Annotated in this window: 98 protein-coding genes and 1 pseudogene (1 of these 99 running past the window's edge); 26 read left to right on the forward strand and 73 right to left on the reverse strand. The window is 61.9% G+C overall.

Features of this window, described 5'->3' with window-relative positions; genetic code table 11:
- The 5 genes and pseudogenes from C5N93_RS25925 to tadA all read right to left on the reverse strand — a co-directional run.
- Positions 1 to 148: pseudogene (locus C5N93_RS25925) on the reverse strand (allantoicase); the annotation flags it as partial.
- A gap of 101 nt (positions 149 to 249) precedes the next feature.
- Positions 250 to 771 carry a 2-oxo-4-hydroxy-4-carboxy-5-ureidoimidazoline decarboxylase gene (gene uraD / locus C5N93_RS25930; protein WP_242561614.1) on the reverse strand — a complete coding sequence of 174 codons (522 nt, stop codon included), beginning with the start codon at positions 769 to 771 and terminating at the stop codon, positions 250 to 252.
- A 170-nt stretch (positions 772 to 941) separates the two neighbouring features.
- Complete coding sequence (gene puuE, locus C5N93_RS25935; RefSeq protein ID WP_242561533.1) at positions 942 to 1,886, reverse strand: allantoinase PuuE; 945 nt, start codon at positions 1,884 to 1,886, stop codon at positions 942 to 944.
- A gap of 346 nt (positions 1,887 to 2,232) precedes the next feature.
- A complete protein-coding gene (gene ldcA / locus C5N93_RS25940; protein WP_242561534.1) occupies positions 2,233 to 3,165 on the reverse strand; it encodes a muramoyltetrapeptide carboxypeptidase in 933 nt (310 codons plus the stop codon).
- The gene (tadA, locus tag C5N93_RS25945; RefSeq protein WP_277990475.1) at positions 3,162 to 3,737 is read right to left on the reverse strand and encodes a tRNA adenosine(34) deaminase TadA; all 576 of its coding nucleotides are present in this window, start codon (positions 3,735 to 3,737) and stop codon (positions 3,162 to 3,164) included. The genes ldcA and tadA overlap by 4 nt, the downstream gene beginning before the upstream one ends.
- 537 nt (positions 3,738 to 4,274) lie before the next feature.
- Between tadA and C5N93_RS25950 the strand changes: the two genes are divergently transcribed.
- On the forward strand, positions 4,275 to 4,907 hold the full coding sequence (locus tag C5N93_RS25950; protein ID WP_242561535.1) for a hypothetical protein: 633 nt from the start codon (positions 4,275 to 4,277) through the stop codon (positions 4,905 to 4,907).
- Positions 4,908 to 4,985: 78 nt separating this feature from the next.
- Here the strand turns inward: C5N93_RS25950 and C5N93_RS25955 are convergent, their stop codons facing one another.
- From C5N93_RS25955 to C5N93_RS25970, 4 genes are all read right to left on the reverse strand, one after another.
- Complete coding sequence (locus C5N93_RS25955; protein WP_150723132.1) at positions 4,986 to 5,657, reverse strand: GntR family transcriptional regulator; 672 nt, start codon at positions 5,655 to 5,657, stop codon at positions 4,986 to 4,988.
- A gap of 292 nt (positions 5,658 to 5,949) precedes the next feature.
- Entirely contained in the window at positions 5,950 to 6,816 is an 867-nt protein-coding gene (locus C5N93_RS25960) for a hypothetical protein (protein ID WP_242561536.1), read from the reverse strand.
- A gap of 141 nt (positions 6,817 to 6,957) precedes the next feature.
- The gene (locus C5N93_RS25965) at positions 6,958 to 7,572 is read right to left on the reverse strand and encodes an LON peptidase substrate-binding domain-containing protein (RefSeq protein WP_069345011.1); all 615 of its coding nucleotides are present in this window, start codon (positions 7,570 to 7,572) and stop codon (positions 6,958 to 6,960) included.
- 82 nt (positions 7,573 to 7,654) lie between these two features.
- Positions 7,655 to 8,587: a LysR family transcriptional regulator gene (locus C5N93_RS25970; protein ID WP_242561537.1), complete on the reverse strand. Its 933-nt coding sequence runs from the start codon at positions 8,585 to 8,587 to the stop codon at positions 7,655 to 7,657.
- 114 nt (positions 8,588 to 8,701) lie between these two features.
- Between C5N93_RS25970 and C5N93_RS25975 the strand changes: the two genes are divergently transcribed.
- Entirely contained in the window at positions 8,702 to 9,949 is a 1,248-nt protein-coding gene (locus tag C5N93_RS25975) for an MFS transporter (protein WP_242561538.1), read from the forward strand.
- 55 nt (positions 9,950 to 10,004) lie between these two features.
- Here C5N93_RS25975 and C5N93_RS25980 read toward each other — a convergent pair whose 3' ends face one another.
- The 7 genes from C5N93_RS25980 to gcvA form a co-directional block, all read right to left on the reverse strand.
- Positions 10,005 to 10,409 (reverse strand): hypothetical protein, encoded by a 405-nt coding sequence (locus C5N93_RS25980; RefSeq protein WP_242561539.1) that lies wholly within the window; start codon positions 10,407 to 10,409, stop codon positions 10,005 to 10,007.
- A 69-nt stretch (positions 10,410 to 10,478) separates the two neighbouring features.
- On the reverse strand, positions 10,479 to 11,990 hold the full coding sequence (locus tag C5N93_RS25985; RefSeq protein ID WP_242561540.1) for an efflux transporter outer membrane subunit: 1,512 nt from the start codon (positions 11,988 to 11,990) through the stop codon (positions 10,479 to 10,481).
- Positions 11,991 to 11,994: 4 nt separating this feature from the next.
- Positions 11,995 to 12,909 carry an HlyD family secretion protein gene (locus C5N93_RS25990; protein WP_242561617.1) on the reverse strand — a complete coding sequence of 305 codons (915 nt, stop codon included), beginning with the start codon at positions 12,907 to 12,909 and terminating at the stop codon, positions 11,995 to 11,997.
- 7 nt (positions 12,910 to 12,916) lie between these two features.
- On the reverse strand, positions 12,917 to 13,111 hold the full coding sequence (locus C5N93_RS25995) for a DUF1656 domain-containing protein (RefSeq protein ID WP_242561541.1): 195 nt from the start codon (positions 13,109 to 13,111) through the stop codon (positions 12,917 to 12,919).
- A 92-nt stretch (positions 13,112 to 13,203) separates the two neighbouring features.
- The gene (locus C5N93_RS26000) at positions 13,204 to 15,339 is read right to left on the reverse strand and encodes an FUSC family protein (protein WP_242561542.1); all 2,136 of its coding nucleotides are present in this window, start codon (positions 15,337 to 15,339) and stop codon (positions 13,204 to 13,206) included.
- Positions 15,340 to 15,552: 213 nt separating this feature from the next.
- Positions 15,553 to 16,455, reverse strand: coding sequence for a LysR family transcriptional regulator (locus C5N93_RS26005; protein WP_242561543.1), 903 nt, complete (start codon positions 16,453 to 16,455; stop codon positions 15,553 to 15,555).
- Between the two features lie 34 nt (positions 16,456 to 16,489).
- Complete coding sequence (gcvA, locus tag C5N93_RS26010; protein ID WP_242561544.1) at positions 16,490 to 17,386, reverse strand: transcriptional regulator GcvA; 897 nt, start codon at positions 17,384 to 17,386, stop codon at positions 16,490 to 16,492.
- A 143-nt stretch (positions 17,387 to 17,529) separates the two neighbouring features.
- Between gcvA and C5N93_RS26015 the strand changes: the two genes are divergently transcribed.
- Entirely contained in the window at positions 17,530 to 18,234 is a 705-nt protein-coding gene (locus C5N93_RS26015; RefSeq protein WP_069345003.1) for an SDR family oxidoreductase, read from the forward strand.
- 122 nt (positions 18,235 to 18,356) lie between these two features.
- On the opposite strand, the gene C5N93_RS26020 is transcribed toward C5N93_RS26015, so the two are convergent.
- Complete coding sequence (locus tag C5N93_RS26020) at positions 18,357 to 19,259, reverse strand: alpha/beta hydrolase (RefSeq protein ID WP_242561545.1); 903 nt, start codon at positions 19,257 to 19,259, stop codon at positions 18,357 to 18,359.
- Between the two features lie 161 nt (positions 19,260 to 19,420).
- On the opposite strand from C5N93_RS26020, the gene C5N93_RS26025 reads away from it, so the two are divergent.
- The gene (locus tag C5N93_RS26025; protein WP_242561618.1) at positions 19,421 to 20,329 is read left to right on the forward strand and encodes a LysR substrate-binding domain-containing protein; all 909 of its coding nucleotides are present in this window, start codon (positions 19,421 to 19,423) and stop codon (positions 20,327 to 20,329) included.
- A 17-nt stretch (positions 20,330 to 20,346) separates the two neighbouring features.
- On the opposite strand, the gene C5N93_RS26030 is transcribed toward C5N93_RS26025, so the two are convergent.
- Entirely contained in the window at positions 20,347 to 21,222 is an 876-nt protein-coding gene (locus tag C5N93_RS26030) for a helix-turn-helix transcriptional regulator (protein ID WP_242561546.1), read from the reverse strand.
- Positions 21,223 to 21,551: 329 nt separating this feature from the next.
- On the opposite strand from C5N93_RS26030, the gene C5N93_RS26035 reads away from it, so the two are divergent.
- Positions 21,552 to 21,929, forward strand: coding sequence for a cupin domain-containing protein (locus C5N93_RS26035; protein WP_242561547.1), 378 nt, complete (start codon positions 21,552 to 21,554; stop codon positions 21,927 to 21,929).
- Positions 21,930 to 21,947: 18 nt separating this feature from the next.
- Here C5N93_RS26035 and C5N93_RS26040 read toward each other — a convergent pair whose 3' ends face one another.
- A complete protein-coding gene (locus C5N93_RS26040; protein WP_242561548.1) occupies positions 21,948 to 23,042 on the reverse strand; it encodes an NmrA family NAD(P)-binding protein in 1,095 nt (364 codons plus the stop codon).
- A 99-nt stretch (positions 23,043 to 23,141) separates the two neighbouring features.
- Complete coding sequence (locus C5N93_RS26045; protein ID WP_242561549.1) at positions 23,142 to 24,119, reverse strand: enoyl-CoA hydratase-related protein; 978 nt, start codon at positions 24,117 to 24,119, stop codon at positions 23,142 to 23,144.
- Positions 24,120 to 24,410: 291 nt separating this feature from the next.
- Between C5N93_RS26045 and C5N93_RS26050 the strand changes: the two genes are divergently transcribed.
- Positions 24,411 to 24,959: a helix-turn-helix domain-containing protein gene (locus C5N93_RS26050; RefSeq protein WP_242561550.1), complete on the forward strand. Its 549-nt coding sequence runs from the start codon at positions 24,411 to 24,413 to the stop codon at positions 24,957 to 24,959.
- Positions 24,960 to 25,096: 137 nt separating this feature from the next.
- On the opposite strand, the gene C5N93_RS26055 is transcribed toward C5N93_RS26050, so the two are convergent.
- From C5N93_RS26055 to guaB, 11 genes are all read right to left on the reverse strand, one after another.
- On the reverse strand, positions 25,097 to 25,993 hold the full coding sequence (locus C5N93_RS26055; protein WP_242561551.1) for an oxidoreductase: 897 nt from the start codon (positions 25,991 to 25,993) through the stop codon (positions 25,097 to 25,099).
- Between the two features lie 317 nt (positions 25,994 to 26,310).
- A complete protein-coding gene (locus C5N93_RS26060) occupies positions 26,311 to 29,460 on the reverse strand; it encodes a type I restriction endonuclease subunit R (RefSeq protein ID WP_242561552.1) in 3,150 nt (1,049 codons plus the stop codon).
- Positions 29,457 to 30,734, reverse strand: coding sequence for an FRG domain-containing protein (locus C5N93_RS26065; protein ID WP_242561553.1), 1,278 nt, complete (start codon positions 30,732 to 30,734; stop codon positions 29,457 to 29,459). The genes C5N93_RS26060 and C5N93_RS26065 overlap by 4 nt, the downstream gene beginning before the upstream one ends.
- A complete protein-coding gene (locus tag C5N93_RS26070) occupies positions 30,731 to 32,158 on the reverse strand; it encodes a restriction endonuclease subunit S (protein WP_242561554.1) in 1,428 nt (475 codons plus the stop codon). Before C5N93_RS26070 ends, C5N93_RS26065 begins: the two co-directional genes overlap by 4 nt.
- Positions 32,100 to 33,815, reverse strand: a complete 1,716-nt coding sequence (locus tag C5N93_RS26075) for a class I SAM-dependent DNA methyltransferase (protein WP_242561555.1) — start codon at positions 33,813 to 33,815, stop codon at positions 32,100 to 32,102. The genes C5N93_RS26070 and C5N93_RS26075 overlap by 59 nt, the downstream gene beginning before the upstream one ends.
- A 41-nt stretch (positions 33,816 to 33,856) precedes the next feature.
- Complete coding sequence (locus tag C5N93_RS26080) at positions 33,857 to 36,487, reverse strand: S8 family peptidase (protein WP_242561556.1); 2,631 nt, start codon at positions 36,485 to 36,487, stop codon at positions 33,857 to 33,859.
- Positions 36,488 to 36,504: 17 nt separating this feature from the next.
- The gene (locus C5N93_RS26085) at positions 36,505 to 37,518 is read right to left on the reverse strand and encodes an ATP-binding protein (protein WP_242561557.1); all 1,014 of its coding nucleotides are present in this window, start codon (positions 37,516 to 37,518) and stop codon (positions 36,505 to 36,507) included.
- 92 nt (positions 37,519 to 37,610) lie between these two features.
- Positions 37,611 to 38,603 carry a restriction endonuclease gene (locus C5N93_RS26090; RefSeq protein WP_347403327.1) on the reverse strand — a complete coding sequence of 331 codons (993 nt, stop codon included), beginning with the start codon at positions 38,601 to 38,603 and terminating at the stop codon, positions 37,611 to 37,613.
- Positions 38,604 to 39,164: 561 nt separating this feature from the next.
- The gene (guaA, locus tag C5N93_RS26095; RefSeq protein WP_069344996.1) at positions 39,165 to 40,748 is read right to left on the reverse strand and encodes a glutamine-hydrolyzing GMP synthase; all 1,584 of its coding nucleotides are present in this window, start codon (positions 40,746 to 40,748) and stop codon (positions 39,165 to 39,167) included.
- Entirely contained in the window at positions 40,723 to 41,424 is a 702-nt protein-coding gene (locus C5N93_RS26100; RefSeq protein WP_150723117.1) for a hypothetical protein, read from the reverse strand. The genes guaA and C5N93_RS26100 overlap by 26 nt, the downstream gene beginning before the upstream one ends.
- A gap of 6 nt (positions 41,425 to 41,430) precedes the next feature.
- Positions 41,431 to 42,891 carry an IMP dehydrogenase gene (guaB, locus tag C5N93_RS26105; protein ID WP_044455604.1) on the reverse strand — a complete coding sequence of 487 codons (1,461 nt, stop codon included), beginning with the start codon at positions 42,889 to 42,891 and terminating at the stop codon, positions 41,431 to 41,433.
- 398 nt (positions 42,892 to 43,289) lie between these two features.
- Here guaB and C5N93_RS26110 point away from each other — a divergent pair, with 398 nt between their 5' ends.
- Positions 43,290 to 44,219, forward strand: a complete 930-nt coding sequence (locus C5N93_RS26110) for a DMT family transporter (protein ID WP_242561559.1) — start codon at positions 43,290 to 43,292, stop codon at positions 44,217 to 44,219.
- A gap of 36 nt (positions 44,220 to 44,255) precedes the next feature.
- Here the strand turns inward: C5N93_RS26110 and C5N93_RS26115 are convergent, their stop codons facing one another.
- Complete coding sequence (locus C5N93_RS26115) at positions 44,256 to 44,594, reverse strand: RnfH family protein (protein ID WP_242561560.1); 339 nt, start codon at positions 44,592 to 44,594, stop codon at positions 44,256 to 44,258.
- Positions 44,584 to 45,018 carry a type II toxin-antitoxin system RatA family toxin gene (locus C5N93_RS26120; RefSeq protein ID WP_069344992.1) on the reverse strand — a complete coding sequence of 145 codons (435 nt, stop codon included), beginning with the start codon at positions 45,016 to 45,018 and terminating at the stop codon, positions 44,584 to 44,586. The genes C5N93_RS26115 and C5N93_RS26120 overlap by 11 nt, the downstream gene beginning before the upstream one ends.
- A 160-nt stretch (positions 45,019 to 45,178) precedes the next feature.
- Between C5N93_RS26120 and smpB the strand changes: the two genes are divergently transcribed.
- Positions 45,179 to 45,625, forward strand: a complete 447-nt coding sequence (smpB, locus tag C5N93_RS26125; protein WP_150669521.1) for an SsrA-binding protein SmpB — start codon at positions 45,179 to 45,181, stop codon at positions 45,623 to 45,625.
- Between the two features lie 300 nt (positions 45,626 to 45,925).
- Here smpB and C5N93_RS26130 read toward each other — a convergent pair whose 3' ends face one another.
- The 3 genes from C5N93_RS26130 to ppsA all read right to left on the reverse strand — a co-directional run bounded on the left by C5N93_RS26130 (position 45,926) and on the right by ppsA (position 50,064).
- Positions 45,926 to 46,897 (reverse strand): SPFH domain-containing protein, encoded by a 972-nt coding sequence (locus C5N93_RS26130; RefSeq protein ID WP_069345034.1) that lies wholly within the window; start codon positions 46,895 to 46,897, stop codon positions 45,926 to 45,928.
- 186 nt (positions 46,898 to 47,083) lie between these two features.
- Complete coding sequence (locus C5N93_RS26135) at positions 47,084 to 47,518, reverse strand: NfeD family protein (protein ID WP_242561561.1); 435 nt, start codon at positions 47,516 to 47,518, stop codon at positions 47,084 to 47,086.
- A gap of 155 nt (positions 47,519 to 47,673) precedes the next feature.
- Positions 47,674 to 50,064: a phosphoenolpyruvate synthase gene (ppsA, locus tag C5N93_RS26140; protein ID WP_242561562.1), complete on the reverse strand. Its 2,391-nt coding sequence runs from the start codon at positions 50,062 to 50,064 to the stop codon at positions 47,674 to 47,676.
- A gap of 287 nt (positions 50,065 to 50,351) precedes the next feature.
- On the opposite strand from ppsA, the gene C5N93_RS26145 reads away from it, so the two are divergent.
- Positions 50,352 to 51,242, forward strand: a complete 891-nt coding sequence (locus C5N93_RS26145; RefSeq protein ID WP_242561563.1) for a pyruvate, water dikinase regulatory protein — start codon at positions 50,352 to 50,354, stop codon at positions 51,240 to 51,242.
- 100 nt (positions 51,243 to 51,342) lie between these two features.
- Here C5N93_RS26145 and C5N93_RS26150 read toward each other — a convergent pair whose 3' ends face one another.
- The 16 genes from C5N93_RS26150 to rpsB form a co-directional block, all read right to left on the reverse strand.
- A complete protein-coding gene (locus tag C5N93_RS26150) occupies positions 51,343 to 52,122 on the reverse strand; it encodes an RNA methyltransferase (RefSeq protein WP_242561564.1) in 780 nt (259 codons plus the stop codon).
- Entirely contained in the window at positions 52,119 to 52,754 is a 636-nt protein-coding gene (rnhB, locus tag C5N93_RS26155; RefSeq protein WP_242561565.1) for a ribonuclease HII, read from the reverse strand. Before rnhB ends, C5N93_RS26150 begins: the two co-directional genes overlap by 4 nt.
- Positions 52,755 to 52,867: 113 nt before the next feature.
- Positions 52,868 to 54,043 carry a lipid-A-disaccharide synthase gene (lpxB, locus tag C5N93_RS26160; RefSeq protein WP_242561566.1) on the reverse strand — a complete coding sequence of 392 codons (1,176 nt, stop codon included), beginning with the start codon at positions 54,041 to 54,043 and terminating at the stop codon, positions 52,868 to 52,870.
- A gap of 3 nt (positions 54,044 to 54,046) precedes the next feature.
- Positions 54,047 to 54,838: an acyl-ACP--UDP-N-acetylglucosamine O-acyltransferase gene (lpxA, locus tag C5N93_RS26165; protein WP_069344985.1), complete on the reverse strand. Its 792-nt coding sequence runs from the start codon at positions 54,836 to 54,838 to the stop codon at positions 54,047 to 54,049.
- 17 nt (positions 54,839 to 54,855) lie between these two features.
- On the reverse strand, positions 54,856 to 55,314 hold the full coding sequence (fabZ, locus tag C5N93_RS26170; RefSeq protein WP_242561567.1) for a 3-hydroxyacyl-ACP dehydratase FabZ: 459 nt from the start codon (positions 55,312 to 55,314) through the stop codon (positions 54,856 to 54,858).
- Positions 55,311 to 56,399 carry a UDP-3-O-(3-hydroxymyristoyl)glucosamine N-acyltransferase gene (gene lpxD / locus C5N93_RS26175; protein ID WP_242561568.1) on the reverse strand — a complete coding sequence of 363 codons (1,089 nt, stop codon included), beginning with the start codon at positions 56,397 to 56,399 and terminating at the stop codon, positions 55,311 to 55,313. The genes fabZ and lpxD overlap by 4 nt, the downstream gene beginning before the upstream one ends.
- 14 nt (positions 56,400 to 56,413) lie before the next feature.
- Positions 56,414 to 56,938 carry an OmpH family outer membrane protein gene (locus C5N93_RS26180; RefSeq protein ID WP_139133421.1) on the reverse strand — a complete coding sequence of 175 codons (525 nt, stop codon included), beginning with the start codon at positions 56,936 to 56,938 and terminating at the stop codon, positions 56,414 to 56,416.
- Between the two features lie 61 nt (positions 56,939 to 56,999).
- Positions 57,000 to 59,303 carry an outer membrane protein assembly factor BamA gene (bamA, locus tag C5N93_RS26185; RefSeq protein WP_174981454.1) on the reverse strand — a complete coding sequence of 768 codons (2,304 nt, stop codon included), beginning with the start codon at positions 59,301 to 59,303 and terminating at the stop codon, positions 57,000 to 57,002.
- A gap of 73 nt (positions 59,304 to 59,376) precedes the next feature.
- Positions 59,377 to 60,768, reverse strand: a complete 1,392-nt coding sequence (rseP, locus tag C5N93_RS26190) for an RIP metalloprotease RseP (RefSeq protein ID WP_242561569.1) — start codon at positions 60,766 to 60,768, stop codon at positions 59,377 to 59,379.
- Positions 60,769 to 60,810: 42 nt separating this feature from the next.
- Positions 60,811 to 62,010: a 1-deoxy-D-xylulose-5-phosphate reductoisomerase gene (gene ispC, locus C5N93_RS26195; RefSeq protein WP_242561570.1), complete on the reverse strand. Its 1,200-nt coding sequence runs from the start codon at positions 62,008 to 62,010 to the stop codon at positions 60,811 to 60,813.
- A gap of 2 nt (positions 62,011 to 62,012) precedes the next feature.
- Positions 62,013 to 62,822 carry a phosphatidate cytidylyltransferase gene (locus C5N93_RS26200; RefSeq protein ID WP_242561571.1) on the reverse strand — a complete coding sequence of 270 codons (810 nt, stop codon included), beginning with the start codon at positions 62,820 to 62,822 and terminating at the stop codon, positions 62,013 to 62,015.
- Complete coding sequence (gene uppS / locus C5N93_RS26205) at positions 62,822 to 63,604, reverse strand: polyprenyl diphosphate synthase (RefSeq protein WP_069344978.1); 783 nt, start codon at positions 63,602 to 63,604, stop codon at positions 62,822 to 62,824. Before uppS ends, C5N93_RS26200 begins: the two co-directional genes overlap by 1 nt.
- A 64-nt stretch (positions 63,605 to 63,668) precedes the next feature.
- Complete coding sequence (gene frr, locus C5N93_RS26210; protein WP_069344977.1) at positions 63,669 to 64,229, reverse strand: ribosome recycling factor; 561 nt, start codon at positions 64,227 to 64,229, stop codon at positions 63,669 to 63,671.
- Positions 64,230 to 64,315: 86 nt separating this feature from the next.
- On the reverse strand, positions 64,316 to 65,029 hold the full coding sequence (pyrH, locus tag C5N93_RS26215) for a UMP kinase (protein ID WP_069344976.1): 714 nt from the start codon (positions 65,027 to 65,029) through the stop codon (positions 64,316 to 64,318).
- 98 nt (positions 65,030 to 65,127) lie between these two features.
- Positions 65,128 to 66,009 carry a translation elongation factor Ts gene (gene tsf / locus C5N93_RS26220; protein WP_150723102.1) on the reverse strand — a complete coding sequence of 294 codons (882 nt, stop codon included), beginning with the start codon at positions 66,007 to 66,009 and terminating at the stop codon, positions 65,128 to 65,130.
- Between the two features lie 154 nt (positions 66,010 to 66,163).
- Positions 66,164 to 66,913 (reverse strand): 30S ribosomal protein S2, encoded by a 750-nt coding sequence (rpsB, locus tag C5N93_RS26225; protein ID WP_039398738.1) that lies wholly within the window; start codon positions 66,911 to 66,913, stop codon positions 66,164 to 66,166.
- A gap of 493 nt (positions 66,914 to 67,406) precedes the next feature.
- Here rpsB and map point away from each other — a divergent pair, with 493 nt between their 5' ends.
- Positions 67,407 to 68,270 carry a type I methionyl aminopeptidase gene (gene map, locus C5N93_RS26230; protein WP_150723101.1) on the forward strand — a complete coding sequence of 288 codons (864 nt, stop codon included), beginning with the start codon at positions 67,407 to 67,409 and terminating at the stop codon, positions 68,268 to 68,270.
- A 90-nt stretch (positions 68,271 to 68,360) separates the two neighbouring features.
- A complete protein-coding gene (locus tag C5N93_RS26235; RefSeq protein ID WP_242561573.1) occupies positions 68,361 to 70,925 on the forward strand; it encodes a [protein-PII] uridylyltransferase in 2,565 nt (854 codons plus the stop codon).
- A gap of 113 nt (positions 70,926 to 71,038) precedes the next feature.
- On the opposite strand, the gene C5N93_RS26240 is transcribed toward C5N93_RS26235, so the two are convergent.
- A complete protein-coding gene (locus C5N93_RS26240; protein ID WP_242561574.1) occupies positions 71,039 to 72,040 on the reverse strand; it encodes a hypothetical protein in 1,002 nt (333 codons plus the stop codon).
- Positions 72,041 to 72,064: 24 nt separating this feature from the next.
- On the opposite strand from C5N93_RS26240, the gene C5N93_RS26245 reads away from it, so the two are divergent.
- Positions 72,065 to 72,808, forward strand: a complete 744-nt coding sequence (locus C5N93_RS26245) for a pseudouridine synthase (protein ID WP_277990483.1) — start codon at positions 72,065 to 72,067, stop codon at positions 72,806 to 72,808.
- A gap of 109 nt (positions 72,809 to 72,917) precedes the next feature.
- Here the strand turns inward: C5N93_RS26245 and def are convergent, their stop codons facing one another.
- The 5 genes from def to C5N93_RS26270 all read right to left on the reverse strand — a co-directional run bounded on the left by def (position 72,918) and on the right by C5N93_RS26270 (position 81,993).
- Positions 72,918 to 73,451 carry a peptide deformylase gene (def, locus tag C5N93_RS26250; RefSeq protein WP_069344971.1) on the reverse strand — a complete coding sequence of 178 codons (534 nt, stop codon included), beginning with the start codon at positions 73,449 to 73,451 and terminating at the stop codon, positions 72,918 to 72,920.
- Positions 73,452 to 73,467: 16 nt separating this feature from the next.
- Positions 73,468 to 75,603 carry an NAD-dependent DNA ligase LigA gene (gene ligA, locus C5N93_RS26255; RefSeq protein WP_242561576.1) on the reverse strand — a complete coding sequence of 712 codons (2,136 nt, stop codon included), beginning with the start codon at positions 75,601 to 75,603 and terminating at the stop codon, positions 73,468 to 73,470.
- 184 nt (positions 75,604 to 75,787) lie between these two features.
- Complete coding sequence (locus C5N93_RS26260; RefSeq protein ID WP_242561577.1) at positions 75,788 to 77,284, reverse strand: cell division protein ZipA C-terminal FtsZ-binding domain-containing protein; 1,497 nt, start codon at positions 77,282 to 77,284, stop codon at positions 75,788 to 75,790.
- 39 nt (positions 77,285 to 77,323) lie between these two features.
- Complete coding sequence (gene smc / locus C5N93_RS26265) at positions 77,324 to 80,839, reverse strand: chromosome segregation protein SMC (RefSeq protein ID WP_242561578.1); 3,516 nt, start codon at positions 80,837 to 80,839, stop codon at positions 77,324 to 77,326.
- Between the two features lie 155 nt (positions 80,840 to 80,994).
- Entirely contained in the window at positions 80,995 to 81,993 is a 999-nt protein-coding gene (locus C5N93_RS26270; RefSeq protein ID WP_242561579.1) for a DMT family transporter, read from the reverse strand.
- Between the two features lie 364 nt (positions 81,994 to 82,357).
- Between C5N93_RS26270 and dapC the strand changes: the two genes are divergently transcribed.
- The 7 genes from dapC (at position 82,358) to C5N93_RS26305 (ending at position 90,699) form a co-directional block, all read left to right on the forward strand.
- The gene (gene dapC / locus C5N93_RS26275; protein ID WP_242561580.1) at positions 82,358 to 83,560 is read left to right on the forward strand and encodes a succinyldiaminopimelate transaminase; all 1,203 of its coding nucleotides are present in this window, start codon (positions 82,358 to 82,360) and stop codon (positions 83,558 to 83,560) included.
- A 24-nt stretch (positions 83,561 to 83,584) separates the two neighbouring features.
- Positions 83,585 to 84,412, forward strand: a complete 828-nt coding sequence (gene dapD, locus C5N93_RS26280) for a 2,3,4,5-tetrahydropyridine-2,6-dicarboxylate N-succinyltransferase (RefSeq protein WP_069344966.1) — start codon at positions 83,585 to 83,587, stop codon at positions 84,410 to 84,412.
- Between the two features lie 106 nt (positions 84,413 to 84,518).
- On the forward strand, positions 84,519 to 84,866 hold the full coding sequence (locus tag C5N93_RS26285; protein WP_069344965.1) for an ArsC family reductase: 348 nt from the start codon (positions 84,519 to 84,521) through the stop codon (positions 84,864 to 84,866).
- Between the two features lie 4 nt (positions 84,867 to 84,870).
- Entirely contained in the window at positions 84,871 to 86,022 is a 1,152-nt protein-coding gene (gene dapE / locus C5N93_RS26290; protein ID WP_069344964.1) for a succinyl-diaminopimelate desuccinylase, read from the forward strand.
- Positions 86,023 to 86,046: 24 nt separating this feature from the next.
- Positions 86,047 to 86,943 carry a 50S ribosomal protein L3 N(5)-glutamine methyltransferase gene (prmB, locus tag C5N93_RS26295; RefSeq protein WP_242561581.1) on the forward strand — a complete coding sequence of 299 codons (897 nt, stop codon included), beginning with the start codon at positions 86,047 to 86,049 and terminating at the stop codon, positions 86,941 to 86,943.
- Between the two features lie 133 nt (positions 86,944 to 87,076).
- Positions 87,077 to 88,504 carry a cardiolipin synthase gene (gene cls, locus C5N93_RS26300; protein WP_242561582.1) on the forward strand — a complete coding sequence of 476 codons (1,428 nt, stop codon included), beginning with the start codon at positions 87,077 to 87,079 and terminating at the stop codon, positions 88,502 to 88,504.
- 257 nt (positions 88,505 to 88,761) lie between these two features.
- A complete protein-coding gene (locus C5N93_RS26305) occupies positions 88,762 to 90,699 on the forward strand; it encodes an ATP-binding cassette domain-containing protein (protein ID WP_242561583.1) in 1,938 nt (645 codons plus the stop codon).
- Between the two features lie 147 nt (positions 90,700 to 90,846).
- Here the strand turns inward: C5N93_RS26305 and radA are convergent, their stop codons facing one another.
- Both radA and alr read right to left on the reverse strand, forming a co-directional pair.
- Positions 90,847 to 92,220: a DNA repair protein RadA gene (gene radA / locus C5N93_RS26310; protein WP_069344960.1), complete on the reverse strand. Its 1,374-nt coding sequence runs from the start codon at positions 92,218 to 92,220 to the stop codon at positions 90,847 to 90,849.
- Between the two features lie 22 nt (positions 92,221 to 92,242).
- Positions 92,243 to 93,313 carry an alanine racemase gene (gene alr / locus C5N93_RS26315; RefSeq protein ID WP_242561584.1) on the reverse strand — a complete coding sequence of 357 codons (1,071 nt, stop codon included), beginning with the start codon at positions 93,311 to 93,313 and terminating at the stop codon, positions 92,243 to 92,245.
- A gap of 337 nt (positions 93,314 to 93,650) precedes the next feature.
- Here alr and lplT point away from each other — a divergent pair, with 337 nt between their 5' ends.
- The gene (gene lplT / locus C5N93_RS26320) at positions 93,651 to 94,943 is read left to right on the forward strand and encodes a lysophospholipid transporter LplT (RefSeq protein ID WP_069344958.1); all 1,293 of its coding nucleotides are present in this window, start codon (positions 93,651 to 93,653) and stop codon (positions 94,941 to 94,943) included.
- Between the two features lies 1 nt (position 94,944).
- Entirely contained in the window at positions 94,945 to 95,796 is an 852-nt protein-coding gene (thiD, locus tag C5N93_RS26325; protein WP_150723087.1) for a bifunctional hydroxymethylpyrimidine kinase/phosphomethylpyrimidine kinase, read from the forward strand.
- 155 nt (positions 95,797 to 95,951) lie between these two features.
- Here the strand turns inward: thiD and C5N93_RS26330 are convergent, their stop codons facing one another.
- The 4 genes from C5N93_RS26330 to tsaB are packed head-to-tail and all read right to left on the reverse strand — an operon-like array spanning position 95,952 to position 99,514.
- Complete coding sequence (locus C5N93_RS26330; protein WP_242561585.1) at positions 95,952 to 97,259, reverse strand: DUF1853 family protein; 1,308 nt, start codon at positions 97,257 to 97,259, stop codon at positions 95,952 to 95,954.
- Positions 97,220 to 98,287, reverse strand: coding sequence for a uracil-DNA glycosylase (locus C5N93_RS26335; RefSeq protein WP_242561586.1), 1,068 nt, complete (start codon positions 98,285 to 98,287; stop codon positions 97,220 to 97,222). The genes C5N93_RS26330 and C5N93_RS26335 overlap by 40 nt, the downstream gene beginning before the upstream one ends.
- Positions 98,274 to 98,753, reverse strand: coding sequence for a ribosomal protein S18-alanine N-acetyltransferase (gene rimI / locus C5N93_RS26340; RefSeq protein ID WP_150723084.1), 480 nt, complete (start codon positions 98,751 to 98,753; stop codon positions 98,274 to 98,276). The genes C5N93_RS26335 and rimI overlap by 14 nt, the downstream gene beginning before the upstream one ends.
- Complete coding sequence (gene tsaB / locus C5N93_RS26345) at positions 98,753 to 99,514, reverse strand: tRNA (adenosine(37)-N6)-threonylcarbamoyltransferase complex dimerization subunit type 1 TsaB (protein ID WP_242561587.1); 762 nt, start codon at positions 99,512 to 99,514, stop codon at positions 98,753 to 98,755. The genes rimI and tsaB overlap by 1 nt, the downstream gene beginning before the upstream one ends.
- Before the next feature lie 508 nt (positions 99,515 to 100,022).
- Between tsaB and C5N93_RS26350 the strand changes: the two genes are divergently transcribed.
- Positions 100,023 to 101,870: a DEAD/DEAH box helicase gene (locus C5N93_RS26350; protein WP_242561588.1), complete on the forward strand. Its 1,848-nt coding sequence runs from the start codon at positions 100,023 to 100,025 to the stop codon at positions 101,868 to 101,870.
- A gap of 136 nt (positions 101,871 to 102,006) precedes the next feature.
- On the opposite strand, the gene C5N93_RS26355 is transcribed toward C5N93_RS26350, so the two are convergent.
- From C5N93_RS26355 to aceB, 3 genes are all read right to left on the reverse strand, one after another.
- A complete protein-coding gene (locus C5N93_RS26355; protein WP_242561589.1) occupies positions 102,007 to 103,548 on the reverse strand; it encodes a hypothetical protein in 1,542 nt (513 codons plus the stop codon).
- Between the two features lie 99 nt (positions 103,549 to 103,647).
- Entirely contained in the window at positions 103,648 to 104,583 is a 936-nt protein-coding gene (gene pip, locus C5N93_RS26360) for a prolyl aminopeptidase (RefSeq protein WP_242561619.1), read from the reverse strand.
- Positions 104,584 to 105,010: 427 nt separating this feature from the next.
- On the reverse strand, positions 105,011 to 106,606 hold the full coding sequence (gene aceB, locus C5N93_RS26365) for a malate synthase A (protein WP_242561590.1): 1,596 nt from the start codon (positions 106,604 to 106,606) through the stop codon (positions 105,011 to 105,013).
- Between the two features lie 230 nt (positions 106,607 to 106,836).
- Between aceB and C5N93_RS26370 the strand changes: the two genes are divergently transcribed.
- Both C5N93_RS26370 and C5N93_RS26375 read left to right on the forward strand, forming a co-directional pair.
- Positions 106,837 to 107,787: a LysR family transcriptional regulator gene (locus C5N93_RS26370; protein WP_242561591.1), complete on the forward strand. Its 951-nt coding sequence runs from the start codon at positions 106,837 to 106,839 to the stop codon at positions 107,785 to 107,787.
- A gap of 206 nt (positions 107,788 to 107,993) precedes the next feature.
- Positions 107,994 to 108,431, forward strand: a complete 438-nt coding sequence (locus tag C5N93_RS26375; RefSeq protein ID WP_069344949.1) for a universal stress protein — start codon at positions 107,994 to 107,996, stop codon at positions 108,429 to 108,431.
- A gap of 100 nt (positions 108,432 to 108,531) precedes the next feature.
- Here C5N93_RS26375 and C5N93_RS26380 read toward each other — a convergent pair whose 3' ends face one another.
- Positions 108,532 to 109,392, reverse strand: a complete 861-nt coding sequence (locus tag C5N93_RS26380; protein ID WP_242561592.1) for an SDR family oxidoreductase — start codon at positions 109,390 to 109,392, stop codon at positions 108,532 to 108,534.
- Positions 109,393 to 109,580: 188 nt separating this feature from the next.
- Between C5N93_RS26380 and C5N93_RS26385 the strand changes: the two genes are divergently transcribed.
- Positions 109,581 to 110,525 carry a GlxA family transcriptional regulator gene (locus C5N93_RS26385; RefSeq protein WP_242561593.1) on the forward strand — a complete coding sequence of 315 codons (945 nt, stop codon included), beginning with the start codon at positions 109,581 to 109,583 and terminating at the stop codon, positions 110,523 to 110,525.
- A 149-nt stretch (positions 110,526 to 110,674) separates the two neighbouring features.
- Here C5N93_RS26385 and C5N93_RS28410 read toward each other — a convergent pair whose 3' ends face one another.
- From C5N93_RS28410 to C5N93_RS26400, 4 genes are all read right to left on the reverse strand, one after another.
- Positions 110,675 to 110,800: a hypothetical protein gene (locus C5N93_RS28410; protein ID WP_277990478.1), complete on the reverse strand. Its 126-nt coding sequence runs from the start codon at positions 110,798 to 110,800 to the stop codon at positions 110,675 to 110,677.
- A 20-nt stretch (positions 110,801 to 110,820) separates the two neighbouring features.
- Positions 110,821 to 112,143, reverse strand: a complete 1,323-nt coding sequence (aceA, locus tag C5N93_RS26390) for an isocitrate lyase (protein ID WP_069344947.1) — start codon at positions 112,141 to 112,143, stop codon at positions 110,821 to 110,823.
- 426 nt (positions 112,144 to 112,569) lie between these two features.
- Entirely contained in the window at positions 112,570 to 113,481 is a 912-nt protein-coding gene (locus tag C5N93_RS26395; RefSeq protein ID WP_242561594.1) for an EamA family transporter, read from the reverse strand.
- Positions 113,482 to 113,665: 184 nt separating this feature from the next.
- Positions 113,666 to 114,154 carry a gamma-glutamylcyclotransferase family protein gene (locus C5N93_RS26400; protein WP_277990479.1) on the reverse strand — a complete coding sequence of 163 codons (489 nt, stop codon included), beginning with the start codon at positions 114,152 to 114,154 and terminating at the stop codon, positions 113,666 to 113,668.
- Positions 114,155 to 114,260: 106 nt separating this feature from the next.
- Between C5N93_RS26400 and C5N93_RS26405 the strand changes: the two genes are divergently transcribed.
- The gene (locus tag C5N93_RS26405; RefSeq protein WP_242561621.1) at positions 114,261 to 115,112 is read left to right on the forward strand and encodes a helix-turn-helix transcriptional regulator; all 852 of its coding nucleotides are present in this window, start codon (positions 114,261 to 114,263) and stop codon (positions 115,110 to 115,112) included.
- Here C5N93_RS26405 and C5N93_RS26410 read toward each other — a convergent pair.
- Positions 115,075 to 115,343, reverse strand: the end of a protein-coding gene (locus tag C5N93_RS26410) for a LytTR family DNA-binding domain-containing protein (RefSeq protein ID WP_242561595.1). 655 nt of this gene lie beyond the right edge of the window; 269 of the gene's 924 nt are visible here — the last part of the coding sequence; its start codon lies beyond the right edge, outside the window; the stop codon is at positions 115,075 to 115,077. The two genes, C5N93_RS26405 and C5N93_RS26410, sit on opposite strands and share 38 nt — an antisense overlap.

The raw sequence follows: 115,343 nt of genomic DNA on the forward strand, positions 1-115,343 counted from the left end.
CGGCCGGCTCAGGGTTGAGCATGCGCTCTTTGGCCGCAAAGAATTCGTCGCTGGCGACCAGCGCCTGTGCACCCAGACGCGGATCGGCCAGGTTGACGTAACGGCGCACGAATTCCGGTGCGTTCGGGTCTTGCGGGGCGAGGGCCATGCCAACTCCTTGTTACTCGGTATTGTCTGAAACGGTTTCGATACTTCACTGCGCCAGTGACATCGGCACCCGGCGCAATCGTCAAATTCGGCGTGAGCCTTTTAGTCGCGCACGAGATCCTGCAAACGAAAACCGGCGATACGGAAAATCTGACGCAGGCACTCTTCGATTTCATCCGCCCGGCTGCTTTCCAGACGCGTGGCGAAGTTCTCGATGATGCTGCTGCGTGTGTGCCCGCGAACCGCCAGGATGTACGGGAAGCCGAACTTCGTCTTGTAGGCGTCGTTCAGTTCGGTCAGGCGCGCAAACTCTTCCGCGCTGCACTGGTCCAGCCCGGCACCGGCCTGCTCGCGTGTCGACTCGGCCGTCAGTTCGCCTCGCACCGCCGCTTTGCCCGCGAGTTCCGGGTGAGCGCAAATCAGGGCGAGTTGCGGGGCTTCGCCAGCATCGATGACGGCCTGACACATGGCGTCGTGCAGCGCGTTGACGGTCGCAAACGGACGATCTTCCCAAGCCGCTTCGGCGACCCACGGGGAATGCTCGAAAATGCCGTCCAGCGCGGCGATGAATTCAGCGCGCGGCAGCGCCGACAACTGGGCGACGGTTCGTTGGGTCATAGGCAACGGGGCATTCATTCACTGCTCTCCTGGAGAACAAAGGTGGCGCCCCGCCACGCGCTACGCGCAGCCCGATGACGCCTGTCGGATTTCAATGTCGAGCTCAGCCACCGTGCCTTCATGGCACGTCTGCCCAAGCGTCGACGGTTTGCGGTTCCTGTCGGACGAACTGTCGATCAGGCCGCCACGAATGGGTGACGTTCCTGCCAATGGCGCGCTACGTCGATACGTCGGCACACCCACACGCGATCGTGTTTCTCAATGTGGTCGAGGAAACGCTGAAGCGCCGCGAAACGGCCCGGGCGCCCCAACAAACGGCAGTGCATGCCGATCGACAACATCTTCGGCGCTTCGTCGCCCTCGGCGTACAGCACGTCGAACGCGTCGCGCAGGTAATGGAAGAAGTGATCCGCCGTATTGAAGCCCTGCGGCGCGGCAAATCGCATGTCGTTGGAATCGAGCGTGTATGGCACGACCAGATGCGGTTTCACGTCGCCATTGCTGGTCTGCACCTGCGTCCAGAACGGCAGGTCGTCGCCATAGTTGTCGGAGTCGTACACGAAACCGCCCTGTTCGACCACGAGACGACGCGTGTTCGGGCTGTCCCGGCCGGTGTACCAACCCAGCGGCGCGTTGCCCGTCATTTCCTTGAAGATGTCGATGGCAATGCGCATGTGCTCGCGCTCGGTCGCCTCGTCCATGTTCTGATAGTGAATCCAGCGCCAGCCGTGGCACGCAATCTCATGCCCCAACTCCTGAAACGCTGCCGTCACTTCCGGGTGGCGCTGCATGGCCATCGCCACACCGAACACGGTCAGCGGCAAACCGCGCCGCTCGAATTCGCGAAGTATGCGCCAGACACCCGCTCGCGAACCGTACTCGTAGATGGACTCCATGCTCATGTGGCGCGCCTCGTAAGCGGCGGCGCCAATGATCTCGGACAGGAATTGCTCGGACGCACGATCGCCGTGCAGAACGCAGTTCTCCCCACCTTCTTCGTAATTCAGCACGAACTGCACGGCGATGCGCGCACGTCCCGGCCAGTCGGCAAACGGAACGTGGCGGCCGTAGCCGATAAGGTCGCGGGGGTAATCCTTGGCGTTGGTGCTGTGACTGGCCATGATGTCTTGGCATCCTTCTGATGGCGGAACGATCGAAGCAGTTTAGCCAAATACGGTCGGGCGAGACATAGCCATATTCAGATATTCAGGCTGCGCTTAACGATATAGTCCGCCCGCGCCGACGCCCCAGACACCCGCGCAAATCGCCGCCGCCGCGCGTCGACACGAATGTCCACCGGATCGCCGGGTTGCCGCGAATTTCTTTGAAACGCCCGTCAAGCTGCGTTCAACACCCGCAATTCAGCCACTTTTGCAGCGCAACAAAAAAGCACGCCGGGCGGTGGATTCACCCAGGCGTGCTTCTATTTAACGCGCTTCCGACCCTTGAGGGCAGCTCAGTCCACGCTCATGCGCCGAGATAGGGATATCCCGTAAGCGTGAGGGTGACTTGCGCTCCCGACGTCTGCAACCTCGCCTGTCCACCAACGGGCAGGGTCAGCTTGTCAGGGCAGTGGCCGAACGGCATTGCGGTGACGATCGGAATGCCGATGACACGGCGCATGCTCTCGATCATGGTCGTCATGTCGTAGCCGTTGTCGTAGTCGCTCACCCGGTACTGCGAGAAGTCACCCAGCACCAACGCGCGCTGACGCGCCAGAATCCCCGATTGATGCAACTGGTACAACATGCGCTCGACCCGGTACGGCGGCTCGTTCACGTCTTCGACGAACAGCACCCCACCGTCGATCTGCGGCAGGTAGCGGGTGCCGATCAGACTGCACACCATCGCCAGATTGCCGCCCCAGAGGGTGCCGGACACGTCGATATCGCCGCTCGCTCCGTCGCCCGCCCACTGAACCGTATGCGTCGGCGAGTGCAGCACCGACTCGAACTGTCCCACCGTGAAATCGCTCAGTGTCTCGGCGCCGAAATCCGCCAGCAACATGGGTCCGGCAAACGTGATCACATGCGACTGCGACAGCAGCGCCAGTTGAATCGCAGTGAAGTCGCTGTGACCGACCATCGCGACCGGTGCATTGCACAGCCGATCATGGAGTGCGCCGTAATTCAGACGATCGAGCAGATGCACCGCCCCATACCCGCCACGCATCGCCAGGACGATTTCCGGCAGCGGATGGTCGCGCCGCGCGAGATGGTTGATCTCCTCGACACGTTCGTCGTCCGTGCCGGCAAAGCGCAAATAACGTCGCGCCAACGCCTCACGATTGCTCACGGTATAACCGAGACTCTCCAGCGTTGCGACGCCACGCGCGGCAACGTCGGCGTACGGAGCGTAGCCCGAAGGGGCGATCAGTTCGACAAGCTTGGTCTGCGTCAATTGGAAGATTCCGAGGGGGGAACGGAGGACAGGTCTGCGTCAGCGGCATTAGAGGCCGTAGCGGCAGCAGCATTCGCAGCCAGCGACAAGCGACGCGCCTTGGCTGCTGCGCGCCGCTCACTGAAAAAAGTCTGAAGCATGCCGACGCACTCGTCGCGCATCACGCCGCCAACGACTTCGGCATGGTGATTCAGACGCGGTTCCCCGAAAAGATCGACCACGCTGCCGCAAGCGCCGGTCTTGGGGTCGGCCGCACCGTACACGACACGCTTGATGCGCGCGTGCATGATCGCGCCCGCGCACATCACACACGGCTCCAGCGTCACATACAGTTCGCAGTCGGGAAGACGATAGTTGCCCAATGCCTTTGCCGCCGCGCGCAGGGCCTGCATTTCGGCGTGTGCCGACGGATCGTGGCCACTCACCGGACAGTTATGTCCGACCGCCACGACCTGCCCGTCGCAGACGACGACCGCACCCACAGGCACTTCCGCCTGCGCCATGGCAGCGCGCGCCTGCTCAAGCGCCAGCCCCATGTAAGCCTCGTCGGTCGCAGGTAAATCTCGATTCATGAAACGTTGACGAAAAGCCGCGGCGCGCCGCATATCCCGACATCTTCCGGGACTCGCCACTCACCGCGCAATTGGCCGAAACCGGCAATGCGCTATTCTCGCACAGCGTCGACTTTCAGCCTTAGCGTTGCCTTCCTTCGGCACGTCCCTCGGCACTTCTCCCGGTACTTCCCGAGACACGACATGACTTCGCGTCGGTGCCGCACGAGGGCGCCTCGTCGGTTAATACTCGATGCGTCCATCAGACAACGCTACGGTCACCTCATGTCAAACGCCAAGATCTCAGCCCGAAGCGGCAGCTATCCCGCTGCCGACGCCTCCCCCTCCGCCCCATCCGCCATTTCCCAACGTTCCAGCGCAGCATCACAGAACGCACCAGCCGCCGCCGGGACAGTATCAGCGCCCACGACGCACGCCGTATCTCCCGCCCTGTCATCACTGGCGCAACGTCCGGCGCCGAGAGCGACGACAGGCGAAGTCAGCGCATCAGCCGACGCAACGCCCTTTCCCAATCGAAATTTTCAGAAGGGCGATCTCGTGTATGGCGTCGAAAAAGGCCTGGACGGCGGGATCGGGCGCAAGCACTACATCGACTACCGGTTTCGGGCCCGCATGACGCCGTGCCGGATCGACGATTTCCGTATCCTGAAGGAAGAACAGTCCCTCGCGCCGAAGATGCCGGCAGACGAAGAGCAGTCCTTCCGGGAGACGCTCCTCACGCATGAGAAGTACTCGAATGCCGTCGGCGGACAGGACAACAGCGCCATTCGTCGAAAAGTCAAAGGCGGGCTGGAGTGGGCAACGCGCGTGGCCGACAAACATGTGCACTTCGTGCTCGACTCACTGGACATCGACGCCGTCGTCAACAAGAACTTCTCCGTCGACGTGCCGTCCGGGTCCAGCGACAATCTCGCGCCGGGCGAGACGAAAAACCGCTCGTTCACCGGCGCGGAGCTGCGCTGGCTCTACCGCAACAAGGACGATCCCCGTGTGCAGAAAAACGTCCACTTCTGGATGAATCGCCAGCAAGTGCCGCCGCCGTGGCAGGCGTACAAAAAGGAAGAAATGGTGATGACGGACACCGGTCCGGAATTCAAGACCGAAACCGTCGACGGGGAAAAGCTGTGGGGTAATTACGTGCCGAAACGCAAACCCGAGTCACAAGGGTGACGAGGCGCAATCTTGTGATTCATGCCCCGCTTTAGCACCACACCGCCGGGAATCGCGAGAATCCCGGCGCACCCCGATTCAGAACGCCGCGCGCGACAGGAAGCTGAGGTCTTCGCGAGCCATCGCCTTGATTTCGTTGCGGGTCGTGAGGATATGCGCTTCGAGCATCGACACCACGGTGGCCACGTCACGTCGCCGGCATGCCGCCAGGATCTCGTAGTGATCGTGCTGCGGCTTCACCTTGCCGGTCGCCTGCGACATCGCTAGATGCGAGTAACGGTCGGTGTTCAGACAATACTCTTCGATCAACATCCGCAGACGACGATTGTTCGCAGGCGCCGAAAGCGCCAGATGGAAACGTCGGTTGTACTCGGCCCACTCGGAGACGACTTCCGACGCCGAGTAATTGGCGAGAATTTGCTCCATCGCCTGAAAATCGCGCTCTGCCATGTTCGGCACGGCCAGTCTGGCCGCGTGGCATTCCAGCGCCACCCGAATGTCGAGCATGTCGCATAACTGTTCGAGATTCATGCTCGCCACCGTCGCACCACGGTTCAGATGGTGCGTGACCAGCCCCTCCGCTTCCAGTTGACGTAGCGCTTCCCGAACGGGCACGCGGCTCGAATTGAAACGCTCGGCGAGCGCTTCCTGACGCAATTGAAATCCACCCGGGAGCACGCCACTCAAGATCTCGTCTCGAAGCGTGTCGCGGATGGCCTGATGAAGTGCTTGGGGTCCGGGGGTTCGCATATGGCGCGATTAGAGCATAGTTTTTACCCACATTGCGATTCTGGATCCAATCATCAATAACTGGATCCAGTATACGATTATGGATCCAAAATCGCAGGGTTTCGCTCGTCGCGAAGGGGTTCTATCAGAGAAGACGATAGGGGGCTGAGAACAACGCGCAGCGTGCAGGGGCGACGCCCCGCCCCTTCCCCACGGCGGACTTCTTCACTCACTTTATCGTCCGCCTTGTCGTCCACTTTATGGCTCGCTTTTCAGCCCGCTTTACGGCCCGTCTAGCGGCGCCCTTCGCCGCTTACTTCCCCGCCCGCGCTTCGGCCAATGCGATGGTCAGATGCGCGACCTTCTTCTTGAGCGCATCGCGCTCCGCGGTCATGGCCTTGAGCTCGCTCGACAGACGGGTCAACTCGTCGGACGGATCGGCGCTCGTATCCCACGGCGGCGTGCCGTCATCTTCCTCGGCAACCTCGTCTTCCTTCTTCTTGCGCGGCTTGACCGGGCGCGCCTCACGCACCGAGCGGGCCAGCTCACGTAGCTCCTGCTTGCCCGCGACCACGGCCGCGACCTGCGCCGCCTGTGGCAGCGTCGACACAGCCGCTGCCGCGTTGATCGACACCTCGCCGCGCTTGACCGCGTCCACGAGTTCGGGCGCCGCTGCATTGTGAATCTGCTCGATCTGCCCCAGCGTGTTGCTCGACAGACGCGCCGCGCGGGCCAAGGCGGCCCGCGTGAGCGCCATCGTGTGCGCAGGAATCGACGACTTCGTGCCTTCCCCCGCCGACACCTCATCCGCCACCGGCGTCGCGGCGGCCGCTTGCGCCGGCGCCTCCGGCGTCTCGCGCGCTTCGAGAATCGTCTTCTTGCGCAACGCCAGCACGCCGCGCTGGTAGTCAGAGACGCTGCGGCGACCCAGATGGTTGTCGATCATCCACAGATGCACGTCGTCCATCGACTTGAACGACGGGTTTTGCACCGTGCGGAATTCGATGTCGTGCTTGCGGCAGATTTCGTAACGGTTGTGGCCGTCGACCAGCACATCGCCCCACAGGACGAGCGCGTCGCGGCAACCTTCGGCGAGCAGGCTTTGTTCGAGCGCCCCGTATTCGTCAGGCGTGAGGGGGTCGATGTACGCCTTGAGTTCTTCGTTGATCTGGACTGTCATGGATTTGTGTAACGACGCCGTCGCGCCCGGCGACGGCATGGGAATTCGTAGCAGGCGACATTATCGCCTGTTCGGCGAGGAGGCAGGCAAATCGCCGCAGCACATCGACATATCCGTGCATGTCGACCGACCGGCGAAGGTTCAGGACAACACGCCGTGATCCGTGAGAAACGCCTGTATGCGCGCCAGCCGCGCGACCGGGTCGTCGATGCCCAGCAGCGTCTCTTTCTCGTGGGCAGGCAGCGGCAGCAATTCCGCCCAGCGATCGGCCACCCAGCCACACTCGTCGAGACGGTAAGGCGGCGCAAGTGGCAGCTTCGCAGCGCGCGCCGGATCGCGCTGCAACCCCGCGATCAGCTTGCCCAGGGTATCCGCACTGACTTGCAGGGTGTCGGGAATGGCGACGTTGGCATCGTCAGGCAGCAGGTCCGCCTCCCCCATCCACAAGCCGTATTTCCCAAGCTCGACGGAAGACAGCCGGAACTTCGTCGTGCCTCGGCAGACCAGTTCGAGCAACGCCGGCATCGGCGCGCGCCAGTCATCGATGCGCGCCATGGTGCCGATCATCGCAGGCTCCTCCACGCTGTCGGGCAGGCGCACCTCGCTGCCCTGTCGCAACACGACGACACCGAACTCCGTGCCATCGGCGAGACATCGTTTGATCATGTCGAGATAGCGCACCTCGAAGATGCGCAAGTGCAACACCCCAGCGGGAAACAAGGCGTTGCCGAGCGGGAAGAGCGGGATCTGGGCCATGCCGTATCATGACATGAAGTCACGTCCGACAAGTAACGGCACCTGCCGTCCCGGACGACGGTTCGCGTCGACCGATCTGCCTTCAGTGCGCGCACGCCTCGGGCAAGGTCACGGCCTCCTGCTCGAAACGCTCGATTAGAAAATCGAGCAGTGCACGTACACGCGGCACCATGTAGCGCGTACGATGCCGCACGGCATACACGCCTGCCTCTGTGGCGATGAAATCCGGCAGAAGAATCTTCAACCGTCCGGCCCGAACATCGTCGGCGGCGTCCCACAGCGTCTTTCGGACGATACCTCGTCCGTCGAGCGCCCAGCGGCGCGCTATCGTGCCGTCGTTCGTCTCCCAGGCTTGCGCCATCGGCACGGTGAACTGCCAGGTCGCTTCGTCCTTGCGGAAATGAAACTCGTTGAGCGGCCCGGAAGACGTAACCAGCACGATGAACCGATGGGCCGACAACGCCTCAGGGGTCTGCGGTTCGCCATGACGCGCCAGATATTCCGGCGACGCACACAGCACGCGGCACATCGGTGCGAGACGACGCGCCACGAGCGTGCCATCCGCCGGTTCGCTGAAGCGGATCGCGAGATCGACGTCGTCCTGCACGAGATTGGAGATCGAGTCGGTCAGCGTCAGCGATAGCCGGATGTCCGGATACCGCGCCACGAATTCGTCAAGCCAGGGGGAAAGCTTGTGCGCCCCGAAATCGGTCGACGCCGACAACCGGATCTTGCCGCGAATTGCTGCGCACCCGGCTTGAAGCGCCGCTTCGCCGTCGTCGATGGCCTGCAACGCGACGAGACAGTGCGAAAGGTAGACGCGCCCTTCGTCCGTCAAGCGCAACTGACGCGTGGTGCGTACGAACAGCCGCGTCTGCAACGACGCCTCCAGCTTCGCCAGCCGGGCGCTCGCCGCCGCGGGCGAGAGCCCCAGCTTGCGCCCCGCCGCAGAAAGACTGCCGAGCGTCGCCGCCGTCGCGAACAAGCGCATGTCACCCAGTTGATCAGTCGCCATTTTCTATCTGCATTTGAAAGTCATTCAAACTATTGACAGATTATCAAAAGCAAGCCGAATCGGCAGACTACCCGGCATCGTCCCCCTCGGGACATTTACGCTCGACGATCGACCATGTCTGCTTCTTCGACTTCCCCCAGTTCTCCCACACCCCCGACTGCCGTCGCGCCTCGTGCCGACGCCACCCCCTGGGCCTCGCTGACCGCGTTGATGCTCGCGACCTTCGTAGCGGCGGCCAACGAGACGGTCCCGGCCGGGCTGCTGCCGCAGCTCGCCGACGGTTTTCACATCTCCGAATCCTGGGCGGGCCAGATGGTCACGCTCTGCGCGTTGGGCGCAGGTCTCGGGGCCGTGCCGCTGACCGTGCTGATGCATCGCTGGTCGCGCCGGACGGTGCTTGTCGTTGCGCTGCTCGGCTTCGCCTTGTGCAATGCCGTCACGGCGCTCTCATCGGACTTCACCTTGACGCTCGCCGCCCGCTTCGTGGTCGGTCTGGCCACCGGCGTGGCATGGAGCGAGATCGCGACCTACGCGCGGCGTCTCGTGAGTCCCGAACGTCAGGGACGTGCCCTCGCCTTCGCCATGCTGGGGATTCCGCTGGCGCTTGCCATCGGCGTGCCGGCGGCGACCACGCTTGGTCAACTGATCGGTTGGCGCTCGGTGTTCGGCGGCTTGTCGGCGTTCGCGCTCACGCTCGTGGGCTGGATGTTGCTGATCGTGCCGAACGTCACCATCGCAAGCACTGCAAGCAACGGCACCCACCATGGATCCCCCGCTCGCGCTTCCGTCATCGACGTACTCCGCATGCCGGGCGTGCGTCCGGTGCTTGCGGTGGTCATGTTGTGGGTCGTCGCGCACTACACGCTGTACACGTACGTCGCACCGTTCCTCGCGTCCTCCGGTATGAGCGGACGTCTCGCTACGATCCTGTCGGCGTTCGGCATCTCGACGCTCATCGGACTCTGGGGGATCGGACTTTGGGTGGATCGCTGGTTGCGCAGGCTCGCGCTGACGGCATTGGCCACCTTCGCGGCCGTGATCGTGGCCTTCGGGATCTGGCCAGCGTCATGGGCGGTGCTCGCCGTCGGCGCAGTGCTTTGGGGACTGAGTTTCAGCGGCGCGCCGACGATCCTCCAGACAGCGCTCGGGAATGCCGCGGGCGAGCATGAGAACGTGGCGCAATCGATGCTCGTGACCGTCTTCAATCTGTCGTTCGCCGCGAGTGGCGTACTCGGAGGCGCCGTGCTGTCGACTTGGGGTGCCGCCGCGCTGCCGCATGTGCTCACGTGGCTGGCGTTAGCGGCGTGGGGGGTAGCGTTCGCCGCCAAACGGCATGGCTTCACGCAACGCCTGCCTCATTGAGACGCACCGCATTACCGACGCGCCTTCCGCATCGCGGCGAGCGCTGCGACCTGACTCAACCTGCGCTCGTCGTCAGCCGCTCGACGAGCGCTTCCGCTTCTTCACGCGTCGCCACCGCTTCATGCGGAATGCCGAACGCCTTCACTGCGGCCTCCCCCATTGTGCGGACGGCCGCACGTCGCGTCTCGTCCGGCTCGATACTCACCAGCGCCTTGCAGACCGCCGCCAACGCGGACTTGTTGTGCTTGAGCCAGACGGCACGCTGCTTGCGGTCCTCGTGAGTCTCGTCACGCGTCAACTGGTCGTAGACCACCACGAACGGCGCGCCATGCTTCACGAGCGCCACCATCTCCGCCTCCCAGTCGCGGGCGTAGCCCGGCTCGGCGGCCTCCTGATTGAAGGTGACGAACGGGAGTTCGCGGATATCGTGAATCGAGAACAGATTGGGATCGAGTGGCATGGAATTCGCTCCTTGAGCCGTGAGAAAAACCCGAAGAAAAGAGAAACACAACGCGTCGATCGAGCGCCATTAACCGGCCTCGCCGTCAACGCGCTGACGGGCAGTCGCCTGCCCTGTCGACGTGTCCTGCTGCCAACCGGCACCGAGTGCCTTGTAAAGCGCAATGGCGCTCAGCACCTCGGCGCCCTGACTATCGGCGAGCGCATCGCGGGCGCGATTGGCAGCACGCTGGGCGACGAGTACCGGCAGATAGCCGCTCAGGCCGTGTTGGTAGAGACGTGTCGTGCGGGCCAGCGCCTGCCGGCTGTCGTCGACCGCCGCACGCAGCGCGATCTGCCGTTGACGCTCGCTATGCAATCCGGACAACGCGTCCTCGACATCGCGTAACGCCAACCGCACATCGCGTTCGTAGGCAAGCCGTGCCGCGTCCGTTTCCGCCTGCGCAGCCGTGACACCCGCCTTCGCACGACCGCCGTCGTATAGCGTTTGACTGCCGATCAGCGCCGCAGACCACGCAACGCTCGCGCCGGAGAACAGGTCCCGGATCAGACTGGCCGTAGTCCCAAGGCTCAGCGGAATGCTGAAGTGCGGGAAGCGTTCGGCTTCGGCCACGCCGATCTGGGCGGTCGCCGCCGCAAACCGGCGCTCGGCGGCACGCACGTCGGGACGCTGCCGAATGACCTCGGACGGCATCGTCAGCGGCAACGCAGGCATCGTGGGCAACGCCTGTGACGGCGTGGCGAGCACATCACGCCATTGCGCAGGAAAGCCGCCCGTCAGTACGCCGATTGCATGACTCAAGCGCTCGACTTCAGCCTGCAACCGAGGCGGCTGCGCCTGCGCAAGTTCCCGTTCGGCACGCGCCTGCGCCACTTCGGCTGACGTGCCCAGCCCTTGCGCGAACGCCCGCTGCGCGAGACGCTCGCCTTCGAGCAACGTGCGGATGTTGTCTTGCGCGATGCTCAACCGTACCTGCGTCGTACGCAGTGTGGCGTAATCAGCCGCGAGTTCTGCGAGCAGGCTCACGCGAACCGCGTCGCGATCGAACGCCACCGCCTCGACACGCGCGTCGGCAGACTCCACCGCACGACGCGTACCTCCGAAGACATCCAGTTCCCAACTGGCGTCGAATCCCATTTGCCACGTCCGCGATTGGCCCACACCCGGCGGCCAGTCGAGACGCTTGCTCGATCGCAACGCCTGTGCCGTGCCACCCGCAGCCACCGTCGGTCCGAGATCTGCGGCGATACGCATACGCTCGGCACGCGCTTGAACCAGACGCGCCTGTGCTATCCCCAGATCGCGGTTATTGGCCAGCGCCAGATCGACCAGCCGGTCGAGCGTCGCATCGCCAAACGCTCGCCACCAGTCGCGCAGACGTGCGCCATCGGACGCGCGACTCGTGTCGAAGCTGTCGCGCGCGTCGTGCCACTGCGCCGGGACGTCCGTGAGCGGCGCATGGTAGTCCGGCCCGAGGGTTGTGCAAGCGGCCGTCGTCAGCACGCCCGCGAGTACGAGGCATGCGGGTACCCTCGACATCCGTGTACGCAACGTGCGATGCGAAATCAATGCGATGTTCATGGCGTCACATCCATCGCATCAGCAAACTGGCGAGGCGCCCTTTCGGAGTTGCCCCGGCATCGGCGCGCCCAACGTCGACGCTGCAAGTCATGCCGGCGGCAAGCACTACGCCCACCGGCACCCGATCGATTTCGATCCGCACAGGGACACGCTGCGCCAGCCGTATCCAGCTGAAAGTCGGCTCGACGCTGGGCAAACCTTGTGCGTCGGCATGCTCGTTGACGTCAGTGATCCCCCGACCGATGCCTGCGACGTGCCCCTCAAGCATGTCGTTGAAGCCCATGAGCCGAATGCGTGCCGGTGCGCCCGTGCGAATCCCGTGCAACTTCGTCTCTTCGAAGTAGCCCGTGACCCAGAAGCGATGCGCGTCGATCAGCGCGACGTTGCCGCGCCCCGCCACCGCGTAATCGCCGGGACGCAAACGCAAATGTGTGACATACCCATCTGCGGGGGCCCGCAACTCGGTGCGTGCCAGATCCAGACGCGCAACATCGAGCGCCACCTGTGCACGACGCTGTTCGGCCTGCGCGATGGCAACCGCCTGATTCGCGCGCTGAATGTCTTCGCCGGGCACGAGATCGTCCATGCCGCGCCGACGCTTCGCGTCCTGCGTTTTCTGTTGCAGCGATGCGCTTGCCGCGCTCAATTGCGCTTCAGCCTGCGCCACGGCATAACGAAAGCGCTCAGGGTCGATCCGGTACAACACGTCGCCGCGCTTGACCAGCTGGTTGTCGGCGACGGCCACCTCAAGCACCGTGCCGGACACTTCCGGGGCGATGTGCACGACTTCCGCACTGACTCGCCCGTCGCGGGTCCAGGGAGCCACCACATAGGCGCGCCAAAGCGCCACCACGAGCGCCACGGCGATTGCGACCGCGGCGAGCGTACCCACGGCCTTGGCGACGGGACGAAACCACATCATTCGATCAGACATAAAGCACCAACACGGAAACCAGACAAAGAGAGAGGGCGAACTCGAAGAGCGCCGGATGCCAGACGTGGCGCATCACGCCCGCACGCGTTATGACGAAGCGAACCCCGAGAAACACCGGCAACGCGATGCAGGCATAGACGAAAAACGGCGGCAGATAGATGCCGGCGACAGCCACTTCAGTGAGCATGAGAACGATTGAGCAAGGGTTGTGCGAAGCCCACCGGTCGGCCGTCGAAGTGTTCGACGAGATGCGTGGGCAGGATGAGCACCATGACGGATTCATTGCGCATGAGTGCGGCCTGTCGGAGGAGATGCGAAGTACGCTGCGTGAGCGTCGAGCAGCTCAGCGATATCGGTGAGCGCCGCGACGAGACGCGCCAACGGCAAGGATTGATCCGTAGCGAGCGGAAGCGACGCTTGCAGGATCGCCAACCGCCGCGCCGCGTAACGCGCATGGCGCGCGGCCAATGCAGGTCGCCCGGCGCGGGTGCGTCGTGACATCCGCGCCAACGCCGTTGCCACCACCTCGCGGGAGGCGAGCATTCGTGCCGGTTCGGCGTGCCGCTCATTGCCGTCCTCGCCTCCATCACGCAGCATCCACACCCGCAGGCGCCAAGCCTCACGACCGAGATGGAGACTGGCGAGCGCGTCGTCGACATCGCGACGCATGGCCTCCGGCTGCGCCTTGCGGAAGGCACCCAGTTGCGCGATGCGATGCTGCTGACGCCACTGCCATACGCGGGCTGAAGCACGGGCTGAAGTACGCGCCGACGACAGCCGCCCTCTGACGTCACCCCCCGTCCCCGCCGAATGCGTCGAGATCGATGACGCCGCGCCCCACAGCGTACGCAGTGCTTCGTCACGGATCCGCTCTTGCAATCGCGCAATATCCTTCGGCAAGACGCGCGGCAACAACACACGAAATCCCAGCCACGCGAGCAGCGTTCCGGCAATCCAGGCGAGTGACCAGTTAAGGAACAACGGCACGTCGTAGTGCATCGGGTTATCGGCCGCTGTGAGCGTATTGAAGCCCACGAGATACGCAAGCGCTGCCAAACCATGCTTCGGCAATGTCGTCGCATAAATGCCCGGCAGCCAGAACATCCCAAGCACAACGAGCAGTAACGGCAGCCCCTCGATGTGCGGCAATACGTAGAACGCGCACACAAAGGCGACGGGCACCGCGAACAGCGTGCCCTTAACGAACTGCCACGCGCCGGCAGCTGGATTTGGCGCGGCTGCCAGCAACGCACAATACGGCGCAACGATCAGCAGCATCATGTCCCCGTGCGGCCAGCCCGTGACAATCCATGCGGCACCGGCCGCAAACAGCGTCAGCGCCGACCGTACGCCGTTCTGCAACGCAGCGCGCGGATCACGATGAAAGCGGACCGTCACCCCACCACCCGCGGGACGCGGACGATGCAAAGACGCGAGACCATCGAGCGCCGCCAGATAGTCGTCGATCTGCTCGATCAGGCGATCAAAGGCAATGAGCGTCTCAGGGGATATTGATGCAACGTCGGCCATCGCGCGGCGAAGCTTTGCGCGGGCCTCGCGCAGACAATCCGCCGCACGTTCAAGCCCTTCAGGCCCCGCACCGACGGCTTGCGCTGCGTCTTGCCACGCATGCGTCAGCATGGTCCGCAATGCCGACGGCGCACGCCGCGACATGTCGCTTGCCGATGCTGCGGTCAGTGCAGCAAACAGCGACGCCATCGCATGCCGCACGGTGTGAGCACGGTGCGCCAGATCCACCGATTCGGCCTTGCCGACAGCCAACAAATCGTCGACACCGTAAATCTCGGCGATCAGTTGACGCCGCAGATCATCGGTTCCAGCGCGCGCTGCCGCGCCCCCCTCCCCGTTATCAGCGGCGATCGTCTGTGCCGCTCGCACCGCCAGCCGCGAGAGCATCGCGTCGAGCTTGCTGCGCATGCCGCGTCGGCTGAACAGCGCGGTGACGAGCGACAGGCAAATCACGCCGACCATGACGGTCGAGCCGCGACCGATGACATGCTCGAAAGCGAGATGAGGATGCGTCAGCGCACCGAACGTAGCGAGACCCACCGTATATCCGGCCACCACGACACCCGATGCGCGAAAGTGCCGCAGCATCGTCATGCCCGCAACGCACACGCCGAGCCAGGTCGCGAACCCAAGCACGAAGAGCCACGGCATCTCGGCGAAGGCCGACATCAGCACAAAGGATGCGACGATACCCACGAGCGTGCCGAGCACCCGCCACGCGCCCTTGCCGATCACGGCACCCTGAACCGGATTGACGACCAGCAATACCGTCGTCGCCGCCGAGAACGGCATTTCCAGTTCGAGAAGATAGGCAACGCAAAGCGCCAGCCAGGCCGCGACGATCGACCGGATGACGTACGTGGCACGCGGGGATGTGATGTCCAACCGCGCAAGACCCGCGAGAAGCCGGTGCGACCACATCTCGCGAAATGCGTTGGGAGAAGTTGCCGAAGCAGGCGTGGGTGACACGATGACCCTTGAAGACAGTGACGATGCTCATCACTGTAGGGTCGGGGGCATAGATGCGAATAGTGACTTGATTGGAATCAACGATTGCGTCACACGCATCGATTCGAAGATTTCGTCTGCTTGAAGAGGCTAATAGGCTTCGCAGATATGCCGGATCGTGCGACGCAACCACTGATGCGCCGGATCGGCCTGAAAACGCGGGTGCCATGCCTGTGTCAGCACGACCGTCTCCAGCGGCACCGGAAAGTCGAACTGACGCAGACGCATCCCCGCGGCCACGGCGCTTTCTGCCAGATGCGAAGGAAGTGCGAGCAGCAAGTCGCTGTTCTGCAAGGCAAAAAGCGCGGTGGACGGCGTGGGCACGACCAGCGCCACGTGACGTCTGAGCCCGACATCTTCCAGCGCACTATCGATCGGCCCGGCGAACTTGCCACGCCTCGATACCCCGATGTGCCCCCATCGCGTGATCCGCTCCGGCGTAATGTCTTCGTCGAAAATCGGATGATCCTGACGTGCAATGCCCACGAAGCTCGTCGTAAAGAGCGATTGCACGCGAATCTCGGGCCCCAGCTTGCGCGACGCGCTGATGAAAAGATCGATCCGTCCGCTACGCAACGCCTCGTCGTCGACATCGTCCTCTTCCGGCGCGAAGCGCAGCATGGCACGCGGCATTTCCTCGGCCATCGCTTCGAGCAATCGTCCCGAGTGCAGGCCGACGAAGATGTCGTTCGCCCGCACATTGAAGCGCCGCTCCAGCGCTCCCAGGTCAACGCTCGCCCCCGGCGCCAGCACCTGCGTCGCCTGTTCGACCGCGAGACGGACCTGCTCGCGCATCGCCAACGCGCGCGGCGTCGGCACCAGCTTGCGGCCGGCCTGAACGAATACCGGATCGCCCAGCGCCTCCCGAATCCGGCTGAGCGTGCGGCTCATTGCGGGAGGGCTCAGGTGCATGCGTCGGGCAGCGCCGACTACGCTCCCCTCCTCCAGAAGCACGTCGAGGGCATGAAGCAGATTGAGATCGGGGTACGACATGGCACCTTCCGCGGTCGTTGCGTAAAACGCAATCCTAACGCGCAGATGGTGCTTCCCGCAAAAGCCATTCATGAACGTCCGCGATCTGCCCGGCATGACGCGCGCGACGTGGATACACGATGTAGAAGCCGGCACCGGTACGCAGTTCGGTGTCGAACAGCCGCACCAGACGGCCCGCCGCAATCTCCGTCGCTACGAAATCCCGATGCGCCAGCGCCAGCCCCTGCCCGGCGACGGCGGCGTCGATCGCGAGTGCCGTTTGATTGAATCTGACGTTCTTGGCCGCTGACAGCGGTGCCTGCGGCAGCGCCAACTCAAGGAATCGCGGCCAGGCGTTATGGGCGTCATGCAGCAATGCGTGCCCCCGCAGGTCGCCCGTCTCACGGGGATGCCCCGAGTCAGCGACGACGCCCGGCGACGCCACCGCAATCTGCACCTCCTCGAACAGCGGCTCGACGACCAGCCCACCGCCAAAGGGCGGACGTCCGTAGCGCACGGCGAGATCGACTGCATCGCTGTGAAAGTGCGAAAGCCGGTCGGTCGCGAGGATACGTAGATCGATGTCGGGATGGGTTTCGAGGAATGCAGGAAGCCGTGGAATCAGCCATTTCGAGGCGAACGTCGGTGTAACGCTGATCGTCAGACGCAACGGTTCCGGACGCAAGGCCTGCGTTGCCTCCGTGAGCATCTCGAAAGCGCGCCGCACCCCGCCCGCATAGCGCCGCCCGTTCTCGGTCAGTGACAGCGTGCGTGGATGTCGCTCGAACAACTTCATCCCCAACTCGGCTTCGAGACCACGCACCTGCTGCGCAACCGCACCTTGTGTCACGCCCAGCTCTTCGGCAGCCAGCCGGAAATTGAGATGCCGGCTGGCCGCCTCGAAAGCGCGAAGGGCGTTCAGCGACGGGAGTCGGCCAGGAATGTCAGTCATAGCGCCACGGTGTAGTTTTTCTACTGCATTAGCAGTCGAAATCTGATTCGTCGAGTCGGTGTCGCGATGTTACGCTGTTGCACACGTTTGACGAGATCCGGCCACCGTTGGGGTGAGCGCCGGCGTATCCGGAGGATATCAGCATGACAGTAGAAAAAGTGGCGTTGATTACGGCGGGCGGTAGCGGCATGGGCGCTGCGGCAGCTCGACGTCTGGCCGCAGATGGCTTCAAGGTCGGCATTCTGTCGTCGTCCGGCAAGGGCGAGGCGCTGGCGGCCGAATTGGGCGGTGTGGGCGTCACCGGATCGAATCAGTCGAACGACGCCCTGAAGCAACTGGTGGATCTGGCGGTGGAGCGCTGGGGACGTATCGACGTACTGGTCAACAGTGCCGGGCACGGCCCGCGCGCCGCGATCCTCGACATTAGCGATGAAGACTGGCATCGCGGCATGGACACGTACCTGATGAACGTGATCCGCCCGACCCGGCTCGTCACGCCGATCATGCAAAAACAAGGCGCGGGCACGATCATCAACATCTCCACGGCATGGGCGTTCGAGCCCAGCGAGATGTTCCCGACGTCGGCCGTATTCCGCGCGGGGCTGGCCTCGTTCACGAAGCTCTTCGCCGACCAATATGCGAAGGACAACGTCCGCATGAACAACATTCTGCCGGGCTGGATCGACAGTCTGCCGCAGCAGGAGACGCGCCGTGAGAGCGTGCCGATGCAGCGCTACGGCAAGTCGGAGGAGATCGCCGCGACGGTGGCCTTCCTCGCGTCCGACGGCGCTGGCTACATCACGGGACAGAACATTCGTGTGGACGGCGGACTGACCCGCTCGGTCTGACGAACCCAAATCTGCGTGATGGGCGGATGGGGCGGACGGTGGCGGACGGCTCGCACTCGCGAGCCCGTCATCGCCGCCATCGCCGCCATCGCCCTCTCGTCCGTCACCGCGTGACAAGGGGCTTAGCGTCCCTCAAGCAGAAACGGCAGCACGTCTGCCAGCAACACATCGGGCGCTTCTTCCGCAATGTAGTGACCGCAAGGCAGCGGGTGCCCGCGCACGTTGGACGCCACGCGCTGCCACTCTGTCAGCGGCTGGAAGCAGCGATGCACGACACCCTGCTCGCCCCAGAGCGCCAGCACCGGCATCTCAAGCTTGCGCCCTGCCTCACGATCCTCGCGGTCGTGCGTGAGGTCGATCGTAGCCGCCGCGCGGTAGTCCTCACAGACGCCATGCGCTGCGCCCGGCAGCGACAGACAGCGCTGATACTCCGCCAACGCGCGCGGGTCGAACGGTGCCAATCCGGCGCTCCGCCGCCCCATCACGTCACGCAAATAGGCCGCAGGATCCGCTTCGATCAGACGCTCAGGCAGCGGCGCGGGCTGAATCAGGAAGAACCAGTGCCAGTAGGCCCGCGCAAAGGCGTCGCCCGCCTGCTCGTACATGGCGAGCGTCGGCGCAATGTCGAGCAGCACCACCCGGTCAACGATCTCCGGATGATCGGCGGCCAGTCGATGCGCAACGCGCGCGCCCCGGTCGTGAGCCAACACCGAGAACGACGTATGCCCCAACTCGCGCATGGCGGCCACCATGTCCTGCGCCATGACACGCTTGCTGTAAGCCGTATGCTCGACGTCACCCGCAGGCTTGGCGGAGTCGCCATACCCCCGCAGATCGGCTAGCACCAGCGTGAAATGCTGGGCGAGCGCAGGCGCGACCTTGTGCCAGATGGCAGACGTCTGCGGGTGTCCATGCAGCATCAGCAACGCCGGGCCGCTACCACCGGTCAGCGCATGGATATGCTGGCCGTCAGGCGTCGGCAAACGATAGGCGGTGAAGCCGGGAAAGAGTGCTTGGGAGGTCATAGGCCCTTTTCTGCCGTCAGGTTCGGTGCGGGTTCGATGCGAGTTTGATGCGATAGCGGCGCACGGCCGCGTGTCATGCACATCCTATATTTGATGCAAAACGACATAAAGTGACTCAAAATCACTTCATTGTTAATTGCAAGGCACGAATCGACATGTCAGTGGACGGCTTCTCCGATCTGCGCTTTTTCGCGACGCTCATGAAGGAAGGTAGCATGGCCGCTGCCGCCCAGCAGATGGGCATTACGCCACCAGCGGTCAGCCGTCGGCTGGCGCAACTGGAGCATCGGCTCGGCGTGCGATTGCTGCATCGTACGACACGACGCATCAGCCTCACACCGGAAGGCGAGATGTACTTGCAGGACGGCGCTCGAATCCTCGGCGAACTCGAAGCGTTGGAGCATGCCGTGACCGGCGCGCAGACCTCGCCTCGCGGCCTGCTGCGACTGGCCGCAACGCTCGGCTTCGGACGCACGCACATCGCCCCGGCGCTCTCTGCGTTTGCCCGCGAGTACCCGGAGGTCGAGGTGCAGTTGCACCTCACGGATCGGCCGGTGAATCTCGTCGAACAAGGATTCGATGCGGCGATCCGCTTCGGCGATCTACCGGACTCCCGTCTGACGGCGCGGCAGTTGATGCCGAACGCGCGGGTGCTGTGCGCGTCGCCCAGCTATCTGACCGACGCGGGCGAGCCGGCGCACCCCTCGGATCTGGCGGCGCATCAGTGCATCGTGATTCGCGAGAGCGACGAGACCTACGGGACCTGGCACTTCCGGCAGGCCGATCGTCAGGAGACGGTCAAGGTACGCGGCATGCTGAGTACCAACGACGGCGCCGCCGCCACGACATGGGCGCTGGACGGACACGGCATGCTCATCCGCTCGATGTGGGACATCCATCCGTATCTCGCGTCAGGCCAATTGCGCGCCGTCATGGTCGACTGGGCGCTACCGCCGGCCGACATCAAGCTCGTCTATCCGACCAAAAGCCATCTCTCCGCGAAGACGCGAGCGTTGGCGGACTTTCTGGTGACGTGGTTCCGGGCGACGAATCCGACGCAGAAGACCTGACGTCACGTCACATCACATCAGCCGCGACGCCGGAACTCCCCCGGCGAAACGCCGGTGACTGCCCGAAAGACACGGGCAAAGTGCTGCGTCGTCTGGAAGCCGCAATCGATGGCGACATCGAGTACCGACCAATGCGGCTTGGCGAGCAGCGTCATCGCGCGCTCTATGCGCAGTCGCGTCACATACCGATGGGGCGTGGTACCGAACGTCTGCCGGAACAGCGCCGTGAAGTGCGACACGCTGTAACCCGCGCAATCGGCAAGTTCGGCCAGCGCGACGGTGCCGTCCAACCGGCTACGCACGAGATCGTCGACGCGTCGGGCCTGCGCAGGCGTCAGCCCCCCACCGCTTTCTGACGCAGCGCAAGACGCGTGATGACCGACCAGCGTTGCCGCCATCGCCTGCTCGATGCCGTCGAGGAAAAGTCGACCGCTGCGAAAGCCGTCGCGTTGCTCCGCATGAAGTGCGCCCATGAGCATCGTCAGTTGCGCGCTTTGTACGCTGCTGGCGGGCATGACCGTCGCCCGCCCGCTCCGGCCGGCGGCAAGCGAGGCCTCCGCCAGCACGCGGTCGTCGATGCGCACACTCACCACGCGTGCTGGCCGCACCCAGCGTACCGTCTCCATTTCGTCGCGCAACGACAGCGCCACGGCGCCTGCGGGCACCACGAGGCGCTCAGGCGGCAAGCTGTCGGAGCAGTGATCGATGTGCGCCGCGTCGAGAAACAGGGTGGCGATCTGTTCGGTGATGACATGCGAGAGCGGCATGTCGGACGGGACCTCGTGCGTTTCGATGAGCAGCGTCGGCGACGGCGAATGCAGCCCGAGCGGTTCGCCGTCGAACAACGGCACACGTTTTCCATCGCGAATCGCGGTAATGCGTTCCGGTTTCATGCGGGTCTTCCTGCCATTGCTGCCCCTGCGGGCCCTTGGTTGTGGTGAATGCGCCGACGCGTCTTCCAGGACCTTTCGGACTTTCAGGACGAACGGAATTTTAGGTCGCGAATCGCCGGATCCGGCCTGTCGACCGGTGGGTGGTGTGCGCTAATGCGAACGTCCGCCCGATATCCGGGTTTCGTCGTGTCCTGCCAAATCGAGAGTTCGAGATGACATCCGTTGCTTCGCTGCCGTCCGTAGTAGAACGTTCGGCCCCCACCTATTTATTCCTTGGCGTTTCGATGCGGGTGCTGTTGTCCTCGCAGCAAACGGGAGGTCAGTTCACGATGATCGAAGGCACGATGCCGCCGGGCGGTGACGGCGGCCTTCACCTTCACCGGTTCGAGGACGAATCGATGACGATTCTGGAGGGCGAGCTGGAAGTGACGATCGGTGACGACGTCACGGTGCTGCGCGCCGGGCAATCCTATTTCGCGCCGCGCGGCGTGCCGCAACGTTTGCGGAATTTGGGGAAGGTGCCGACGCGCAGCCTTCTGGTCACGACGCCCGGCGGCTTCGACGAATTCATCGTCAAGGCCGGGCTTCGGGTCGAGGGCGCGATGCCGGCCAAGCCCGCCGAGCCCCCGACACCAGCGCAAATGGTCGCGCTGCTGGAGATGGCGAGAACGCATGGCATCGAGGTGCTGATTCCGCCGGGCGCGTAAAGCGGGATCTGAGGGGCATCAGAGCGCGCCCTGCCCCCGATCCTCGACCAGCTTGAGCAATGGCGGCTGCCGGAACCAGTTTTCCGGCTGCACGCGCTCCCATAGCCCGCCTTTACCAAGCGCGAGCCCCTTCTCCTGCTCCCGTCGCAGCCACGCTTCCACGGTCCGGATGCGATTCGGATGAATCTCATCGAGCAAGGCGTAATCGCGCGTAATCACGTTGTGCTTCCAGACATTCCAGAACCCGGTGAAATTGTCGCGAAAACTCATGGTGCTCTTGTCTTTCGGGTCTGCGTTGTAACCGGCAGGCCGTCCGGCGGACGCCGCCAGCGGGCCTTGCCAATAGTCGTCCACGGCCGTGTCGACGTAACGCGCCGGGCGCCCTGTCACCGCTTCGAACGCCTCGGCCAGCCTGGCGTAATGCACATGCTCGATGGCGACTTCGAGGTTCATCCCGTTCGCGCGCGACGGGTTGTCGAAGAGCCAGCGCACGTAATAGCCACAGTCATCGAGGGCGACGTGCGGCACCGCGCCGTCGCCCAGCGGCACACGCCACGTCACGACACCGTCTTCCACTGAGGGCGACATCGGCGTCATGGCCGCGATGGCCATCTCCATGTACGGCCCGGAGGTGAACACCGCAGCCCCCATGCGCTCGCGATTTGTCTGGTTCTGAAACAGGATCCATTCGCCGATGCGGCCCTTGCCGTCGTAGTGACCGGCACGAAATTTCGAGTCGTACCCGGCCTTCTTGAGCGCGTAATCCAGATTGCCGTAGACGAAGAACCGGATGCCCTCTTCGATGGCAATTTCGTAGCAGCGAATCGCCCAGTACATCTCGGTCCGTTCGCCGGTGTTGAAGCCGTCGATGTTGATGAAGGCGCCGTCGCAACCACGCAGTCCTGCACGTAGTGTGCCTTCGTCCGCAAACGTACCCTCGACGATCTCCGTGTTGCCGAGCGCCAGCAATTCGCGGGCGCGTCGAGAGTTGGCATCGCGGCTGAGCGCCCGCACGAAGTACTTCTTGTCGGCGACCAGCGCACCGATCACCGGCAAACCTTGTGCGCCGGTGCCACCGACGACGAAAATTCTGGACGTAGCGTGAGACGTCATGACGCGTTCCCTCCCGGGGCATGGATGTGGATGTTCAGATGCAGTGCGCGCCAGCGCGGTGCATTGGCCGCGCTGCGCGCCACCTGCGGTTGACGGCGATCAGTTGCCGTGAAAGACCGGTGCGCGGCCCTGTGCCTCGGCCGTGACACCTTCGATGAAATCGTTCGTGCGGTACACCGCGCCGTACTGCGCCCCGAGCGCGGCGAATGCCGGCCCCTGACTCGCATCGATGGCGAGGTGCGCCGAGGCCAGCGTCGCCTGCACGCCAAGCGGGCCGCAAGCTGCGACCTTGTTAGCGATTGCGATGGCTCGCTCAAGCGCAGCTTGCGGTGTCGCCGCAATCTCTTGCAGCGTGCCCATGCGGTACGCATCGTCTGCCGTCCAGTGATCGCCGGTCAGCATGTAGCGCATGGCGTTGCCCCACCCCGCTTCCTGAACGAAACGCACCGTCGAGCCACCGCCCGGAAACCGTCCGTGCGTGTTTTCGTCCTGACCGAATTGCGTATTTGCCGCAGCAATACGGATGTCCGCCGAGAGGAACAGTTCGTGCGCCATGTTCCACGTATCGCCATGCACCGCGACGATCAACGGCTTCGTGCGATGGCCCGGCCCGTAGTTGAGCGGATTGACGATACGCGGCACGCCGACAAGCGGACTGCCAGCGGCCGAAGCCTTGCGGAAGGCATCGACGTCGATGCCATGCGAAAAGTGCTCGCCGTGACCGTACAGCACCACGGCCCGCAATGATGGATCGTGATCGAAGTCGTACAAGGCGCGTGCCAGCGCGCGAAACGTGTCGGGATCGATGCGGTTTTGCAATGCCGGACGATTCAGGCCAAGCAACGCGATCTGTCCACGACGCTCGACCGTCAACGTGACATCGGCGCTAAGTGGAACTTCGGCGAGCGTTGTCGGCTGCGGTGCAGGTCCGCCGGAAAGCGGCGCGGCCTGCGCGGCCGGGGGTGTCTGTTCAGCGCCGAGCGCGGTCGTTGCCGCAGTCATCACGGGGACGATCCCGGCAATGGTGGCGGTGGCCTTCATCAAAGTGCGGCGCGTGAGGTCTGGCGTTTTTTCCATGGCTTGAAGCTTCGGTAAATGCGCCCTTTCGGACGCGGGTATTCCGTCAGACGTCACGTGACGACAAGGTCCGCGATGGGTGGCGGTGCCAGTCAATTGGCAAATTCGATAGTCAATCTTATTATAAGAGTTACAATTCGTGCAAGCGGGGTCGTATTACGAATTCTTCGTTTCTTTCAATATTCAGCGCATAACGTCGCTCATTTACTGGATTGTTGCCGTCGACGGAGGTAGTTCTTATAATCAGAGTTTCCCCACTCGGGGATTCGAAACCGCGAGGAGATCCGTGACATGCGCTCGAAAGGATTTGACGGCATGGTGTGTTCCATCGCCGGCGTGATGGGTGCGATTGGGGATCGCTGGGGTCTGCTGATCCTGCGTGATCTCGTGATCGGCCTGCACCGCTATGACGACTTTCGTCAGTCGTCCGGCGTGACCAACGCGACACTGAGTGACAGGCTGAAACATCTGGAGGCCACTGGCCTGGTGGAGCGGCGCCGCTATCAGACGAATCCGGAGCGATTCGAGTATTGGCTCACGCCCAAGGGGCGTCAGATTGCCCCAATGATGGCGTTGATGTCGCAGCTCGGAGATCGGATGGCGATGGCAGGCACTGACGGCCCGTCGCTGAAGATCGTCAATCGGAAGACAGGCGCGGACGTTCAGTGGGCGTTCATCGACAAGAGCACCGGTCAGCCAGTGACCGGGCCGGATATCGCGATTGTGGAAGGTCCGGGAGCGGATGAATTGACGCGCTGGCGTCTGGCCAAGGCGAAGCAGAATCGGGAAGCGGAGCAGAATGCGGCTGAGGGTGCCGTTGCGAGTGGCGTTGCGAAATGACGAGCGGTGATGCGCCCGTCATTTTTGCTGTCAGCATCTGACCAACGACCACGGCAAGTTCTGCCCGTCGCCATCGGGACGTAAGATCGCGCCGACTCGCCGGTGCGCTGCGGCGATTGCCTTAACCTCTAGAACATTTAACCCGGCCCTTCGCTACCAGCCGCCAACAGCGGCACCACCACATCGCTGATCGGCGTAGGAACGTGATGCAGGCGGCCATAACGCTGGATGACGCCATTTCGGATATCCCACTCAAGCGGACGATTGGCTTGTCGATCGGCAAGGATGGAAGTGCCTAAATCGGCGGGTGCACGCTGAAACGCGTCGAGGATTTCCTGCGGAACGCTGTCGCTCAGCGACGCACCGCTTGCCCGGGCCACGCTCAGACATTCGTGCAAATAGGCGGACGCCAGACCTGCAATATCACTTCGCGAGAACATGCCAGCGCGACGATTCGCCAGCACCATCAGGCCTGCGACCGCGTTCTGCAGAAGTTTGCGCCAGGCGACGGAGGTAAAGTCGGCCGACAGATCGACTGCGCAGCGGGTACCGTTCAGCAAATCGGTGACGCGTGTCGCTTGCGGCACGTCGGGCAAGGTCAGACGTGGTTTCGCACGCAGCCAGACAGAAGCATCGGCCTCGCGCTGCGCGGGGAACCAGACAACCGAGGGCAGCACTTTCGCGCCGTTGACGTAGGGTTTGAGCTGCGCTTGCTGCTCGACACCATTTTGCAGCGCGCATACCACGGTGTTCTGATCACACAGCGCCGCCAGCCAGTCGACGCTGTCAGCAACCTGAGTCGTCTTCACGGCAATAAACACCACGTCGAACGGGTGATCTATCGTTGCCGGATCACTCAACACCGGACCCGGCACCACGATTTCGCCCTCGTCATGACGCAACGCCAACTGCGCATGCGCAGTGCGCCCACAAAGCACTGGCGTTCGGTCAACTTCATGCAATGCCGCAGCAATCACGGTACCAATGGCGCCGGGACCAATGAGCGCGACGGTTGGACGTTCAGACATTTTCACTCCCCCTGACAGGCATTCGAGACGAAAAAAAGCCCGCAATGAAGCGGGCTTGAGCAGTCGGTTTGCACCTACCTAGACGAGACGACGCGGGATCACTCCCACTCGATCATCAATGGAGCTCGTAAGTCCGCGTGGTTAAATGGATTTTCGACGATCGACATAAGCTTTACCGTCGCCATATACCGTCAAAACACCGCGCTTAGTACTGGCGCGGGAGATGGAGCGATTTCCGGGGCATCGACGGTTTCGATTGCATTGTCAATCGACTCCAATCTTACATTGCCTATCCAAGACCCGAAAGTACCGCAATACACCACCTACTTCGACCAAGAGTTCGACAGTGACTCCGCCTGCTTCAGCACCAGTTCGATAGCGGCATCCTCACCTACCGGCGGGTACTTCCATTTCTTCAGGGTACGTCGCACCAGAATCCTCAGCTTGGCGCGGACGCTCTCGCGCACTTGCCAATCCACCGTGGTGCTGTTGCGCAGTTTTTCAGTGATTTCGACAGCGATCTTTTTGAGGGTATCGTCACCCAGTTCCCGCACGGCGCTTTCGTTGTTGGCCAAAGCATCGTAAAAGGCAATCTCATCCGGGTTCAGCCCCAACGCGGCTTCGCGTTCCAGCGCAGCCTGGAAGTCCTTGGCCATCTGAATCAGTTCCTCGATGACCTGCGACGTCTCCACCGCCCGATTGTGGTATTTGCGTAGGGTTTCCAGCAGGCGGTCGCCGTACTTCTTCTCCTGCACCACGTTGTTGCGCCCCCGCGCCTTGATCTCGTCACGCAGCAGCTTTTCCAGCAGTTCCACCGCCAGGTTGCGGGTCTTCATCTGCCGAACGTCTTCCAAGAACTCTTCCGACAGCAGGCCGATGTTGGGTTTGTCCAGGCCCGCTAGGGCGAAGATGTCCGCCACCCCATCCGCCACGATGGCGTTGTCCAGGATCTGCTTGAGCGCGCTGTTCTTGTCCGCGTCGGAACGCTTGCGGTCCACCGTGGTGAACTTAACGATGGCGGCCTTGACGGCGGCGAAGAAGGCAATCTCCGTGCGCAAGGCGGCGGCCTCGTCCAACGTGCTGCACAGGGAAAACGCCTTGCTCACGGCCAGCATGGCATCAAGGAAACGCTGCTTGCCGTCCTTCAGGCCCAGGATATGGTTGGCTACCGGCACCAGCAGTTTCATTGCATCGGTCTCGAAGCCGCTGTAGTCGAAGCCATGCATCAGCCCGCGCACGATGTCGAGCTTTTCCAGTAGTACCGCCAGGGCCTCGGATGCGTTGTGCGCCGGGTCGCCCTTGCCCTTGGATTCGGTATAGGTCTTGAGCGCCGCTTTCAGTTCGTTGGCAATGCCGATGTAATCCACCACCAATCCACCGGGCTTGTTGCGGAACACCCGGTTGACGCGGGCAATGGCCTGCATCAGGTTGTGGCCCTTCATGGGCTTGTCTACATACATGGTGTGGCAGCAGGGCGCGTCGAAGCCAGTCAGCCACATGTCGCGCACGATCACCAGCTTCAACGGGTCTGCTGGGTCTTTGAAGCGCTTTTCCAGGCGCTTCTTCACCTGCTGGCTGTACAGGTGCGGCTGCAGCAAGGGCTTGTCCGCTGCCGAGCCGGTCATCACTACCTTGATTGCGCCCTTCTCCGGGTCGGCATCGTGCCAGTCCGGGCGCAGGGCGACGATGGCGTTGTACAGCTCGGCGCAAATGTCACGGCTCATGCAGACGATCATCGCCTTGCCTTCCAGCGTGGCCGTGCGCGTCTCGAAGTGCTGCACCAAGTCGGCAGCCACCTGTTCCAGACGCGGCTGCGCGCCGACCAGCTTGGTCAGCGCAGCCCAATCGCTCTTGGTCTTCTCGCGGGCGGTGATGTCTTCCTCGTCCTCGATGACCTCATCTACCTGGGCATTGAGTGCGTCGATCTCGGCCTGGTTCACGTCCAGCTTGGCCAGGCGGCTTTCGTAGAAGATCTGTACCGTGGCGCCATCGTCCACCGCGTCCTGAATGTCGTAGATGCTGACGTAATCGCCGAACACCGCCCTTGTGTCTTTGTCTTCCAGGGCGATGGGGGTGCCGGTGAAGCCGATGAAGGTGGCGTTGGCCAACGCGTCGCGCATGTGCTTGGCGTAGCCAAATACGTACTTGCCGGTCTTGGTATCCAGTCGCCCTTTCATGCCGTACTGGCTGCGGTGCGCCTCGTCGGAAATCACCACGATATTGCTGCGATCCGACAGCAGCGGGTGCTGTTCCTCATCGTCCAAAAGGGCAAACTTCTGCACCGTGGTGAAGATGATGCCGCCAGCCTCGCGCGAAGCCAGCATCTCGCGCAGTTCCTCGCGACTGCCAGCATGCACCGGCGTCTGCCGCAGCAGGTCTTCGGCGGCGCAGAAGGTGCCGAACAACTGCCCGTCCAGATCGTTGCGGTCGGTCACCACCACCAGCGTGGGGTTTTTCATCTCCGGCTGCTGCAACAGCTTGCCCGCGTAGCAGGCCATGGTGATGCTCTTGCCCGAGCCTTGCGTATGCCACACCACGCCGGCCTTGCGGCTGCCGGGCCGCACTTCCTTGCCATAGGTGGCACGCGGCTCCTGCACTTCCAGCACGCCTTTGTTCGGACTGCTGGCGGCGATCACCGTGGCCTTCACCGCCTCGCGCACCGCATGGAACTGGTGGTAGCCCGCGATCTTCTTGACGATGTGGTCGGCATCCTGTTCGAACAGCACGAAGTGGCGCACGTAATCGAGAAACAGCGCAGGTGCGAAGAACCCGCGCACCAGCGTCTCCAGTTCGAACTCCAGCAGCGGTCGGTCGTCTTCATTAGCGATTGCTCGCCAGGGCTGCATGCGCTCCTGATTGGCCGTGAGCGACCCCAACCGCGCCGTGAAACCGTCGCTGACCACCACCGCCACATTGGTGTTGAACAGGTCGCCGATCTCTTCCTTGTAGGTCTGGATCTGGTTGAAGGCATCCCAGATGTCGGTCTGCTCGTTTGCTGGGTTCTTCAGCTCGATCACCGCCAGCGGCAGGCCGTTGACGACAGCCACCAAATCCGGACGGCGAGGCTGCTTGGTGCCGGTGACGGTGAACTGGCTGACCAACACGAAGTCGTTGTTGAGTGGGTTGGCGAAGTCGATCAGGTTGACCAGGTCGGTGCGCTTTTCGTCGCCTATGGAAAACTCGACCGGAATGCCAGCCAGCAGCAGTCGATGCACATGACGGTTGCGTGCAATCAACAGCGGCTCGCTGACCGTCAGAAGCTCGTGTGCCGCCTGCTCTAGCGCCGCGACGGGGATGTGCGGGTTGATGCGGATGAGCGCGACCAACAAGCGTTCGCGCAATACGGTCTGACGATAGTCGGAGCGAGCAGGTTGGTCTCCATCGGGCGCAATATCAGGGCCCTGTGTGTACGTCCAACCGAGACTCCCGAACCATTCAATGCAGAGGTCTTCGAGTTGTTGTTCAGTAATCATTTCCCCTCCGCTACCTGCTGCTTCACCGCATCCATGATTTGTGCGACCACTTCATCACGTAGTTGCGATGGATAGCCGTTCTTTCGCAATGTGACTCGGATAACGTTACGCATTCGAGCCTGAGCGTCTTCACGCTTGTCCCAATCCACAACTTGGTGTTTGGAAATATCGCGGGATAGTTCGCTAGCAATCAAAGCGATACGTCCTGGTTCCACTTGCTGCGCGTCGGGATGAGCACGCAAGATGGCATCAATTTTGAAAGAAGTCTGCTCCGAATCAATGATGGGAGCCTCCACAACATCAACAGCTGGAACAGGAGGCACTTGAACAACTTGAGTAGAGATCAAGCGCTCGAGCTCTGCAGCTCGCGCAAGACTGGCTTCCTCTTCCGCTTCGGCGGTTGTGATATTGCAATAATCAGATGCTCCGATCAGATCAGGAAAGAGACTGGCATGGTGTACGTTCATCCGCCTAAGATGGCGTAAGCAAGCATCACGCCCTTCATTACGGATATAAATCTTGCAGATGTATCTAGCTAATAAATCAGGCTGATCTTCTTCCGATGCGGAGCGTAACTCTTCATCTTCAAAAGCCTCGTCGTCAGCCAAGACATTTGCCAGCTTGTTTTCTATCGTGGCGTCATACGGAGAGAAAGTGAACAGTCCAGCCTGATTAACTAACCTCCCGTAGCTGTCCTTGCGCGGCTCCCAAAGTCGAATGCCAGTCTCATCTTGATGCCCCAGAATAAAACTCTTATTGAGAACATAGACGACACGATAGGGACTCTCTTCTTCATCCTTGCTATCAGCCTTGGCAAAGGCAAAAAAGAGGGCGACATATGGGGAATAAGTCCAGTCAAGTAAAGGTGTCATCAATCCGTGATGCTGACCAATGGACCAAAGCTCATCATCTTCATCCACGAGACTATTGTCACTAAGTCGGCCTCGAATTGCCCGCTTGAAGCGCTCAAGCTGAGTCGCTGCCAGATTCTCGGTGACGACCCCATTGTCGGATAGACGACCTAGGGTCGGCATCAAACTCCAGTCTGAGCGTCGTTGGCCACGAAAAATCAGTTGTGTCGCAGGGCGATTGAAAAATGGGCTTTCCAATAGCTCAGTGTAATCCCGCCATGATTCCAATCGAGTTACTGGAATTCGACCACTGCGCTCATCAGCCATCACTTCAAAGCACTTTTCCCCACTCTTCCAAACTGGAATTTTCTCAAAGTAGCCTATGCTCTGCTTCTCAGGGAAGATGCTCTCTTGCTGAGTCATTGACCTTCCTCATTACTCAGATTAGAAGGAACCTTCAACTCACCACAGAGAAGTTTGGGAAGTAGGGTGTCGCGGAGTGCAGAAATGTGCCGACACTCCAAATTGAGATTTTCAATGTGCAAATAGAACGGGCGAACCCTTTCCGAGAAGGCACATCTAAGTTCCGGAGACGCGCAAGGAAACGTCCAGCCAGCGATTGCGTCCTTGTCTCCCCTTGGCATTTTTGCTCCTTTGGATGTGCGCATCATGAATTCAAAAAAATCATCCTGATAAAGCAGGTTGTAAATAAATTCTTGACAGCCTTCTTCTTTCGCCTCGAAACAGAGCACGTCATTTGATCTCCCCCCATCAAAACGTGCCATCCATATTTTCTTGAAATATGGCCTGATGTTGGAAATTAGAACCTGCCCCTTCTTGAAGGACGGAACGGCACTAACCACAGGCAGAGAGGATGCGCGACCCACCCCGCCCCGGTTCTCAATCATATTTTCTGTAGATATATAGGTTTCAATAGTCAAGGAAGACACAGCAGTCTTGCCGACTCCGTACCGCGCCAGATCAGCAACGGATTTGATGTTCCACCCCTTCGGAATATCCCCCAACTCCGACTCTTCCATGGCATCGGGAAACAGCGCGGCGGTGGCGGCGAGTTGGTCGTGGTGCTCACGAGGCATCTGGTCGATTTCGGCGTCGGTCTTGCCGCTGATGGCGCGCATGGCGGCGCGCGGCGAGTCTTCGCCTTGTTCGATGGCGGCGATCTTGGCCTTGACCGGGTCGAAATCGACAAACCAGGATTTGAAGATGGCTTGCGCCATGGCTTCTAGGGTTTGGTTGATGCGACGATTGAGGTCGATCTTGTCATCCAGCACACCGAGGATACGGGCAATTGCGCGTTGTTCTTCGAGGTGGGGTGTTGGTATTTCAAGCTTCGCCAGGTCGCTACCAGTGATTCCGGCTACCGCAACTTGCCGACGAATCGTATCTAATGCATGAAGTCCGCTTGGCGAATTGAAGAAGTAGTAAAGATAGAGCGAATTTGCTTTGGACTTATCTGGGCGTGCCCGAATGATAGATGACTCGAATGTCGTCGGCTCGTCAAGTTGGAGCACAACACTGCACTTACCCGCACCTTCGGCCGTAAGAGAGCGGCGGGCAAAAATCAAATCACCGTCGGCGAGTAGAAATCGACTTTCCTCTGACGCGCTTAGCTCAACCCGCTTCATGGGAACGGAGCGCAATCTTGGATATGCAAATAGCTCGCCCATGTTCACAATCTTTGCTCCTCGACCGTGAAACTCTTTCGCCTTGTAGATGCCGTTTCGAACAGGCTCTGCAAGCAGCTTCTCGAAAGACACCTTGCGCCACTCACCCGCCATAACCCAGCCCCGCCAGATTTTTCTTAATCTCCGCTTCCAGCTTCGCACTTTCCGCAAATTGCTCCGCCAGTTGCGCCGTCAGCCGCTGCATCTTCTCGGCAAAAGGTTCGCCATCCTCTTCTTGCTCCGCCGCGCCCACATAGCGCCCTGGCGTCAGCACATGCTCATGTTTGTGCACGTCTTTCAGCCTAGCGGAGTAGCAGAAACCAGGCACGTCTTCATAGTTGTCGCCCTGCTGCCAGGCATGGAAGGTATCAGCGATCTTCTGGATGTCATCCTGGGTGAAATCGCGCAACACACGATCCTTCATATAGCCTAACTGGCGGGAGTCGATAAACAAGAATTCGCCGCGCCGGTCGCGCTTCTTCTTGTCCAGCGCGAAGCCGTTCTGCTTGTCGCGAGTCAGGAACCAGATGCAGGCAGGGATCTGGGTGTTGGTGAACAGCTGGCCGGGCAGTGCCACCATGCACTCCACGTAGTCGTCCTCGATCAGTCGCTTGCGGATTTCACCCTCGTTGTTGGTGTTGGAACTCATCGAACCGTTGGCCAGCAGCAGCGCCATGCTGCCGGTGGGCGCCAGGTGCCAGAGCATGTGTTGCAGCCAGGCGAAGTTGGCGTTGCCCTGCGGCGGCGTGCCGGCAATCCAGCGCGGGTCCGCGGCTAGCTTTTCGTTCCACCATTCCTTCATGTTGAAGGGCGGGTTGGCCATCACAAAATCGGCGCGCAAGTCCGGGTGCAGGTCGTTCAACAGCGTATCGGCCGGGCCGGGGCCGAAGTTGAAGTCGATACCGCGAATGGCCATGTTCATCGCGGCCAATCGCCAGGTGGTGGGGTTGCTCTCCTGCCCGTAGACGCTGATCTGCCCGCTCTTGCCGTTGGCTGCCTTGCCGCCGTGCTGCTCGATGAACTCCTCGCTCTGCACGAAGAAGCCGCCGGAGCCCATGGCCGGGTCGTAGACGCGGCCCCTGAACGGCTGGAGCATTTCCACGATCAGAGTGACGATGCTCTTGGGCGTGTAGTACTGGCCGCCCTTTTTGCCTTCGGCGAGGGCGAACTGGCCGAGGAAGTATTCGTAGACGTGGCCGAGGATGTCCTTGGATTTCAGGTCCAGCGGCTGGCCCTTGTACTCCTTGGCGCTGAAGTCGGTATCCGAGAAGTGGCTGATCAGCCCGGCCAGCTTGCTGGAGTCGAGCTGCACACGCGCGAAGTCTTTGTTGAGCACGTTCTTCAGGCGGGCGTTCTCGCGCTCGACGGCTTCCATGGCGTTGTCGATCAGCCAGCCGACCGAGCGCATTTCCTCTGGCTCGTCCTTCCCGGGCTTGTTCCAGGGCAAAGCCGCCTTGGGTGGCAGTTGCGCGCAATCACGCAGGGTTTGCCAGCGTGCTTCCAGAGGCACCCAGAACACGTTCTTCTCGATGTAGTAGTCGCGCACTTCCAGCTCGGCGGCGATGTTGTCTTCGTACTCCTGGGTACCTGCTCCGCCGTACTCGTCCGGGTCCATGTAGTAGTCATGATCCGGATTGGTGAACTGTTCGCGCAGTTCGCGCTGCCGTTCCTCGAAAGCATCGGAGACGTACTTGAGAAAGATCAGCCCGAGCACGACGTGCTTGTAGACGGCGGCATCGAGGTTGGAGCGCAGCCTGTCGGCAGCGGTCCAGAGCTTCTTTTCCAGGTCGTTGAAGAACTGTTGTTCTATGGGTTTCATGCACAAATGCCTTGTTCTATATGTTTCATGCCGTTATGCGATCACCGGCCTACGCCCGGTGCAATACGCACCGGCTGTTTGATACGGGCGCGGACTTGCTGATAGATCGGAATGTCTTCCTTCGCTTCCAACGTCACAGCGAGCCCGTAGGGAATGACAGCATCAAGGCGTGCAGTAGCATCCTTTTTGCAGGTGACGCGAATGCGCAAGGTTTCGCCATCCTCGAAGGCCTGGATCTGCTTCTTGCCTTCCAGCACTTCATGCTGCACAGTGCCACGCTCCACCTGATTGTGGTCACCGTCCTGACGATCCAGTTTGAGGATCTGACTGGACCAATTCCCCCCTCCGGGCTCTAGCGTCAGCTTGGCTTCTCGAAGATTGCGGTGGTCCGGATTGATCGGTGTCAGCCAAGCGAGAGTCACGACCAACCGCCGCCAAATCCTTTGGGAAGAAAAATCGGGAGGGATGGGGAAGGCGTATTCATGTACCTCGTTTTCCCGTATTTCTCCGCAGCCCAGAACGGTTGCTCGCTGGGCAGTGCAGGTCAGAACACGCTCGATATCCACGGCTCCATAGCCAAGGTAGCGCGTGATAACTTGCTTGAACTGACGAGAGTTTCGCGCGTCTTTCAACGCTTGTTCGATGTGTTGCTTGCCAGCGTCGTCTTGCTTAGCGCCATGTACCAGTAGCGCCTTCATCAGCACGGACATCAACGTCTCGGGTATATCCTCCCCCTCCTCGTTGCGTAGTCTGTCCAGCATGTCGTACAGCCGCACCGCACCTCGTGTGGCCAGGGCCGTCGCATTGCTGGTGCCACGCCAGAAGGCTTCGTTGTTCAAAACGCCTTGCTGCCTGCTGTCCAGCGCAACTTTTTGACCTGGTCCGACGATGGAGTTGTCGACGCTGTACAGGGTAGATGTAGCTAGCACAGGGGCGTTGTAGAGTTGCCGCCCTCCGGGCATGAGGATGTCAGGCTTTATGGAGCGTCTAAAACCAAAACCCAGACGGGTGGCAGGACTGAACAGAGTTTGCGAAGGCAGCACATCGACACGCTGGCCAAATTGCGGATATGCATCCCCAGAATCATCAGAATGAGCGGCTCCTACCGTAATGGCATTCATCGCTTCTGCTGGCGAAAGCAGACGTCGGGAAGTCAAGCTATCCGATATCGCTTTAACGGTGGAGCTTATCTTCTCTCCATCAGAAAGAGCGGCGAACTGCTGCTGATTGAGCCCGATATCAATCTCGTCGCAGTAGTTGCCCGCGCTGACGCAGAACAGCACGCGGTGGCGATAGGCCAACCAGTCGAGTAACCGCGCCCAGGGACTTGGCGTATGGATAAATTCCCGCGCTGTATCACCAATGGAAAGATTGATGACCTTGACTGTAGGCGCTTGCGCAGGGACGTCGCCAGAGCCTTCGAACATGCGCCGAACGGCAACATGGATGCGGTCTTCAAAGAAAACGTCATCCGGCATATGTTCGTCATGTTCGCGTGTCTGGTGGTCAGGCTGCATCACAGGGATGCAATACAGTTTGTGCGGTAGCGGTTCGGACTCGGGATTGCTGCGATCCCCATGAAGAATCAAGGAAGCCATGGCAGTGCCATGCTTGCGCTCCCCAGGTTGATAAGTGGCCTCCAAGCCAAAGGTGTCATCAACCAGCAGTCGATCTTTCAACGCTTCATGCAATTGCAATGGAGCGCCATCAAGGAGCGCTGCGACAGGAGGAAGGTCGCTGACACTTTCGGGGAACGCAGCCGGCTCTCCCTCGCCCTCCTCAGAAACCGCCAGGCTTTGCCCGGTAGGGCGGAAATACATGATGCCGGCGAATTTGAACAGTTCGATGTCGATATCAGCTCCATCTGCAGCTACTTGATGGAGCAGCGATTGAATGGCGTGAGCAGGCAATTCGGCCTTGACCGCATGGAATGCGATCTGAGGCATATCAAGGAACGCCGAAAGCATTTGGCCTCCGAGGCCTTCAAGCAATGAACGAATTGCTACTTCATTATTTCGACGCTTCTCAGCCCTCTTGCGGTAGAAAAGCTCAATCTGAAATCTGACCTTCTCTTTGGGATCAAGGGGTTCAAGCAGGTCCTGCCAGCGGTCGATCATTCCTGTTTCGACCAATGTCTCCTCGATGCCCCAGCGCCTCAGCACGTTCAATTGCTCGAAAACGGCTTTCCACTTTGTTTTTCCGTGGGGCAGGCTTCTATTGACTTTCCATTGCTCCCAAAGCGCGAGAATCTCTTGCAAGCCAGCCATGTTACTCATGGCGAGAAACATGCGACCGCTCAGCGGCTTAACCGCAGGTTGACCGGCAGCATCTCGCTCATGGAAGCCCTCATCCTCAGCCTCCAGGTCGTCGATTTCTGTCTCTCCCAGCCACTCCAGGCCAGCCGCTTCAACGGCTTGTCTGAAGTCGTCCAAGCGTCCAACGATCTCAATGACCAGGACCATTTCAGGTTCGAGCCCGGCCAGTGCGCCAGTCAGGCTGGCCTGATAGCGTGCGAAGTCTTCTTCCAGATGCTCGATCTGTCTTCCAATACGGGCTACCTGGGCGCCATGGCCGGGCAAATTCTGTTTCCCCGGTGAAAAACCATTGCCCTTTTCTGGCTGGAGAATTCGCTTCTCAGGAAAAACCAGCAACGGCAAGTACTCATCAGGCATACCCTCCTCCTTGTGCCTTATTCGTCTGATGCTTCTTTATTGGCAGGTTTCAACCGTTTCTTCCACTGCTCTAACCTGGAAGAGACGATGGTGCTGGCGTCATCCACTTTTTGATCCAAGACCGCCCTCCGGACTACTCCCAGACAGAACTCTTCCACCTCTGAAAAACTGAGGCCTAAAAGCCTTTTTGCAACGGTCTCAGCGGCTAAACCAAAATTGACTTTGCTGCGTTCGCTGATCGAGGCGACGAACGCGGTCAACTGCGCGCGGGTGGGTAGTGGAAGTTCCAGTCGAACCTGAAAGCGCCGCCAAACGGCCCTATCCAAAAGCTCTGGGTGATTGCTAGCAGCAACGACCACCACATAATCCGGAAGGTCATCGAGTTGAAGCAGCAAAGAGCTGACGACACGCTTGATCTCTCCCGTTTCATGAGTGTCGCCTCGCTCTTTCCCCAATGTCTCGAATTCGTCGAAGAACAACACGCAGCGCCGCGTTCTAGCGTAGTCGAGAAGTGCCTTCAAACGAACAGAAGTTTCCCCCAGATAACTGCCAACCAATGATTCATAACGCACAACGATCAGCGGCACCATCAACTCAAATGCTAACGCTTCAGCAACCGATGTTTTGCCATTCCCCGGCGGCCCAGCCAACAGGACTCGGTGCCTAGGACTCAAACCATGAGCGCGCAGTAACTCAGCGCGATGCTGTTCCTCAACAACTTCCCTCAATTGCCCGCGGATACTATCAGCGAGCACCAAGCTTTCCAGCGAGCGCTCTGGCGTCAATTCGGAGATCAGATCCTTCTGCGCGACACTTCCGGTCTGCGCTTGGCGCGCCGTTGGCAGGGACGATTGGAACAAAGTTGCTTGATGAGCGGACGCACGTAATGCCTTCTCCAAGCGATCGGCTAGGATTCTGTGTCCTTTGCCACGCTCTTCTTGGATCAAGGCTTCGGTCGACTTTCGGAAAGACGGTTGGTCGCCGCTACTGGCTGCTTTTACCAGAGCGACTAAGGTATCAGCTTGCGCCATGTGGATTTACCTTGATGAAGTATGTAGATGGTACTGTCGTGCGCCGATTGGGTGCATGTTGTATGGCTGTTGGGCTATCGTTCATTTCCAACTCATGCTGGCCAGTACAGTCGCTTTAACGGCACGATTCGTTTGGTCTCGGCGTCGGTAGCGTCGTAGTGCTCAATCAATCCGCGAACAACATGGTCTAAGGTCCACATTGCAAGCGGTATGGAGGCGCGATCGGCTTCGTATTGAGCGTCCTTGCTAAAGCCACCAGTACTGACGTACAGCCCGCGATCATCCTTGTGGCGACCACCAAGAAAGCTGCGAATTTCTTGGCTACCCATCTGCCCTTTACGATGTTTTACCTCCACGACAATACGCGGATGCTCGAAACCGAAACCATCAGGTGAAGCAACAATGTCCTTGCCGCGGTCCGAGCCAGGTGGAGAGACTTGGGTTTTGTAGCCCATGGATCGCAAAATGCCAGCGACCAATTGCTGCATTTCATCCCATTCCAGTTCGTTGACCCGGTCCTTTATACGCTCCAGTGCCTGCGACTCAATATTGGCGAGTGGATCAACGACGACCTCCTCGGTCTCATCCCCCTCTGCCGGGACAGGCCCCCCCCCCAGTGCAGCTAGCACTTCGGCTGCAACGCCGGACGGTACTTCGAAGAGCGTCAGCGTCGACCCTAAGCTATTTTTGCTGCTGGTGCCTAAGTTGTCGCGTGGCAGCTCCTGGCTTTGCCATTGCACCTTGCGTGCCAGCGACATACCTTGCTCGGCCCACTCCGGATGGTGCTCACTTGGTCCAATGACCTTGCCTATGGAGTACATGCGATTGGCTGGCGAGTAGGTGATGACCCAATCGCCATCCTGGATTTCGTTGACGAATCGCCAGACCTGGGATGCGCCCGATACCACTGTGCCTCGTTTTGCTTGGGGCTCAACGGACTGGTACAGGGAGATCAACCGGCTTCGCTCAACACCTGGTCGAGCATGGGCTGCCAGTTGGCTCCAGCCTATAGCGGCCACGCCTCGCTCACGAAAGGCGTCATACAAACTTCCACCTTCCCCGCGTACCATCCACATCCGAGTCATCGAGCCTCCAAATTGATTCAAGTTATCAGTCCAGGACAGCCAAGAATTCAGTTGCTGACGTGATGGGTGGCACGTCCCTAACTTTGTGCTGTAACGCGGCCGAACCGTAACCGTGCATTTGCCACGAGGAGTACGCCTGCTGGCGTAGCAATGCCGACTATTTTCGGGCCGCTCATGGACCCTTGATGCAAAAGACGGCAATTATCGACAGGGAAGACTGGTGAAAGCATTCCAAATCACCATGACGCGGCTCTCTGGTCGCTGACTTTGTATTTCTGTCGCTCACCAATAACCGCTGGTGCCCTGCTTCACTCCGAGTCTTGCGCCCCATAAGGCCCGGATTGTATCAGCACGTAACAAACATATCGTCCCTCAGCCGGCCGCAGTTCAGCACACCAAATTGCCTAATCGCACGGCCAGCCGGCCGGGCATATGGTTAAAGATTGCCCAAACTTCGGTGCAAGTCATCGGAATGTAATTCGCACTATGAGCCGGAGCACGAAAGGTCATAAAAAAGGCGCCGAAGCGCCTTTTCCTTTACCGATCTATATCGAGCGAGGATCACTCCCACTCGATCGTCGCCGGCGGCTTGCCCGAGATGTCATAGACAACCCGGTTCAGTCCGCGCACTTCGTTGATGATGCGGTTCGAGACCTTGCCGAGCAGGTCGTGCGGCAGGTGGGCCCAGTGTGCCGTCATGAAGTCTTGCGTCTGCACGGCGCGCAGTGCCACGACCCATTCGTACGTACGGCCATCGCCCATTACGCCAACGCTCTTGACCGGCAGGAACACCGCGAACGCCTGGCTCGTCAGTTCATACCACGTCTTGCCGCTGTTCGGCTCGACGGTGTTGCGCAGCTCTTCGATGAAGATCGCATCGGCGCGACGCAGCAGATCCGCATACTCCTGCTTCACTTCCCCCAGAATGCGCACGCCCAGACCCGGGCCCGGGAACGGATGACGGTACACCATGTCGTGCGGCAGACCCAGCGCCACGCCGAGTTCGCGCACTTCGTCCTTGAACAGGTCGCGCAGCGGCTCCAGCAACTTCAGACCCAGCGTCTCCGGCAAACCGCCAACGTTGTGGTGGCTCTTGATCGTCGTCGCCTTCTTCGTCTTCGCACCGCCCGACTCGATCACGTCCGGATAGATCGTGCCCTGCGCCAGCCACTTCGCGTTCTTGAGCTTCTTCGCTTCGGCCTGGAACACTTCGACGAACTCACGACCGATGATCTTGCGCTTCTGCTCCGGATCGGTCACGCCCGTCAGGTGGCCCATGAACTGCGCCGTAGCGTCCACGTGGACGACCTTCGCGTGCAGACGGCCCTGGAACATCTCCATCACCATCTGGCCTTCGTTCAGACGCAGCAGACCGTGATCGACGAACACGCACGTCAGTTGATCGCCGATGGCGCGGTGAATCAGCGCCGCGGCGACGCTCGAATCGACACCGCCCGACAACCCCAGAATCACTTCCTCGTCACCGACCTGCTCGCGGATCGCCTTGACGGCTTCCTCGATGTGATCGCGCATGATCCAGTCCGGCTTCGCCCCGGCGATTTCCAGCACGAAACGTTCGAGCAACTCGCGGCCCTTCACCGTATGCGTGACTTCCGGGTGGAACTGCACGGCATAGTAGTGACGATTCACGTCGGCCATGCCGGCGATCGGGCAGCTCGGCGTCGACGCCATCAGCACAAAACCTTCCGGCAGTTGCGTGACCTTGTCGCCGTGGCTCATCCACACCTTGAGCATGCCGTGACCTTCGGTCGTACGGAAATCCTCAATGCCGTCGAGCAGCGGCGTGTGACCATGCGCACGCACTTCGGCGTAGCCGAATTCACGATGGTTGCTGGCTTCGACCTGACCGCCCAACTGGACCGTCATCGCGAACATGCCGTAGCAAATGCCCAGCACCGGCACACCCAGATCCCAGACCGCCTGCGGTGCACGCAGATCCTGATCCTCGTACGTGCTCGCGTGGCTACCCGACAGAATGATCGCCTTCGGATTGAATTCGCGGATGAATTCGTCCGAAACGTCGTTCGGATGGATCTCGCAGTAGACGTGCGCTTCGCGAACGCGGCGTCCGATGAGCTGGGTGACTTGCGAGCCGAAGTCAAGAATGAGGATTTTGTCGTGCATCGTGAGGTACGGATGAAGTGGATTCGTTGGACGTCGGCGCCGTGGCAGAAGGCACGGGCGTGACAATGCCGGTGGCGCCCACGGGCGCGACCGGCGTGGTATTGACGGATGCAGAGCCGCCACGGGGCGGCTCCATGCGCGGCTCAGCGCGCGTGCCACGAGTCTCGTCGACGACCCGGGCATCGGAATAATCAGCCGGTGCAGTCGGTGCATCGCGGCGGGTATCGCTCACCACGCCGCCACGCACCCGCTCGCCAACCTGCTGCGCCGCCTGTACGCGCTCTTTCGTGCGCACGCTCGACGCCAGCTTGACGAGAATACCGCCGACCACCAGCAGGACAGCCCCGAGCGCGGCAAGCATCAGCTTGCCGCCACTCGACACCACCAACTGGCCGGAGATGAGCCAGCCCAGCACGAACGCACCGCTGACCCAATTGATATGCCCCGTCACTTTCGCGACGGTTGCCGTCAACTGGCCATTCACGGTGGCGTGCCATTGCAGCCATGCCAAGCCGATGAAGGCCACGCCGAGCACCTGTGCATAAAGCACTGGCGACGGCGCAGGCACATCGATGGCCGCATACAGCGATGACCAGAACGACGCGATCAGCAGCACGCCAAGTGCCAGATTCAGCGCCGCATCGAGGAACAGTACCGTACGCAACATGGCCTTCATGGGCATTTACTCCACGTGGTAGTTGGGGGCTTCCTTCATGATCTGGACGTCGTGCACGTGCGATTCGCGCATGCCGGCGGCCGTAATTTCGACAAACTCTGCCTTCTCATGCAGATCCTTGATCGACGGGCAACCCAGATAACCCATCGATGACCGAATGCCGCCGGTCAGCTGATGCAGGATCGCATTCACGCTGCCCTTGTACGCCACACGGCCTTCGATACCTTCCGGCACGAGCTTGTCGGCGTTGTTGGCCGGATCCTGGAAGTAACGGTCAGCGGCGCCGTCCTTCATGGCTCCGACGGAACCCATACCACGGTAGCTCTTGTACGAGCGGCCCTGATACAGGAACACTTCGCCCGGCGCTTCTTCCGTGCCGGAGAACATGCTGCCCATCATCACGGTATGCGCGCCTGCAGCCAGTGCCTTGGCGACGTCGCCCGAGTAACGAATGCCACCGTCGGCGATCAGCGGAACGCCCGTGTCCTTGAGCGCTTCTGCCACATTGGCGATGGCCGTGATCTGCGGCACACCAACACCGGCGACGATACGCGTCGTGCAGATGGAGCCCGGGCCGATACCCACCTTGACGGCGTCAGCACCGTGCTCGACCAGCGCCAGCGCGGCGCTTGCCGTGGCGATATTGCCGCCCACGACTTCGATTTGCGGGAAATGCTTCTTGACCCATTGCACGCGGTCGAGCACGCCCTGGCTATGGCCGTGTGCCGTATCGACCACGATGACGTCGACGCCAGCAGCCACCAGCAGCTCGACACGCTCTTCATTGTCCGGGCCCACGCCGACGGCGGCGCCCACACGCAGCTTGCCGTGCTCGTCCTTGCTCGCCAGCGGGTATTCCGTCGCCTTGGTGATGTCTTTGACGGTCATCAGACCGCGCAGTTCGAAGGCATCGTTGACGACCAGCACGCGCTCGAGGCGGTGATCGTGCATCAGACGCTCGGCGTCTGCCGGCGAAGCGCCTTCACGCACGGTGATGAGCTTCTCCTTCGGCGTCATGATCACGCGCACCGGCTCGTCCAGACGGCTTTCGAAACGCAGGTCACGGTTCGTGACGATACCGATGAGCTGCGCGCCCTCCACGACCGGGAAACCGGAAATGCCATGCTGGCGCGACAAAGCGATCACATCGCGCACCTTCATGTGCGGCGGAATCGTGATCGGATCGCGCAGAACGCCCGACTCGAAACGCTTGACCTTCGAGACTTCCCGCGCCTGCTCGGCCGGCTTCAGATTCTTGTGGATGATGCCGATACCGCCCTGTTGCGCCATGGCAATGGCCAGACGCGCTTCGGTCACCGTATCCATGGCGGCCGACAGCAAAGGCATGTTCAGGGTAATGTTGCGCGTGAGCTTGGTTTTCAGGCTGGTGTCGCGCGGGAGAACGGCAGAGTAGGCCGGGACGAGGAGCACGTCATCGAATGTGAGTGCTTTTTGGATCAGACGCATGGCAAATCCTATAGGCGCAAAACCGAATTATACAGAAATCGGCGAATGCATGGCACGTCTGCCCCACATGTCAAGGGGCTTTTTCCCCGACAATCCGGTTCAACGCCAGCCTGACGCACGCCGTCCCTCGCGTCGACCACGTTTCAAGCCCTGTCGTCCCGATCTCCAGCCTCGAACGCCTGCGCGCCGTCGCGCCCGTCGGGTGCAGGATTTCACAAGCGCTGCGCGATGACCGAGTGCTATTCTTGCGCCCTTCCCGAGCCTGCCGACGCCGTCTGGCGCCACTTCGACGGGTGCGACGCCGAATGTGGCTGACCGGGTGTCCCGGGCAACGGGCTCAGCCGCCTACGGCATGACGCTACGGCCCGTCGGCCAAACCAACTACGAACAGGAGTTCCATGGGGAAAGGCATTGCTTACGGACTGGCGGCAGGCGCCTTGTGGGGACTGGTGTTTCTGGCACCGCGCCAGTTGCCCGGATTCTCGCCGCTGGAATTGTCAGCGGCACGCTACGTTCTGTATGGACTGGTATCCGCCGTGCTGCTCGCGCCGCTCTGGCCCCGCCTGCGCCACACCGTCACGGGGAACGACTGGCGCGCCCTGTTTCGCCTGAGTCTCGTCGGCAATCTCGTCTATTACCTCTTTGTGGCCGCCGCAGTCCAGATGGCGGGGATCGCCCCGGCTTCGCTGATCGTCGGTGTGCTTCCTGTCACCGTGACGCTGGTGGGTAGCCGGGATCACGGCGCCCTCCCCCTGTCGAAGCTCGCCGGACCATTGGCGCTTATCGCGGCAGGCATCGCGTGCATCAACGTGGACGTCTTCACGCATGCTGCCGCCAGCGGCGGTGACTGGCGTCTGACGCTGATCGGCATCGTCTGCGCGGTCGGCGCGCTGGTGAGCTGGACGTGGTATGCCGTCGCAAACGCCCGATATCTCGCGAAATTCGGACATTTCACGAGTCAGGAATGGTCGTTACTGACGGGGGTCGCGACGGGTGTGCTGGCCATCGCGCTGGCGATCCCGGCGGTACTGCTGCCGCACCCGGTGGCGGCCGGTGCGGCTCGTGACTGGCAGATGTTTTTGATGGTGAACATTGCCGTTGCCATCGGCGCATCGACCATCGGCAACGCGTTCTGGAACGCCGCGAGCCGGATACTGCCGCTAACGCTGTCGGGACAGATGATCGTGTTTGAAACGCTGTTCGCGCTCGTTTACGGGTTCGTCTACGAACAGCGTCTGCCGCGCCTGCTGGAATTGGCGGCCATTGTGTTGCTGCTGTTGGGTGTCAGCGCGTCGGTCCGGTTGCACGCCAAACGGCCAGCGCATTAGCGCCCGGGAGTCCCAGGACGCGGGCGACACCCCGCGTCAACTGCCGCGCCGGCTGCTCCCCAGCCACTTCTGCCCTTCGCGGCTACCTTCGTTACGCACTTTCTCAACACGTCGCTGGCGCGCCAGCTTCGGATCGGCTTTGAGCCCCCGATAAATCTCGATACGATCGCCCGCCTCGACGGCGGTGTCCAACGCACGCACCTTCCCGAACACCCCTGCCTTCATCCGGGCAATATCCAGTTCGGGAAACCGTTGCAACACACCACTACGCTCAATGGCATCGCGCATCGTGGCGCCAGCAGGCAACGCCAGCGGGATAATCGTCTGCTCGCCCGGCAATGCGTAGCAAACTTCGACGGTCACCTCATTTGACATAGACGGTCTCCGCACGCTTGACGAACGCGTCGACGAACGTATTGGCGATGTGACTGAAAACGGGGCCGATCACCTTCTCAAGCAGGAAATTCGCAAATTCGTAGTGCAGCGAAAATTCGATCTTGCAAGCGTTCTCCCGCAGCGCCGTGAATTTCCAGGTGCCGTGAAAACGCTTGAAGGGCCCTTCGACGAAGTGCATCTGGATGGAGTGCGGACGCTCCTGGGTGTTACGCGTCGCGAACGAATGCTTCAGGCCTTTGAAGTCGATGATCAGCGACGCCTCCATGCTGTGCTCGTCCTGATGACGAATATCGACACCACCGCACCACGGCAGGAATTTGGGGTAATCGGCGACATTGGTCACCAGGTCGTACATTTGCGCGTCCGAGAAATGCACGAGAACGGTTTTACTGACTTCGGCCATCGTCTGTCGGGCGAGGTGTATGCACGCGGCACATCCGCTATCGATATCGCATCGATCCGGCATGTGTCGCTGGCCGCCTCTTGCCGAGACTCTTTGTTAAAATCGCTATTTTACCCGAGCCCGACTCACCGGGTCCGACCAAGTTACCTGCCAAGGATCCATGAGCATCATCGACAACAGAAAGGCCTTCTTCGACTACCACATCGAGGAACGATACGAAGCCGGGATCGTGCTTGAAGGATGGGAAGTCAAGGCGATTCGCGCTGGACGAGCGCAGATCAAGGAAGGTTATGTCGTGATCAAACATGGCGAAATCTTTTTGATCGGCGCGCATATCAGCCCGCTGCAATCGGCCTCGACGCACATCACGCCCGACCCCGTACGCACCCGCAAGCTGCTGCTCAAGGCCGACGAAATCAAGAAACTCATCGGCAAGGTGGAGCAACGCGGCTACACGCTCGTGCCGCTCAACCTGCACTACAGCAAGGGGCTCGTGAAGTGCGAGATCGGCCTGGGCAAGGGCAAGAAGCTGCACGACAAGCGCGAAACGGAAAAGGAACGCGACTGGAACCGTGAGAAGGCACGACTGATGCGCAACCCCACGTAAGACGCTGGGAAAGACGGACCAGCGCCTGCCGTGGCGCGACGATGACGTTTTCAGTCAGCGTCTCGAAGAAACCGGCGACGTTCGATCAGACGATTTTGACCACGGCAGGACGTCGAGGTCACATGCAGAACCCCAGAAAAAATGCCGCTTCAATTTGCGTCGAAGCGGCATTTTCATTTCAGCCGAACAGCGGTCGCGCGTGCATGCCATGCATCTTCGAACGACTGCCAGACCGATGCTCAGTCACGAAGGCTCAGCGCAGCCTTTAATCGGCGAGCGCCCGGAACTGCGCGACATGGCTCAGCGACGCCCCGAGTTACCAAAGCCACCCGCACTGCCTTCCGGCGGCACGCCTGAGCCACCTTCCGTGCCGCGCACGATCTTGAGCGCCGAAGCGATCATCCCGCTCATGTCGGACAGATTGCCCGGCACGATCAGCGTGTTATTCGTCTTCGCCATCTTGCTGAACGCGTCGACATACTGCTCGGCCACCTTCAGGTTGACGGCTTCCATGCCGCCCTGCGTCTGAATGGCCGTCGCAATTTTATGGATGGCTTCGGCGTTGGCCTCCGCTACCGCAAGAATCGCTGCGGCCTCCCCTTGCGCCTGGTTGATCGCCGCCTGACGTTCACCTTCCGACTTCTGGATCGCCGCTTCACGCGCACCGGAGGCCAGGTTGATCTGCTCCTGCTTCTTCCCCTCCGACGCCGCGATCAACGCACGCTTCTCACGCTCTGCCGTGATCTGGGCCTGCATGGCATGCAGAATTTCCTTGGGCGGCGTCAGATCCTTGATCTCGTAACGCAGCACTTTCACGCCCCAGTTCGCGGCGGCCTCGTCGAGCGCATTCACCACGCTGTGGTTGATGAACTCGCGCTCTTCGAACGTCTTGTCCAGTTCGAGTTTGCCGACCACGCTACGCAGCGTCGTTTGCGCCAACTGCGTGATCGCGACGATGAAGTTGCTCGAACCATACGACGCCTTCATCGGGTCCGTCACCTGAAAGTACAAAATGCCGTCGACCTGCAACTGCGTGTTGTCCTTGGTGATACAGATCTGGCTCGGCACATCGAGCGGAATTTCCTTGAGCACATGCTTGTATGCCACGCGATCCACGAACGGCACGACGATCGACATGCCGGGAGTGAGTGTCGCGTGATACTTGCCCAGACGCTCCACCACCCATGCGTGCTGCTGCGGCACGATCTTGATCGAGCGCGCTGCAATGATCACCGCGATGATGAAGAGAATAAATGCGACGTTGGATATCATGTTTTCCCCCGAAAGCGTCTGCCCCACTAGCAGACTGGTTTCCTGTCACCCGCCATAGCAGGTCTTGCTCTCAGACAGCGGTAAAGGCTAAGTGTTCGCTGGTGTCAGGAGCATCGACGCATGTCGACGCCCGCTCGCACGACAATCCCATCCACCTGACATCCCTGAGTTCCCGTTACCCCCCGTTTAGGGCGTGGCATGCACGACGTACAACCGGCTGCCGCGCACTTCCCGGATCACGAACCATCCGGCATCGGGCGCTTCGCCCGGCATCAGTTCGACATCCCACTCGGCGCCACGATACATGGCGCGTGCCTGACCATCAGGCCGCCACGACTCCACGCGCAGTCGCTGGCCGATATCGAGATTGGTATTGGGGTCTGCCGACGCATCGACCTTGATGCGGCGCTTGCCGAACCGGCTACGACGCAGCACCCAGACCGCCACACCTGCCACCACCGCTGCCGTCACCCATTGCAACGGCCAGTCGGCGCGCAGCAGCGCGGCAACGCCACCGGCAGCGACGCCGAGCGCCACCATCAGGAGATAGAACGTCCCGCTCGCCAGCTCCAGCACCACGATCAATCCGGCAACGCCGAACCAAAGCCAAGCCTGCTCCATTGCAACTCCCAAAAACAAAAAACCCCGGTGTAATACCGGGGTTTATAGCATGAAACGTACCGACCAGCGCGTGCATCCCAAGGGAATGCCCAGCTTTTCGGTCGCATCCGAGATGCCGCTCGGACGCGTCCTATTTCAGGCGTTTCTCGTCGAGCTTACTTCGTCAGCTTGGCGAGCTGCTGCCACGTCTCCATCACCGTATCCGGGTTGAGAGACATCGACGCAATCCCTTCCTTCGCCAGCCACTCAGCCAGGTCCGGATGGTCCGACGGGCCCTGACCGCAGATACCGACGTACTTGCCCTTCGACAGGCAAGCCTTGATCGCGCGGCTCAGCATGAACTGCACCGCCGGGTCACGCTCGTCGAAGTCCTTCGCCAGCAACTCCATACCCGAATCGCGATCCAGACCCAGCGTAAGCTGCGTCAGATCGTTCGAACCGATCGAGAAGCCATCGAAGAACTCGAGGAACTCGTCGGCCAGAATGGCGTTCGACGGCACTTCGCACATCATGATCAGCTTCAGACCGTTTTCACCGCGCTTCAGACCGTAATCGGCGAGCATGTTGACCACGCGCTCTGCCTGACCCAGCGTACGCACGAACGGCACCATGATTTCGACGTTCGTCAGGCCCATTTCGTCGCGAACACGCTTGAGCGCACGGCACTCCATCTCGAAGGCTTCGGCGAAGTCTTCCGAGATGTAACGCGACGCGCCACGGAAACCCAGCATCGGGTTTTCTTCGTCCGGCTCGTAACGCGAACCACCGATGAGCTTCTTGTACTCGTTGGACTTGAAGTCCGACAGACGCACGATCACGCTCTTCGGATAGAACGCCGCAGCGATCGTGGCGATGCCTTCGGCCAGCTTGTCGACGTAGAACGCGCGCGGCGACGCATGACCACGAGCCACCGACTCGACCGCCTTCTTCAGGTCGGCGTCGATATTCGGGTACTCGAGAATCGCGCGCGGGTGCACACCGATGTTGTTGTTGATGATGAACTCGAGACGCGCCAGACCCACACCTTCGTTCGGCAGTTGCGCGAAGTCGAAGGCCAGTTGCGGGTTGCCCACGTTCATCATGATCTTGACCGGGATCTTCGGCATTTCGCCGCGCTGGATCTCGGTGACTTCGGTCTCGAGCAGACCGTCGTAAATCTTGCCTTCGTCGCCTTCCGCGCACGAAACGGTCACCAGCGCGCCGTCCTTGAGCACGTCGGTGGCGTCGCCGCAACCCACGACTGCCGGCACACCCAGTTCACGCGCAATGATGGCCGCGTGGCAGGTACGGCCGCCGCGGTTCGTCACGATGGCCGACGCACGCTTCATCACCGGTTCCCAGTTCGGGTCGGTCATGTCGGCAACCAGCACGTCGCCCGGCTGCACGCGTTCCATTTCGCTCGGGTCCATGATCACGCGCACGGGACCGGCGCCGATCTTCTGACCGATGGCGCGGCCCGTGGCCAGCACCGGGGCATCGCCCTTGAGCTTGAAGCGCTGTTCGGCCTTGCCTGCTGACTGGCTCTTCACGGTTTCCGGACGCGCCTGAAGGATGTAGATCTTGCCGTCCTTGCCGTCCTTGCCCCACTCGATGTCCATCGGACGACCGTAGTGCTTCTCGATGATCAGCGCGAACTTGGCCAGCTCGGCGCAATCGTCGTCGGTGATCGAGTAGCGGTTGCGCAGCTCCATCGGCACGTCGATGGTCTTCACACGGCCCGGCTCGCCCGGTTGCGTGAATTCCATCTTGACGAGCTTCGAGCCCAGCGTACGGCGAATGATCGGGTACTTGCCGGCGTTGAGCGTCGGCTTGAAGACGTAGAACTCGTCCGGGTTCACGGCGCCCTGCACGACCGTCTCACCCAGGCCATAGCTGGCCGTGATGAAGACGACGTCCTGGAAGCCCGATTCGGTGTCGATCGTGAACATCACGCCCGACGCGCCGCAGTCCGAGCGCACCATGCGCTGCACACCGGCCGACAGCGCCACTTCGGCGTGCGTGAAGCCCTTGTGAACGCGATACGAAATGGCACGGTCGTTGTACAGCGACGCGAACACGTGCTTCATGCGATCGAGCACGTCTTCGATGCCGACGACGTTCAGATAGCTTTCCTGCTGACCGGCGAACGACGCATCCGGGAGGTCTTCGGCCGTAGCCGACGAACGCACCGCGAACGACGCGTCCGGCTGGTCGGCCGTGATGCGTGCGAATTGCTCGCGGATTTCCTTCTCGAGCTGCGGTTGCAGCGGTGCGTCGATGATCCATTGACGGATTTCGGCACCGGCCTCGGCAAGCGCCTTGACGTTGTCCACGTCAAGCCCCTCGAGACGCTTGGCAACGCGCTCGGTCAGGTTGTTGTGCTGGAGGAACTCGCGAAATGCGAAAGACGTCGTGGCGAAGCCACCCGGCACGCGAACCCCTGCGTTGGCCAGTTGGCTGATCATTTCGCCAAGCGATGCATTCTTGCCGCCGACCGACTCGACGTCGGTCATGCGCAGATGCTCAAACGGCACCACGTAGGCGCCGTCGTGTGCTGCGTTAGTCATAAAAGCCCCTAAAGTAAGAAAAAAAATTCTCGATGGATCGGCTGGGACTGACATGGGCCGATCGACCTGTTGGATAAGGAATCGCGCTGTGATGGCACCTACGCCGCGCTTTGGTATCGTCGAGTGCCAGGGGCTAGCGCCCGACGACTGGCTCCGAACCACCGCCAGTTCCCGGAACACCCCGCCAGACGGGGCTTCCACGGAACTTCGCGCGATGGTCGCGCAATTGCTTATCCAACAAGTTGCCGCTATTCTACCGTGCAATGCACCATTTTGCGATTCTGCGCATGAGCGACGCCACCACTCCCGGAAATTCCCCGTCCCCCGCCGCTGGCACGCCCGCCGCGCCGGCCAAACCCATCGCCACGCGGCCCGTCTTCATCGTGTCCGATGGCACAGGGATCACCGCCGAAACGTTTGCGCACTCGATCCTCGCGCAATTCGAGATGCGTTTCCGTCAGATTCGCGTTCCGTTCGTGGATTCCGTCGATAAAGCCTATGAAACGGCGCAACGGATCAACGAAATGTATCGGAGCGAAGGCGTACGTCCGATCATCTTCAGCACGCTGGTGGATGCCCGGGCCAACGAAATCCTGCGTAATTGCCAGGGCGTGATCCTGGACATGTTTCAAACGTTCATCGAACCGCTGGAACTGGAACTCGGCCTGAAGTCGATGCACGCCATCGGGCGCGTTCACCAGAACGCCGATAGCGAAGCGTACAAGAACCGGATCGAGGCGGTGAATTTCTCACTTGCGCACGACGACGGACAATCCAACAAGAATCTGCAGAGCGCCGACGTGATTCTCGTGGGCGTGTCGCGTAGCGGCAAGACCCCGACGACGCTCTACCTCGCCATGCAATATGGTGTAAAAGCCGCCAACTATCCGTTGATTCCCGATGATTTCGAGCGAGAGAAACTGCCCTCCACGCTCGATCAGTACAAGGACAAGATTTTCGGACTTTCCATCGATCCGCAACGTCTTTCGGAGATCCGCAACGAACGTCGCCCGGGCAGCAAATACGCATCGCTCGAGAACTGTCGTTACGAAGTCAACGAGGCCGAGGCCATGATGCGTCGTGAAGGCATCAAGTGGCTGTCCTCGACGCATAAGTCGATCGAGGAAATCGCCACGACGATCCTTCAGGAAATCAAGCTGGAGCGCGACGTTTACTAACGACGTCGAGCCCTGCGCAGAAGCACACAGAAATAAGAAGGAAGTAATAAGGGACGCCATGAGCGTCCCTTTTGCTACGTCCCAAGACTGAAGAACGTCGTTACGACAACCGCTGTCGCACCGCTTCGAACAGACAGATCGCCGCACAGGCGGCGACGTTCAGCGACTCCATGCCGCCGGGCTGCGGAATGCGGATGGGCGTCTGCACCCGATCGAGCCAGTGCGGTGAAACACCCGCGCCCTCGTTCCCGAATACCCAGGCCACCGGCGCGCTCAAGTCCTGCTCGTAAAGCGATGTACTCGCTTGCAAGCTGGTCGCCAATAGCGGCACCGACAAACGAGGCGCCAGCGAATCCGGCGTGCAGTGCTCCACGATATTCAACGAAAAGTGGGCACCCATCCCAGCGCGCAACACTTTGCTCGACCACGTGAGTGCCGTACCCGACATGCAATAGATGTCGCGTACACCGGCAGCCGCGGCGCTTCTCAAGATGGAGCCAACGTTCCCCGCATCCTGCACAGCGTCGAGAATGACGCAGTCGGTAGTCTGCGACGCAGGCAAATGCCCCGACGGCATCTCCACGACGAACAGCAGCGGCACGCCATTGACGAGCGTCGACAACGGTTCGAACAGCGCATCCGGCAGGCACACACGGCGATCAGCATCGACCTTCGCCCAGATATGCGCCACTTCGGCATTTTCGAGTGCCGACTCCGCCGCGACACAGACGAGCGGTTGTCCGAGCGCCCCCAGGTAGGCGTCCGCAAGGTGTACGCCTTCGAGTAGCGTCTGCCCCAGCTTACGTCGTTGCTGATTCGACTGCGCCAGTTGCTTCAGGCGCTTGTAAAACGGATTGTCTTTAGAGCTGATGAGTTTCATGACGAACGCACCATGCGCGACACCGTCAGCGTGCCGAAAATTTCAAACGCTTCGCGCACCGGCGCAAACGACTGACGATGATGCGGACTCGGTCCATGTGCACGCAGCGCTGCAAGATGCTTCGGCGTACCGTATCCGACGTGTTCGTCGAAACCGTACTGCGGAAACTCCTCATGCAACGCGGCCAATTGACGGTCGCGCGTCACCTTGGCCAGAATGGACGCCGCCGAAATCGCGGGCACCTTGTCGTCGCCCTTGATGACGGCCTCCGCGCGCATCGGTAGCACCGGACAACGATTCCCGTCGATGAGCGCCAATGCCGGCACGCGCGACAGACCGTTCACCGCGCGCTGCATCGCCAGCATCGTCGCGTGCAAAATGTTCAGCGAATCGATCTCGGCAACACTCGCTTCGGCGATGCAAAACGCGAGCGAGCGCTCCACGATCTCCTCATACAGTGCTTCGCGTCGCAACGCCGTGAGTTTCTTCGAATCGGCCAGCCCCTTGATCGGGCGCGACGGATCGAGGATGACCGCAGCCGTGACGACAGGACCCGCCAGCGGCCCGCGCCCGACTTCATCAACACCGCACGTCAGATCGGCTGCGACATCCGCGAACAGATCGAACATCATTTGCGGTGCTGACGCCTTGGCGCTTGCGCGCGCCCGAGGCGCAACCGATGCCGGTGACGCTCCCCTGCTCGATGGCGACTTACGTACCGTTCGACGCACTTTGACGTCTTCACTCATATGCGCCCCTTCTCACGAAGCACGCGCTCGATCACTTCCGCCGAGCGTGCCGCCGTGTTCTGGCGCAACTGCTCGTGAATCTTCGTAAAGCGCGCTTGTAGCGATTCGCGCAACGCCGAGTCCGTCAACTGCTTCCAGACGGCGTCCGCGAGTGCCTCGGGCGTCGCAAAATGTTGCAGCAATTCCGGCACGACAAACTCGCCGCAAAGAATGTTAGGCAAACCGACGTAAGGCAGATAGCCCTGTCGTTTCATGATCTGCGCCGTCAGCCAGGGCACCTTGTAAGAGATGACCATCGGCTTCTTGTACAGCGCAGCTTCCAGGGTGGCCGTCCCGCTGGCGAGAAGCACGCTGTCCGCCGCCTCCAGCGCCAGCGGCGCGCGGCCATCGATCACCGTCAGATGGAGATCGCGATGTGCATCGAAAATCGGCTGCATCAACGTACGCAAGCGCGGCGTTGCTGCCGGCAACACGAAACGAATCGAGGGATCGCGCTTCGCGAGCAGACGCATGGCAGCAAAAAACACCGGCGTCAGGCGCTGCACTTCAGACGTACGACTGCCCGGGAGGATCGCCACGACAGGCGCATCGCCTTCGAGCCCAAGCTTCGCTCGTGCACCCGCGACATCAGGCACCATCGGAATCTTGTCGGCCATCGGATGGCCTACGAAGGTCGCGTCGATGCCTGCGCGGTGATAGATCTCCGGCTCGAACGGGAACAGGCACAGCATGTGGTCGACGGCGCGCTTGATCTTCTTGATCCGCCCACCACGCCACGCCCAGATCGACGGGCTGACGAAGTGAATCGTCGGAACCCCCGCTTCACGCAGCTTGATTTCGAGATCGAAATTGAAGTCGGGTGCATCGAAGCCGACGAACGCCATCGGCTTCTCGGCGAGCCAGCGCTCGCGAAGCTGCTTGCGAATCGAGAGAATCTCGCGCAGATGCTTGATGACTTCGACGTAACCCATGACGGAGAGCTTGTCGATCGGCCAATAGGCGTCGAAGCCCTCTTCCGCCATATGGGGCCCACCGACACCTGCGTACGCGATGTCGGCCGGAAGACGCTGTTTGAGACCGGCAAGCACGTTGCCGGCAATGAGATCGCCTGACAGCTCCCCGGCCACCATCGCCAGGGTTCGCTGGCCGGCGCCGGGAAGGGTCGGCGGCATAGGTCAGCGCACGATACCGCGCGTGCTTGCGTTGAGGAAGTCGAGCAGCGAACGGACCGCTTCGAAGACGTCCGGCGCACCCGCATTGCCAAAGGCTTCGATTTGCACCTTGGCCTCGTCGAGCGTCAATCCACTCTTGTAAAGCAACTTGTAGGCGTGGCGCAGCGCCGTGATTGCATCGGCCGAGAAGCCGCGACGACGCAGGCCTTCGACGTTGATGCCGTAAGGCACCGCGCGGTCGCCCGACGCGATGACGAATGACGGCACGTCCTGCACGAGCACCGAAGCACCGCCCACCATGGCGTGAGCACCGATGCGCACGAACTGGTGCACACCGGTCATGCCGCCGATGATGGCCCAGTCGTCGACATGCACGTGACCGGCCAATTGCGCGTTGCTCGAAAACACGGTGTGATTGCCAACGTGGCAATCGTGCGCGATGTGCACGTAAGCCATGATCCAGTTGTCGTTACCGACGCCGGTCAGACCACCATCCTGCACCGTACCGGTGTGAATGGTCGTGAACTCGCGAATCGTGTTGCGATCGCCAATGACGAGCTTGGTCGGCTCGCCCGCATACTTCATATCCTGCGGACTACCGCCAATCGACGCGAACGGGCCAATCTTGTTACCCTCGCCCAGCGTCGTGTGACCATCGACAACCGTATGCGCGAGAATCTGCGTACCGGCGCCGACCGTCACGTTCGGACCAACAATCGCATAAGGGCCGACGACCACGTCGTCCGCCAGTTGCGCCTTCGGATCGACGACTGCGGTGGAATGAATGTTCGTCATGAGCGTCTCGTTTCCGGTTATTCGCCGTTCTTCTTGACCATGCAGACGAACTCGGCGTCGGCGGCCATCTTGCCGTCTACCGTCGCAACACCCTTGAACTTGAAGAAGCCCAGCTTTCCGCTAATGAAATCGACATCGAGAACGAGTTGATCGCCAGGTTCGACCGGACGCTTGAAGCGAACCTTTTCAATGCCTACAAAATAATAAAGCGTGTTCTCGTCGTGCACCGGTTCATCGGAAAATGTCAGCAGTGCAGCGGCCTGAGCCAGCGCTTCGACGATCAGCACGCCCGGCATCACCGGACGCTGCGGGTAATGGCCGGTGAAATACGGCTCATTGATCGTCACGTTCTTGATGACCTTGATGTTCTTGTGCGGCTCCAGTCCAATCACGCGATCCACCATCAGCATCGGATACCGATGCGGCAGCAGCTTCATGATCTTGTGGATGTCGATATTGATAGTGGTCTCGCTCATTTTTCTTGCAGGTCCTTGACCTTCGCTTCAAGTTGTCGCACGCGATCGCGCATCTTGTCCAGATTGCGCATGATGGCCGCGTTTTTATTCCATTCGGCGTTCGGAATTGCCGGGAACGCGCTGGTAAATGTGCCCGGGCCGGGGATCGACTTCGACACGCCCGACTTGGCGGTGACAATCACCTTGTCGCCGATCGTCACGTGACCGGCAACACCGACGTTACCCCCCAGCATGCAGAACTTCCCGATGGTGCTGCTGCCGGCAATGCCCGTACACGCAGCAATGACCGTGAACGCACCGACACGCACGTTGTGCGCGATCTGCACCAGATTGTCGATCTTGCAACCGCGCTCGATGACCGTATCGGCCATGGCGCCGCGATCGATCGTCGTGGAGGCACCGATCTCTACATCGTCCTCGATCACCGCGCGGCCGACCTGGGGAATCTTGACCCATTCGCCGCCTGTGGCAGAGAAATCGGGGGCGAAACCGAACCCGTCCGAGCCGATCACGGCACCAGCCTGAATCACACAGCGGGCGCCGATGACTGTCGTGTGATAAAGCGTGACGTTCGGATAAACGAGCACATCGTCGCCTACCGTCGTACCCCGACCGACGAACACATTCGCCATCAGGCGAACACGCTCACCCAGCCGCGCACCGGCCTCGATCACGACGTTCGGTCCGATCACGCAGGATGCCGGCACCACGGCCGTCGGATCGACACTGGCACTCGGATGAATCCCGGCAGGCGGCACCGGCGTAGCCGCCTGAGCAAACATCTGCGCGACCCGCGCGAAGTAGGCGTACGGATTCGGCGCGACGATCCACGCGCGACCTTCGTGCGAAGGCAGCTTGTCGAAGTCCGCTTTGGAAAGAATGACGGCGGCGGCGCCCGAGTTAGGCACTTCCGCGAGATACAACGGATTGGACAGGAAGGCGAGTTGACGGGCACCTGCGCGATCAAGCGGCGCAAGACCGTCGACGCTCACGTTTTCGTCGCCCACGAGTTCGCCGCCGAAGCGTGCGATCAACTGCGCCAGCGTGACGGAGGGAACGGATGGAGCGGACGACGATCCCGACATGGACTGCGCACCCGTCACTTGCCGCTGGTGCTACCCGAACTTGCGTTCAGGGTCTTGAGCACCTTGTCCGTGATGTCGATACGCGGGCTCACATAGACCGCTTCCTGCACGATCAGGTCGTACTTGTCCGCTTCCGCAATCTGCTTGATGACCCGGTTAGCTCGGTCGAGCACGGCGGCGAGCTCTTCGTTGCGACGCTGGTTCAGGTCTTCACGAAACTCGCGTTGCTTGCGTTGAAACTCGGTGTCGGCAGCGGCCAGATCACGTTGACGCTTGGCACGCTCGGCGTCGCTCAGCGTCGGATTGTCCTTGTCGAGCTTGTCCGACATCGCCTTGAGACGTTGAGCCATATCTTGCAACGCCTTGTCCCGCGTAGAGAACTCGGCTTCGAGCTTGGCTTGCGCAGCCTTGGCCGGCGTGGAGTCGCGCAGAATGCGATCCGAATTGACAGCGGCGATGCGCGCATCCTGAGCCGAAGCCGCAAATGCGACCCCGGCCAGCAACGCCGCGGCGACGCCGCGAAGGCAATGCTTACGGATACCGTTCAATGTATTACCCCTTACAACGATGAAACATTCGGAACCGGTCGAAATACCGTCGTTAGAACGACGTACCGACCTGGAACTGGAATTTCTGATACTGGTCGCCCGTCTTCTTGACGAGCGGGAAGCCCATCGACAACTTGAGCGGGCCAATCGGCGAAATCCACGACAGGCCGAAACCGTAAGAATAGCGCAGGTTGTTAACGGTAATCGCCTGGCCGTTATCGAACACGTTACCACCATCGAAGAACGTGAAGATACGGAGCGTACGGTCATAACCCGTGCCCGGCAGCGGGAACGTCAGTTCGACGTTACCGATCAGCTTCGATGCACCACCCAGCGGTTCGCCGTTGGTGTCCTTCGGACCCAGCGAGCTCGGCTCGTAACCACGCACCGAACCGATACCGCCGGCGAAGTAGTTCTTGAAGATCGGGAACGGCTGACCGCCTAACCCGTGGCCGTACCCGACTTCACCGTTCAACGCCAGCGTGAAGCCGCGGCTAACCGGATAGTAGTACTGGTGCTGGTAATAAGCGCGGAAGTACTTGGTCGTCCCAATCGGCGTACCGACTTCGATGTTGGCCTGCTGATAGTGACCACGGTTCGGGATCAGCGCGCTGTCACGCGAGTCGCGCGACCAGCCTACCGTCAGCGGGTAGTTGTTGCTGACGTAACCGAACTGGTTCGCATAGTCGATGTAGCGCTGCGGCGTCGTGCCGTCGCTCGTCAGATGCAGACGCGTCTGTTCGAAGCCCAAACCGAAGAAGACCGTGTCGACTTCCGAGAACGGCACACCGAACTTCAGGTTACCGCCGAGCGTATTGATACGGAAATCCGAATCGCTCGTCAGCAGCAGCGGCTGGTACGTACGATAGTAAATATCCGTAATACGGCTCACGCCGTCGACCGTGAAGTACGGATCGACCTGCGTCACGGCGAGGGTACGGTACGTCTTACCGGTGTTCACGTTCACCGACAGCGAGGTGCCCGAGCCGAACACGTTGTCCTGGCTGATACCTGCCTGCAACACCACCTTGTCGGTCGACGAGAAGCCCGCACCGATGTTGATGGTACCGGTCGGTTTTTCTTCCACCTTCACCTGAAGGTCGACCTGGTCGTTCGAACCGGCAACCGGCTCGGTCGTCACGTTCACGTCGGTGAAGTAGCCCAGGCGGTTGATACGGTCCTGCGACAGCTTGAGGCGGTCGGCGTCGTACCACGAGCTTTCGAGCTGACGCAATTCGCGGCGAATGACTTCGTCACGCGTACGCGAGTTGCCCACGATGTTGATCTTGCGAACGTACACGCGACGACCCGGATCGATCGTCAGCGTCAGCGCAACGGTGTGGTTGTTGCGGTCGATGGTCGGCTGAGCGTTCACGTTCGCGAAGGCGAAGCCGTAGTTGCCCAACAGATCGGAAATGGCCTTCGTGCTCGCTTGCAGCTTGGCAGCCGAGAACGTATCTCCAGCCTTCAGTTGCACGAGCTTCCGCACGTCGTCCTCCTTCCCAAGCATCTCACCGGAGAGCTTGACGTCCGACACCTTGTACGGCTCACCTTCGTGCAGGTTGATCGTCAGGTACATCTGGTCCTTGTCCGGCGTAATCGAAACGTCGGTGGAGTCGATGTTGAATTCCAGATACCCGCGATTCAGGTAGAACGAGCGCAGCTTTTCCAGGTCGCCCGTCAGCTTGTCCTTGGAGTACAGGTCGTTCTTCGAATACCAGGACAGCCAGTTCGGCGTACCCAACTCCATTTCTGCCGTCAGATCCGACGAGGAGAATGCTTTGTTGCCGACGAAATTGATCTGCTGGATCGTGGCCTTCGGGCCTTCCGTCACGGCGAACTGGATGCCGACGCGATTACGTTCAAGGGGGGTGATCGTCGTCTTGACCTCGGCTGCGTAGTAACCGCGCGTGAGATATTGACGCTTAAGTTCCTGCTCCGACTTGTCGAGCAGGTTACGGTCGAAGGTGCGACCTTCGGTCAGGCCGACCGAGCGCAGAGCCTTCTTCAAACCGTCCTTGTCGAATTCCTTGATGCCGAGGAAGTCGATGGAAGCGATAGCGGGACGCTCGTTGACGTGCACCACCAGCACGCTGCCCTGCGCTTCAACGCTCACATCGGAGAACAGGCCCGTAGCGTAAAGGGCACGAATTGCTTCGGTGCCCTTATCATCGTTGAACTTGTCACCCGGCTTGACGGGCAGGTACGAAAACACGGTACCGGGTTCAATACGCTGCAAGCCCTCCACTCGGATATCCTTGACCACGAAGGGCTCGACGGCGCGTGCCAGAAAACTGTGTGCCGCCAGAACCGCAATCACCAGGGTCTTCGGAACAAGGTGGTATTTATTCGACAACTTGCTTCCCCAAGAAACAATTGAATCGTAAAAACTCGGATTTGCCTGCGACCGGCAGGCACGTGACGCTGTCCTAGTGCAGCAACTTCGACAGGTCGTTGAAAAGTGCTACGGCAGAGAGCGCAAGGATGCAAACGATGCCCACTCGTTGCAGCGCGCCCTGCCACCGCTCGGAAACTGCCCGACCGGTAATCGCTTCGACCGCATAATATAACAGATAGCCACCGTCCAAAACCGGAATCGGCAATAGATTCAATACGCCCAGGCTAATGCTGACAAGCGCCAGAAAGGCTACGAAATAATCGAGCCCGAGCCGCGCCGAACGTCCCGCGTAGTCCGCAATCGTGACCGGTCCGCTGAGATTTTTGAGCGATGCTTGCCCGGTGATCATTTTCCCGAACATCCGCACGCTGAACGCCGTAACATCCCACGTACGCTGCGCCCCTCGCCCGATCGCCTCGAACAATCCGTAGCGAACCGTCACCGAATCGACCTGGCTGGCCAACGCCGCTCCGATTTTGCCGACCCGCGCACCACCCGCCGCAGCGGGATCCGCTTCGGCGCTCGGTGTCAGCGTGACGTTGCTCAAGGCGCCATCGCGGCGTACGGTCAGCGTCATCGGCTTGCCCGGATGCGCCCGCACCGCGTCCACAAGCGCCTTGGCCGATGCCACGGGACTTCCGTCCACCGCCGCGATCTCATCTCCGACACGCAGCCCGGCAAGCCCTGCCGCCCCGCCCGCCATGATCTGCCCGACCTTGACGCGCGCCGACGGCACGAGACCCAGGCGCTGCATGAAATCCTGCTCGCCGTCTGCGTCGAAATGCTGACCGGCCGCGTCCAACGTATATTCAGCACGACCGTCCCGCGTCCGGGCGACCAGCGTCACGCGCTGCCCCTCGATCATCGGATCGACGAGACGCCAGCGAAGATCTTCCCAGGAGCGGACAGCCGTTTCATCCCCGACCGCCTCATCGGGATTTCTCCCGTTGTCACGGACACCGGTAATCAGTTCACCGCCCGAGAACCCCGCCCGAGCCGCAAGCGTGCCCGCCGGCGGCGGCGCAATGCGCGCCACAGGCTCGGTCACGCCAGCCAGATTCAGGCCCGCGTATAGCGCAATAGCAAGAAGGAAATTGGCAATCGGCCCTGCGGCCACGATGGCGAAGCGCTTGTAGACCGATTTCTGATTGAATGCCCGGGAACGGTCTTCCGGCGCCACGATCTGGGTCTCGTCTCGCTCGTCGAGCATACGGACATAGCCGCCGAGCGGCAGCGCGCAGATCGTCCATTCCGTGCGATCCCGGCCCATCGTCCACTTGAGCAATGGTGCACCGAAACCCACGGAAAACCGGAGCACCTTCACACCACACAATCGCGCGACGGTGTAGTGGCCCAGCTCATGGAACACCACCAGGACGCCAATGGCGATGGCGAACGCAAGCAACGTGGTCAGCAAATTCATGAGCAGACGGGCCCCGGAGACGTTACGACATGATGAGCGGCGTCAAGAACGCGCCGGCGCAGGCAACTTGGCGACGATGGCCGTCGCCAGTTCACGTGCACGGCGGTCAGCCTCGAGCACGACGTCGAGCGACGTGGCTTCGCCTACCGGTACGGCGTCGAGCACCTGCTCGACAACCTGTGCAATCGCGGTAAAACGGATACGTCCATCGAGGAACGCCGCCACCGCCACTTCGTTCGAAGCATTGAGCAGCGCGCCGGCCGTGCCACCACGATGCAACGTGTCGAATGCCAGACGCAAGCACGGGAAACGACGCAGATCCGGCGCTTCGAACGTCAGCTTGCCGATGTCAGCAAGATTCAGCCCCGGCACGCCCGACGCAACCCGATCCGGGAACGCAAGCGCATGGGCGATCGGCGTACGCATGTCGGGGTTACCGAGTTGCGCCAGCGTAGAGCCATCCGTGTAGGTCACCATCGAGTGAATCACGCTTTGCGGGTGAATCAGCACCTCGATCTTCTCGGGCGGCATATTGAACAGCCAGTGGGCCTCGATGACCTCCAGGCCCTTGTTCATCATGCTGGCCGAATCCACCGAGATCTTCCGGCCCATGACCCAGTTCGGATGGGCGCACGCCTCGTCCGGCGTGACGTTATCGAGAGACGCCAGTTCGCGCTCCCGGAACGGACCGCCCGAGGCCGTCAAGACCAGTTTTTCCACGCCACGCGTGGAAATCCGATTTTCGCCAGCGACCTGCGGCAGGCACTGGAAGATGGCGTTGTGTTCGCTGTCGAGCGGCAGCAAGGTGGCCCCTGCGCGCTCGGCCGTGGCCATGAACAACGCACCGGACAGCACCAGCGACTCCTTGTTCGCCAGCAAGATTCGCTTGCCAGCACGTGCGGCGGCGAGCGTCGACTGAAGGCCTGCTGCACCGACGATCGCCGCGACGACCATCGTAGGCTCCGCCGCTTCCGCGATATCGACGAGCGCTTGCGGGCCATAGGCCACATCGATCTTCAATCCGGCTTCGGCCAGTCGAGCCGAGAGGACGCTTGCGCCTTCGGCATCTGCGACAACCGCGACTTTCGGACGATGCGCAACGCACTGCTCGAACAGACGGTCGAGGTTACGGTGTGCCGACAGTGCGTAGACCGAGAAGCGATCGGGGTGACGCCCCACGACATCGAGCGTGCTAACGCCGATAGAGCCTGTGGAGCCAAGAATGGAGAGACGTTGCGACATGATCAGACGAAGAGCAGAGCCAGCGGTAGCACCGGGAGGAGCGCGTCGATTCTGTCGAGCACGCCGCCATGACCGGGCAGCAGCGCGCTGGAATCCTTCACGCCGGCTTGCCGCTTGAGTTGAGATTCGAACAGATCGCCCACGACCGAAAAGGCGACCAGGACCGTGAGCGTCAATGCGCCGAGTGCGAGGCCCTGCGTGCTGGCGAGATAGGAAACGATCGTGGGGGCTTGCAGACCGCTGGTGAGCACCACTGCCGCGACCACGAGCACCAACAGCCAACCACCGATTGCACCTTCCCAGGACTTGCCCGGACTGATGGATGGCGCAAGCTTGCGCTTGCCGAACGCCCGGCCGGCAAAATACGCGCCGGTATCGGCGAGCCACACGATCACGAGCACGGAGAGCAGGAAAGCCACGCCGCGCTCACGCGCCAGGCAAAGCGCTTGCCACGCAGCAATCAGCACCACAGGCCCGGCGACCAACAACAGGCCGCGCCATGCGCCCTTCGTCGCCGGTTTGCGCGCAAGTGTGTAAGGTCCTGCGAGCAGCCAGAAGATTGCGGCGGGTTTGAGCCAAATGGAAGACAACGTCCAGCCGCCACCCCAAGTCAGCCCGACGCCGAGCAAGGCCAGTGCGCCGTAGAAGATCGCACCGGTGCCGTTGAGTCCGACCAGTCGCCCCCACTCCCAACCCGCGGCAGCCACGATGATGGCCGCGAGCAATGCGAACTGCGCCGGCGTACCGACGAAGATCACGGGCAAAAGAATGGCGAGAAGTACGACAGCGGTAATAACGCGTGTCTTGAGCATCAGGCGGATTGTCCCGAGGGGTTCTGGACTTGAGCGCTGGTACGGCCGAAACGGCGTTCGCGCTGCTGAAACTCGGCGACGGCCCGCTTGAGCGTATTGGCGTTGAAGTCCGGCCAGAATTCTTCGGTGAAATACAACTCAGTGTACGCCAGTTGCCAAAGCAGAAAATTACTGACGCGCTGATCGCCGCCGGTGCGGATAAAGAGATCCGGCTCCGGCGCATAAGCCATGCTGAGATAAGGCGCGAGGTCGTCCTCTGAGAACGATGACTCGAGTGCCGACGCCCCGCCCTGCGCAACGCGCGCCGCGGCGAGCTTCTGAGCGGCCTGGAGAATATCCCACCGCCCGCCGTAGTTCGCGGCGATGGTCAACGTCAGGCCCTTATTGTCCTGCGTGCGCTCCTCTGCCCGCCGGACGAGTTCCTGAATGCGCGGCTCGAACGCTTCGAGCGCGCCAATGACGCGAAGACGGATGCCATTACTGTGCAACTTACCCACCTCGCGTTCGAGCGCGAGAATGAATAACTGCATCAGCGTCGAGACTTCATCCTGAGGACGACGCCAGTTCTCGGAACTGAACGCGAACAGGGTCAGGTACTCGACGCCGAGCTCAGCACATGCCGTCACCGCCTCGCGCACGGCATCAACGCCGCGCTTGTGCCCCGCCACGCGGGGCAATTTACGACTGGTAGCCCAACGCCCGTTGCCATCCATGACGATGGCAACGTGGCGCGGAATGCTCGCTGTCTCTGGAGCAGAAAGCGTAGAGCTGAGAAAACCCATTGAGATACGGCGCGGGAGTCGAGCGCGAAAGTCTGCGGAGATCGTGCGGTAAGTGCCGAGGCACTCAGACCGTCATGATCTCGGCGTCCTTCTGCTTGACCAGCTCATCGATCTCGGCGACGAACTTGTCGGTAAACTTCTGAACGTCGTCACCACCACGACGCTCGTCGTCTTCCGAAATTTCCTTGTCCTTCACCAACTTCTTAAGCTGCTCATTGGCATCGCGACGCAGGTTACGCACGGCAACCTTGGCGTTTTCACCTTCCGACTTGACCAGCTTGGTCATTTCGCGACGGCGCTCTTCGGTCAACTGGGGCATCGGCACACGAATCAGGTCACCCTGCGTTGCCGGGTTCAGACCCAGATCCGACTCACGAATCGCCTTCTCGACCTTGGCCACCATGTTCTTTTCCCACGGTTGCACGCCAATCGTGCGCGCGTCGACCAGGCTCACGTTGGCCACTTGAGAGATGGGCACCATCGAACCGTAGTAATCGACCTGGACATGATCGAGCAGACCCACGTGTGCGCGGCCGGTACGAATCTTCGCCAGGTTGTTCTTGAACGACTCGATCGAGCTCTTCATCTTTTGCTCGACATTCTTCTTGACGTCAGCAACGCTCATGGCAACCTCCAAACCTAAAATTTGTTACGCAAACATAAATGATACGGCGTCGGCGCGCCAATGCACGCGGACGCCGCAATTTGAACTCAAACGTGGACGAGCGTTCCCTCGTCTTCGCCGAGAATGACGTGCTTGAGCGCACCCGGCTTCACGATCGAGAAAACGCGCACCGGCATCTTCTGATCGCGGCACAGCGCAAAAGCCGTCGCGTCCATGACCTGCAAGTTCTTCGAGATCGCCTCGTCGAAGCTGATGGTCGAGTACTTTACTGCGTCCGGATCCTTCTTGGGATCGGCCGAGTACACGCCGTCGACCTTGGTCGCCTTGAGCACCACTTCTGCGCCGACTTCCGAGCCGCGCAATGCCGCAGCCGTGTCGGTCGTGAAGAACGGGTTGCCCGTACCGGCGGCGAAGATCACGACTTTCCCTTCTTCGAGCTGGCGGATCGCGCGCGGGCGGATGTACGGTTCGACGACCTGGTCCATACGCAGCGCGGATTGCACACGCGCTTCGATGCCGGCGTGACGCATGGCGTCCTGCAACGCCAGCGCGTTCATCATCGTGGCGAGCATCCCCATGTAGTCGGCCGTAGCGCGGTCCATACCTGCGGCACCACCAGCCACACCGCGGAAAATATTGCCACCGCCGATCACGACGGCCAATTGCGTGCCCAGGCGAACGACTTCGGCGATATCGCCAACCATCCGCTCGATGGTTGCACGGTTGATACCGAACGAATCGTCACCCATGAGGGCTTCACCAGAGAGCTTGAGAAGTACGCGTTTGTAAGGAGTAGACATGGCGGTCCTTAAGAATTCTGGTCGGGCACTGTTGGGGTATTCTGGATGAAACAACGGGGACGGCACCGCCGCCCCCGGATACTACGGTACTGCGCGAATTACGACTGCTTTGCAGCGGCCACTTGCGCAGCCACTTCGGCAGCGAAGTCGTCCTGCTTCTTCTCGATGCCTTCGCCGACCACGAACATGGTGAAACCCTTGACCGTGGTGTTGTTGGCCTTGAGCATCTGCTCGACGGTTGCCTTGTCGTCCTTCACGTACGTCTGGTTGAACAGCGAGACTTCCTTCAGGAACTTCTGCACGCTGCCTTCCACCATCTTGGCGACAATTTCGGCCGGCTTGCCCGATTCGGCGGCCTTTTCGGCGGCAACCTTGCGTTCCTTCTCGATCAGTTCCGACGAAACCTGATCACCCGACACAGCGACCGGCTTCATGGCGGCGATGTGCATGGCAACGTTCTTGCCGACTTCAGCATCCGCACCTTCGTACTCGACGACCACGCCAATGCGCGTGCCGTGAAGGTAAGCGGCCAGCTTGCCCGACGTTTCATAGCGCTGGAAGCGACGGATCGTCATGTTTTCACCGATCTTGCCGATCAGGTCGGCACGGATCTGGTCAACGGTCTTGCCATCGAGCGGCAGTGCCGACAGGGCAGCGACGTCAGCCGGGTTGTTCTCTGCGACCAGCTTGGCCAGGTCGTTGGCGAACTTCAGGAAGTCGTCGTTCTTCGAGACGAAGTCGGTTTCGCAGTTGATTTCAACCACGGCACCCTTGCCGCCATCGATGTAAGCCGAGATCACGCCTTCTGCGGTGATACGGCTCGCGGCCTTGCTGGCCTTGCTACCCAGCTTGACACGCAGGATTTCTTCAGCACGGACCATGTCGCCGTTGGCTTCGGTCAGCGCCTTCTTGCATTCCATCATCGGCGCATCGGTCTTGGCGCGCAGTTCGCCCACCATTGCTGCAGTAATTGCCGGCATATCGTTACTCCTGTATATCGAATCAGTCGGGAAAGGGCATCGCTCGGACGGCCTCACCGCCCGCCCCTGGCGACCCGCACACCCGACGCGGGGAAATCGGACTAAAAAAAAGGGGCGCCACAAGCAGCCCCTTTTGTTACGCAGCGGTGGCCGCTTACGCCTCTTCGTTCACTTCGACGAACTCGTCGCCTTCGCCGCGAACGGCTTCAACGACTTCCTTGACGGCGTTTGCACGGCCTTCGAGGATCGCGTCAGCGACGCCTTGGACGTACAGCTCGACAGCCTTGCTCGAGTCGTCGTTACCCGGGATCACGTAATCCACACCTTCCGGCGAGTGGTTCGTATCGACCACAGCGATCACCGGAATGCCCAGCTTGTTGGCTTCGGTGATGGCGATCTTGTGATAGCCGACGTCGACGACGAAGATGGCGTCGGGCATACCGCCCATTTCCTTCACGCCACCGATCGACTTTTGCAGCTTGGCCATTTCGCGATCGAACAGCAGCGCTTCCTTCTTGCTCATGCGCTCTTGCTCGCCGGCTTCCAGCGCCTGCTCCATGTCCTTGAGCTTCTTGATCGACGACTTCAGGGTCTTGAAGTTCGTCAGCATGCCACCCAGCCAACGGTTGTTGACGTACGGCATACCGGCACGTGCCGCGGCTTCGGCCACGATGTCACGCGCTTGACGCTTCGTACCCACGAACAGGATCGTGCCGCGGTTTGCTGCCAGTTGACGCACGTACTTCAGTGCGTCCTGGTACATCGGCAACGTCTTTTCGAGGTTGATGATGTGAATCTTGTTGCGATGGCCGAAGATATAGGGGGCCATCTTGGGGTTCCAGAAACGGGTTTGGTGACCAAAGTGGACGCCCGCTTCCAGCATCTGACGCATCGTGACAGACATGTGATTCTCCGTGAGGGTTAGGTCTTAGACCGGCTGCCGTACCCGTTTCGTCAGACTGCCATACAGCTTTGCATGACCCGCCTGCGAAGATCGGGCACCCTGGGTGCGCCGGCCCGCGATTTCAAAAGTTCCAAGTCGATGAAGCAAACATCGCCAGGCTTTTTCACCGGATCGAACGCCTTTTAGCACCAAATTGGGGCCAACTGCGTCAAAATCCCGATGAAACTCGCCAAAAACCGAGGGGAAACCCTCGACCTTATTGACAACTCGTCCTCGACTTAGCCCGAGATTATAGCATCGCAGCGCGCCTGTACTCAAGCGGCATGTGAACTTGCGATGACAAGCCGGAAATGCCCGGTTTGCGCGGCTTGCCAGCCAATCGGGCGGCCTTTCCGACGACGCCTTCGGAATCGGCGAAACCGCCCCTCGGAACGCTCCGAAATCCGCGCCAGGCAAGGCTAAAAGCCGGCCAAAACCTGCCATTGATGCGATAATGCGTCACTGTTTACGCAATTTGCCCGATTCCGCAATGGCTATCACCCTCAAGAATGCCCACGACATTGAAATGATGCGCGTCGCCTGCCGCCTGGCCAGCGAAGTGCTCGATTTCATCACGCCGCACGTGCGCGCCGGCGTCACCACCGGGGAGCTCGACCGCCTCTGCCACGAATTCATGGTCAAGGAACAAGGCACGGTTCCCGCACCGCTGAACTACCAGCCGCCCGGCTACCCCCCTTACCCGAAAGCCACATGCATTTCGGTCAATGACGTGATCTGCCATGGCATTCCCGGCGAGAAAGCCCTCAAGAACGGCGACGCCCTGAACATTGACATCACGGTGATCAAGGACGGCTATTTCGGGGATACGAGCCGAATGTTCATCGTCGGGGACGGCACGATTCTCGCGAAACGTCTGGCGCAAGTGACCTACGAGTGCATGTGGCTCGGCATCAATCAGGTCCGCCCGGGCGCACGCCTTGGCGACATCGGACAGGCGATTCAGACGCACGCCGAAGCACAGGGTTACAGCGTAGTGCGCGAGTATTGCGGCCACGGTATCGGTCAGGTCTTCCACGAAGATCCGCAGATTCTGCATTACGGACGTCAAGGTACTGGCCTCGAATTGCAGGCTGGCATGATTTTTACCATCGAGCCGATGATCAATGCGGGTAAGCGAGAAATTCGGACGATGCCTGATCAATGGACGGTCAAGACACGCGATCGCAGCCTGTCGGCACAGTGGGAACACACAATCCTCGTGACCGAAACCGGCCATGAGGTGCTGACGCACTCGGCACTCACGCCGCCGCCGCCGCCGGGGTCCTCGTATGTAGCGTCGTTCGCAGCATCCGTCTGAGCAATCATCGTCCGGCCGCCGGCAATGTCGGCGGTCGCCCGGCCCCGACACTTTTCGGCCTCAGTCGTTATCCACCCTCTGGAAGCCGCCATGCACGCACGTGCACACGCCCCTTCACCGTTACGTCAGGCCCTCAAGGACCGCAAGACGGAACTCATCGAGCGCTTCGCCACGCACGGCAAGATCGACGTGCTTCTGCACGGCTTGTCCCACGCCGTCGATCAGTCGATGCGCGATGCCTGGGTCGAATTCCAGATGCCAGAGGACTTTGCGCTTGTGGCCGTCGGTGGCTACGGGCGTGGCGAGTTGTATCCGTATTCGGATGTCGACATTCTGCTGTTGCATCGCAGCGCTGAAGCCGACGCGCTGACCTCGCACGTCGAGCCTTTCATTGGCTTCCTCTGGGACATTGGCGTTGAGATCGGCTCCTCCGTGCGAACCGTCGACGAGTGCATTTCCGAGGCGCACGCCGATATCACGGTGCAAACGAGCCTGCTCGAAGCGCGACTTCTCACCGGAAATCAGGCGCTTTTCGACGAGTTCCAGCAACGCTTCTCGGCAGATCTCGACCCGCTCGCGTTCTTCCGAAGCAAGCAACTGGAGATCCGCCAGCGTCACGCCAAGTATCAGGACACGCCTTACAGCCTCGAACCGAACTGCAAGGAAAGCCCGGGCGGATTGCGCGACCTGCAAGTCATACTGTGGATGACGAAGGCCGCTGGCCTCGGCAACAGCTGGGCAGAGCTATCCGCACGCGATCTGTTGACGGACCGCGAACTGAAGGAACTGCGGCGCAACGAGCAATTCCTGAAAGGTTTGCGTGCCCGCCTGCATTTGCTCGCGCGACGACGCCAGGATGTTCTCGTCTTCGACCTTCAGACGGCGCTCGCGCAAAGCCTCGGCTTCGACGCTACGACGACGAAGCGGGCCAGCGAGCAGCTCATGCGTCGGTACTATTGGGCAGCGAAAGCCGTCACGCAGCTCAACACCGTGCTGTTGCTGAACGTGGAAGCGCGCCTGTTTCCGCAGACCAGCGGCGTTACCCGCGTTATCAACGAGCGCTTCGTCGAGAAGCAGGGCATGATCGAAATCGTGGACGACGAGCTGTACGAGCGTCATCCGAATGCGATTCTCGAAACGTTCCTGCTCTACGAGCAGGTCGTCGGCGTGAAAGGGTTGTCTGCCAGAACGCTACGCGCGCTGTACAACGCTCGCGAATTGATGAACGCACAATGGCGGGCCGATCCGGAGAACCGTCGCACATTCCTGGCCATCCTCCAGCAACCGCAGGGCATCACCCACGCTTTGCGATTGATGAATCAGACGAGTGTGCTGGGCCGCTACCTGATCAATTTCCGCCGTGTCGTGGGGCAGATGCAGCACGATCTGTATCACGTGTACACGGTCGATCAGCACATCCTGATGGTCGTGCGAAACATTCGTCGTTTCGCTGTCGCGGAACACACGCACGAGTATCCGTTCTGCAGCCAGTTGATCGCGAACTTCGACCGTCCGTGGGTACTGACGATTGCCGCCCTCTTCCATGACATTGCCAAGGGGCGCGGCGGTGATCACTCGACACTCGGCATGGTCGACGCGCGAACGTTCTGCACGCGTCACGGCATCTCCAGGGAAGACACGGAATTGATCGTCTGGCTCGTCGGTGAACATCTGACGATGAGCACCGTCGCGCAGAAGCAGGACACTACCGATCCCGAAGTCATCCGCCGCTTCGCAGAAAAGGTGGAAAACGAGCGGCGCCTCACAGCGCTCTATCTCCTGACGGTGGCCGACATTCGCGGCACCAGCCCGAAGGTGTGGAATGCCTGGAAAGGCAAGCTACTCGAAGACCTCTATCGGCTGACGTTACAGGTGCTGGGCGGCGCCAATCCAGATCCGCATTCGCAACTGAAAACGCGCAAGGAAGAGGCGCTCGGATTACTGCGCCTGTACACGGTGCCCGAGCGCGCACAGGAAGCGTTGTGGAATACGCTGGACGTTGCGTATTTCCTGCGTAACGACCCGGCTGACGTGGCCTGGCAAACGCGTCATCTGTGGCGGCATGTCGATAGTGAATCGCCGATCGTGAAAGCACGTCCGTCACCGATTGGCGAAGGACTGCAAGTGCTGGTCTACGTGCGCGATCAAGTCGATCTGTTCGCGCGTATTTGCGGCTACTTTGAGCGCAAGGGCCTGTCGATTCTCGACGCCAAGGTACATACGACCAGTCAGGGTTTCGCACTGGATAGCTTCCTGCTGACCGACCCTGGCCTCGACACCAGTTATCGCGACATCATCAATCTGGTGGAAAGTGAACTGGTATCGCTACTGACGCGCCCCGAACCGCTGGCCGAACCGAGCAAGGGGCGCTTGCCTCGACGCTCGCGCAGCTTCCCGGTCACACCGCGCGTCGACCTGCGGCCCGATGAGCGCGGCCAGTACTACCTGCTGTCGGTGTCGGCCAACGACCGCACCGGCTTGCTATACGCGGTCGCTCGCGTGCTTGCGCGTCATGGCGTTAGCGTGCGAACCGCCCGCATCAATACCCTCGGCGAGCGTGTCGAAGACACGTTCCTCCTCGATGGCAGCCGCTTGCAGGACAGCCGCCTGCAAATTGCCGTCGAGACCGAATTACTCGAAGCATTGGAACCATGAGCGATACCCCCCGCGCCAAACTGAGCGCGAAACACCCCCGAACCCTCGACAAGACTCGCGCGCCTGTGCGTTCGTCCGGCGCGCTGCGTCGCCCGACCAAGTCGGTGCCTGCGTCAATGCTCGACGCCAATGGTGCGCCCAGGAAGCCTGCCGGGAAGCCGGCACGTCCTCGTCCGGCGGACGATGCTTCGGCGCAGACGGGTGCACGCCGTCCGGCAGGAAACAGCACCGCACCTCGCAAACCGGCGGGTGGCGCGGCGCCGTATGAGAAGCGTGCGACGGGCGAACGCCCGCCGGCACGTGGTCAGCGCGAGCGCGTTGCTGGCGCTCGCCCGCCCAAGCGCGACTTTGACGACCGCTCGCCGCGCCGTTTCGACGAGGACCGTCCGCGCCGCAATAACGAAGGTGGCGCTCGCGGTGATTTCGCTCGTCCGCCCAAGCGGGACTTCGATGACCGTGCGCCGCGTCGCTTCGACGAGGACCGTCCGCGCCGCAATAACGAAGGTGGTGCACGTGGCGATTTCGCTCGTCCGGTCAAACGTGATTTCGACGACCGTGCGCCGCGTCGCTTTGACGAGGACCGTCCGCGCCGCAATAACGAAGGTGGTGCTCGCGGCGATTTCGCTCGTCCGCCCAAGCGGGACTTCGATGACCGCGCACCGCGTCGCTTCGACGAGGACCGTCCGCGCCGCAATACCGAAGGTGGCGCTCGCGGCGATTTCGCTCGTCCGGTCAAGCGTGATTTCGACGACCGTGCGCCGCGTCGTTTCGACGAGGACCGTCCGCGCCGCAACACCGAAGGTGGTGCACGTGGCGATTTCGCTCGTCCGCCCAAGCGAGACTTCGACAACCGAGCACCACGTCGCTTCGATGAGGACCGCCCGCGCCGCAATACCGAAGGTGGTGCTCGCGGCGATTTCGCTCGCCCGCCCAAGCGTGATTTCGACGACCGTGCGCCGCGTCGCTTTGACGAAGACCGCCCGCGCCGTAGCGGTGAAGGTGCCCCCCGGGGACGTTTCGCCCGTGACGATCGCGAGAATCCGGCGCAGCGCACTACGCGCCCGGCCCGTGCACCACGCGTCGAGCGCGATGACGAAGACGACATCAAGGTCCATCACGACGCGGTAGGCTCGCTGCGCCTGTCGAAGCGCATGTCCGAACTCGGCCTCTGCTCGCGACGCGAAGCAGATGAGTGGATCGAAAAAGGCTGGGTGCGTGTCGACGGCAAAGTGGTGAAGGAACTCGGCACCAAGATCCTGCCCACGCAGGAAATCACGGTCGTCCATGCGGCACAAAAGGAGCAGGCCAACCGTGTCACTATCCTGCTGCACAAGCCCGTGGGCTATGTGTCCGGGCAAGCGGAAGACGGCTACGATCCCGCAGTGGTGCTCGTGACGAGCGAACACCACTGGGCCGAAGACGACGCCGGTGTACGCTTCTCTCCCTCCCATCTGCGCAGCCTCGCGCCTGCCGGCCGCCTCGACATCGACTCGACCGGGCTTCTCGTCCTCACACAGGACGGCCGTATCGCCAAGCAGTTGATCGGTGAGGACTCGGATATCGAGAAGGAGTACCTCGTGCGCGTCTCGTACAACGAACACACGCAGAATGTGGAAGCCCATTTCCCCGCCGAACGCCTTGCGCTGCTGCGCCACGGACTCGAACTCGACGATCAGCCGCTCAAGCCGGCGCGAGTCGACTGGCAGAATCCGGAGCAGTTGCGCTTCGTCCTGAAGGAAGGCAAGAAGCGTCAGATCCGCCGGATGTGCGAACTGGTCGGTTTGCACGTGACCGGACTCAAACGCGTACGCATGGGACGCATTACGCTCGGCAACCTGCCCGTCGGTGAATGGCGCTATCTGCGCACCGGCGAAGGGTTCTGATCGGCCCTCGACTCATCGAACGCAGTCATGAAAAAACCCGCCTCGAAGGCGGGCTTTTTCATTCAACTCAGCAGCGATCGTCGATCCACTGCCCCCGGGCAAGTGTGCCTCAGTCGTCACTATTCGGATCGAGTCCCGGAAACAGGATTTCGGTGAAACCGAATTTACTGAAGTCGGTAATGCGCATCGGATAGAGCTTGCCGATCAGGTGATCGCACTCGTGCTGCACCACGCGGGCATGGAAGCCTTCGGCCACGCGATCGATGGCGCGTCCTTGCTGATCGAACCCTTCGTAACGCAGCATCGAGTAGCGATTGACCATGCCGCGCAGTCCCGGTACCGACAGACACCCCTCCCACCCCTCCTCCATATCCTGCGTGAGCGGCGTAATGGTCGGATTGATGAGTACAGTCTCCGGCACCTCGGGCGCGTCCGGATAACGCTCGTTGTGCTCGAAGCCGAAGATCACCACCTGCAGATCGACGCCGATCTGCGGCGCGGCGAGTCCTGCGCCGTTCGCATGTTTCATGGTTTCGAACATATCGGCGACGAGCTCGTCCAGCTCGGGCGTGCCGAATTGTTCGACAGGTTTGGCGATACGCAGCAAACGCGGATCGCCCATCTTCAGAATGTCGCGAATCATCGGTTGGATCCTCACATCAAAGCGCAGCCAACATCGCGCGCATAGCGTCTTCGTCGAGCACCGGCACACCCAGCGCCTCAGCCTTCGCCAACTTGCTGCCCGCTTCCGCGCCCGCCACCAGGTAGTCGGTCTTTGCAGAAACGGAGCCTGCAACCTTTGCGCCCTGTGCCTCGAGCATTGCCTTCGCCTCGTCTCGCGAGAGCGTCGGCAGCGTACCCGTCAGCACAAAAGTCTTGCCTGCCAATGGCAGCGGCGCCACGGCAGCCGGCTCCGACTCCGGCCAGGTCACGCCCGCTGCGCGCAGTTGCTCGATCACTTCAACATTATGATCTTCGCAGAAAAAATTGTTGATCGACTCGGCCACAATGGGTCCGACGTCGGGCACCGCCAGCAGTTCCGTCAAATCGGAGTCACGCTTGCACGCAGCGATGAGATTATCGAGCTTGCCGAAATGACGCGCGAGATCCTTGGCCGTCGCCTCGCCCACGTGGCGAATGCCCAGCGCGAAGATGAATCGCGCCAACGTCGTGTGACGCGCCTTCTCCAATGCCGCCACGAGATTGGACGCCGACTTGTCGGCCATCCGATCCAGCGCCGCCAGCTTCGCCACGCCCAGTTTGAACAAATCTGCGGGCGTCCGAATGATCTGCTGGTCGACGAGTTGCTCCACGAGCTTGTCGCCGAGCCCCTCGACATCAAGCGCACGACGCTGCGCAAAATGCAGCAACGCCTGCTTGCGCTGCGCGGCACAAATGAGGCCGCCCGTGCACCGGGCAATCACTTCGTCCGGCAGCTTCTCGATGGCCGATCCACACACCGGGCACTCCGTCGGCATGACGAAGGCGCGGGCGTCCGCCGGGCGGCGATCCAGTACAGACCCGACCACCTCGGGAATCACATCTCCCGCACGACGCACGATCACGGTGTCGCCGATCATTACGTCCTTGCGACGAATCTCATCCTCGTTATGCAGCGTGGCGTTCGTCACCGTCGCGCCCCCCACGAACACGGGCGCCAGCCGGGCGACCGGCGTGATCGCACCCGTACGTCCCACCTGCACTTCGATATCCAGCAGTGTCGTCAGCGCTTCCTGCGCCGGGAATTTGTGGGCCAGTGCAAAGCGAGGCGCACGTGAGACGAAACCGAGGCGATCCTGCTCGTCGCGACGATTGACCTTGTAGACCACACCGTCGATGTCGTACGGCAACGACGCTCTCGCCTCGCCCACGGCGCGATAGAACTTCAGTAGTCCGTCCGCACCCTTCACAACCTCGCGACGATCATTCACCGGAATGCCCAGCGTGACGTACCAGTCGAGCAACGCCGAATGGGTTTCCGGCATGGATACGCCAACCAGTTCGCCGACGCCATAAGCGAAGAACGACAGCGGGCGCTTGGCCGTGATCTTCGAATCAAGCTGACGCAAACTCCCGGCCGCTGCATTGCGCGGGTTGACGAACACCTTCTCGCCCGCCGCCTCCTGTGCCTGATTGAGTTTGTCGAAGTCGGCCCGGAACATCAGTACCTCGCCGCGCACTTCCAGCACGTCGGGCGGTTGTTCGGTATCGAGCTTCAATGGAATCGTCTTGACCGTGCGAATGTTCGCCGTGACGTCCTCCCCGGTCGTACCGTCGCCACGCGTCGCGGCCTGCACCAGCACGCCCTGCTCGTACCGCAAGGCAATGGCCAGCCCGTCGAACTTCAACTCGGCGGCGTATTCGACCGAAGAGCCGAACAAATCATCGGACGGTGCATTCGCCACGCCAGCGGCATTCGCAGGCGTCGCGTCGCGTAACCCGTCGGACACACGACGATCGAACGCCTCGACATCCTCGTCGGCAAAGCCGTTATTCAGCGACAGCATGGGCACGCGATGCACGACCGGCGCAAATCCGTCGACAGGTTTGCCACCCACGCGTTGGGTCGGCGAATCGGCGCGCTGCAATGCTGGGAAATCGTTCTCCAGCGCGACCAGTTCGCCAAACAAACGATCGTATTCGGCGTCGGGAATCAGCGGTGCGTCGTCCTCGTAATACGCGCGGTTGTGACGTGCCAACTCGATGCGCAACTCGGCAGCGCGTTGGGCAGCTGCCGTGGCATCGGCAGTCGTAGGGGCGTTCGCGCCCTGACCCGGAACGGAAGTTTGGGACATGCGTGCAAGACTCGGGGTACGAGAAGTCAGAACATTATGCCTTCGACGCACGCACCTGCGCGCCGTCGATAGGTGGAATCAATCGGAACAAAAACGCCGCTCACCCGACGGTGAACGGCGTGCATCGAACGCGACTCGAAAACGAATGGCTTAGGTATCGTCGGTTGTCGCGTCGGCCCTGAATTTACTGGCTGAACAGGCGGCGCGTCACAGGCGAACCCGCCGGAAGCCCACGTGCTTCAAGGCGCTCGTACAGCTTGAGCAACTGCTTGTCGACGTTTTGCAGTGCAGCATCCGAAAGCGGACGACGTTGATCGTCCACAACGCGGCCGCCAATGCGTTGCCCGATCGAGCGTGCGTAATCGCACATCAGACGGAACGGCAGGAGGTCTTCGTCGGCAACCGGTACGTCGAGCAGCATCGTGATCAGATCACCGCCCTTGTACGTGAGGTCGTCGCGCAGGAAGTTCGTGTCGCCGAATTGCAGCATGAACACCGGATTCTGCCGGGCGTCGAGCTTGACGAAGCGCATGCCGTCGCGCGAGAGCAGCAAACCGTCCTGCGTCGCGACCGCCTGCACGTAGTTCGCCGACCACGGCGCACCGTCCGACAGCACGTTGACCGACAACTGAGCATCGCACTGCGCGGCGAACGCATCGAGTTCACGGCCTCGGGCCACCGTCTCCATCATGTCGGGCAGTTCCGGCAAGGCGTCGACGGCGTCTGCCAGCGTTTGCACGAGATTCGAGAATTCAGAGAATTCCACCTCGTTCAGTGCACCCGCGCGGTTGGCCAGTTGTACCGCCATACGCAGTTGGTGATAGCGCCCACCCGTGCGAATCGGCTCCCAGGACGACGCCTCGTCCAGACGGCCTTCCACGTTGACCGGCTTGCTGCCCGCACGGCGCATGCGCACCGTCAGCGGCATCAGACGCTCCGCAGCCACCATATTTGCCAACGGCAACTCGACGATGCAATCGATACGCTCGTCGATGATGGGAGGCGGGCCGCTCGGCGTCGCCGGACGCACGGCCGCAGCCCCCTGCGTCGACGGCACCGCATCGGCAGCGGCGAGCGGCGCGATCGTGACGGCAGCGGGGACACCGTCCGACGCCCCGGCCGCCGCCGCGGCAGCACCGGCCGTCGCCGCGTCGACCGTATCGTCAGCCGCCAGTTCTGCATCGACGCGAGCCACGGCGCTGACCGCATCGGCCTCCTGCGCATCGCGCGCTACGGCGTCATCTTCCTGCCGGGCGTCCGATTCGGCATCAGCCACTTCTGCCGTCGCTACCGACTCCCCGGCACCACCCGCCTCGGCCGCAGCGCGAGCGGCGGCCTCCTGCGCAGCACGCTTGCGGGCCGCCGGCGGTGCATCCCAGGCATCTTCGTTGATGGCAAAAGCGTCTTGCACCGAAGTCGTCGCCGTTGCCGGCCCAAGCGTCGGTTCACGGCGCTCGCCCGATTGCGCGGGTACGCGCGGCGGCGAAAGCGTCGGTTCGATGAACGGGCGGTCGTCGTCGGCATCCGGCGCACCGGCGGTCGCATCGATGCCAGCACCGTCGACCGGCATCCGACGCGGTATGCGTGCCCGTGCCTTGCTGCCTTGCCAGGCGTTATAGGCCACGACCCCCAGCAGTACCACTACCCCTGCGGCAATCAAGCTCAGCTGCAGTTCATTCATGCGCGGCGTTCCTCTCTCTTCTCCATCGTGGGCGCGGGGTCAGGCGATCTCGGCCAGATTGATCGCAGACTCCATGTCCACAGCCACAATCCGCGACACCCCTTGCTCCTGCATGGTGACGCCGATGAGCTGATTGGCCATTTCCATCGCGATTTTGTTATGCGAAATAAATACGAATTGGGTACGGTCCGACATGCGCGCCACCATCTTGGCGTAGCGCTCGGTGTTGGCGTCGTCGAGCGGCGCGTCGACCTCGTCGAGCAAACAGAACGGCGCCGGATTGAGCTGGAACATCCCGAACACCAGCGCAATGGCCGTGAGCGCCTTCTCTCCACCAGACAACAAATGAATCGTGGAGTTCTTCTTGCCCGGGGGCTGTGCCATGACTTGCACGCCCGCGTCGAGAATTTCGTCGCCGGTCATGATGAGCTTCGCCTGTCCGCCGCCGAACAGCATCGGGAACAGCTCGCCGAAATGCTTGTTCACTTCGTCGAACGTGCCTTGCAGCAACACACGCGTTTCTTCGTCGATCTTGCGGATGGCGCCTTCGAGCGTTTCGATGGCATCGTTCAGGTCGGCCGACTGCGCATCGAGGAAGACCTTGCGCTCGCGCGCCGTCTCCAACTCTTCCAGCGCGGCCATGTTGACCGGGCCGAGTGCGTTGATCGCGTTGTTGATGCGAGTCACTTCACCTTGCAGATACGACGGCTTCATATCCGTCGTCAGCTTGGCCGACAGCGCCTCTTCATCGACTTCGGCGGTCGTCAACTGCTCGACGAACTGTTCGCGATTCAGACGCGCCGCCTGCTCCTTCAACTGCAACTCCGTGATGCGATCGCGCAGCGGCTGCAACCCGCGCTCGGCCGCCAGACGTTCTTCGTCGCTCTGGCGCAGCTTCTGCGTCAGGGCATCGAGTTCGATACGTGCGGCGCCGAGAATCTCTTCCTTCTCGGCACGCAGTTCAAGGGCGTCCTGCAAACCGTTTTCCGCAGTCTGCTCGGTGATCTGCGCGAGCTCGGCCTGCGCCTGTTCGATCGAGACGACCAGACGCTCGGCTTGTTCGAGCGCCGTCTGGATACTGCGACGGTGTTCGTCGATCTTGCTCGATATGCCCTTCTGACCGTAAGACGCTTCCTGCGCCAGACGCTCGAGCTCTCGGGCACGGTTACGCGCATCGGACAGTTGACTGTCGAGCGATTCGAACTCGAGTTGGCCGTCTTCGAACGTGGCCTGCAATTCCGCCAGACGCGAATCGCTTTGCTCGAAGTTCGCCTCCGATTCGGCGCGCATGGCCAACTGCTCTTCGATCTGCGCAGCAATTTCACGCAGCTCTTCGTCGATCTGGGTGCTGCGGGCGTTATAGCGCTCGTAAGCTTGCGTGAGCTTGAGCACGTCCATCTGCAGCGCGTGGACACGTTGCGTGGCACGCTCGGCGCGGGCACGAACTTCCGTCAGCGCCTGCGCCGCCTGGCTGTACGCAGCCTCAGCGCGCACCGCCGCCGACTTGGCTTCGTCGGAGAGCAAGGCTTGTGCGCGCAGTTGCTTGCCGAGATTCTCAATTTCCTGCTGACGGGCGAGCAAACCGGCTTGTTCGGAGTCCGCGGCATACAACTGCACGCCGACACGCGTCACCTGATGGCCCGCCTTGACGACAATCGACGCGCCCTCGGGCAGTTGCGCCCGCACGGTCATGGCTTGCGCCAGATCATCGGCGACGAACACATGGCCGAGCCATTCCTGCAAGACCGCGCGCAGGCCCGGATCGTCGATACGCAACAACGCCAACAACGGGCGCAGCGACGCCGGCGCTTCTTGGGGATGCGCAGCAGGCGGCGGCGAATAGAACGCCAGCTTGGCCGGCGGCGCATCGCTCGCGAAGGCCTTCACCCAGTCGAGGTTGCTGATTTCCAGCGCAGCCAGACGCTCGCGCAGCACCGATTCGAGCGCGTTTTCCCAGCCCGGCTCGATATGCAGCTTCTTCCACAGACGCGGCAGTTGTGCCAGCTCGTGCTTGTCGAGCCACGGCTGCACCTTGCCTTCCGTCTGCACACTTTCCTGGAGTTGCTTGAGCGCCGTCAGACGCGCCTCAAGCTGCGCAATCGTCGCCGCCTCGGACTGGACCCGTGCCTGCGCTTCGGCACGCTCGGCTTCGAGGCGCGGCAGACGCTCCTGTGCGTCGGCCAGTTCGGCCTGCGCATCTTCGAGCATCGCCTGATGTTCGGCCAGATCGCCGCGCTGCATCTCCAGCTCGGCCTCATCGGGCTTGTCGAGCCCGCGGGCTTCGCCCTGCAAACGCTCCTGACGCTGTTGCAACTGCTGCAATGCCTGATCGGCATTACGTTGATGCGCGGCTTCGAGTTTCAGACTCTGCTCAACCTGCGCGATCTCGCTACGTTGTTCGTTGAGGAGGTTCTGCGCGTCGCGCCAACCGGATTCCAGCGCAGGCAGCGCCTCATTCTGCTCGGCGGCCTGATCCTGTGCGGTCGCAGCACGCTCTTCCGCAATGATGAGTTCTTCTTCGGCGAGTGCCAGTTCCTCTTCGGACTGGGCCGAACGGGCCTGCCACTGCTCGCGCTGCGACGTCAGCGCCGCCAGTTGGGCCTGCACGCGATTACGCGACTCGACGACATAACGAATTTCGGCTTCGAGACGGCTGACTTCCGAGTTCGCCTCGTACATGGCGCCTTGTGCGGCCTGCACGGCATCGGTGGCCGTGTAGTGCGCCGCGCGCAGTGTCTCAAGGTCCGACTCCGAGCCGCGCAAGCGCGCCATCTGCGCTTCGAGATCGACCTGCGCCGATTCGATGGCGCGTTGCTGACGCTCCTGCTCGTTCTGCGCTTCGTTCTTCCGAAGCAGCCAAAGCAGTTGCTGCTTCTCCTCCCCATCGCGCTGCAAGTCCTTGAATCGATTGGCGACGACCGCCTGCGATTCGAGCTTTTCGAGGTTCGTGCCGAGTTCGCGAAGAATGTCCTCCACGCGCGTGAGGTTTTCTCGCGTGTCCTGCAACCGGTTCTCGGTCTCGCGACGACGTTCCTTATATTTGGAAACGCCCGCGGCTTCCTCAAGGAATACACGCAGTTCTTCCGGCTTGGCCTCGATGATCCGGGAAATCATCCCCTGCCCGATGATGGCGTAGGCACGCGGCCCGAGACCGGTCCCCAGGAAGATGTCCTGAATGTCACGGCGGCGGGCCGGCAGGTTATTGATGTAGTAGCTGGAGGTGCCATCGCGCGTGAGCACGCGCTTGACGGCGATTTCGGCGTACTGGCTCCACTGCCCGGCGGCGCGCCCGGCGCTGTTGTCGAACACCAGTTCGACGCTGGCGCGGCTCGCCTGCTTGCGGGCAGTCGACCCGTTGAAGATCACGTCCTGCATCGATTCGCCGCGCAGCTCCGAGGCGCGCGACTCGCCGAGCACCCAGCGCACGGCGTCGATGATGTTGGATTTGCCGCACCCGTTCGGGCCGACGATCCCGACCAGTTGGCCAGGCACCGCGAAGTTCGTCGGGTCGACGAAGGATTTGAAGCCAGCGAGTTTGATGGAAGTCAGACGCACGGCAGGTTCGCTTTATCGGTCATTGAATGATGGGAAAGACGCAGACGCGCTAGCTGGTCCTGTCGGGCCTGCGCACGCTGGCGTGGGCAGGCCGCATTACTGCAAATTTCTTGCTGCTTTCCGCCTTGCTTACGGCGATACAGCGACGGTACGCATCATACCATCGCATCCCCCGCCGTCGCGGATTTACAACGCCGCGAATCGGGCAAAATTCCGGAGAGCACGCCGGCTGCCACGATGCACAACCCGCCCGCGATTTCCCGCGCCCCCAGCCCCTCGCTGGCCAGCCACCACGACGAGATCGCCGCCACGACGATTTCGAAAAGCATGATGAGCGCGGCCTGATTGGCCGGCACCCTCGCCAGCCCGAACTGAACGATGACGTTGGTCAGCGCGATAGTGCACCCCAGCGCCAGCGCAACCGCTGCGGTCGCAGCGCTCGAGGTCAGCGCCGAGACGGCGGCCTGCCCGCTCTGCACGCCGCCGTCGAACGGCAGCACCAGCAGACCGCCGACCACGCAGCCAAGATATAGCGTCCAGCTGCGCATTTCGCCGCGCACATCCGGCAGCGACTGGCTGACGCGCCGCAGCAACACGTTGTTCATCGCGAACGCCGCACCAGCAATCGCCCCCGCCCACTCGCCAGGGTTGTTCGGCACAGGCCAGCCAAGTTCAGGCGACCAGAGCATCAGCCCGGCGCCACCCAGCGCGAGCGCGATCAGCCCCACGCCGCGCAGCCCCACGCGCTCACCCAGCAGCCAGTGAGCAAACAACGCCGTCCACACGGGGGTTAGATAGAACAGCAGCAACACCCGCATGACATGCCCGTGGGTCGTGCCCCAGACGAACGCGACATTGGTCGTGCCGCCGGCGAACGCCACGCCGACGAGCAGCCAGGACCATCGCAGCGTGCCGAGCGAGCGGCGATAGACCACCGTGAGCAGCAGGATGGCCACGGAGGCGGTGCATATCTGCGCGGGTACGGCCGCTACGCCCCATTGGGCAAGCATCCGATAGGGAAACCAGGCCAGCCCCCATACGGACGATCCGATGAGAATGGCCAGAGCGGGCGCGGCTCGTGCGCCCAAAGAGGTGCTGGCGGCGCCGGACCCAGCCGACGCCGGTCCACGCGCGCCGTTACCGGCTACGGTCATGCTGTTGACTCCTGAAAAACCTGAGATACTCCGCAGACTTGCCCTATTGGCGCCTCGGAATGTGCTGAATTACGCGGTGATCGCGCTTTGTGGGCGCCGTGACGGTATAATTTTCGCTTTACCGATCTTGCCATTCTTGAACGCGTCCGGGAACCCCTTTCGCGTGATGAAACGGATAAGCGCAGGTCGATATCCGGCTTGCCGTGCGCCGGATCTGCCGCCTGAAAGGTACGGTGTCGCATTGCGCACCGACGCGCCCCAGATCTCGCCCAGTCGCCCTGTGCGGCCCCGGGTGGCCCCGAATTTGCTCGTCGACGCCATGAATGGCGTTGCGACCCCTAGCCCTGAGTCTGTTTGAATCCAAGTGAACCCATTACTCGACAAGCTCCAGCCCTACCCCTTTGAACGCCTGAAGTCGCTCGTCGCGGACGTCACGCCCGCGAGCGCGTACAAGGCCATCAGCTTCGGCATCGGGGAGCCCAAGCACCCCACGCCGCAGTTCATCAAGGAAGCCCTGATCGAAGGGCTGGGCGGTCTCTCGAACTATCCCGCCACGGCAGGCGGCGAGCCGCTGCGCTCGGCCATCGCCCACTGGCTCGAACGCCGGTACGCGTTGCCCAATGTCAATCCGGCGACGGAAGTGCTGCCCGTCACCGGCTCCCGCGAAGCCCTGTTCTCGTTTGCCCAGGCCGTCGTCGACGGTGGCAAGCCGGGCGCCCGGGTACTGTGCCCGAACCCGTTCTATCAAATCTACGAAGGCGCGACGCTGCTCGCCGGCGCTACGCCTTATTACGCGGACAGCGACCCCGCACGCAACTTCGCACCGGACTACGACGCGGTGCCCGCCGACGTCTGGCGCGACGTCCAGCTCGTCTACCTGTGCTCGCCGGGCAATCCGACTGGCGCCGTACTGGGGCTGGCAGACTGGAAGCGCCTGTTCGAACTGTCCGACCAGTATGGCTTCGTGATCGCTTCGGACGAGTGCTATTCCGAGATCTACTTTGACGAAGAGCGTCCGCCGCTGGGTGGTCTCGCTGCGGCGCACCAACTGGGCCGTGGTTTCGAGCGTCTGGTCGTGTTCTCCAGCCTGTCCAAGCGCTCGAACGTGCCGGGCATGCGCTCGGGGTTCGTTGCTGGCGACGCCGCCATCCTCAAGAAATTCCTGCTCTACCGTACCTACCATGGCTGCGCGATGAGCCCGGCCGTGCAGGCCGCGAGCATTGCCGCGTGGAACGACGAAGCCCACGTGCGTCTGAACCGCAGCAAGTATCTGAAGAAATTCCAGACGGTCACGCCGATGCTCGCCGAGGTGCTCGACGTACGCCTGCCGGACGCCGGGTTCTACCTGTGGGCGAAGGTCGATGCGAAGACCGGCCTGTCCGATACGGAATTCACGCGCCAGTTGCTGGCGCAATACAATGTAGCCGTACTGCCCGGATCCTATCTGGGACGCGCGGCGCACGGCGCCAACCCGGCCGAAAACTATGTGCGCATCGCCCTCGTGGCCGATGTGGACGAATGCACCGAAGGCGCACAGCGCATCGTGCAATTCTGCCAATCCCTTTAATCCTCACTGCAAACGATTCTCGCCATGTCGCAACAACTGCAAACCATCATCGACCAAGCCTGGGAAAACCGCGCCGAGATCTCGGCCAAGTCCGCCCCCGCCGAAGTCCGCGAAGCTGTCTCGCACGTCATCGCCGAACTGGACGCCGGCGCACTGCGCGTCGCCCAGAAGCAAGACGGCCAGTGGATCGTGAACCAGTGGATCAAGAAGGCCGTGCTGCTGTCGTTCCGCCTCGAAGATAACGCCGTGATGCCCGCCGGCGGCTTCAGCCAGTTCTACGACAAGGTGCCGAGCAAGTTTGCCGACTACACCGCCGAAGACTTCGCACGCGGCGGCTTCCGCGTGGTGCCCCCGGCCGTGGCCCGTCGCGGCTCGTTCATCGGCAAGAACGTCGTGCTGATGCCGTCGTACACCAATATCGGCGCTTACGTCGATGAAGGCACCATGGTCGACACGTGGGCTACCGTCGGTTCGTGCGCCCAGATCGGCAAGAACGTTCACCTGTCGGGTGGCGTGGGCATCGGCGGCGTGCTCGAACCGCTGCAAGCCAACCCGGTCATCATCGAAGACAACTGCTTCATCGGCGCCCGCTCGGAAGTCGTGGAAGGCGTGATCGTCGAAGAAAACTCGGTGATCTCGATGGGCGTGTACCTCGGCCAGTCGACCAAGATCTACGACCGTGAAACGGGCGAAGTGCATTACGGCCGCGTGCCGGCCGGTTCGGTCGTCGTGCCGGGCAACCTGCCGTCGAAGGATGGCAAGTACAGCCTGTATTGCGCCGTGATCGTGAAGAAGGTCGACGCGCAAACGCGCGCCAAGACGGCCATCAACGATCTGCTGCGCGGCGAATAAGCCAGCGCGGTATTGCGAGGCGGGTGTCGTAGCGCCGACCACGGCGCGATGCGACGTGTCTGCCTCGCGCCTTGTTTCTGCAATTGCGACATCAGGAGTTCAGGCAATGACAGCGGTGCTGTACGGCATTCCCAACTGCGATACCGTGAAGAAGGCGCGCACGTGGCTCGACGAGCATGACGTGGCGTACGACTTTCACGACTTCAAGAAGGCGGGCGTGAACGACGCACTGCTGGGTACCTGGCTCGCTCAGGTGCCGCTCGCCACGTTGCTCAACCGCAAGGGCACCACGTGGCGCAAGCTCACGCCGGAGCAACAGGCTGCGGCGGCCGATGAATCGGTCGCCCGTACCCTGATGATCGAAAACCCGTCGCTCATCAAGCGCCCTGTGCTGGTGGCCGACGGCAAGGTTTCCGTGGGCTTCACGCCCGACAGCTACGCTTCACGATTCTGATTTCATGACTTCCTCCCAAGGCGCCACGCTGGCGCTTACCGAGCAACTGATCGCCCGTCACTCGGTGACGCCCGAAGATCGCGACTGTCAGGCCATTCTGGCGCGCCGCCTCACGGCGATCGGCTTCGCTTGCGAGACCATCGCCTCGAACGGCGTGACCAACCTGTGGGCCGTCAAGCGCGGCACGCGCGGCACCGACGGCAAGCTGCTCGTCTTCGCAGGCCACACCGACGTCGTACCGACGGGCCCGGTCGAGCAATGGCATTCCGACCCGTTCGCACCGACGCATCGCGACGGCATGCTTTACGGACGTGGTGCTGCCGACATGAAAACGTCGCTCGCCGCCTTCGTCGTCGCCTCGGAGGAATTCGTCGCCCAGCATCCGGACCACGCCGGCGCCATCGGCTTTTTGCTGACGAGCGACGAGGAAGGCCCCGCCACCGACGGCACCGTGAAGGTCGTCGAAGCGTTGCAGGCCCGCGGTGAGCGTCTGGACTATTGCGTCGTCGGCGAACCGACGTCCAGTCAACGCCTGGGCGACATGGTCAAGAATGGCCGTCGTGGCTCGATGTCCGGCAAGCTCATTGTCAAGGGCGTGCAAGGTCATATTGCCTACCCGCATCTCGCCAAGAACCCGACGCACGTGTTCGCCCCGGCGCTCGCCGAGCTGACGCAGACCGTGTGGGACAACGGCAACGAATACTTCCCGCCGACGACCTGGCAGATTTCGAACATCCACGCAGGCACCGGCGCGACCAACGTCATTCCGGGCGAATTGATGGTGATGTTCAACTTCCGCTTCTCGACGGCCAGCACGTCTGACGGGCTCCAGCAACGCGTGCATGAACTGCTCGACCGTCACGGTCTGACCTACACCATCGACTGGTCGATCAGCGGTCAACCATTCCTCACGCCGCGCGGCGATCTGTCGGACGCGCTGTCGAGCGCCATTCGCGAGGAAACGGGGCTTGAGACCGAACTGTCGACGACCGGCGGCACGTCGGATGGCCGCTTCATTGCGCGCATCTGCCCGCAGGTGATCGAATTCGGCCCGTGCAACGCCAGCATCCACAAGATCGACGAACACATTGCCGTGGCTGACATCGAGCCGCTCAAGAACGTCTATCGTGGCGTGCTGAAACGCCTGGTCGCGTAAGGTGTTCGAGGCGAATCCATCATCATGACGACCCAGACCCCTCACCCTTTCCAGACGCTGCGCGACCTGCTGCGCTACGCAGTGTCGCGCTTTACCGAAGCCGAGCTTGCGTTCGGTCACGGCTCGGCGTCTGCCTACGACGAAGCCGCCTACCTGCTGCTGCACACGCTCCATCTGCCCATCGATACGCTCGATCCGTTTCTCGACGCACGTTTGTTGCCCGAGGAAATCACGCGCGCGCTGTCGGTGATCAATCGCCGCGCCGGCGAGCGTGTACCGGCGTCGTACATTACGAACGAAGCATGGATGCACGGCCATCGGTTCTACGTCGATGAGCGCGTCATCGTGCCGCGCTCGTTCGTCGGCGAACTGCTCGAAGATGCGTTGCAGCCGTGGGTCAACCATGCCGAAAACGTTGCAGATGTCCTCGAACTCTGCACCGGCTCGGGCTGCCTTGCCATTCTCGCGGCGGAGACATTCCCGGCGGCTCAGATCGATGCCGTCGACATTTCGCCGGATGCGCTGGACGTCGCCAGGATCAACGTGGCGGACTACGGCCTCGAAGATCGCGTCGCGCTTCACCTGGGCGATTTGTACGCCCCGCTGCACGAAGGCAAGCGCTACGAAGTCATCATCACCAATCCGCCGTACGTGAACGAAGGTTCGATGCAGATGCTGCCGGCTGAGTATCTTCACGAACCGCGCCTGGCGCTGGCGGGTGGCGACGACGGCATGGATGTCGTGCGTCGCATCATTGCAGGCGCTCGCGAACATCTGACGGACGATGGCGTGCTCGTCGTGGAAATCGGCAACGAGCGCGAGTTCGTCGAAGCGGCATTCCCTGACCTGCCGATCACGTGGCTGGCAACCAGCGCCGGCGACGACATGGTCTTTCTGGTACAAGCCGCGGATCTTCCCTGAATCCACGGCAACACCGGCGGACATCGATGTCCCGGCATGTCCGCCGATTCCCCCTCGCCTAAGTTCACGCACCCCGGTTACACTCGGGTTCCCGGGTCCACGCGACTCACGGCATGGAGGAAGGTAGTCCGTCATGGTGCTCAACTGGCTCGACGTCGGCTTTGCCGTCGCCTGTCTGCATGCCCTTGGGATCGCCGCTGCGATCCATGCGGTCCTGACGGTTCGTACCTCACAAGGCGCCGTGGCATGGGCCGTATCGCTCGTGACGATGCCTTATCTCACGCTCATCCCTTATCTGTTCCTCGGCCGCTCGAAATTCGTCGGTTATGTGGAGGCGCGTCGCGCACGCAATGAAGCGTTGCAATCGCGCATGGGGGAAACGCAATGGAGCGGCGAGCCGCCCGTCGCGATGGAAGCCCATCCGGAGTTCGCTTCGCTGACCGCGATGACCGGCATGTCCTTCGTCGCGGGCAACCGTGTTCGGCTGCTGGTCAACGGCCGCGCCACGTTCGACGCGATCTTCGCCGCCATCGACCGGGCACGCGACTACATCATCGTGCAGTTCTTCATCGTCAAGGACGATGCCCTCGGTCGCGCACTTTCCGCACACTTGCTGGCCCGTGCCGCGACCGGCGTGAAGGTCTATTTCCTTTACGACAGCATCGGCAGTCATGATCTGCCGCGCAGCTACTGCGAAAAGCTGCGTCAGGGCGGCGTGCAGGTGCATGAATTCGCTGCCAGGAAGCGCGGCATCTTCGTCAACCGCTTCCAGCTGAACTTCCGCAATCACCGCAAGATCGTGGTGATCGACGGCAATGAGGCATTCATCGGCGGGCACAACGTCGGTGTCGAGTACCTCGGGGAAAAGCCACCGCTCGCGCCGTGGCGCGACACGCATATTTCGGTGCGCGGGCCCGCAGTCGTCGGTATCCAGCGAGCCTTTGCCGAAGACTGGCATTGGTGCACGGGTACGGTACCGGAACTGAACCGGCAACCTGTCGCGTCCGGCGAGGACATGCACTGCCAGGTCGTACCGAGCGGCCCGGCCGACCGTCTGGAGACATCGTCGCTGTTCTTCGTCACCGCGATCAACGCCGCGCAACAGCGCGTGTGGCTCACCACCCCCTACTTCGTGCCGGACGAAGCGGTATTCTCGGCGCTGCGTCTGGCGGTGCTGCGCGGTGTCGACGTCCGCATACTGATCCCCGACAGGCCCGATCACTACGTGGTGTTCGAAGCGACGACCTCGTACGCTTACGAAGCCGCCCGCAGCGGCATCAATGTCTATCGCTACCACCACGGCTTCATTCATCAGAAGGTCGTGCTGATCGACGACAGCGCAGCCGCAGTGGGTAGCGCGAACCTCGATAACCGGTCGTTCCGCCTGAACTTCGAGCTCATGCTGCTGACCGTCGACCGGGCGTTTGCGGACGACGTCGCCTATATGCTGACCAACGACTTCGAACACGCCACGCTCCTGAACAAGGACGACTTTCGGAAGATTCCGAAATGGCGTCAGATCGTGATGCGCGTGTCACGACTGTTCGCCCCGATTTTGTAGCGCGCGCTGCGTCCCGCGCGCGTGACCTGCGCGAGGCAAACGGCTTTCGGTTTGCCTCGTCAAATGTTTCACCACACTGACAAACGGCTTTCACAAGGGCTCCGTCGCCATTAGCAAGCTGCGCCTGCGGCACACGCCGCGATGCCACTCGACGATTTCCGCAGACAATTCACCCACAGTCGGTAAAATACGCGTTTTTCCGCTCAACACGGCGGCCCGCCGGCACTCTCGTGCTCGCCCGCGCTGCCGTTCCCGCTGTGATCCGATTCGAACACCTCAGCCTCGCGCGCGGCACGAAGCCGCTCTTCGAGGACACCTCCGTGACGCTCAACCCGGGCGAGCGCGTCGGCCTCGTCGGCGCCAACGGCGCGGGCAAATCCACATTGTTCGCCCTGCTGCGCGGACAACTGCACGCTGATGGCGGCGACGTTTTCGTCCCCAGCGGCTGGCGCGTCGCGCATGTGATGCAGGAAACGCCCGCGGTCGAACGCACGGCGCTCGACTACGTCCTCGACGGGGATACGCGCCTGCGCGAGATCGAAGCGGCCATTGCCGCCGCCGAAGCCGCACATGACGGCCACACCCAGGCCGAAGCGCACGCCGCCTTCGCCGACGCCGACGGCTACACCGCCCCGGCGCGTGGCGAAGCCCTGCTGCTCGGCCTCGGCTTCACGCTCGCGCAAACCCAGTTACCCGTCGCCAGCTTCTCCGGCGGATGGCGCATGCGTCTGAATCTGGCGCAAGCGCTGATGTGCCCGTCAGATCTGCTGCTGCTCGACGAACCGACCAACCACCTGGACCTCGATGCCATCGTCTGGCTCGAAGACTGGCTCAAGCGCTATCCGGGCACGCTGATCGTGATTTCCCACGACCGCGAATTTCTGGATGAAGTCTGTAACGTCACCCTGCACATCGAGAACCAGCAGATCAAGCGTTACGGCGGCAACTACAGCCAGTTTGAAATCCTGCGCGGCCAGCAACTGACGCTGCAACAAAGCGCATTCGAGAAGCAGAAGAAGACGATTGCCCATCTGGAATCGTTCATCACGCGCTTCAAAGCCAAGGCGTCGAAGGCCCGACAGGCACAAAGCCGGATGAAGGCGCTGGAGAAGATGGAGCGCATTGCGCCCGCGCATGTGGCGTCGCCGTTCACATTCGAGTTCCGTCCGGCCGACAGCGCCCCGAATCCCATGCTCGTGCTCGAAGCCGTGCGATGCGGTTATGCGCTCGACGACGGCAGCGACAAGATCATCCTGCCGCACGTCACGATGTCGGTGCAGAACGAGCAACGCATTGGCCTGCTCGGCGCCAACGGTCAGGGGAAGTCGACCCTCATCAAGACCTTGGCCGGCACGCTTGCCCCACTCGCCGGTACGGTCAAGACCGGCAAGGGCCTTCAGATCGGCTACTTCGCGCAGCATCAGGTCGAGACGCTGCGTCATGACGATTCGCCGTTGCAGCACTTGCAGCGTCTCGCGCCAGACACGCGTGAGCAGGAGTTGCGCGACTTCCTCGGTGGCTTCAACTTCCGGGGCGACATGGCGACGGCATCGATTGCCCCGTTCTCCGGCGGCGAAAAGGCACGCCTCGCATTGGCGCTGATCATCTGGCAAAAGCCGAATCTGCTTCTGCTCGACGAACCGACCAACCACCTGGACCTCGAAACGCGTCATGCACTGACGATGGCCCTCGCCCAGTTCGACGGCACGTTGATTCTCGTCTCACACGATCGGCACCTGTTGCGTGCCACGACCGATCAGTTCCTGCTGGTCGCGGGCGGCGAAGTGAAAGCGTTCGATGGCGATCTCGACGACTATCGCGACTGGCTGCTGCAACACGCAGCAGATCAACGCGCGGCAGCGCGGGAAGCCAGCAGCGGTGGCAGCGATAACGCGGGTGACGACGGCGTCAATCGCAAGGATCAGAAACGCGCGGAGGCACAGGAGCGTCAGCGTCTGTCGCAATTGCGCAAGCCGTTGCAGCGCAAGATCGAGAAGCTGGAGCAGACGATGAGCAAGCTCTCGGATGAGAAAGCGAAGCTGGACGCGATTCTTGCCGACAGCGGCACGTATGAGGCGGAGAAGAAGACGCTTCTGACCGACAGCCTCAAACAACAAGCCGAGGTCACGGCCAAGCTCGCGGATGTGGAAGCCGAGTGGCTCGAAGCGCAGGAAGCCATCGAGCAGATCGTCTGACGAGTTCACCCAGACAGCAAGGGAGCACGGGCAGACACGTCCGATGCCGGGAATTCTCCGACACGCGACGCCGCCGCATCAATCCCGGTGTAAAAAAAGCCGCTTCGATGTCGCATCGAAGCGGCTTTTTCATTCATGTCTGTGGCTTCACAAACCGGCCACGACCGATATCGCCTGTTCCAGACGGTCGACGGCGTGCACTTCCAGCCCATCGATCGGTTGTTTCGGCGCATTCGCTTTCGGAATGATCGCAATCGAAAAGCCAAGCTTGGCGGCTTCCTTGAGACGATCCTGGCCGCGCGGGCTCGGCCGGATCTCCCCGGCGAGGCCAACTTCGCCGAACGCGACGATGCCACGCGGCAGCGGCTTGTTACGCAGCGACGAGTGAATCGCAAGCAACACGGCCAGGTCCGCCGCCGGCTCCGTGATCTTCACGCCGCCGACGGCGTTCAGAAACACGTCCTGATCGAAGCACGCAATGCCCGCGTGCCGATGCATCACCGCCAGCAACATCGCCAGTCGGTTCTGTTCCAGCCCGACGGCGAGACGCCGCGGATTCGGCACCTGCGCCGTATCGACCAACGCCTGCACTTCGACGAGCAGCGGACGCGTCCCCTCCTGCGTCACGAGCACACACGACCCGGGCACGCTCTGCTCGTGCTGCGAGAGGAACAGCGCCGACGGATTGGCCACGCCGCGCAGCCCCTTCTCCGTCATCGCGAACACGCCCAGCTCATTCACCGCACCGAAGCGGTTCTTGAACGCCCGGACCAGACGGTACGACGAATGCGTATCCCCTTCGAAATACAGCACCGTATCGACGATGTGTTCCAGCACGCGAGGCCCGGCGAGGCTGCCTTCTTTCGTCACGTGACCGACCATGATGACCGTCACGCCGCTCTGCTTGGCCGTGCGGGTCAGTTGCGCCGCGCACTCGCGAACCTGCGCTACCGATCCGGGGGCAGACGTCAGCGCTTCCGAGTAGATCGTCTGAATCGAGTCGATGACGACCACGTCGGGCTTCTCGGATTCGATCGCGCCGAGAATCTTCTCCAGCTGGATTTCCGCCAGCAGATCCAGCTCACCCCCGCCCTCACCTGCGGCACCGAGGCCGAGGCGCTGCGCTCGCAGCGCAATCTGCGCCCCCGACTCTTCGCCGCTCACGTACAACGCGCGTCGTTCACGCGCGAGATGCGCGAGCGATTGCAGCAGCAACGTCGACTTGCCGATCCCGGGGTCCCCCCCGATCAGCACGACACCGCCCGCCACCAGACCGCCGCCCAGCACGCGGTCGAATTCACTCACACCGCTGGAAAAGCGCGGAACGTCAGAGGCTTCGATTTCCGCCAGCTTGCGCACCGGCGTACTCTTGGCGAGCGACTGGTAACGATGCCCGGTGGACGCTTCCGCCACCGATTCGACGAGCGTGTTCCAGCCGTTGCAGTTGGGGCATTGCCCCGCCCACTTGGGGGTTTGACCACCGCATTCGGTACAGATGTAGACGGTCTTGGCTTTAGCCATGCAGCAATTCCTGTGGTGACGCTCAGAAAGCGTGAAGCGGCACGCGACGCGCCACCGCACACATCAATTCGTAGCCGAGCGTGCCGGCCGAAGCCGCCACCTCGTCGATGCAAAGACCGCGCCCCCACAACGTGACCGGCGTACCCACACGCGCCTGCGGCACCGGCGTCAGATCGACGGACAGCATATCCATCGACACGCGGCCGATCGTGCGCGTGCGCACTCCGTCGACCAGAATCGGCGTGCCGGTCGGCGCCACACGCGGATAGCCGTCGGCATAGCCGCACGCCACGGTGCCCACACGCATCGGCGCCTCCGCCTTGAACACGCTGCCGTAGCCCACCGTGCCACCGGCCGGGACGTCCTGAATGCCGATCAATTCCGCTTCGAGCGTCATCGTGGGTTGCAGATCGAGTTGCGCCGCCGTCACTTCGAGCCCCTTCGGCGACGAACCGTACAGCATGATGCCGGGACGCACCCACGCACCATGCGCACTCGGATGGAACAACGTCGCGGCGGAGTTGGAGAGACTGCGCTCGCCGGGCACGTCGCACGCACCGCGCTCGAATGTCTCCATCTGATAGGCAATGCCGCGATCGCCATCTGCGTCCGAAAAGTGCGTCATCAGTACGATCTGGCTGACGCCGGCAATCGCGCGGGCACGTTCCCACGCAGCGCGAAAACGCTCGGGCGCGAAACCGAGACGGTTCATGCCGGAGTTCATCTTGAGCTGGATGTTGAGCGGCTTGCTCAGCCGCGCGGTTTCGAGCATGCGCAGTTGCTCGTCGCTATGCACGGTCGTCGTCAAACCGTATTTATCGATGACGGCCAGGTCTTCCGGCTTGAAGAAACCTTCGAGCAGCAGGATGGGACCGGCCCACCCGAGTTCGCGCAAACGCACGGCCTCGTCGAGGTCGAGCAGGCCGAAACCGTCGGCGTCGCGCAATCCGGGATAAGCGTTTTCGATGCCGTGTCCGTAGGCGTTGGCCTTCACTACGGCCCATACCTTGGCGTTGGGCGCGTGACGGCGGGCGACATCGAGATTGTGGGCAAGTGCTGCGGTATGAATCGAAACTTTGATTGGACGGGGCATGGCGAGGATCGAATCTCAGGAGAAGCTCGCCGGCACAGGCCGGCGGCATAACGCATCGGCATATTTTCGTGTTATAAAGCCGTGCGCACAACTTGTTTTGCCGAAATCTTTATCCCGATAACAATATCGGTCTCAGACCGAGGGCGACCGGGCGCCCGACACGGGGGCTTCAAGGCCGAACATACGGTCCATTGACGTCATTTGCACGCTTGATCAGCGCAGATACCCCTGTGTTTAAGCCCGGTTTCTTCCCGTATGGATATCCCTCGGGGATGCCGCGGATTCCGACAACCGAGACACGCAAGTTTTACGCCGCACGGGATCGACTCAAGTACCGATGAAGAAAGGCTTTTACACCATCATGGCCGCGCAGTTTTTTTCGTCGCTGGCCGACAATGCATTGCTGATTGCTGCAATTGCCCTCCTGAAGGATCTGCATTCTCCGCAGTGGATGACGCCGCTGCTCAAACTCTTCTTCGTTCTCTCGTACGTCATTCTCGCCGCCTACGTCGGTGCGTTCGCCGACTCGATGCCCAAGGGCAAGGTGATGTTCATCAGCAACTCGATCAAGGTCGCGGGCTGTCTGATGATGCTGTTCGGCTCACACCCGCTGATTGCGTATGGTGTTGTCGGGTTCGGCGCGGCCGCGTACTCCCCCGCGAAGTACGGCATTCTCACGGAACTCCTGCCGGCCGAGAGACTGGTTGCCGCAAACGGGTGGATCGAAGGGCTCACGGTCAGTTCGATCATTCTCGGCACCGTGCTCGGCGGCGCGCTCATCAGTCCGCACATATCGGCCTGGGTACTGCACCACACGCCCGAGGTGATCAATTCGCCCGCGATGGCCTCGATGGTCGTCATTATGGGGATCTACGTCATCGCCGCCCTGTTCAACCTGCGTATTCCTGATACTGGCGCACGTTATGCGCGTCAGGAACGCAATCCGATCAAGCTCGTTTCCGATTTCGCCGATTGTTTCGTCACCCTTTGGCGCGACAAGCTGGGCCAGATCTCGCTTGCGGTCACCACGCTGTTCTGGGGCGCAGGTGCAACGCTGCAATTCATCGTGCTGCGCTGGGCGGAAAAAGCGCTCGGCATGACGCTCTCGGAAGGCGCGATTCTGCAAGCCGTGTCGGCCGTGGGTGTGGCCATTGGCGCCATCGTGGCCGCCTCGCGCATTCCGCTCAAGCGATCGCTGTCCGTGCTGCCGGTCGGCATCGCGATGGGGATCGCCGTGATGGCCATGGCGTTCTTCTCGAAGGACCTGCTGCCGTGGGGCACCGAATGGAAGGTGCCGCTGTACCTGATCGTCTCGTACATCTTCCTCATCATCGTCGGCGCACTCGCGGGCTTCTTCGTCGTACCGATGAACGCCCTGCTCCAGCACCGGGGTCACGTGCTGCTCTCTGCCGGGCATTCGATTGCCGTCCAGAACTTCAACGAGAATCTGTCGGTGCTGATCATGCTGTGCCTGTACGCCCTGCTGATCTGGTTCAACGTGCCGGTCGGGGTCGTCATCGTTCTGTTCGGTGTGTTCGTGTCGGGCACGATGTACCTCGTCATGAAGCGTCACCAGGCCAATCAGCGCGAGTTCGATTCCGTCGCGCTCATCGGCGAAGTCAAGCATTGATATGAATTCGCAATCGCCTTCCTCGCGTCACGCGACGCGCCAATCGTCCGTCCCCATCGCCCTCACCATCGCCGGCTCCGATTCCGGCGGTGGCGCAGGCATTCAGGCCGACCTCAAGACGTTTTCCGCGCTCGGCGCTTACGGCGCCAGCGTGATCACGGCGCTCACCGCACAGAACACACAAGGGGTGACGGGCATTCACACGCCGCCGGCGAGCTTCGTCACGGCGCAGATGGATGCAGTCTTCCAGGATCTCGACGTAGACGCCGTGAAGCTCGGCATGCTGGCCAACGCTGATGTGGTGCGCGCGGTCGCCGCCGGTTTGCGTCAGTACAAGCCGCGTTTCGTGGTGCTCGACACCGTCATGATTTCGAAGAGCGGTCATGCGTTGTTGCAGCCGGATGCCGTAGCTGCCCTGCGCGACGAACTCCTGCCGCTGGCCGACCTGATTACGCCGAACCTGCCCGAGGCGGCAGCGTTGCTGGGTGTGGACGCGGCGACGGATGAACGCGAGATGGAGCGTCAGGCACAAGCCCTGCGTGCGCTCGGCGCGCGCAACGTGCTGGTCAAAGGCGGGCATCTGGCCGGCGATCTGAGTCCGGACTGGCTCGTGAGCGAGGCTGGCGTCGAGCGCTTCACCGCGCCGCGCATCGCCGCCCACAACACCCACGGCACAGGCTGCACGCTGTCAGCGGCGCTTGCGGCACTGCGTCCGCGCCGCGACGGCTGGTCGGACACCGTGCGCGACGCCAAGGCCTACCTCAACGGCGCCCTCGCAGCGAGCGACGACCTCAGCATCGGCAAAGGCATCGGGCCGGTGCACCACTTCCACGCGGTCTGGCCGAAGGGCTGAGCCTCGTTTATCGGCGGGCCGTCGTCGCCCGCGTCGTCGCCTACGTCATCGCTTAACGGTCATCGCATTCCGGGTGACGAATAACGGCCACCCGCATCGCTTCCGATTGACGTCATCCACGCCCGTCGGCATCGACGCCACTCAGATCGAAAAGGTCAGATCGACGGCGCACCATCATCGGCGGACTGTGCAATGACCTTGCGGGCGGCCGCTTCGGCACGTTCGCTCAACTCCTCGATACGATGACGGGCGCGCGGCGCCCAGAAATCCGGCACGATGAATCCACGCGCGTGCTCGAACCAGTCTGATGTGCCGCTGGAAGACGCATCGCGGTGGTCCCCCGCCTCACTCCCGCCCTCAGCCCGCCTGCGCAACGAGACGATCAGCAACGGCTCGGCCACGCCACGTTCGTGCCAGTGCGCTTCGATCCGCGCACGCATGGCGTCCAGCGATAGCGCCGCCGATGCGTCCACGCGCGCCGGGGCGAGCCAACGGGCACGCGGGAGCATCGCCCACCGCTGCGCCTGCTGCGCCGATTGCGTCGATTCCGCATGCGACCACCACTCGTCGAGCGTCGCCCACCACCCTCTGCCGTGCCCGTCTGACGCCACCCGCGGCAACCGTCCGTCTTGGCCCAGCGGATGAAAGAGCCAGCCCTTGAGATACACCTGCGGCAACCACGGTCCGGGTGCGGGCAGCGCGCTGCGTACGGCGTCGAACGTGGTCAACCGCAGTTGGTGCCCCAACAGTCGCGCCACCTTGTCGGCAAAGCTATCCGCGAGATTCGGCCCCAGCCAACGAAACTGGACAGCGCGCTCATCGAGCGGCGGCGACGATGTCTCGGGTGGCACATACAGGTACAACTTCACCGCAAGTTCCCAATGCAGCAACCGGCGATCGGCCTGTCGGGAGAGCAGGAAATCGCACTCGCCCAGCGTCATGTTGCCGCGCCGGGCATCGCGCACTTGCAGGCCTGCCGCCAGCAAGTCGAAATCCGGACTGTGAAGGAGCGCGAAGTGCAGCAGTTGCTCCGCGTAACGCCCGAGGCGATGACTTTCGCCTCGCGCGAGCATTTCGCGCAGCGGTTCGGGATCAGCGTCGCAGGCCAGCAACCAGTCTCGCAGGGCACGAGACGGCGAGGTCGTGGAGGTCGTTGTGGTTGCGGAAGTTCTGGAGATTGCGGAGGTTGCGGCGACAGCGGAGGCCGCGGATGCATCAACGAGAGACGCATGCACGTCGGCCCCATCGGATTGCGCGACAGTCGCCGCGTGATGCGCATCCCCATCTGCGGGTGCACGCACCGATGCAGCGTCAGCCTCCTGAAAATGCGCCAGCGCCGCCGGGAACCGCGCGGCGCTGAGCAGATCGGCAGACAACAATAACCACGCGAGGTCGCGCACAGGCGCCTCGCGCAGCGTTTCGATCAGTTCGCCGTAGGTTTGTCGTCCGGAGTCGTTTCGCACACCGCCTCGTAGGTAGCCCGCGCCAGGCACCAATCCGTCCAGGCTTTGGCCTTGTCGGGCAGACTGCGCAACAGATAGGCCGGATGGTACGTCACGATCACCGGCACCCCTTCGTATTCGTGGACTCGTCCACGCAGGCTGGCGATACTCGCCTGCGTGCGCAAGATGCTCTGCGCAGCGAAGCGCCCCATCACCACGATCACGCGCGGCTTGAGCAACGCGACCTGACGCTTCAGATACGGCTCGCAACTCGCGACCTCATCCGGCTCGGGATCACGATTGTTGGGCGGACGGCATTTCAGCACGTTCGCGATATAGACGTTCTCGCCACGCTGCAACGCTGACGCACGCAGCATGTTGTCGAGCAACTTGCCCGCCTGACCGACGAACGGCTCGCCCTGCAAGTCCTCCTGCTGCCCCGGCGCTTCGCCTACGAGCAGCCAGTCGGCCTCGCGATCGCCCACGCCGAACACCGTCTGCGTACGCTTTTCGCACAGCCCGCAGAGGCGGCAATTCGATACCCGCTCCGTCAGCGCATCCCAATCCAGCGTTTCGACGCCCGGCAACTTCGGTCGCGACGGCGTGTCTTCACCGCCATCGCGCACGATCGACCACAGCGCAGCATCGGCAGCGGCATCGCCATCACCGAAACCATCGCTGTCGAGCCACATCGGTACGTCGTCGGGCGGGATGTCAGCGGCGCGGCGGTTCGATTCGCGCGCGACGGGGGCAGGCGCAACTTCGCGTCGTACGGGTGCGGCGGGGGCGTCGCCGAGCGCGGGAGCGCGCATCGCGGGCCGCGCCATCCCGGCCGACGGCACCGCAGACGGCATATCCCATGGGGGCGGCTCCTCGCCCGGCACCACTGTCGGCGAAATCTCGGCGACTTGCATGGGAGACGCCTCAAGCGTCGCGACATCCCCTTCGTCCGCAGTGACGGCGGATGCCGCTGCGTTCGCCACGGCGTCGTTCGACATCCACACCGGCCACAGCCCGAACTCTTCCAGAATCGCTTTAGGCCACGGCACGATCGGTCTCCCACGACAGGCGCATCACGATAGCGTCTTCACGACGCCCGCTCGCCGGATAATATCCCTTGCGTCGGCCGATCTGCTCGAAACCGAAACGCTCATAAATGCGCAATGCACGCATGTTCGACGGACGCACTTCCAGCAGCACGCCGCCCATCCCCAACTCGCGCGAAACCCGCACGACTTCTTGCAGCAACTGCACGCCCAGGCCGTTACCCTGCATCTCGGGCGTCACGCACACGTTGAGCAAATGCGATTCGTCGACGACCGGCATCAGCAGGAAGTAACCCAGCAGCGTGCCGTCGACAGCTCGCAGACACACGCCGCGGTGCCCGGCTTCGAGCGAATCCGCGAAGTTCTGACGCGTCCAGGGAAACGGATAAGCGCGCACTTCAATCGCAATGACCTCGTCGAGATCGGCCAGCGTCATCGGCGAATAATGGTTGGGCCCGGCCTGACGCATCAGGAAGCCCCCTTGCCGTCGACCTGACTTGCCGCCTGCTTGATCGCTTCACGCTCAGCGGTCGTCTGTGCCACCTTGTTGCGGATGTAGACGGGCATGGCCCGATCGGCGGGAATCGCCTCACCACGCGCGAACGCCCGCGCCGCCAGTTCGGCGACGTAACGGGCACGCGGCATGGCGTCGGCGAGCACGGCCTGCGCCTGAACGCTGGCTTGCAGACGCTCGCCGAATGCCGTCACGGCGTTACCCGCGACGACGAAATCGGTGTCCGGCGCGCGGACTTGCTCGGCCGCATCGAGCGACGGCGCCTGCATTTCGCGCCAGTCGCCGGACGCGTCGTCCCATACGTAATCAGCCCAATAGGCCTCGTTCATTCGTGCGTCGAGCGCCACGAGCACCCGCTGCGTACCCACGCGCATGGCGCGCGCAGCTTCCGCACAGGCGAGCAACGTACCGACAGGCACCACCGGCAATCCGGCGCCGAAGGCCAGTCCCTGCGCGACGCCACAGGCCGTACGTAATCCGGTGAACGAACCGGGGCCCGCGCCGAAGGCAATGGCATCGCACTCGGCCAGCGTCACGCCGGCTTCGCGCAGCACGTCGCGGGCAGCGGGAAGAATGTGGGTACTGGAGACGGGGCCGGTATCGAGATGACGCTCGACCACGAGGGCCGGTGCGCCAGTGGCGGCATCGTGACGATACACGGCGACCGAACAGAACTCGGTCGAGGTATCGAGGGCGAGAAGCGTAATCGAAGACATGGCGCTATTGTAATCGGGCGCACGCCGCGCAATCTAGCGAGATCACGCCGATCCTCGACATCTCCGGACCTAGGCCACCGGCATGGCGAGCGAATCGGTCCAGGCAGCGGTTTACCGTTGAGGGCCGGTTGAGTGCCGGTTGGCATTCGGACTGGCGACGGATCGGAGGCGCCGGAGCACCCCGCCGCCGGGGCCTCACCACTCCGTGCAAATCCGAACGTGCATTATTTTTAAAACAGGTATATAATGCGCGCTTCGCCTCGCAGGGCCTTATGTGATTCCCCGCCTGGTGACGATAACTGCGTTTTGCCCCAATCCTGTGATAAGCCGCTGTAGTTCTTGCCGGTACTGGCGTTCTTAAGAACGACCCGCCACCGTCCCCTGGCTTACGATACGGATTTCGATCCGCTTTCTGCCCCATCCGCGATTTGCTTCCTGCTTGCGACGAATTGGGTTTGCCGATTGGCGCCAACGCCCCGACATAACCTTACAATCCGCAAGAGGATTCATGGAACAGCATTCCAAGCTGTCTGCCATCGCGCAGACGTATTTCCCGTCGTCCGAAGAAAACGAAAAGCCTGCCATTGAGGTCGCCAGCGACGAAGACGGCAAGCCCACGTTCGCCGAACTCGGCCTGAACGAAGCCATTCTCTCGGCACTGACCACCGCCGGTTACACCCACCCGACGCCCGTGCAACAGCGCGCCATTCCGGCTGCGCTGGCGGGCCGCGACCTGCTGGTGTCGAGCCCGACGGGTTCGGGCAAGACGGCCGCCTTCATGCTGCCGGCCATTCACCGCTTCGCCGAAATGCAAGCGGCCGGCGAGTTGAACAACCGCGCCCCGGCCGCGCATCCGCGCAACCAGCCGGCAGCCCCCGGCGAGAAGCCCCGCAAGGGCCAGCGCGTGCGTCGCGTTGCCGCTCAGCCGCTGCTGCTCGTGCTCACGCCCACGCGTGAACTCGCTCAACAGGTCTCGACCGCTGCCGATACGTACGGCAAGCAACTGCGCCGTCTGCGCACGGTCAGCATTCTGGGCGGCATGCCCTACCCGCGTCAGCTCGAAATGCTGGCCAAGCAGCCCGAGATCATCGTGGCCACGCCGGGCCGTCTGCTCGATCACATCTCCAGCGGCAAGATCGATCTGTCGCAACTGATGATGCTCGTGCTCGACGAAGCCGACCGCATGCTCGACATGGGCTTCATCGATGACATTCAGGCCATCGTCGACGCCACGCCGGAAACGCGCCAGACGCTGCTGTTCTCGGCCACCATCGACGGCCGCATGGGTGAAATCACCCGCCGTCTGCTGCGCGATCCGGAAACGATCGAGATCACGCGTGGCAGCGAGCAACGTACCAACGCGAACATCGAGCAAACGCTGCACTATGTGGACGATCGCGCCCACAAGGATCGCCTGCTCACGCACCTGCTCGGTAACGATTCGCTCGACCAGGCCATCGTGTTCACGTCGACCAAGCGCGACGCCGACCTGCTGGCCGATCAACTCGAACAAGCCGGTTTCGACAGCGCTGCACTGCATGGCGACATGCCGCAAGGCGTGCGTAACCGCACGCTGCGCGCACTGCGCGAGCGTCGTGTGCGCGTGCTGGTGGCCACCGACGTCGCCGCACGCGGCATCGACGTGCCGGGCATCACGCACGTGTTCAACTACGACCTGCCGAAGTTCGCGGAAGACTACGTCCACCGTATCGGCCGCACGGGCCGTGCCGGTCGTCGTGGCGTGGCCGTGAGCCTTGCCGCGCACGCCGAAATCGGTGCTGTGCGCCGTATCGAACGTTACACGCGTCAACCGCTGCCGGTGAACGTCGTGGCCGGCTTCGAGCCGCGCCGCTCGCCGCCGAAGGCTGGCGCCGGCGGCAAGCGCCCGGGTCCGGGCCGTGGCGGTCCGCGTCATGGTCAGGGTAACGGCGGCGGCCGTTGGAGCAACAGCGGCCCGCGTCACGGCAGCAGCGGTGGCAACAGCGGTTACGGCGGTGGTAACGGCGGCAGCGGCGGCTATCAGGGCGGCCAGCGCTTCGGCGGCAACAAGCCGGCCGGTGCACCGTTCGAGCGTCGCGAAAGCAGCGGCTATCAGGGCGGCTACCAGCAGGCTGGCAGCGGCAATGGTGGTAACGGTGGCGGTAATGGCTTCTCGAACGGCGCGTCCACGGACCGCTTCGAGCGTCGTTCGCCGCGCCCGTTCGACGACAGCCGTCAGGACCGTGGCACCCGCTCGTTCGAAGGCGGCGGCTATCGTCAAGACCGCGGCAACCGCAGCTTCGACGGCCAACGTCAGGATCGCGGCTATGGCAATCGTGGCAACGGCGGTGGCTTCAACAAGCGTCGCGGCGACTAAGCAACGCTTTTGTCGGTGAGACCGGTGAGAACCGGTTTCGCATGGATCGACACAAAACCCCGGCATCGACGCACGTCGTCGATGCCGGGGTTTTCGTTTGTGCGGACGATTGATGTCAACTCGACGCACCGCCGAATCAGCGCACGTGGCGTCGACGCAATCCCAAGGTGGACTGCGCAGCCTTGCTCGATACATCAACGTCAAGACGCTCGTCCAGCATGACAGGTGGCGACACGGCTGCGGGAGATTGCGAGGCAGGCCCGGCGCGCTCCCGGAAAGCCTGAGCAAGAACTTCAAGCCAATTCAATTCGGGAACGTCACCGCCAGCGGCCTGTAGCATGTCGAGAACCAACATACCCTGAAATAGCTCCCCCTCCACCACCCGCATCTTCGTCTGCGGATGGACGTGAGTCTCCTTCACCCTGTTCCCCGTCTCCGAGGCCACAACATCGAAGACTCCGTCACACCCAGGTGTTGGATGACGCCTCGCCAGTAGCATCCAGGATTGCTCCGCGTCCTCGCGAAAATCAATACCTGCGTGCGGATCTCCCATATCAACAAACCGGATCCTGTACGCCCCGAAACGCAGTGCATCACCGACAAACGCCTCGCTGCGCCGCGCAATGGCACTGCGAATCGCCGGTGCCAGCACTGCCACGCTCAGACCCGGACCCACCGGCAACCCCAAACGCTCGAAACAAGGAGATGCATTCTCGCGCAGCGCCTTGTTCAACGGCGACGCCTCCAGGTGGTCAAGCCTGCTTGCGACCAGCAGTGCCACCTCGGCAGACATCAATCGAAGACCGCGAACGTCCAGCAACCCCAGAAGACGACGCCCTTGTTGGTAGATGACGCCCACCGAGCGACAATTTTCCAAAGCGCGCACCGCCCCGGCGACCCCGCACAAGAGGTAGGGAAATACATCGACGCTCAGGGCGACCTCACACGCAGAGACATATTCCATTGCTGCGGAGGACGGCTGCCCCGCCGTTTCATAGGCCCCGGCAATTTTGAGATGCCAATCCGCGAGTGCCTGCCCCGCATCCCGGGTCAGGCCAGTTCTCGCCGGGGCTATCGACTCACCGATCGTCGGGCCAAAGGTGAAGCGTTTTCTGAGGAACGTCAACATCTCGCCTGCCGTAATACGGCCTTCAGCGTTATTCACCCCAGTTGGCAGAATGGGCACGAACCACGAAGTCCGCGGAATTCTCACCGCAATCAGGCCATCGTTGAAGACTTTTACTGCATCTTCGAATCGACACCACGGGACCTCGGTCTGAAAAAGCATCTCGGCCCGCAGTTCCGGCGAAAGACGCCTGAATACCCGAAGGCTGCACTCTCCGGTTTCGATGGGATAGTGATTCGCCCGATCTACGAGATATTGCCGCCCGTCCGGGTATGCCGAAAGCTGGCAGAATGCGAGCGCCTTGCGTAGCTCGCCCAGGTCGTGCGCACCCTTACCCTGCGCCCAACGCAGCCCCGCGTCCGACATGTCGTCAATGGTTTCGATGTCCGCCAGGAACGCCTCGAAGTCCGCAACACCGGCGCCATCGGGAGATCGTATCTTCGCCTCCAGCGCGGCGATCAACGCATGACTTTTGTCGTGAGGCGTCGGGCAGGCGCCCGACACTTCGGCAGGTTGCAACGCAACAGACGAGGGGCCGAGGGGCGGTAGCATGGCAGTGGTCGTCCTGAGAAGATAACCACGTCACCCTCTCACCCCGTTCCTGCCGACGATTGCAGAAACCGACGATCCTGCCCCTCGTCCGCCTTACCCCTAGCTCGCCGCGAACCGGTCCGTCGCCTCGATCAGCCAGTGCAGGATGTTCGGTTCGCTAAAGGCGTGCCCGGCATCGGGGGCCCAATAGAAATCTGCCTCGGGCCACGCTTTGTGAAGATCCCACGCCGTTCGCGCAGGCGTCGCCATGTCGTAGCGCCCCTGCACGATCACGCCGGGGACGTCGCGCAGCACCTGCGCGCCACCGATCAACTGGTTCGGCTTGAGGAAGCCGTCGTGCACGAAATAATGGTTTTCGATGCGCGCGAAGGCAATCGCGTAATGCGGATCACCGAAGGCTTCCGCAAGCTGATCGTCCGGCAACAGTGTGATCGTGCCGCCCTCCCACATGCTCCACGCGCGTGCCGCTTCGATGCGCAGGGCCTCGTCGGGATGCGTGAGACGCTTCTGATAGGCACGCATCAGATCGCCGCGCTCTTCGAGCGGGATCGGCGCGAGAAACTTCTCCCAACGGTCGGGGAACAGCCACGACGCGCCCTTCTGGTAGTACCAATGCAACTCCTCGCGTCGCACCGTGAAAATGCCTCGCACTACCAGCTCGCTGACCCGGTCGACGTGCGCCTGCGCGTACGCCAACGCCAGCGTGCTACCCCATGACCCGCCGAATACGAGCCATTGTGCATAGCCGAATCTCGTGCGAAGCGCTTCGATGTCGTCGACCAGATCCCACGTCGTGTTGTAGTCGAGGCTCGCGTGCGGCAACGAGCGGCCGCAACCCCGCTGGTCGAACAGCGTGATGCAGTATTTCGCGGGATCGAACAACCGGCGATGCTCCGGCGAACATCCGCCACCGGGGCCACCGTGCAGGAACACGGCAGGTTTGCCTTTCGGATTACCGCACCGCTCCCAGTAGATCTGGTGCCCGTTACCGACGTCGAGCATGCCGCTTTCGAACGGTTCGATGGGCGGGTACAAACCGCGTGGCGACGTCGGAATAGTCTCGACGACCTTGCCCGGACCGCGCAACGCGCGCTGCGATACGCGCTTGGGTTGTGCGCTGGAAACGGTGTCCGGAACCTCGGGAATATCGGGTGGCATCGGCATCCTCACGTGAACGATGATCAAAGCGTGACTCGGTGGAACGCAACGCCAGGCGCGACGGACAATCAGCCGACGCACGCCGACGATGCGAGCGCGGACGAGTAGGACGAGGACCAATACATCAAAGTTCAGTGTAGCGCGGTGCCTCAAACAAGACAAAGCAGCGCGAAAACAAAATGGGACGATGTCGCCATCGTCCCATCGTGTTGCGTTATCTGCCGACTTTCACGCGATACAGCTCCATACCGCGCGAGTTCGGCAACTGCCCTCACATACCGTCAGTGGGCCAGCGTCTGACGCATCAGACCTCTTCGTACAGCGGCAGCGTGAGGAAGTCGACGAAGTCCTCGCTCGTGCTCATCTGCTCGAAGATCACGGCGGCGCGATCGTACGTCGGCGCGACCTGCCCCACGAGTTCCTTGACGTTGACGAGTTCCTGCGCAATGAGCTCGCGCACCAGTTCGGCAGTGACCTTGCGACCATCTTCGAGCTTGCCCTTGGGCGAGCGAATCCATTGCCACACTTGCGAGCGCGAGATCTCGGCGGTGGCCGCATCTTCCATCAGGTTGTGGATGGGCACGCAACCGTTGCCGGCAAGCCAAGCGCCCAGATAATGGATGCCGACGTTGATGTTGTTACGCAGCCCCGCTTCGGTGATCGGCGCTTCGGGCTTGAACTCCAGCAGATCGCGGCCCTTGACGCTCACGTCGTCGCGCTGCTTGTCGATCTGGTTCGGGCGCTCACCCAGCACCTTCACGAACTCTTCCATGGCGACCGGCACGAGTCCCGGGTGCGCGACCCAGCCACCGTCGTAACCGTCCGTCGCATCGCGGGCCTTGTCGCTACGGATGCCCGCCATCGCCTTCTCGTTCGCTTCCGGATCACCCTTGATCGGAATCAGCGCACTCATGCCGCCGATGGCCGGTGCATTGCGGCGATGGCACGTCTTGAGCAACAGCAACGCATAAGCACGCATGAACGGCACCGTCATGTTGATGCGGCTGCGATCGGCCAGACAGAAATCGGCGTCGACCTTGAACTTCTTGATGCACGAGAAGATGTAGTCCCAACGACCGGCGTTCAGGCCCGAGCTATGTTCGCGCAGTTCGTACAGGATCTCGTCCATTTCGAACGCCGCGAGGATGGTCTCGACAAGCACCGTCGCCTTGATGGTGCCCTGCGCCACGCCCAACTCGTTCTGCGCGAGCACGAAGACATCGTTCCACAGGCGCGCTTCGAGATGGCTCTCCAGCTTCGGCAGATAGTAGTAAGGACCGAAGCCGCGCGCGAGCGACGTCCTGGCGTTATGGAAGAAATGCAGACCGAAGTCGAACAGGCTGCCCGACACGCGCACGCCGTCCACGCTCACGTGCTTTTCGTCCAGATGCCAGCCGCGCGGACGCACGATCAGCGTGGCCACCTTGTCGTTCAGCTGATAGCGCTTGCCATTCTGTTCGAGGCTGATGGTGCCGCTCACGGCGTCGCGCACGTTGATCTGACCTTGCAGCTGGTTGTGCCAGTTCGGGGTGTTCGAATCCTCGAAGTCGGTCATGTAGCTGTCCGCGCCGGCGTTCAGCGCGTTGATGATCATCTTGCGCTCGACCGGACCGGTGATTTCCACGCGACGGCATTGCAGCGCCGCCGGCAGCGGCGCGATGCGCCAGTCGCCGTCGCGAATCGCCTGCGTCTCGGGCAGGAAGTCGGGCACTTCACCGGCGTCGAGCCGGGCGACACGCGCTTCGCGTGCGGCAAGCAGCGTCTGACGTTGCGATTCGAACGCGCGATGCAGCTTGGCGACGAAGGCCAGCGCTTCGGGCGTCAGAATGGCTTCGTACTCGGGACGGATATCGGTGGCGTCGACATGCAGTTGCATGCCGGGGGGCAGGCTCAGGGGCATCAGGGATCTCCAACAGCTCGATTTATGTAAGAGGTGCGCCGCAAGGGGGAACATCAGGGGCTTTGCGCGGGGCCTTCCGCCTCGTTGGGCTGGTAAGGCACGCATCTCCGTCAATGCCGCGAGCCACGCGGCCCGTCAGCATTGACCGTCGATTTTATTATTGAAGCCAATCATCATAAATATGCATTGAAATCACTTTATCTATGACTTTTTAGTACATAATCCACGCCATGGATCGCTTCAAACAAATCGAAACGTTCGTTGCCGTGGCCGCCAAGGGAAGTCTGTCTGCCGCCGCGACGCTCGAAGGTGTGGCCCCGGCCGTGATCGGGCGCCGTATCGACGCGCTTGAATATCGCCTGGGCGTGAAATTGCTCGTGCGCACGACTCGACGCGTCACGCTCACCTTCGAGGGCTCCGCCTTTCTCGAAGACTGCCAGCGCATTCTCAACGAAATGCACAACGCTGAAGCCGCCGTGTCTGCGGGAGGCGTGAAAGCGAGCGGCCATCTGCGTCTCTCGGCGCCGGCCGGCTTCGGCCGTCGGCACGTGGCCCCGCTGCTGCCGGTGTTCATCGACGCGCATCCGGACGTCACCGTCACGCTCGATCTCTCCGACCGGCTGGTGGATCTGGTGAACGAAGGCTTCGATTGCGCGATCCGGTTGGGCGAACTGGCCGATTCCAGTCTCGTGTCGCTGCGACTCGGCGAGAACCGGCGCGTGTGCGTGGCAGCGCCCGCCTATCTCGCGCGGCACGGCCGCCCCGAATCACTGGAGGCGCTCGCCCGTCACAACTGCCTGGCGTTCGGCGCCACTGCCAACCAGCAACGCGGCTGGACCTTCTCGCAAGACGGCAAGGTCGTCACCATCCGCGTGAACGGGACGATGGAATGCACCGACGGTGCCGTGCTGCATGACTGGTGTCTGGAGGGCTACGGGCTCGCCTGGCGCTCGTGGTGGGAAGTCGGTGACGATATCCGCGCCGGTCGGCTCGTCACGGTGCTCGACGAATTTGCCGCGCCGCCTATCGGCATTCACGCCGTGTTCCCGCAACGCCGTCACCTGCCGTTACGCGTGCGTCTGTTCATCGACCATCTCAAGCATCACTACAGCAGTTCGGCATACTGGCAAGATGAACCGCTGCCGGGCGGCATGGCGTCAGGAGAATTGCACCAACGCTGAGCATGGGGCTTCGCACGGTGAGTGCCGGGCGGTGCGTACCGAGACGTGCGTCGATCCGACGCCACCATGCGACGGAACGTTTACTACGTAATAAGCGTCTCAATTATCGACACCATGCATGACCACCGGGTTTGCCCCCGTTGCTGCAACGCGCCAAAGCCATAGAATCGAATCGAAGGTTCCGCTGACGATGCGCAGGAGGCCATATGTTATTTACCCATATCCTCATTCCTACCGACGGCTCGGAGCTATCCGAAAAAGCCGTCACCGGCGGGCTCGAACTGGCACGAGCCCTCAACGCCAAAGTCACCGGCTATTGTTGTCTCGCCGAGTATCCCTACTCTCCCTTCAGCGAATACGTGCTCGAAGCCCCGGCAACGTTCAGTGAACGGATCGCCGAAGAAGCGTGCGCGCATCTCGACGGTCTGGCGCAAGCGGCGGCCGCCGCAGGCGTGCCGTTCGAGCGCGATAGTTCCACGTTTCCAGCGCCCTATCTGGGCATCATCGACGCCGCGGAACGTCACGGGTGCGACGTCATTCTGATGGCATCGCATGGTCGGCGCGGTCTCACGAGCCTGCTGCTCGGCAGTGAGACGCAACGTGTGCTCGTGCACTCCAAGATCCCGGTACTCGTCTACCGTTGATCCGGCACTGAGCACAGCTCGTATCAGGGCCATCAGGCCACCCGCGTGAACGCGGGTGGCGTCCTGCCGTCCTGCTTCTGTTTGCCCGACTTGCGGACCGTCAGACCGCTTTCGATATCACATTGTCGAGACGGTAGCGCGGGGCCGGCTTCGCGTTCGAAAACTTGGGGGCGAGCAAGCGCCGGTCGGCTTCCCATCGCGCCCAATCGTCGCCGTCCTGCAACGTCGGGATCGTGACCGTTTCTCCCTGGTCCAATCCCGCCAGCGCTGCATCGACCAGATCCTCGGCGCTCATCGTGCTCGCCGCTTCCTTTTGCTTCGCGTATCCCGCGACATCCCAGAACTCGGTCGCCGTCGCGGCCGGCAGCACGGTCTGAACGCGCACCCCCTTGTTCGCGAGATCGCGCTGGAGGGCATGACCGAAACTCAGCACGTAGGACTTCGATGCACTGTAGACACCATTGAGTGCCTCGACCGCGATGCCGACGACGGACGCGATGTTGATGATCGTGCCGGCGCCTTTCGCGGCAAAGACGGGCGCGACCGCGTAGGTCAGACGCGTGAGTGCCGTGATGTTGAGGTCGATCATCGCGGTCATCTCGTCGACGTCGCTATCGAGTACCGACGCCACCGATCCCACGCCGGCATTGTTCACGAGGAGCGTGATGCTCGGGTCGTCGCGCAGCACGTTTTCGAGGGTCGCGAGTTCGGCTTTGTCGTTGAGGTCGATGGCAAGCGTCTTCACCGAGCGCCCGGTTGCCGCGATCAGCCGCTCGGCAAGTGCCGTCAGACGTGCGGCGTTGCGGGCGACGAGGATCAGGTCGTAGCCGCGTCGCGCCAGACGGTCGGCATATACCGCACCGATCCCTGCGGAGGCGCCCGTGATCAGCGCCGTGCCCTTCGTGGTCGGCACCGACGATACGGTGGAAACGGGGTTCGGGGATTGTTCAATCGTCGTCATGATTGGTTTCTCGTTCGGAAAATGGCTCCGGCGGGCTGCCGGGATGACAGTCATTCTGGTACCGACGCAAAACATCCTCAATGACGTAGATGCAATGATTCAGGTCATTAAAAAGGACCTGAAAATCCATTGATACGACTTGAATCCTGTATATTCCAAAAATCAGGACATTCTCTGGAGCAACGATCATGCATACCGTCGGCCTCGTCGTCTACCCCGGATTCCAGGCGATGAGTCTCTCCGTGGCGAGCGTCTTCGAGTACGCCAACGTCTTGCGAGACGAGCGCATCTATCAGTTCCGGCTGGTGTCCGAGGACGGCGGCCCGGTGATGACCTCGCAGAGCTTTTCCGTCAACACCGACCGGCTTCGGGACTCGACTTACGACACCCTGATCGTCGCCGGCGGCAACGACGGCCAACTGCCGTCGCCCGGCCTGCTCGCCTACCTGCGCAACGCGCCGAACGAAAGCCGGCGCATCGCCTCCATCTGCACCGGGTCTTTCGTGTTGGCCGCTGCCGGGTTGCTCGACGGGAAACGCGCGACCACGCACTGGTTTCACGCGCAGGAATTCCGTCAGCTTTACCCCGATGTTCTGCTCGACGAAGATCGCATCTTCGTGGTGGATGGACAGCTATGGACGTCTGCCGGCATGACGGCGGGCATCGACCTTGCACTGGCCATTGCGGAGAAGGATCTCGGGTTGGAGACGACGCGACAGATTGCCCGCAAGCTGGTCGTGTACCAGCGCCGCGGCGGCGGGCAGTCGCAGTTCTCGGCGTTGCTCGAACTCGACGCCAAGTCCGACCGGGTGCAGATGGCGCTCACGTACGCCAGGGAAAATCTGAGCGCTCCGCTGTCGGTCGAGACGCTGGCGGACGTGGCTCGACTGAGCCCACGCCAGTTCAGTCGCGTCTTTCGTGAGGAGACCGGCCGGTCGCCCGCGAAGGCTGTCGAGCGGCTGCGCGTCGAAGCGGCGCGACTGATGATGGAGACCACGCGTCATCCCATCGAAATCATTGCGCGCGAGACAGGATTCGGCGACCGGGAACGCATGCGTCAGGCATTCTTGCGCGCGTTCGGGCAACCGCCGCAAGCGATTCAACGCACGTCCGGGAGTGCGGCACTCGTGTGATGCCGAACGCCCCGGGTCGTGGCCGACCCGGCTTACCGGGCGCGATGCCTTCCCGACAACCGGGTCATCGATCTGAAGCAGCAATGAAAAAAGGCCCGTGAGCCGGATAAGCTCACGAGCCTTCTCTCGTTCAGGCGTGCTTGCAGCCCTCACCGCGACGGGAACGCCGTCAGGTCTGCCCCGGCCGGATAAGCCGGACGCGCGATCGTCTCGACGCGATACATCCCACTGGCCGACGATGCGCCCCCACGCGCATCGCCGTCCTGCGGGCGCATCGCGCCCTCCCTCAGCCCGGTCAGGCTGCCTTGACCTGCGCCTTCTTTTCGTCGAAGAACTGTTCGTCCTCCGTCGAACCCTTCAGGGCCGTGGTCGATGCGTCGCGCTCGATCGTTTGCGTGACGGCATCGAAGTAGCCCGTACCCACCTCGCGCTGGTGCTTGACTGCCGTGAAGCCCTTGTCGGCTGCGGCGAATTCGGCTTCCTGCAACTCCACGAAGGCGCTCATCTGACGGCGGGCATAGCCGTGAGCCAGGTTGAACATCGAGTAGTTCAGGCTGTGGAAGCCGGCCAGCGTGATGAACTGGAACTTGTAGCCCATCGCACCGAGTTCCTTCTGGAACTTGGCGATGGTGGCGTCGTCGAGGTTCTTCTTCCAGTTGAACGACGGCGAGCAGTTGTACGAAAGCATCTTGCCCGGGAAGTGCTTGTGGATGCCTTCCGCGAACTGCTTGGCGAACTCGAGATCCGGCTTGCCGGTTTCGCACCACACCAGGTCGACGTACGGTGCGTAGGCAAGACCGCGAGCAATGGCCTGATCCAGACCGTTACGCGTGCGGTAGAAGCCTTCGACCGTGCGCTCGCCGGTGCAGAACGGCTGATCGAGCGGATCCACGTCGGCGGTAATCAGGTCGGCCGCTTCGGCATCGGTACGGGCGATGAGCACCGTCGGCACGCCCAGCACGTCGGCAGCCAGACGCGCCGCCACCAGCTTTGCCACGGCTTCGCGCGTCGGCACGAGCACCTTGCCGCCCATGTGGCCGCACTTCTTGACCGAAGCGAGCTGATCTTCGAAGTGCACGCCGCCGGCGCCCGCTTCGATCATCGCCTTCATCAGTTCGAAGGCGTTGAGCACGCCACCGAAACCGGCTTCCGCGTCGGCCACGATCGGGGCGAAGTAATCGATATAGCCTTCGTCGCCCGGATTCTTGCCTTCCGACCACTGGATCTGATCGGCGCGCGTGAAGGTGTTGTTGATACGGCGCACGACCTGCGGCACCGAGTTCGCCGGGTACAGCGACTGATCCGGGTACATTTCACCGGCAACGTTGGCGTCGCCTGCAACTTGCCAGCCCGACAGGTAGATGGCCTTGAGACCAGCCTTCACCTGCTGCATGGCCTGATTGCCGGTGAGCGCGCCGAGGGCGTTCACGAACGGCTCGTCGTTGATCATGCTCCACAGGCGCTCGGCGCCGCGACGCGCCAGCGTTTGTTCCGGCTGAATCGAGCCGCGCAGACGCACCACGTCTTCGGCCGAATAACCCCGCTTGATACCCTTCCAGCGCGGGTTGGTTGCCCAGTCTTGTTCGAGTTGCTTCACTTGCTCTTGGCGCGTCGTCATGATGATCTCTCCTGGTTTCTCGATACAGATATAAAGGGGGTAATCCGTTGCTGCCCGGTGATCGCCGCGACTGCGGTTGACCGCTTTCGGCGTGTCCAGATCGGCAGGTCTTGTATAAGAGTTTAGGGATTTCTCATGCAACGCAACAGAACGAATTAGCGCCTCGAAGAAGATTTTTTGTTTATAAAAATCAAATACTTGAATAAATAATTTCTCAATACGAAACGTTATTTTCCTTCCTGAAATGACCGAGTTGTGCCAAGCAGCGCAAATTTTTACGCACCGCAAAGGCATTCCACATCATGAAAAAAGCCGATGACACAGGTCATCGGCTTTGGAGGATTTGCCTCGCCAGGGACGCTATCGTCCCGCGGGTAAGTGACTGGAGACGTTCTGCGCGCGCGTCGAGGCCGCGCTACGCATGCTCTAGGACGCGGCTCGGCTTGTGGACGGAACCGTCTTGGGCGGCTTGCATACCAGCCAGACAGCCACGGCGATGAAGCAGCCGCCGAAGAAGTGAGCCATCGTGACGGCTTCGCCCAGAAACAGTGCCCCCCACAGCACGCCGAACGGCGGGATCAGGAACGTGACGGTCAGCGAGCGCAGCGGCCCGAGATCGGCAATCAGACGGAAGAACAACATATAGGCGACGGCGCTGCACAGGAAGCCGAGCGCGGCCATCGCAGCCCAGACGCCGGCGGTCGTCGGCCCCGGCATACCGGACGTTGCGCTCACGTACCCGAAGAACGGCAGCAGCACCACCGCGGCCCCCAGTTGGCTGCCGAACGCGACGAGTTTGGCGTCGAGGCCACCTTTTTCAGTGATCCAGCGTTTGGTGAGATAACCCGCGAGCCCATAGCAGGACGTGGCGACCAGACAGGCGAGCGCCCCCATCAGGACCGGCCCCGACATCGTGACCGGGCCCGTGCGTGTCAGCACCGCCACACCGATCAGCCCGAGCACCACGCCCCAGCTCTTCGCCCCGGTCAGACGCTCGCGGAAAAACAGCGTGCCGATTACCACGCCCATCATCGGCGTGGTGGCGTTCAGGATGGCGGAGTATCCGGCGGGCAGCACACGTGCGGCGAGGCAGTACATCACGAACGGGATGCCGGAATTGATGACGCCGAGCAGCATCGACGCCCCCAGCAATCCTTTGAACTCCCAACGAACGCGCAGTGCCAGCAAGATCACGGCCAGACCGACGGCACCCAGCGTGACGCGGAAAAACGCGGTGGGTAGCGGCCCGAGCGCGGGTACGATGATGCGCATGAAAAGAAAGCTCGCGCCCCAGATGGCAGAGAGCGTCAGCAAGCGGGCGATATCGGATGAACGCATGGTCGGACAGACGGCACGCATGGCCGCCCGGAAAGAATCGGGATGCCTGAATCGTCCCACAACGGCATCGGCAGCGCTGGTCATAATCGGACATGGCGCCGTTGGGTCGGAACACCTTGGCTGATGGCCCCTTTGCTTGAGAGACCTCAGACCGATAGCAAGCGTCAGACACCGCCCACGACACTCATGCCGCGCTAGTATCCCGTGCGCGGCGATAGGCGACCCAGTCGCCGCCGACGATCTGTGGAAGTTGGCTCACCGCCGACTCGCCCACGGGGTAGACGATGCACGCGTATGCCGTACCGCTGCACGTCACGTCTTGCATCTCGCGCACGAACAACCCCGCTTCGCCCGGGTAGACGGCTTCGATTTCGTCGAGTACCGGAATCAGCGCCGGGGAAATACGATAGACGTCGCCGGTGACCCGCTCCGCCTGTCCGGACGTCATCCCGTCCAGCACCATGCCCGGGTAGTGGCCGAAATCGTAGAGGCGTCCGCCAAGCGTGGAAGTGCCGACGAACACCGGCGCCGCAATCCCGTGGCGCGCCGCCGCACGCATCATGTCGTTGATCTCGCCCGCACGCAGCGTGCCATAGACGAAAACGTGCACGGCGTCGCCCTGCGGATCGGTCGCGGGAGAAGGCGTCGAGGTATCGGGCGAGGCATTCGTCATGTCGGGGGTCCGGATCGAAAGTGACAGGCAACGAGTTTACACTTACAAAAATCCCAATTGTCGCGATCACGCCATGCCGAATCTTGCGCCCGAGCCATCCGGTCCGATGGATGCCGAGCCGCCCACCGCCATCCAAAGCGAGTTCGACAGCTATGTCGTGCCCGAAGCCTTCGCGCCGACGCGAGCGCGCCCGGTACGCTTGCGTGCGCGGCCGTTGAGCGACGGCATTCGCGTGCCCAACCATCGACACGCCTGGGCGCAGGTCGCCTACACGCCGCGCGGCGTCATCCAGATCGCCGTTGCAGACGCCGCGTGGATCGTCCCGCCGTCGCGCGCCATCTGGATTCCGCCCGATATCGAGCACAGCCTTCAGGTCAATGAGCCGTCGTATCTGCGAACGCTTTACGTGCATCCCGAGGTCATTCCTTCGGGCCTCGATCACTGTCGTGTGGTGGAAGTCTCGCCGTTGCTGCGCGAACTCATCGCCGCCATCGACGTCCCCGACGAGGACCTCGACACGCCACGCGAGCAAATGCTCGGCGGTTTGATTCTGGACGAATTACGCCGCGCGTCGCCGCTACCGCTGGAGGTGCCTCTGCCGCGCGACAAACGGCTGCTCACGCTTTGCAACGCGATGCTCGCCGACCCGGCGCGCGCCTGGACGCTCGATCAATGGGCACGATATGCCGGTGCGAGCCCGCGCACCATCGGACGCCTGTTCCGGCAGGAACTGAATATGAGCTTCGTGCAGTGGCGCCAGCAGGCTGTCCTGGCGCAGGCGATTCCGCTTGCCTCGAAGGGCTACCCGCTGGCTCGCATCGCCCGCGAACTGGGCTATCGGAGTCAGAGCGCGTTTTCCGCGATGTTCAAACGCACCTTCGGACGCACCCCGACCGATTTCTTCGCCACGCCGCCGGACATCACATCTGGCGGAACAGGTGAGCGTACTGACGACTGACGGCCACGCGGTCTTTTCGTCGCTTGAGCTTGAGGGTCAGACGACCGAGCGGCGTGTGCTGCGCGCTGACGACCTCGCCCACATTGACCACGGTACTGCGATGCACTTGCCAGAAACGCGACGGATCGAGCTGCGGCAGCAGTTCGCGCAGACTCGTGCGAATCAGCAGATCGCCATCGACCGTTGCCACGACGACGTATTTATCCGCCGCTTCGAAAAAGCAGATTTCCT

This window comes from Pandoraea sp. LA3 (assembly GCF_022696215.1).
GTDB classification, from domain to species: Bacteria; Pseudomonadota; Gammaproteobacteria; order Burkholderiales; family Burkholderiaceae; genus Pandoraea; species Pandoraea capi.

Coding starts and splice junctions, on each gene's coding strand:
- C5N93_RS26005 (WP_242561543.1), bottom strand. CDS start 16,455: ATGTCGTACCCCGATCTCAATCTGCTTCATGCCCTCGACGTGCTTCTG.
- C5N93_RS26035 (WP_242561547.1), top strand. CDS start 21,552: ATGATCGAAGGCACGATGCCGCCGGGCGGTGACGGCGGCCTTCACCTT.
- ispC (WP_242561570.1), bottom strand. CDS start 62,010: ATGTCGCAACGTCTCTCCATTCTTGGCTCCACAGGCTCTATCGGCGTT.
- C5N93_RS26200 (WP_242561571.1), bottom strand. CDS start 62,822: ATGCTCAAGACACGCGTTATTACCGCTGTCGTACTTCTCGCCATTCTT.
- lpxD (WP_242561568.1), bottom strand. CDS start 56,399: ATGTCGGGATCGTCGTCCGCTCCATCCGTTCCCTCCGTCACGCTGGCG.
- C5N93_RS26135 (WP_242561561.1), bottom strand. CDS start 47,518: ATGGAGCAGGCTTGGCTTTGGTTCGGCGTTGCCGGATTGATCGTGGTG.
- C5N93_RS25975 (WP_242561538.1), top strand. CDS start 8,702: ATGTCTGCTTCTTCGACTTCCCCCAGTTCTCCCACACCCCCGACTGCC.
- puuE (WP_242561533.1), bottom strand. CDS start 1,886: ATGGCCAGTCACAGCACCAACGCCAAGGATTACCCCCGCGACCTTATC.
- C5N93_RS26040 (WP_242561548.1), bottom strand. CDS start 23,042: ATGACGTCTCACGCTACGTCCAGAATTTTCGTCGTCGGTGGCACCGGC.
- C5N93_RS26080 (WP_242561556.1), bottom strand. CDS start 36,487: ATGCCTGATGAGTACTTGCCGTTGCTGGTTTTTCCTGAGAAGCGAATT.
- lpxB (WP_242561566.1), bottom strand. CDS start 54,043: ATGCCGCCGACCCTTCCCGGCGCCGGCCAGCGAACCCTGGCGATGGTG.
- C5N93_RS26085 (WP_242561557.1), bottom strand. CDS start 37,518: ATGGCGCAAGCTGATACCTTAGTCGCTCTGGTAAAAGCAGCCAGTAGC.
- dapE (WP_069344964.1), top strand. CDS start 84,871: ATGACTTCCTCCCAAGGCGCCACGCTGGCGCTTACCGAGCAACTGATC.
- C5N93_RS26400 (WP_277990479.1), bottom strand. CDS start 114,154: ATGACGAATGCCTCGCCCGATACCTCGACGCCTTCTCCCGCGACCGAT.
- C5N93_RS26380 (WP_242561592.1), bottom strand. CDS start 109,392: ATGACGACGATTGAACAATCCCCGAACCCCGTTTCCACCGTATCGTCG.
- C5N93_RS26285 (WP_069344965.1), top strand. CDS start 84,519: ATGACAGCGGTGCTGTACGGCATTCCCAACTGCGATACCGTGAAGAAG.
- uppS (WP_069344978.1), bottom strand. CDS start 63,604: ATGGGTTTTCTCAGCTCTACGCTTTCTGCTCCAGAGACAGCGAGCATT.
- C5N93_RS25980 (WP_242561539.1), bottom strand. CDS start 10,409: ATGCCACTCGATCCCAATCTGTTCTCGATTCACGATATCCGCGAACTC.
- cls (WP_242561582.1), top strand. CDS start 87,077: ATGGTGCTCAACTGGCTCGACGTCGGCTTTGCCGTCGCCTGTCTGCAT.
- C5N93_RS26050 (WP_242561550.1), top strand. CDS start 24,411: ATGCGCTCGAAAGGATTTGACGGCATGGTGTGTTCCATCGCCGGCGTG.
- C5N93_RS26235 (WP_242561573.1), top strand. CDS start 68,361: ATGCACGCACGTGCACACGCCCCTTCACCGTTACGTCAGGCCCTCAAG.
- C5N93_RS26405 (WP_242561621.1), top strand. CDS start 114,261: ATGGATGCCGAGCCGCCCACCGCCATCCAAAGCGAGTTCGACAGCTAT.
- guaB (WP_044455604.1), bottom strand. CDS start 42,891: ATGCGTCTGATCCAAAAAGCACTCACATTCGATGACGTGCTCCTCGTC.
- gcvA (WP_242561544.1), bottom strand. CDS start 17,386: ATGACTGACATTCCTGGCCGACTCCCGTCGCTGAACGCCCTTCGCGCT.
- tsf (WP_150723102.1), bottom strand. CDS start 66,009: ATGCCGGCAATTACTGCAGCAATGGTGGGCGAACTGCGCGCCAAGACC.
- C5N93_RS26260 (WP_242561577.1), bottom strand. CDS start 77,284: ATGAATGAACTGCAGCTGAGCTTGATTGCCGCAGGGGTAGTGGTACTG.
- rpsB (WP_039398738.1), bottom strand. CDS start 66,913: ATGTCTGTCACGATGCGTCAGATGCTGGAAGCGGGCGTCCACTTTGGT.
- C5N93_RS26130 (WP_069345034.1), bottom strand. CDS start 46,897: ATGATATCCAACGTCGCATTTATTCTCTTCATCATCGCGGTGATCATT.
- tsaB (WP_242561587.1), bottom strand. CDS start 99,514: ATGTCTTCGATTACGCTTCTCGCCCTCGATACCTCGACCGAGTTCTGT.
- C5N93_RS26075 (WP_242561555.1), bottom strand. CDS start 33,815: ATGAAACCCATAGAACAACAGTTCTTCAACGACCTGGAAAAGAAGCTC.
- fabZ (WP_242561567.1), bottom strand. CDS start 55,314: ATGAGCGAGACCACTATCAATATCGACATCCACAAGATCATGAAGCTG.
- rnhB (WP_242561565.1), bottom strand. CDS start 52,754: ATGATGTTCGATCTGTTCGCGGATGTCGCAGCCGATCTGACGTGCGGT.
- radA (WP_069344960.1), bottom strand. CDS start 92,220: ATGGCTAAAGCCAAGACCGTCTACATCTGTACCGAATGCGGTGGTCAA.
- C5N93_RS26030 (WP_242561546.1), bottom strand. CDS start 21,222: ATGAAACCGGAACGCATTACCGCGATTCGCGATGGAAAACGTGTGCCG.
- C5N93_RS26355 (WP_242561589.1), bottom strand. CDS start 103,548: ATGCTACCGCCCCTCGGCCCCTCGTCTGTTGCGTTGCAACCTGCCGAA.
- C5N93_RS26060 (WP_242561552.1), bottom strand. CDS start 29,460: ATGATTACTGAACAACAACTCGAAGACCTCTGCATTGAATGGTTCGGG.
- C5N93_RS26375 (WP_069344949.1), top strand. CDS start 107,994: ATGTTATTTACCCATATCCTCATTCCTACCGACGGCTCGGAGCTATCC.
- C5N93_RS25970 (WP_242561537.1), bottom strand. CDS start 8,587: ATGGCGACTGATCAACTGGGTGACATGCGCTTGTTCGCGACGGCGGCG.
- lpxA (WP_069344985.1), bottom strand. CDS start 54,838: ATGACGAACATTCATTCCACCGCAGTCGTCGATCCGAAGGCGCAACTG.
- C5N93_RS26150 (WP_242561564.1), bottom strand. CDS start 52,122: ATGAAACTCATCAGCTCTAAAGACAATCCGTTTTACAAGCGCCTGAAG.
- C5N93_RS26115 (WP_242561560.1), bottom strand. CDS start 44,594: ATGTCAAATGAGGTGACCGTCGAAGTTTGCTACGCATTGCCGGGCGAG.
- C5N93_RS26270 (WP_242561579.1), bottom strand. CDS start 81,993: ATGACCGTAGCCGGTAACGGCGCGCGTGGACCGGCGTCGGCTGGGTCC.
- alr (WP_242561584.1), bottom strand. CDS start 93,313: ATGCCCCGTCCAATCAAAGTTTCGATTCATACCGCAGCACTTGCCCAC.
- C5N93_RS26090 (WP_347403327.1), bottom strand. CDS start 38,603: ATGACTCGGATGTGGATGGTACGCGGGGAAGGTGGAAGTTTGTATGAC.
- C5N93_RS26015 (WP_069345003.1), top strand. CDS start 17,530: ATGACAGTAGAAAAAGTGGCGTTGATTACGGCGGGCGGTAGCGGCATG.
- C5N93_RS26110 (WP_242561559.1), top strand. CDS start 43,290: ATGGGGAAAGGCATTGCTTACGGACTGGCGGCAGGCGCCTTGTGGGGA.
- frr (WP_069344977.1), bottom strand. CDS start 64,229: ATGAGCGTTGCTGACGTCAAGAAGAATGTCGAGCAAAAGATGAAGAGC.
- C5N93_RS25995 (WP_242561541.1), bottom strand. CDS start 13,111: ATGCTCACTGAAGTGGCTGTCGCCGGCATCTATCTGCCGCCGTTTTTC.
- lplT (WP_069344958.1), top strand. CDS start 93,651: ATGAAGAAAGGCTTTTACACCATCATGGCCGCGCAGTTTTTTTCGTCG.
- C5N93_RS26370 (WP_242561591.1), top strand. CDS start 106,837: ATGGATCGCTTCAAACAAATCGAAACGTTCGTTGCCGTGGCCGCCAAG.
- C5N93_RS28410 (WP_277990478.1), bottom strand. CDS start 110,800: ATGCGCCCGCAGGACGGCGATGCGCGTGGGGGCGCATCGTCGGCCAGT.
- C5N93_RS25960 (WP_242561536.1), bottom strand. CDS start 6,816: ATGACAGTCCAGATCAACGAAGAACTCAAGGCGTACATCGACCCCCTC.
- C5N93_RS26120 (WP_069344992.1), bottom strand. CDS start 45,018: ATGGCCGAAGTCAGTAAAACCGTTCTCGTGCATTTCTCGGACGCGCAA.
- def (WP_069344971.1), bottom strand. CDS start 73,451: ATGATTCGCGACATTCTGAAGATGGGCGATCCGCGTTTGCTGCGTATC.
- C5N93_RS26020 (WP_242561545.1), bottom strand. CDS start 19,259: ATGACCTCCCAAGCACTCTTTCCCGGCTTCACCGCCTATCGTTTGCCG.
- ligA (WP_242561576.1), bottom strand. CDS start 75,603: ATGTCCCAAACTTCCGTTCCGGGTCAGGGCGCGAACGCCCCTACGACT.
- prmB (WP_242561581.1), top strand. CDS start 86,047: ATGACGACCCAGACCCCTCACCCTTTCCAGACGCTGCGCGACCTGCTG.
- aceA (WP_069344947.1), bottom strand. CDS start 112,143: ATGACGACGCGCCAAGAGCAAGTGAAGCAACTCGAACAAGACTGGGCA.
- C5N93_RS26240 (WP_242561574.1), bottom strand. CDS start 72,040: ATGGACCTTGATGTCGTCTTCGTCATCGCGCTCGACGCGTGGTGCACG.
- thiD (WP_150723087.1), top strand. CDS start 94,945: ATGAATTCGCAATCGCCTTCCTCGCGTCACGCGACGCGCCAATCGTCC.
- rseP (WP_242561569.1), bottom strand. CDS start 60,768: ATGAATTTGCTGACCACGTTGCTTGCGTTCGCCATCGCCATTGGCGTC.
- C5N93_RS25990 (WP_242561617.1), bottom strand. CDS start 12,909: ATGTGGTTTCGTCCCGTCGCCAAGGCCGTGGGTACGCTCGCCGCGGTC.
- smpB (WP_150669521.1), top strand. CDS start 45,179: ATGAGCATCATCGACAACAGAAAGGCCTTCTTCGACTACCACATCGAG.
- C5N93_RS25965 (WP_069345011.1), bottom strand. CDS start 7,572: ATGGCCCAGATCCCGCTCTTCCCGCTCGGCAACGCCTTGTTTCCCGCT.
- dapD (WP_069344966.1), top strand. CDS start 83,585: ATGTCGCAACAACTGCAAACCATCATCGACCAAGCCTGGGAAAACCGC.
- tadA (WP_277990475.1), bottom strand. CDS start 3,737: ATGAATCGAGATTTACCTGCGACCGACGAGGCTTACATGGGGCTGGCG.
- C5N93_RS26395 (WP_242561594.1), bottom strand. CDS start 113,481: ATGCGTTCATCCGATATCGCCCGCTTGCTGACGCTCTCTGCCATCTGG.
- C5N93_RS25955 (WP_150723132.1), bottom strand. CDS start 5,657: ATGCGAACCCCCGGACCCCAAGCACTTCATCAGGCCATCCGCGACACG.
- C5N93_RS26045 (WP_242561549.1), bottom strand. CDS start 24,119: ATGGAAAAAACGCCAGACCTCACGCGCCGCACTTTGATGAAGGCCACC.
- rimI (WP_150723084.1), bottom strand. CDS start 98,753: ATGCGTCAGGCCGGGCCCAACCATTATTCGCCGATGACGCTGGCCGAT.
- pyrH (WP_069344976.1), bottom strand. CDS start 65,029: ATGTCTACTCCTTACAAACGCGTACTTCTCAAGCTCTCTGGTGAAGCC.
- C5N93_RS26350 (WP_242561588.1), top strand. CDS start 100,023: ATGGAACAGCATTCCAAGCTGTCTGCCATCGCGCAGACGTATTTCCCG.
- guaA (WP_069344996.1), bottom strand. CDS start 40,748: ATGCACGACAAAATCCTCATTCTTGACTTCGGCTCGCAAGTCACCCAG.
- C5N93_RS26100 (WP_150723117.1), bottom strand. CDS start 41,424: ATGAAGGCCATGTTGCGTACGGTACTGTTCCTCGATGCGGCGCTGAAT.
- C5N93_RS26385 (WP_242561593.1), top strand. CDS start 109,581: ATGCATACCGTCGGCCTCGTCGTCTACCCCGGATTCCAGGCGATGAGT.
- ppsA (WP_242561562.1), bottom strand. CDS start 50,064: ATGACTAACGCAGCACACGACGGCGCCTACGTGGTGCCGTTTGAGCAT.
- C5N93_RS25985 (WP_242561540.1), bottom strand. CDS start 11,990: ATGAACATCGCATTGATTTCGCATCGCACGTTGCGTACACGGATGTCG.
- map (WP_150723101.1), top strand. CDS start 67,407: ATGCGTCACTGTTTACGCAATTTGCCCGATTCCGCAATGGCTATCACC.
- C5N93_RS26065 (WP_242561553.1), bottom strand. CDS start 30,734: ATGACTCAGCAAGAGAGCATCTTCCCTGAGAAGCAGAGCATAGGCTAC.
- aceB (WP_242561590.1), bottom strand. CDS start 106,606: ATGCCCCTGAGCCTGCCCCCCGGCATGCAACTGCATGTCGACGCCACC.
- C5N93_RS26145 (WP_242561563.1), top strand. CDS start 50,352: ATGAGCGACGCCACCACTCCCGGAAATTCCCCGTCCCCCGCCGCTGGC.